Genomic DNA, 115,343 nt, shown 5'->3' with positions numbered 1-115,343 from the left:
CCAAGGAACTGACGGCCATGACCCTGGCCACCCTCTTCGACTTCCCCTTCGAGGACCGCCGCAAGCTGACCTACTGGTCGGACGTGGTCACCAACGCCCCGGGCCATGGCCCCGTGACCAGCTGGGAGCAGAAGGCCAGCGACATGATGGCGTGCTTTGGCACGTTCAAGCAGCTCTGGGACCAGCGGGTGGACGCTGCTGAACCCGGCATCGACCTGATTTCCATGATGGCCAACAACACCGCCACCCGGGACATGCCGGTGGAGGAGTTCCAGGGCAATGTCATCCTGCTGATCGTCGGCGGCAATGACACCACCCGCAACACCATCTCGGGCAGCGTCTATGCCCTCAACAAGAACCCCGACCAGTACGCCAAGCTGAGGGCCAATCCGGAGCTGATCTCCTCGATGGTATCGGAGACGATCCGCTGGCAGACGCCGCTGGCCCATATGGCCCGGGTGGCCAACCGGGACATCGAAGTGGGCGGCAAGCTGATCCGCGAGGGCGACCGGGTGGTCATGTGGTACATTTCGGGCAACCGCGATGAGAGCCGCATCGAGCGCCCCAACGACTACATCATCGACCGTGAGCGCCCTCGGGAACACCTGTCCTTCGGCTTCGGCATCCACCGATGTGTGGGCAACCGGGTGGCTGAAATGCAGCTGACCATCATCTGGGAGGAAATTCTCAAGCGCTTCCCCGAGATCAAGGTCCTGGCCGAGCCTCAGCGCACCTTCTCCTCCTTCGTGCACGGCTATGAGACCCTGCCGGTGATCATCCCCGCCCGTCACTAAGGCGAGCCTGAACGATCGCGGACAAAGAAAAAGGCCCTCCGGCAACGGAGGGCCTTCGTCGTTCAGCGACGTCCCGGTTGGCTCAGAAACGTCCCGAAATCCGCAGGGTGTAGGATCGCGTCCCAAAGCCGCCAATGGCCCGGCGGGTCTCTAGGCCCGACAGATGGGTGGGCTGCGATCGGTCAGGGAGGAAGAAGCGTCGCTCGCGCACCTCCTCGGGCAGGAGGATGTCGGCCGCGGTCAGGCGGATCACGAGGCCGCGAATGGCCGTGGTCTCCACATAGAGGTCGAGGTTCCCCCGATCCCATTCCGTCGAACGCTGCTCCCGGACTCGAAACACCTCAACCACATCGGCCCGTTCCCACAGGGCACCCCAGGCCAGGTTCTGGTTCGGGAGCGGCTGACGGAGATCGATCGAGTAGCTCCAGTGGGTCTCGCCGGCGAACCGCCGGGGCTGGCCGGTCAGGGGATCATCGACCCGGGTGTCCTGGGCCAGTCCGCGCAGTCTCAGCTCCCCGCGTGGCAACCCAAAGGAATCGAGGGGCAGCAGGGCATCGATCCGCCCGCCCGCGCGCCAGCCGTCACCCAGATTGCCCGGGGCATCAAACTGCGACCTCACCGGAATCTGATCCTGGACGGCCTCCACACGCTCATAGAAGGCTGAGAGCGTCAGGACGGCCTTGGCGCCAAACCGGCGCTCCCAGTCCAGTTGGGCGCGCCAGGTTCGTTCGGGCTCCAGATTGGGGTTGCCCAGGTCCACCGTGCCGTCGAACAGGGAAACCGCACTGGCAAACTCGTTGAAGTCCAGCTGAGCGACGTCTCGCTCAAGGCGCAGCCTGACCTGCTCGCGGGGACTTGGCGTCCAGGTGGCCACAAGGCGCGGCTTCACAAAGGTGAAGCTGCGTTCCTGGTTTGCATCCCCGGACTGGGTGATACGCGAGGTTTCCACGACGACGCCCTTCTCGATCCGAAGCTGCGCGGTGGGGTTCGAGGTTTGGGTCAGAAAGACTTCGCCGCGCACCTCTTCCACTTTGGTGTTGGCGACCGGGAGCACGGTGGGTTGACGCCCGCGGCCCACATCGACGTCGATATCGAGCCCGCTCTCCAGGAAATTGAACGCCACCTCGGCACCGGCCTCGAGGTTGCGCCCCGATTTGGGACTGAACGACCAGATGGCTCGGCCGATGTATTCGCCGCTTTCGCTCTCGCGGCGGATGAAGGTGCTGCGGCCAAGGCCCGTGGTGGGGAGGGTCGTGTAGCGCTCATCCGAGCCCTTATCGCGCTGGGTGGCCAGGGCCAGCAGCTTGACGGAGGTTCTGGACGACAGCTGGCGTTCCCAATCGCCCCCCATCTCAAGCGCCAGGGCGGGGTCGCCGCGCACAAGGCTGTCTTCGATCCTGATCCGTGCGCCCCCAGGGGCAAACACCTCGGAATAGGTATGACGGCCCTCGCGGGTCGGCGTCACCTGCAGGCTCGCATTCAGCGTATCGCGGGGCGTGGGACGCCAGGTGGCCCGGCCGTTCAGCTTGTACTCGTAATAGGTGCCCTGGAGATATTCGGGGCCAAATTCACGGGGCACGCCGCTGGGATCAGTGGTGACCTTCTCGTACTCGATCCGACCCCGTCGCGCGGGCTGAGCCTGCAAAGAGAGGCTGATATCGGCCTGGCCGATGCGAAAGGCGCTGCTGGCAATCGCAATCGGATTGACCGTCCAGCCAGGTTCCAGCAGGCCCGCTTGCAGGACGAAGGTGTTAGTGGCGCCTTTCTGGCGGGGCCGAAGCCGCACATCGACAATCAGGGCATGACCGCCCGCATCGGCCGCGCCGCCGCCGGCGATCACATCGATCCGCTCCACATCCCGCGCTGAGATTCTGGAAAGCTGTTCAGAGATGAGCACTTTTGAACTGGGACGCTCCCCATTGATCAGCACGTTCCCGGCCGAAGCGGCGAAGCCGCGGCGATCCTGTCCGTCGCTCAGGGTGAAACCCGGCGTCCGCCTGACCATGTCCTCCGCGGTGACGGGATTGAATGGGGCAAAGTAGCTGGCGGGATAGCCTTGAGCGCCCGCGTCCGGGACTGGCGCGGTCTGTCCGTGCGCCAGGCTGGGCACCCCCGAGACGACACAGGCCGCAAGCAGCCAGACGACAATCGACCTGAGGACGACCATGAGACCAAACCCCACAAAATTAGACTAAAGTCTAAATTCAGCCGGAGCCGGGTCAATCTATTTTCGCCGCCGCGATTCCGTCGAGGAGGACGCCGGCCAGGTCCGACAACATCGGCTCCAGCGGCGCATCGGTAGGCCCATGCAGCCACTGGGTCACGGCGCCCGCCAAAAGACTGTCAAAGGCCGTCGCCAGGGTTTCGGCCGCTCGCCTCGGGTCAAGCTCGCCCCGCCCCTGCCCCCGCCGCATGAGCTCCACAAGGCGATCAAAGGCGAGGCGACGCAGGGCCGGCGATTCCCCCTCAGCCTCCAGGCCCATGGACACTTTCCGGATCTCGCCAAACACGGCCCGGTGCACTGCGCGATTGGCCTCCAGACCCCGGGCCATCTGCTGGAAGAGGTCGCGCAACAGGTCTGGCGTGGTGGCCGACGGCGCGGCCAGGGCCCTGTCCAGGAGGTCGCCATAGGCCCGTAGCGAACGGGCGGTGAGGGCATCGAGGATCAATGCCTTGGACCCGAACTGGTTGAAGACAGTTGCCCGTGACAGACCCGCGGCCCGGGCAATGTCGCTCATCGACGTCTCATGCAGGCCCCGCTCAGCAAACAGCACCTGGGCCGCCGCCAGGATCTGTTCCTGCGACTGGCGTCCGTAGGTTCGAGCCGTCATGCCGTACTCCCCAGATGGTGCCTCGGCCTCAGCATGCGCCGCCGCGCCCAAACGAAGAAGGCCCCCCGGAACCGGAGGGCCTTCCATCAGTGGCGCAACAATCGATCAGAGCCCCTAGTTGCGGGTCTGGTCGACCAGCTTGTTCTTGGTGATCCAGGGCATCATGGCGCGCAGGCGCTGGCCCACTTCCTCGATCTGATGCTCCGAACCGCGGCGGCGGGTGGCCTTGAAGCTCGGCTGGCCAGCCTGGTTTTCGGCCATGAAGTCACGGACGAAGCGACCCGACTGGATGTCCTCCAGCACGCGCTTCATCTCGGCCTTGGTTTCAGGCGTGACGATGCGAGGACCGGTGACGTACTCGCCATACTCGGCCGTGTTGGAGATCGAGTAGTTCATGTTGGCGATGCCGCCCTCATAGATGAGGTCGACGATGAGCTTCACCTCGTGCAGGCACTCGAAATAGGCCATTTCCGGCGCATAACCGGCCTCGACCAGGGTTTCAAAGCCCGCGCGGATCAGCTCCACCAGGCCACCGCAGAGCACGGCCTGTTCGCCGAACAGGTCGGTCTCGCACTCTTCGCGGAAGGTGGTCTCAATGACGCCCGAACGGCCGCCGCCGATGGCCGAGGCATAGGCCAGGCCGAAGTCGAGGGCATTGCCGGTGGGGTTCTGGTGGATGGCGATCAGGCAGGGCACGCCGCCGCCCTTCTGGTACTCGCCACGCACGGTGTGACCAGGCCCCTTGGGCGCGACCATCAGCACGTCGATGGAGGCCTTGGGCTCGATCAGGTTGAAGTGAACATTCAGACCGTGGGCGAACAGCAGGGCCGCGCCGTCACGGATATTGGGGGCGATCTCGGTATTGTAGATTTCCCGCTGCAGCTCATCAGGGGCCAGCACCATCATGGCGTCAGCCCAGGCCGCAGCCTCGGCCACCGTCATGACCTTCAGCCCGTCAGCCTCGACTTTCTTGGCAGTGGCCGAACCGGGGCGCAGGGCGACCACCACGTTCTTAACGCCAGAGTCCACGAGGTTCAGCGCATGGGCACGCCCCTGGGAACCATAGCCTACCACCGCGATTTTCTTGTCCAGGATGCGGGCGAGGTCGGCGTCGCGATCATAGTAGACGCGCATGATTGTTCTCCTGAAACAAGGTTCGTCCACGGGGCCATGCCATGGCACCGCAGCAAAGGCCGCGCCATCGACCGTTTTTTTGCGCAAAGGTCAAGGGGCGCAACGTCACGTCCAGCTCTTGCCGGCCGATGACGGCGCGCCCACAACGCCAATAGCCCAGGGAGAAGCCAAATGGACGTGACCGCAAAGCAGGTGGTTCAGGCCTGGCGGGAGGCCGGACCCACCCACTGGTTCAGCAAGACTGAAGCCTTTGATCGGCGCCTGGCCCTGGACTTCGAAGCCGCCCACCACGCCGCCAGCCGTGGTGAGCTGGACCACTGGGCCGCGGACGCCGAGGGGGCCCTGGCCCTGCTGATCCTGCTCGATCAGATTCCCCGCAACATCTACCGCCAGTCCGGCCACGCCTTCGCCACCGACGGCAAGGCCCGCGCCATCGCCAGGGCGGCGATCGCCGCAGGCCACGACCTGGCCACCGAGGCGATCCTGCGCCCGTTCTTCTATCTCCCCTTTGAGCACTCCGAGGACATGGGCGACCAGGACGAGGCCGTGCGGCTGTGCGCAGCCCTGAAAGAAACCGATGGCGACGCCGACACCCTGAAGTGGGCCGAAATCCACCGGGACATCATTGTCCGCTTTGGCCGCTTTCCCCATCGCAACGCCGCCCTGGGCCGTCGCACCACCCCCAGTGAGCAGGCCTTCCTCGATGACGGCGGCTTCGCCGGTTGATGGACGGGCCGGCCCTGTGGACAGTGCGATACGGGGCGCTTGCGCCCGTGCGCCTAGCCTGCGCGAATCATGGAAAGCTCGATCTCCGAAATCCCTGCGAAAGCCCTGTCCGTGAACGCCCACGCCCCGTCCGCCCTCCGGCGCCCTGAGCATCCTGAGCGTCAGTATCTCGACCTGCTGGCCGATATCCTGGAGACCGGCGTCCAGCGGGGGGATCGTACGGGCACGGGGACGCTCGGGGTTTTTGGTCGCCAGATGCGGTTTGACCTGGCCCAGGGGTTTCCGCTCCTGACCACCAAGAAGCTGCACCGCAAGTCGATCATCCTGGAACTGCTGTGGTTCCTGCGCGGCGACACCAATGTGGCCTGGCTGCAGGAGCGGGGCGTCAGCATCTGGGACGAATGGGCTGATGCCGAGGGCGAGCTCGGCCCCGTCTATGGCAAGCAGTGGCGCTCCTGGGCGGCCCCGGACGGTCGCGTGATCGACCAGATGGCCCATGTGGTCGAGAGCCTGAAAACCACGCCGCACTCCCGCCGCCACATCGTCAGTGCCTGGAACCCGGCCGATGTGGACGATATGGCCCTGCCCCCCTGCCACTGCCTGTTTCAGTTCTTCGTGGCCGAGGGCAAGCTGTCCTGCCAGCTCTATCAGCGCTCGGCCGATGTGTTCCTTGGGGTACCGTTCAACATCGCCAGCTACGCGCTGCTGACCCACATGGTGGCCAAGGTGACGGGTCTGGAGCCCGGCGAGTTCGTCCACACCTTAGGGGACGCACACCTCTATCTGAACCACATCGACCAGGCCCGGGAGCAACTGACCCGGGAGCCCTACCCCTTCCCGACCCTGACGCTCGCCGACAAGCGCGACCTGTTTTCCTTTGACTATGAGGACTTCAAGGTCAGCGGCTACAAAGCCCACGAGAAGATCGCCGCCCCCATCGCCGTTTAAGGGCGGTTCAGACCGGGGGCCGCGGCGGCGGCGTCTTCGGCAGCACCTCGGGCGAGTTCAGCCAGTCCGCCGACAAACAGCCTGACGCACATCTCAGTAGCCTCCTCGGCGCCCATCAAGCCTTGGCCCACCAGCCGTCCCGCCTGATTGGTCACCGCCCACAGGAGGTCGACCGCTGCGATCGCCGTGGGCAGGGGCAGGCCATAGGCCCGGCGGGTTGCGCGCACGAAGAACCGGAAGGTCTGTTCGCGGTCCACCCGGCTCTCCTCCTCCACCATCCGGGTCAGCCCCGGATCGGACAGCAAGGCGGCGATCAGGGCTCCCCGGGCCTCGGTCTGGCGCAGGTAAAGGCCCGTGGTTCTGCGGATCAGATCGGCAAAATCCTCCGCCTCAAGGGCGTTGCGCATGCCGCGATCGTTCAGGTCACGCTGCTCGCGCTGTAACAAGGCAGCAAACAGGGCCAGACGATCGGGAAAGTAGTTGTAGACGAGCCCCTTGCTGACCCCTGTGGCCCTGGCCACGCCCTCCATGCTGACGGAGGCGAGGCCGTCGGCCAGAACGAGGTCGGCAGCACGGTCGAGAATCTGGTCCCGGCGGGCCTGGGGCGTCAGCCGGGTGCGTTTGCGCACAGCGGTCATGGGCCCTTAACGCGCCACACCTCTGAGAGCGTCAAGCCCAAAGCGGCGACGAGTCCTTCAACAGCCGCGTCATCATCAAAAGCCGGGCGATCACCGGGCCTCCGGATGTCGCCCGCAGTCGGCTCTCAAACCAGGCGATCTCGGTCTTGGGGGATTCCCCCAGGGCCAGGATCTCGCCCTCAGCCAGATAGTCGCAATCCAGATGGACCGGCCCTGTCAGATGCTGCAGCTCAATGGCGCCGAACATGCCGACAAAGTCGCCTTCGCTCTTGAACAATGGCGTCTCCACCGCCCTTAGGGCGTCAATCACCACCGCCGGTGCCGCCATAAGACGCCCCGACGTATCGGGAGTGAGGTATCCGTCAAGCGGCTCGGTCACACCGTGCACCCGGACCAGGGCGGTAGCTTTGTCTATTCTGGCCGGAACTTGGGTGACGGCGTCACCGACCTTCGAGGCCCCCAGAATGCGCAGCTCCCCCCCTGGGCGCATCTCGGACAGCCGCCGGCGCAAGGGTGTGTCCGCCAGATCGCCGCCGCTCCAGGCCTCCCCGGCACAGACCTTGTCCCCCTGCGGCGTCTGCATCCAGGCCTCGGCGCGGCGATGTCCAGCCCCGTCGTCCATCACCGGACCCAGACAGGCCTGAACCGGCTCGCCATCGGTGGTCGGCTGCAGGAAATAGAGGGACAGGCCCCCCGGAGATGTCCAGGCCTGTCCAAAGCGCGCGGCAAACAGCGGCGGGAACTGCTCCATGTGGATGTTGCCCGCCACCGTGCCCCCACGAAACCCCAGCTTCTGGGCGGTGTCATCATCATGGATCGAGCCCACCGCCTCCCGAGATACATTGACGGGATGACGGAAGGGACCGGCCAGCCCGCCCTCTGAAAGGTCGAGGGCGGCAAAGGGGGCGTTTTGGGTCATGGGGTCCTCCTTGACGGGCGGGCCAACCTCGCGCCTATTGACGTTTTGTTCAATAGAAAAGGCGACGGGTGATGCAGCTGGGACTTTCGGCGGCCGATCTCGACTTTCAGGCTGAGGTTCGCGATCTGATCGGTCGTGCGTTCAGCAGCGATGCGCCCTATGACGGCAGCCGGGAGCATGACCGGCGCTGGCACGCCGCCATGGCCGAGCGGGGCTGGGAGATCAGCAAGTGGCCCACCGCCTTCGGTGGCCCAGGCTGGAGCGCCACCCAGCACTTCATCTGGGAGCGGGAAACCACCGCAGCCGGTCTGCCGGCCCAGGTGGGCGGGATGGGCCTCGGGATGCTGGCCCCGATCCTGTTCGCCTATGGCACGCCTGAGCAACAGGCCCGCTTCCTGCCCGACATCCGCGCCAACCGCGTTCACTGGTGCCAGGGCTATTCCGAGCCGGAGGCCGGATCAGACCTGGCCGCCCTGCGCACCCGCGCCACCCTGGAGGGCGACCACTATGTGGTCGAAGGCGAGAAGATCTGGACCAGCGGCGCCCATCTGGCCGACTGGATCTTCTGCCTCACGCGGACGAGCCAGGAGGGCAAGAAACAGGAAGGCATCACCTTCCTGCTCATCGACATGCGCGCACCAGGGGTCTCGGTGCATCCGATCATCTCCATCGATGGACGCCACATGTTCAACCGCGTCACCTTCGAGGGCGTGCGGACCTCCGTGGCCAACCGGGTCGGTCGGGAGGGCGAGGGCTGGACCGTGGCCAAGGGGCTGCTGACCCATGAGCGCACCGGCCAGGCCTATGTGTCCTTGTCCCTCAGCCTGCTGGCCCGTCTGCGGGACGCTGCGGCGAGCGTTCCAGGTGCCCATGGGGGCAGCCTGCTGGAGGATCCCGGTTTCTCCAGTCGGTTGAGCCTGGCGGCCATTGAGCTGGAAGCCCTGGCCATGACCGAGCTGCGCACCCTTTCGGAAGTGGCCATGGGGGAAGCACCAGGCACCCAGTCCTCCATGCTCAAGCTCAAAGGGACTGACATCGTCCAACGCATGACCGAGTTCTTTGTCGAGTGCGCGGGTCCTTACGCCGCCCCCTGGTTCCCGGAGGTCGCCGGCCCGCCGGAGCAGATTGGCCCCGACTGGGCCCAGCCTGAGGTGGTCCGGTACTTGGAAGGCCGAGCTGCCAGCATCGCCGGCGGCTCAGACGAGATCCAGAGGAACATCATCGCCAAGCACGTTCTGCGCCTCTGAGGCCAGTCCAGGACCTGCCCACTTCCCTGCGGGGCCCGGGTCGGCTACCCCCTAGCCATGGCACGCATCCTCCTTACCGCCGGCCCCATCGCGCGGTCCCGCAACGGCGTCATTGGCCGGGACGGCGGCCTGCCCTGGCGGCTGAAAAGCGACCTGGTCAACTTCCGCGCCCTGACGCTTGGCAAGCCGGTGATCATGGGCCGCAAGACCTGGGACAGCCTGCCCAAGAAACCCCTTCCGGGTCGCACCAATATCGTGCTCAGCCGCGACGGGAGCTTTGCGCCCCGGAACGCCCTGGTCTGCGAGGACTTTTCCGAAGCCGTGCAGATCGGCCGGGAGCAGGCCAGCGACGACGGCGCCGAGGAGGTCTGCGTGATCGGCGGGGCCTCGCTCTTCGAGTTGGCCCTGCCCCGGGCCCAGCGCATTTACCTCACCGAGGTGGAGGCCGAGGTCGACGGCGATGTGCGTCTGGCCCCCTTCGATGAATCGGCCTGGACTGAGGTCAGCGCCGTCCGCCACCCGGCCGGGGAAGATGACGAGTATCCCTTCATCTTGCGGGTCCTGGAACGGCGCTAAGGCCCCTGGTCCTTACGCAGCGGCGCCGGTCATACTCCCCCTCAATAAGTGACAAGAGGAGGACGCCCCATGGACATCGAACTGGTCTGCGAAGGCCTGGAATTCCCCGAAGGCCCCATCGCCATGGCCGACGGCTCGATCATCCTGACCGAGATCAAGGCCCAACGGCTGTCGAAGATCACCCCGGATTGGCGGCGAGAAACCCTGGTGGAAACCGGCGGTGGCCCCAATGGCGCAGCCATCGGCCCGGACGGGGCGATCTACATCACCAACAACGGCGGATCCTTCACCTGGCCGCAGCAGGACGGCCTGACCATTCCGGGCCCGACGCCGCCAAGCCATACCGGCGGCCTGATCCAGCGCTATGATCTCAAGACCGGCGAACTGACCACCCTTTATGACGCCTGCGACGGTCGGCCCTTCGTCGGCCCTAATGACCTCGTCTTTGATCGCCAGGGGGGCTTCTGGTTCAGCGACCATGGCTGTTCAACACCGGAGGGCCGCAAGTTCGGGGCGCTCTACTATGCCAAGGCGGACGGAAGCCATGTGGCGCGCCTGCGGGACCATCTGATTGCGCCCAATGGGGTTGGCCTCTCGCCGGCGGAGGATGTGGTCTATCTGGCCGACACCCAGCTCGGTCGGCTCTGGGCCTTCGACATCGACCAGCCTGGACAGTTGAAGCCGCCGCCGGGCTTTGCGCCAGGTCGCGTCATCACCAACCTGCCCGGCTACCAGCTGCTGGACAGTCTGGCCGTAGAGGCGGGCGGCAAGGTCTGTGTGGCGACCATCATCAATGGCGGCATTACCGCCTTCGATCCCTCCGGCGAAACAGAGCACTACCCGGTGCCCGATCTGATCGTCACCAACATCTGCTTTGGCGGTGCCGATATGCGTGACGCCTGGATCACCGCCTCATCCACGGGCCGCTTGTACAAGGCCCGCTGGCCACGGCCAGGGCTGAAGCTCAACTACAACGCCTGACCCGGCCCTCTCCGGTCCGGCGGCCAAGGTCGGACCGGGGCCAACTCTAGAAGCGGCAGGCCTCTTGCGGGACCGCCAGATCACGCGCCCAGCCAAAAGCCTCAACCGGTGCACCCCGGGGCAGGTAGGTCAGGGTGACGGGGCCATCGTCCCGCGCCACGGTCAGGGTGATGGTCTGATCCTGGTCGCGACGGGCGAGGTTGAGGGCAAGCACCTCGGTGATCTTGTCACCGTCGCGAAGGCCTGCCTGGGCGGCTGCGGAGCCCGGCACCAGGCCTTCAACGATCGACGTGCCATTCAGCACGGCCCTGGGGAAGCCAAGCTCAAATACCCGTGCCTGTCGGGGCACAACCTTCAGGCAGGGGGAATATAGATCTGTCGGGGGAAGCAGTCGGGTTCCCGCCACCATGGCCTCGTACTGGGCCTTGGCCTTGGCGGTGCCGATCTCAGCGCCGACAAGTCCGAGCCAGGCGGCGACATCATAGGGTTGGCTCGCCACCTGCGCCCGGCGCAGAGCCGTGACGACATCGTCGAGACTGCGGGCCCCATTACTGGCCCGACGGATCTCTGCGTCGGTCTGCAACAGGTACATCCATCCCCGTCCATAGGGCACCCTCTGGGCCACCGGATCGGTCCAGAACAGGGCAGCGGCCTGGGGATTGGACAGGCTGATGTGGGGGTTGGCGTAGTAGTCATTCGCCCGGCTGTTCATGGTCTTGAGCACCTGGTCGGTGTCGATCACCCCGGCCCGCCAGCCCAGGACCAGGGAGTAGAACTCGGCCATCCCCTCGCTGTACCAGGCGGTATCCCCATGCTCTCCAGACATGGAGGGCCAGGCATGCGCCACCTCGTGGGAGACGAGACCCAACAGGCTCTCCACCGTCGGCCCTTCAGCGGGATTGTAGCCAAACATGAAGGAGCGCCCCAATGCCGTACCCCCCACGCCGCTAAAGGGATTAGCCCGCATGAACACCCGGTAGGGGGTCCCCGGCGCATCACCGAAAAACACCGACATATGGTCGTAGAGCCGCCGGGTCTTGTCGGCGAGTTCGGCGGGCTCAAAGGGGGGTTCGGTCAGCCAGTACATGTGGAACCCGTCGCCGCCTTCGGCTGGATAGATGCCCAATGGCCCGCCGGCATAGAAGCTGAACGCCAAAGCCTGAGACGGCAGGACGATCTGCATTGCCCCATCGCCATGGGTCCAGGCACCGCGGGCGCCAGGCGGTAAGTGCGAAAAGTCCCAGGCCAGATGCACAGACCAGGGGCCGGGGGGCACGGGCGCGGCCAGGAAGCCGACTCCGGCCCCGATAAAACCTCCGGACTCCTGGCGCAGATCAAACAGCGGGCCACTGTTGGTGGACGCATTGACCACCCGGGGCGGGGCCGCATAGCTGACGATGACGTCGCCTTTGGTGGCCCGCTCCACCACCCATCGGCGATAGGTCCCTTGGGGCGTCGGCGGCTCTTCGTCCTGGCGAAGCGGTAGGACGCCCAGGTCATCCCTGGCCTGTAGTGCCTCGCCGTCATAGCGGGCGCTGGGGATACCCACGAGGCTTAGGGGCAGGCGGACCAGCCCCTCTCCCGCCGCCAGGTCCGGGCTGGCCATCTGCATGCGCACATCCAGGGCCTCGGCCCTGGGCGTCAGGGTCAGGTCAAGGCGAGGGGGCGGTTGCCCCTGAGCTGCGGCTGCGCCGCCCAGGCAGAGGGCCAGCAGGCCAGCTTGGACAAGGGATCGAACGCCGTTCAGCATGGGGGCCTCCTGAGAGGGTAAGCCTAGCCATGCCAAAGCGGAAAATCTGTGCGAATGCGCGGCAAGTCGAGGGCCAGTCGCATAGTTCTTGCCGACGCCTAACGCTCCGGAGGGCGGGCCTTGCGACCAGCGCAAGACCCGCCACCCGATTTCGGCTCAGTAGAGCTTGGCCATGGCGGCCCGTTCAAACGGGACCAGCTCGTCATTGCGGCCTTCCTTGACCTTGCGGGCCCATTCCGGGTCCTGCAGCAGGGCACGACCGACGCCGACCAGATCAAACTCGTCCCGTTCCAGTCGGTCGAGCAGACGGTCGAGCGACGCGGGCTGCGAACCCTCCCCCGCAAAGGCAGCAATGAACTCGCCCGACAGGCCGACAGAGCCCACGGTGATGGTCGGCACGCCGGTGAGCTTTTTGGCCCAACCGGCAAAGTTCAGGTCAGAGCCTTCGAACTCCGGCTCCCAGAAGCGCCGCTGCGAGCAATGCAGGATGTCCGCGCCGGCCGCCGTCAGAGCCCCGAGCCAGGCCTCAAGGGCCTTGGGGTCCGTGGCCATCTTCACCTCGTAGTCCTGCTGCTTCCACTGGCTGATCCGGATGATCACCGGATAGTCAGGACCGACGGCCTGACGGACCGCGCGCAGGATGTCGGCGGCGAAACGGGCGCGACCGGGCAGGTCCTTGGCACCATAGGCGTCTTCCCGGACATTGGTGCCCTCCCAGAAGAACTGGTCGATCAGATAGCCATGGGCGCCGTGCAGCTCGACCGCGTCATAGCCCAGCGCCTTGGCGTCGGCGGCGGCCTGGGCGAAGGCGGCGATGGCGTCGGCCACCTCCTCGTCGGTCATGGCCTCGCCGAACTGCTTGCCCGGGCGCGACAGGCCAGAGGGGCTGTCATAGGGGCCAGGGGGCGACCATTCCGGGTCCCGGGTGCGCACGGCGCCCACGTGCCACAGCTGGGGTGCCATTTTGCCGCCGACCTCGTGGACGGCATCGATCACCCGCTTCCAGGCGGCCAGTTCGGCCTCGCCATAGAAACGCGGAACATTCCTGTCATTGACCGAGGCCGGGCGGTTAACGCCCACACCCTCAGAAATGATCAGCCCAACATCGGCCGCAGCCCGGCGGCGATAATACTGAGCGACCTCCTCGGTGGCCACGCCGTCGGGGGAGAAGGACCGGGTCATGGGTGCCATGACAATGCGGTTCTTGAGGTGCAGGCCCTTGAAGCTGTAGGGGCGGAAAAGGGCGTCGAGGGCGGCCATGGCGACTCCATTCAAACGAGTGTTCGACCTGGACCCTAGGGAGTTTCCGGGGGCGGCGTCACGCAAGAAATTCTCTCAGCGCCTCCGCCAGGGCTGGCCCAACTTGGTCCAGACACAGGAAAGCCCGGGCCACGCAAGCGACCCGGGCTCAGCCGATGTCCGAGGACTCTATTGGACAGCGTCGAGGTATTCGACTTCGGGGCGCCCGGCCAGGCAGGGGCCCATCTTAGGTCCGGCAGCCTTGAAATAGTCGCTCTGGCCGTGGGCTTTCAGGGCGTCTTCGTTGGCATAAAGCTCAAGCACCTTATAGGTCCCAGGTTCGGTCCGGCTCTTGGTCAGCTGGTAAGCTAGGCAACCCGGCTCATTGGCCTTCACCTGGGCCATCAGGTCCTTGAAGACGGTCTCGAATTCCTCGGTCTTTCCCTCTTGAATCTTGAGGGTCGCCACCACGCCGATCATTTCCGCTCTCCCAACGATTGTTTGAATCGACGGTAGAGGCCGCCCCGGGCCGGGGCAAGCGCCGTACTGTTCAGGCGCGCTCGTTCCAGCCGTAGGCGACCCAATGGTGGCCGCCGAGGTGACGCGCTTCGATGATCCCATCATCGGGACCCGCGCTGGCCTTGCGACGCCCAAGACGGCCCGCACGGATGGCGAAGGCCGCAAGCCCCACCAACAGGCTCAGCATCAGTCCAACCACCACCACGGTGGCGGCGAACACAAAGGCCAGGACCACACCCACCATCACCGCCACTGCGGCCGCAATGGCACCGCCGATTGCCGTGAGGCTGCGAAGTGCGGGCTTAGCGCCCCGGGTCTGTTGCTGGTCCATGATCTCCTCTGGTCGCCTCTCTCTGGGGGCTGCGGACTATGTTCGGCCTGCGGGCAGGAAGGTCAATCCTTGGCAGGGATGATGGCGACAGGATGACGCGTTAGGCGGCACCGGCCAGGGCCAGTTCCTTTCGTTCGCGCATCGCGGAGTCAAAAGCGGCATTGATCGCCTTGGCCTTGGCCTCGGCGACTTCGACAAACTCCTGCGGCAATCCCCGGGAGCGCGCCCTGTCAGGATGGCTCTCAATCAGAGCGATCTTCCAGGCAGCGCGGAGTTGATCGTCACTGGCATCGTGGGGGGCACCCAGCACCGCATAGGGATCGTCGGCAGCCAGACCCAGATGCGTCGCTTTCAGGCGGCGGAACACGAGTTCGGAGAACCCGAACAGTTCGGCCACCCGCGCCAGATAGGCCATTTCCTCATCGGTGACCGCGCCGTCGGAGGACGCGATATGGAACAGGCCGTCGAGCACGTCCTCTAGGATCTGCGGGCAGTTGCGATAGCGCCGCGCCAGGCGACGGGCGTAGCTCTCGAAGCCTCGGGTGGTCTGTCGGGCAAGATTGTACAGCCGCCGAACATTGGGTCGTGAGGCCTCGTCCGACTGGAAAACCTCGGAAAAGGCGTCGAACTCAGCCCGACCGGCGTCCCCATCGGCCTGGGCGAGCTTGGCGCCCAGGGCCGTCACCGCCGTTGAAAACGCAGGATCTTCTCCGGGCAGGCCAGCCGGGCAGTCAGGGCAACCGGCGTCATCCGGAGAACGGACGGCCAGGCCAGCAATTTTGCGCCAGAAGCTCATTGATCTAATGCCAGAAGCCTTAGGAAGATGGCGTCCCCATGACAACGCCAATCGAACATCACGCAGGTTAAGTTTTGGACAGACTCTGGAGCTTCTGGATCGACCGGGGCGGCACCTTCACCGATGTAATCGCCCGCCGGGGGGATGGTGCGGTCCAGACCCTGAAGCTCCTGTCGACCTCCCCAGCCTATGCCGATGCCGCCATTGAGGCCATGCGGCGGGTCCTGGAGGCCCCGGCTGGACGCCCCTTTCCGGCGGACAAGGTTGCCGTGATCCGAATGGGGGCGACCGTCGCCACCAATGCGTTGCTGGAGCGGAAAGGGGCCAAGACTCTGCTGGTCACCACCGCCGGCTTCGGCGACGCCCTGCGGATCGGGGACCAGACACGACCGGACCTGTTCGCCCTCAACATCACACGGCCCCAGCCTCTTTATGCCGGGGTTGTGGAGGCGCAGGAGCGCTTGGCGGCGGATGGCACTTTGGTCACGCCCCTGGACGAAGCTGGCCTGGCCCAGTCCCTGAGGCAGGCGCATGCGGCGGGTTACACCTCGGTGGCCATTGCCTTTCTGCATGCGGACCTGGAGGGCGGGCATGAGCGGCGAGCCGGCGACCTGGCACGACAGGCCGGTTTCGAGTTCGTCGCCCTGTCCCATGAGGTTTCGCCCCTGCCCCGGTTCCTGCCCCGTGCAGAAACTACGGTGGCCGACGCCTATTTGACGCCGATCCTGCAGAAATATGTTCAGGGTGTGGCCGAGGCCGTGAACGGGGCCCCGCTCTATTTCATGACCTCAGCCGGAGCCCTGGTCTCCGCCAGCGCCTTCCGAGGCCGCGACGCTGTGGACTCGGGGCCGGCCGGCGGAGTGGTCGGGGTCGCCGAGACATCACGCGCAGCGGGGGTGCCTGCGGTCCTCGGTTTCGACATGGGGGGCACATCGACCGACGTCTGCCGCTATGCCGGTCGCCTGGAGCGCCGGGACAGGGCCGAGATTGCCGGCGTTCGCCTGCGCAGCCCCATGCTGGACATTGAGACGGTTGCCGCCGGCGGGGGCTCGATCCTGGCCTTCGACGGCCTGCGCGCCCGGGTCGGTCCCCACAGCGCCGGCGCCGATCCTGGTCCCGCAGCCTACGGACGGGGTGGTCCAGCCACGGTAACCGACGCCAATATTGTGCTGGGAAGGCTCGATATTCGACGTTTTCCGGCCATTTTCGGGCCGAATGGCGACGCGCCTCTGGACGCAAAGGCCGCTCGCCAAAGGTTGGCCGAGCTTGCGACAGCCATGGGGGCAGCCAGCGCCGAGGCCGCTGCCGAAGGCTTCCTGGCGATCGCCGTGGAACAGATGGCCCTGGCCATTCGCAAGATCTCCACTGAGCGCGGGTTTGATCCCCGGGATCATGGCCTGGTGGCGTTTGGCGGGGCGGCCGGCCAGGTCGCCTGCCAGACCGCTGAGGCGTTGGGCATCGACCAGGTGCTCTGCCCTCGATATGGCAGCCTCCTGTCGGCCTATGGCATTGGTCATGCCCAGGTCCGCGCCCTGCGCCAGAGCGGACTGGAGGTGGCCCTCGACCCACAGGGGCTGGAGGCGGCGCGCCAGTTGGCAGAGGGGCTCACGGCGGCGGCCAGCGTCGACCTTGCCGCTCAGGGGGCCGAGGTGGGTCAGCGACAGGTCACCTTGCGCCTGCGCTATGACGGCGCTGACGCCGAGCTCCCGACCGCCCCTGGGGAACTGTTGGAGGTCCGCGCCGCCTTTGAAGCCGCCCATGCCCGGCTGTTTGGATTCATCGAGCCAGGTCGGACCATTCTGATTGCCGCCGTGGAAGCGGAGGTCAGCGCGGGTGCCGGCCAGGGGCTGGGGTCAGCCCCCCTGGCAGAGGCGCGCCTTGAACCGCAACACGGGTTCACCCTGGCCTATATCGAAGGGGCCCTGGTCCAGGTTCCTGTGGTCGATGCCGCCCAGCTGACGACTCAGGAGGGGCCCGCCCTGATCGTTCGGCCAGACACCCAGATCGCCCTGGCACCGGGCTGGCGGGCGCAGGCAGGCGATGACGGTCTGATCAGACTGCAGCGCATGGCGCGAGATGCGCGATCCCGCGTCTCCACAGGCGATCTCACGACGCCTGACCCGATCACCCTGGAGCTGTTCAATCGCCGGTTCATGGGGGTGGCCGAGGCCATGGGAGCTGCCCTGGAGCGGACGGCCCAGTCGGTGAACATCAAGGAACGCCTCGACTTCTCCTGCGCCCTGTTTGATCCCGATGGCGGGCTGGTGGCCAATGCGCCGCACATGCCGGTGCATCTGGGGTCCATGGGGGCAAGTGTGCGGGCAGTCCGCGACCGCCACCCTGTTCTGGCGGAGGGCCAGGCCTTTGCCCTCAACAATCCCTATGCCGGGGGAACACACCTGCCGGACATCACGGTGGTCATGCCGATCTTTGTCGGCACCGATGCGCGGCCAAGCTTCTATGTGGCGGCAAGGGGACACCACGCTGATGTGGGGGGCGTGCAGCCGGGATCTATGCCGCCGTTTTCGACGACCATCGCGGAAGAAGGCGTCCTGCTCGATGCCCTGCCGATCATGGCGCACGGGGAATTCCTGGAAGCGCCCGTGCGTAGGGCCCTAACCTCTGGCCCGTGGCCCTCCCGCGACCCGGATCGCAACATTGCCGACCTGAAGGCCCAGATCGCCGCCTGCCGGGCGGGGGGCGAGGCGGTCGCGGCGATGATCACCGCCTTCGGACCTCAGACGGTCACGGCCTATATGGGCCATGTCCAGGCCAACGCCACGGCGGCCGTGCGACGGGCGATCGGGCACCTGCGGAACGGATCGGCGCAGACGCAGATGGATGGCGGGGCCAAGATCACCGTCAAGATCACGGTAGACGCCGCCGCTGGCCGCGCCGTGCTGGACTTCACTGACAGCGCCGACCAGCTGACCTCAAATTTCAACGCCCCGGCTTCGATCGTCGATGCCGCCGCCCTCTATGTCTTCCGCACCCTGGTGGATGACGACATTCCGCTCAATGCCGGCTGCCTGACCCCCCTGGAGATCCGAGTCCGGCCGGGCTCCATGCTCGACCCTGCCCCTGGCGCCGCCGTGGTGGCCGGTAACGTGGAGACCAGTCAGCATGTGGTCGACGTCCTTTACGCCGCGCTTGGGGTTATGGCCGGCGCCCAAGGGACCATGAACAACTTCACCTTCGGCGATGAGACACGTCAGTACTACGAGACCCTCTGCGGCGGGGCCGGCGCCACCGCCCAGGCGCCGGGCGCTGAGGGAATCCACACCCACATGACCAATTCACGGCTCACAGATCCCGAAATCCTTGAGCGGCGATATCCAGTTCGCCTTGAGCGCTTTGCGCTCCGGCCTGGCTCCGGGGGCAGAGGGGCCCAGCCCGGTGGGGACGGCATCATACGCCGGCTGCGCTTTCTGGCCCCGATGGAGGCCGCGCTCCTGTCGAGCCGCAGACTGTTCCCGCCCGAGGGTCTGGCGGGAGGCGAAGGCGGGGCCGCGGGTTGGCAGGCTTTGATCACCGCCAAGGGCGAGGTAAAGGAATTGTCGGGCTGCTTCTCCATTCGGGTGGCAGCCGGGGACGCGATTGAGATCCACACCCCGGGGGGCGGGGGATTTGGACCCAACGCGGCTAACTGAGTTCAGACCTCCGAGGCGCCCTGCTGTGATGTCACCGTTCCTGTTCGCCCTGGCCCTGCTGGCCCAGGATCCTGAGGCTGCTGCCGCCGCTGAGACAGCCCCTCCGGCTGCCGACGCGCCGCCGCTCCCCTATCCCGCCGGGGCCCCTCGCGATCCCTATGGGCTGGTGGCCTGGTGCTATGGTGCTCTGTCGGCGCACCGGGGCCTGCGAGAGCAGGTCATGCCCGAGGTGATCCGCATTGAGACCGCCTTTCGTCGCCCAGGCTCCTCCCTGGCGGATGATCTCAAGGCCTATGATGAGCTCGACGCCCTGAGCGCGGAGAACCTCATTCTGTTCGAGCGGTCGATGGAGGCGGCGGAGAAGGCCAGCCCTCGGCCGATCAACGCCCATGGGGCTGAAGCCCTGCGCCGGGGGCGCGGGAGCTGGAGCCGGTCTGTTGATCTGCCCCCGGCCCGTCTGGCCCAGGAGTGGATGAGCTGGACCCTGCCTGCCAGTTGCGAGTCCACGGCGGTCACCCTGGAGGAAAGGGCCAGACTTATGGGTCCGGCCTTTGATCTGACCGCCGAAATCATGCCCGCCATGCCTGAGGCCGCGGCCGTTGAACCGACAGAAGACGATCCCCTGGCTCACCTTCTGCCCCCAGAAGAGCTTCCTGAATCGCGACCAGACGCGGTCTCCTCAGAGGTCTCATCCCCAGCGCCCACTGACGAACCGGTAGGCGGCTAGGTCCACTGAGCCTGTGTTTCCCAAAGGCCGCCGCGACCTACGACACTTTGAGCGACCTTGACGCGCGGGTCCGAAAACCGACTCCCACCTTGTCCGGGCCGCCTGAAATGAGACCGCACTTTTGCCTGCCCGATAACGCGATCTTGAACCCTTGAGCCCGTGTTAGAGGGTAAGGCGCTTGCACGTTTCACATCTCTGGTGATCCCCCATGCCGCTCGCCGAACCGACAGATTCAATCAAGCCTGGGGATGCGAGCCCACCAACCCGCATCGTGATGCGTCGACCAGATGATTGGCATGTCCACCTCAGGGACGGACCCATGCTGGCGGCGGTGGCGAACTTCACCGCGCAGCAGTTTGCCCGCGCGATTGTCATGCCCAATCTGGACCCGCCAGTCACAACGGTCGCCGCGGCCGAGGCTTACAGGTCGCGAATCATGGCGGCGATCAGGCCCGGACTGTCCTTTACCCCCCTGATGACCTGCTATCTGACCGATGGCATCGATCCGGCAGAGGTCAAGGCGGGCTTTGCCAAGGGGGTGTTCACGGCCTGCAAGCTCTATCCCGCCCATGCCACAACCAACTCCCATCATGGGGTGACAGATGTGCAGAACATCTACCCCGTCCTGGAGGTCATGCAGAGCATCGGCATGCCATTGCTGTTGCATGGCGAGGTGACTGAGCAGCACGTCGACATCTTCGATCGTGAAGCCGTTTTTATCGATCGCATATTGTCAAAGTTGATACGCGATTTCCCTGCGCTAAAGATCGTTTTTGAACACATTACGACCGAGGAGGCCGCGACCTTTGTTGCCGAGGGACCGGCAACCTTGGCGGCCACCATCACGCCCCACCACCTCGACTTCAATCGCAACGCCATGTTTGAGGGCGGCATCCGCCCGCACTTCTATTGTCTCCCCGTCGCCAAACGCGAGCATCATCGATTGGCCTTGCGCAAAGCCGCCACATCGGGGTCCGCGAAATTCTTCCTGGGCACCGACTCGGCCCCGCACGCGGCGACTGACAAGGAGTCGGCTTGCGGTTGCGCGGGGATCTTCAGCGCGTCCCATGCGCTCGAAAGCTACGCGAAGGTCTTCGAGGAAGAGGGGGCCCTGGACAAGCTTGAGGCCTTCGCCTCTGAAAACGGACCTCGGTTCTATGGGCTTGCCCTCAACGAGGATCAGATCGTGCTGGAGCGCGTCGTTCAATCGGTCCCAGACCGCCTCAGCTTGGCCGCAGCCGATATCGTCCCCTTTCATGCAGGCTCCATGCTGAACTGGCGGCTGGCCCGATAGGCGAGACAGGCCAGGGCCGAGGCAGAGCGTGCAAGTCCCGCTCTGCACGGCACCTGACTGAGGCGGTAGCCCTGGAGGAACAGGCCAGATCTGGGGCGCGCTGACGGGCTCGCGGGCGGTCAGGTGCCACATGGACCGCTCCAGCCTGGCAACTGCGACTCGCGTTTGAAGCCGTCGCGCAAGGTCAAAGGCCCTGCAGAACTAGATTCGCCCTGACAGCGGGGTTTTTTCCGGCATGCTTGGCAAAGCCAGGCACCTATCCGCCTGAAATACGGCCAAAATTGCTGCCGAACGCCTTTTTTGCGGCGGGTGTGGCGGGAACGTGACAGGGCGGTGACGCGCCCAGGTTTTCAACGCCGCGTGCAAAATAGTCTATTGATATTAATAGGTTTTTTCCATGACCTGTAGAAGGTGCGGTACACGTTTTGACGTATCAGCGCTTTTTATGTTTACCGACCGTTTATAACTGACGTAACCGTCATCTATTCTCATTGTTTTTAAGCACAAGCGTCAAACCCTAGGGTTGATTTATTATCCCTTAGAGCCTCTTTACGCCGCTTCGGATCATTGTTGATCCAAGCTGCTGTTTAAATTCAAAGGGGAAACGTGTGAGGAGTTCTAAATACTTGTCGACGGTCTCGACCACGGCTGTCGCCCTCGCCCTCAGCCTCGTGGCGGGTCAGGCTTCTGCTCAGACCATGGTCGAAGAGATCGTCGTCACCGGGTCGTTCATTGCCGGGACGCCTGAGGACGCCGCCCTGCCGGTGGATGTGATCAGTGCCGCGGACCTGGAAAAGCAGGGCTCGCCCTCGACCACCGAACTGATCAAGTCACTGACCATCAGCGGCCCAGTGCTTGGCGACTCCAACCAGTTCTCGACCTCGGCCCAGGGGGCCATCGGCGCGGGTTCGATCAATATGCGTGGCCTGGGGCCCCAGCGGACCCTGGTGCTGTTCAATGGCCGCCGCTTCACCTCGACCGACCCGCTCACCGGCGTCGACACTAACCTGATCCCTACCGCGGCCATCGGTCGTGTTGAGCTGCTGAAGGATGGCGCGGCAGCCACCTACGGCTCGGACGCCATCGGCGGCGTGATCAACTTCATTACCAAGAAGACCTTCGAAGGCTTCGAGGTGTCCGGCGAGTACCGTTACGTGGACGGCTCGGACGGCGAGTACAATATGAGCGCCGCCTGGGGCTGGCAGGGTGAACGCGGCAGCGCCTTCATCGCGGCAGGCTATCAGCACCGCTCAGAACTCGACACCCTGGACCGTGACTGGGCCTATCAGGACTACACCGCCAACCCGAGCGGCTGGTCGTTCCTGTCAAATCCGGGCTTCTATGTGGCCCGCCTCGGCGTTGACCTGCCCACCATCCCGGGCGTTCCTGACCCCAACCACGGTGACGCCGTCGGCTCGATCCGCGAAAGCTCCTGCGGTGCCGTTGGCGGCTATCAGGGGGTGTTCCAGTCGGGCGCCAGCCAGCTTCCCGCCTGCTATTACACCTATGTGCCCTTCGCCAATCTGATCGAAGAAACCGACCGCTACCAGTTGTACGGGGAACTGAACTTCGAGCTGAACGACACCACCGAGTTCTTCCTCGAGGGCATGTATTCCAAGACCGACGTTCCCAACATTGGCTACTCGCCGTCCTATCCCCCGACCCAAGGGCCGTTCGGCCCGGGCAGCACCCAGTATTTTGCGCCCAAGTCGAACCCCTATGTGCAGGCCTTCGTGGCCGCCAACCCGCAGATCTTCGCCTCGGCAGGTGCAGCTGGTGCCTATGCGGCCGTGCCGACGTCTGGTCTGCAGCTGACCCTGTGGCGGCCGTTCGCCAGCGGCGGCAACCCCGCCTTTGGCTATGACGGTCAAAAGGGCGAGCGCTCCTATGAGCTGTTCCGCATCGCCACCGGCCTGAAGGGCGAGTTCGACATCGCTGGCGGTATCGGCTGGGATCTGGCCTTCACCTACGCGCGCAATCAGGCCTACGGCAACACCCGTGACATCCTGATCAGCCGTCTGGACAGCGCCCTGCGCGGTCTGGGTGGACCGGGCTGCACCGGCACGACCCCTGGTGCCAATGGCTGCGAGTGGCTGAACCCGTTCTCCACGGCCTATCCGGGCAATCCGCAGCTTGGGGCCGTGAACCCTAACTACAACCCGGCCCAGGCCAATAGCCCAGCGCTCGCCCGCTGGCTCTATGACGAGCAGATCGGCGAAACCACCAACGAGATGTACGTCGTCGACCTGGTGTTCAACGGCTCCACCGGCTTTGAACTGCCCGGCGGTGTGGTGAACTGGGCGGCCGGCGCCCAATGGCGGGCCTCCGAACAGACCCGTCGTCTGGGCAGCAACTTCTATGACCGCGCCATTACCCCCTGCCCGGTCCCAGGCGTCACCAACTGTGCGATCCAGACCGGCCCTTACATGTTCCTGGGCCAGTCGCAGCCCTACTATGTGGACGAGTCGATCTACGCGGTGTTCGGTGAAATGAACCTGCCGATCCTCGACAACCTCAACGCCGCTGTGGCGCTGCGGTTTGAGGACTATGGCGGTGAGACCGGGTCGACCACCAATCCGAAGCTCTCCCTCAAGTGGGACGCCAACGACTGGTTCTCCATGCGCGGCTCGGTGGGCACCACCTTCCGTGGCCCAACTCCGACCGACCGGGCTCCCGGCGGTGCAACAGGTCTGTCGGGCATCCAGGCAGCAGGCAATGCCTTCAAGTCGGTGGACGCCTTCGGCAACAGCGCCATCGGCCCGGAAAAGGCCCTGACCTTCAGCGTCGGTGCCCTGGCGGACTTCGGCGACTTCCGCGCCATGGTCGACTATTGGAGCATTGAGCTCGAGGACCAGATCGTCCGGGTGCCGGCCAATGTGGTCGCCAACCGGGTCGGCAACGGCCCGGGCAATGGTGCCCAGTTCGTCAACTGTGCCGATCCGCTGCGCAGCCTGGTGACCTTCTCCAACAACAACGCCTGCGTTCAGGGCTTGACCATGGGGTCGGACATCTCGCGGGTGCGTTCGGACCTGGTCAACGGCCCTGATCTGACCACTTCGGGCATCGACGCCACCCTGGACTATTCCTATCCGGAAGACGTCTTCGGCGGGCAGGTCAGCCTGAGCGGTACGGTCAGCTACGTGCTGGAGTACGAGCAAGGCGCCTTCGTCGTGAATGGTGTGACGGTGGCCCCGGCTTACGAGGCCGTTGGCTTTGCCAACTATGACCGCTTGCCCGGGACCATTCCGGAGTGGCGTGGCGCTTTCTATGCTGAGTACGACAATGGCCCGCACAGCGTCCGCGCCACGGTCAATCACATTGCTGGCGTCACGGACAACCGTGGCCCGACCGTGATCAACACCGGCTTCTCGCCAGTGGCCTGCACGGTGGCCAATGCGGCCTCCACCACCGGCTGCCAGCTGGTGAACTTCGGGCTGGAAGTGGATCCGTTCACGACCCTGGACCTCACCTACCGGGTGTTCCTGCCGTGGGATACGACGCTCACCGCCTCGATCCTCAATCTGACCGACGCTGATCCTTCCGCCTCGCGGATCGAGTATTCGTATGATCCGGCGATCGGCAATGTGTACGGCCGTAACTTCAAGATCGGTCTGCGCAAGAAGTTCTAAGCCCGGCCCCTGGCCTGGCTGTCCAAGCCAGGTCGGGGCGCTGACTTGGCGCCCGTTGAAAACGACTTAAGGGGCGGCCTTGCGGGGCCGCCCCTTTTTTCATGTCAGTGTCTGAATGACCCTGGAACTAAGGTCTAGTCGGGACGACCGCGAAGGGTCTCGTTCAGGGTGAGACTGGCCTCCATCCGCGCCAACTGCTCGGCCGTGGCCTCGGGCTGGGCAGCCTTCCAGGCCGAATACGGCATGCCATAGATGGCTTGCCGCGCCCCTTCGCGGTCCAGAGTCCCAGCCGACGCCTCGGTGACCCAGTCGGCCAGGCAATTGCGGCAGAACCCCGCCAGCCCCATCAGATCGACGTTCTGGGCGTCGGTCCGCATCTGCAGATGCGCCACCAGACGGCGAAAGGCCTCAGCCGCGATCTGGTCGTCGATCTTGCTCATAGCTGCCCTCGTGTGTTCGCCCATCAGGGCTCGTAGTTCAGAATGGGGGCCAGCCAGCGCTCCGCCTTGGCCAGATCCCAGCCCTTGCGGCGGGCATAGTCCTCCACCTGGTCCTTCTCGATCCGGCCAACCCCGAAATAGTGCGACTGGGGATGGGCGAAATAGAGGCCTGATACCGAGGACGGCGGCGTCATGGCGAAGCTCTCGGTGAGCTCAATACCCACCTTGTGCGTGGCGTCCAGAAGACGGAACAGGGTTTCTTTTTCGGTGTGGTCGGGCTGGGCCGGATAACCGGCAGCCGGGCGGATGCCCTGGTACTTCTCGGAGATCAGGGCGTCGATGTCGAAGGGCTCGTCAGCGGCGAAGCCCCAGAGCTCGGTGCGCACCTTGCGGTGCATGGCTTCGGCGAAGGCTTCTGCCAGACGGTCGGCCAGGGCGGCCGCCAGGATCGCATTATAGTCGTCATCGGCCGCCTTGAAGCGGGCGGCGATGGCCGCCTCCCCATGTCCGGCAGTAACCGCGAAACCGCCGATCCAGTCGGGCTTGGTCCCGATGGGGGCGATGAAGTCGGCGAGCGCCACATTGGCCCGGTCACCGGTCTTGGCGATCTGCTGACGCAGGGTGTGGAAGCGGGCGAGTTCCGTCACCCGGGCCTCATCGGCATAGACCACCACATCGTCGCCGTCGGCATTGGCGGGCCAGAAGCCCACCACCCCTTTGGCGGTGAACCACTTCTCCGCAATGATGGTCTTCAACATCTCCTGGGCGTCGGCATAGAGGTTGCGCGCGGCCTCTCCGACCACCTCGTCATCAAGGATCTGCGGGAAGCGGCCGATCAGCTGCCAGGAGGCGAAGAACGGCGTCCAGTCGATATGGGCGGCCAGGTCCTCAAGGTCCCAGGCCTCAAAGCTGCGCAGGCCGGTAAAGCTCGGCTTGGGCGGATCATAGTCGGCCCAATCGATGGAGAAGGCCTTGGCCCGGGCCTCTTCCAGGGTGGTGCGGGCGCGGTTGGTCAGCCCCCGGGCATACTGCTCGCGGACCCGCTCGTACTCGGCGGCGGTCTCGGCCTGGATGCGGACCCGTTCGGTGGGCGACAATAGCCCCGAGACCACGCCCACCGCCCGGCTGGCGTCAAGCACATAGGTGGTGGAACCGGCCTTGTAGGAGGGCGCGATCTTGACCGCCGTATGGGTCTTGGACGTGGTTGCCCCACCGATCAGCAGGGGGATGTCGAAGCCCCGCCGCTCCATCTCGGCGGCGACGAAGACCATCTCGTCCAGGGACGGGGTGATCAGGCCGGACAGGCCGATGATGTCGACCCCATGGGCCTTGGCCTCGTCCAGGATTCGGTCGGCCGGGACCATGACCCCCAGATCGATGACCTCGTAATTGTTACACTGCAGGACCACGCCGACGATGTTCTTGCCGATGTCGTGGACATCGCCCTTGACCGTAGCCATCAGGATCTTGCCGGCAGCCTCCCGGGGCTTACCCTCCTTTTCGGCCTCCATGAAGGGCATCAGATAGGCCACGGCCTGTTTCATCACCCGGGCGGACTTGACCACCTGGGGCAGGAACATCTTGCCCGAGCCGAACAGGTCGCCGACCACGTCCATGCCCGCCATCAGGGGGCCCTCGATGACATGCAAAGGACGCTCAGCCTGCTGCCGGGCCTCTTCGGTGTCGACCTCGATGAACTCGGTGATGCCCTTGACCAGGGCGTGCTTGAGGCGTTCGGCAACGTCGCCTTCCCGCCAGGCGAGGTCAGGGCCCTTGGACTCGCTCTTGCCGCCCTTGTACTTGGGCGCCAGCTCCACCAGCCGCTCGGTGTTGGAGATATTGGTCCGCTGAGCCCGATTAAGGATCACGTCCTCCACCGCCTCGCGCAGCTCAGCCGGGATCTCGTCATAGACCGGCAGGTCGCCGGCATTGACGATGCCCATGTCCATGCCCGCCTGGATGGCGTGATAGAGGAAGACCGAGTGGATCGCCCGGCGCACCGGCTCGTTGCCGCGGAACGAGAAGGAGACGTTGGACACCCCGCCCGACACCCGCGCAAAGGGCAGCTCGGCCTTGATCGCCTTGGTCGCCTCAATGAAGTCGACGGCGTAGTTGTCGTGCTCCTCGATGCCGGTGGCCACGGCGAAGATATTGGGGTCGAAGATGATGTCCTCAGGCGGGAAGCCCACATCATCCACCAGCTTGCGATAGGCGCGGGTACAGATCTCGATCTTGCGCTGGGCGGTGTCGGCCTGGCCCTGCTCATCGAAGGCCATGACCACCACGGCTGCGCCATAGCGCAGGCAGGCCTTGGCCTGCTCGACGAACTTCTCCTCGCCTTCCTTGAGGCTGATGGAGTTGACGATGGACTTTCCCTGAACGCAGCGCAGGCCGGCCTCGATCACCTCCCACTTGGAGGAATCGATCATCACCGGCACCCGGGCGATGTCAGGCTCGGCGGCCATCAGATTGAGGAAGGTGACCATGGCCTGCTGGGAGTCCAGCAAGCCCTCATCCATGTTCACATCAATGACCGAGGCACCGGCCTCCACCTGCTGGCGGGCCACCGACAGGGCCTCATTGAAGTCGCCCTCAATGATCAGTTTCTTGAACTTGGCCGACCCGGTGACGTTGGTCCGCTCGCCGATGTTGATGAAGGTGGGACGCATAGGACTCCGGTCGTCGGGTGCGCCACAGCTAAACCGCTTGGCGTCAGATGGGTTCGCTAGCCGCCCTTCTCCCGTATGGCGAAGGGCAAGCCAAGGTGTCAGGCCAGCTCAAACGGCTCCAGGCCGGCCAGCCGCAGGGCGGTGGGGCGCTCAGGCGGCTGGCGGGGGGGCATGCCACGAACCTCGTCGGCCACATGGCGGATGTGGTCGGGCGTTGTCCCGCAGCAGCCACCGAGGATGTTGACCAGTCCGCTCTTGGCCCATTCGTGGAGCTGGTGGCCTGTCTGGTGCGGGCTCTCGTCATACTCGCCCATGGCGTTGGGCAGGCCCGCATTGGGATAGGCTGAGACGAGCGTATCGGCGATCCGCGCCAGCTCAGCGATGTGAGGCCGCATCAGGTCGGCGCCAAGCGCGCAGTTCAAGCCGATGGCGAAGGGCTTGGCATGACGCACCGAGTTCCAGAAGGCCTCCACCGTCTGGCCAGACAGGGTGCGGCCGGAGCGGTCAGTGATGGTGCCGGAGATCCAGATCGGCAGGGGCTCATAGCCCTCGTCTTCCAGATCGAGGATGGCCTTGATGGCGGCCTTGCAATTGAGCGTGTCGGTAATGGTCTCGATCAGGAACAGGTCCACCCCACCGTCGTGCAGGGCGATCATCTGCTGACGATAGGCACCGTAGACCTGGTCGAAGGTGACCGTCCGGGCACCGGGATCGTTCACATCCGAGGACATGGACAGCATCCGGTTCAGCGGCCCCACCGAGCCCGCCACAAACCGCGGCTTGTCCGGTTCGTTCTGCGTAAAGCGGTCAGCCACCTGCCGGGCGATCTGCGCGCCCTGGAAGTTGATGTCATAAACCGCCTCGCCGGCCTCATAATCGGCCTGAGCGATGGTGGTGGCCGAGAAGGTGTTGGTCTCAGAGATGTCAGCGCCGGCGGCGAAATAGGCCTCGTGCAGTTCTGCGATGATGTCAGGCCTGGTCAAACAGAGGATGTCGTTGTTGCCCTTCATGTCGAGGGGGTGGTTCTTGAACCGCTCCCCGCGGAAGTCGGCTTCCTCGAGCTTGCGCTTCTGGATCATCACCCCCCAGGCACCATCGAGGATCAGGATGCGCTGTTTGGCGGCGGCCTTGAGGGCGGCAATGCGCGCGGCGCGGCCGGGATGGACCTTGGTCATGCGGCCTCCGTGGTGGGCTGGGGATCAGACTCGCGCACGCCCAGCACACGGCAGATGGCATAGACGAGGTCGGCCCGGTTGAGGGTGTAGAAGTGGAAGTCCGAGAAGCCTTCCTCGGACAGCCGGGCGCACATTTCGGTGGCCACTGAGGCCGCGACCAGTTTGCGAGTCTCCGGGTCCTCATCAAGGCCTTCGAACAGGTTGGACAGCCAGCCGGGAATGGTCACGCCAATCCGCTGGGACATGTTCGACAGGCCCTCGAAGCTGGAAACCGGCATGATCCCGGGCAGGATCGGAATGGTCACACCCGCCTTTCGGATCCTGTCGATGAACCGCAGATAGCCGTCGATATCGAAAAAGAAATTGGTGATCGCCCGGGTCGCGCCGGCGTCGATCTTGGCCTTCAGGACCTCGATGTCATGCTCCACCGACGGGCTTTCCGGATGGATCTGCGGGTAGAGCCCGACGCTGACTTCAAAGGGCGCAATGGCCCGGATGCCAGCCGTCAGCTCGGTGGCGTTCTGATAGCCATCGGCGCGGGGCGTATAGGCCCCCCCCAGGGAGCCCGGGGGATCCCCGCGCAGGGCCACGATGTGGCGGATGCCGGCTGCCCAGTAATCGCGGATCACCTCGTCGACCTCATCGCGGCTGGCTTCCACACAGGTCAGGTGGGCGGCAGGCTTGAGGGTGGTTTCCTGCAGCATCCGCACCACCGTGCGATGGGTGCGGTCGCGGGTCGAGCCCCCTGCCCCATAGGTCACCGAGACGAAGGTGGGGTTCAGCGGCTCCAGGCGGCGGATCGCCTCCCACAGGCTGGCCTCGCTCTTGGGGCCCTTAGGCGGGGAAAACTCGAAGGAGACCGAGGGGCGCTTGCTGATGCCGGCACCGGCGCGGGCCACAGGTCCCAGGGCGTTGGGGGGGACGAACGTCATGCAGCGGTCCTTTTGGCGAGCGGCGCGCGCTCGGCGGTCCAGATCTTGATGGTCAGGCCGGCGGCCTGGGTCGGCGGAAGGGCGTTGACCCTGACCTGGCTGAGGCCAGCATCCAGCAGCCAGCGCTCCATCTCCTGGTCGGAAAATCCCAGTCGGCGGTGCTGGTGCTCGTCCCGGAGATGCTCCAGCCCGTGGGGCGCGAAGTCGACGATCAGCAGACGGCCTCCGGCCTCCACCAGCCGGGCGGCCTCGCGCACCGCCGCCGCCGGTTCGCTAAGGTAATGCAGCACCTGGTGGACGACCACCAGGTCAGCGCTCGCATCAGGCAGACGGGTGCCAAAGATATCCCCATGGCGCAATTCGCAGTGATCGAGCCCGGCCTTGCCAACATGACTGCGGGCGATGTTGAGCATCTGCTGCGACAGATCCAGACCCAGGGCCTGATCGGCCTGGGGCCCCAGCAGGGTGAGCATCCGGCCGGTCCCTGAGCCCAGATCCACCAGACGGCGGAAGCGCCCGGGGCCAGCGGCCTGACAGATCGCCGCCTCCACCGCCTCATCAGCCACATAGAGGGCGCGGATCTCATCCCAGCGGGCGGCGTTGCGGGCGAAATAGGCGCCGGCCTCGGTCTCCCGCTCGTCCTGCACCCGGCTCAGACGCTCAGCGTCCCGCGCCAGAACGCTGTCTGCCGGCTCGATCAGATCGAGCACCTCGTCCACCAGCCGGCGGGCTTCCCCGGCGGTGGCCAGCCGGTAGAACACCCAGGCACCATCCGGGAACCGCTCCACGAGGCCAGCCTCGGCCAACAGCTTCAGATGGCGGGAGACCCGGGGCTGGCTCTGGTCGAGCACCCGGCAGATTTCCAGCACCGCCAGCTCCTCGTGGGCCAGCAGGGCAAGGATGCGCAGGCGCGTCGGCTCGCCAGCCGCGCGCAGCACATCGACAAGCTGCCCCGTAGAAATCGCCATGGATCACATAAAGATATCTTTATGTCGTTATGTCAACCCTTGGGCCGTCACGGCGGCCCAAGGTTGCAGTCCTTGGCTCAGGGTCTGGAGAAGGTCATGACCCCGTCGTCCAACCGACCATAGCGCAGATGCATCAAGTCCAGGGCATAGTTCTGATGCAGCTTCCACGGGGCGCGGTCACCCTGTTTGGGGAAGCGGTCGATAGACCTCTGCACATAGCCCGACGAGAAGTCCAGCCAGGGCTCCAGGCCGATGTCTGCGCCCAAATTGCGGGGGGTTGCCTGGGTCTGTCCGGTCCGCGCCATGTGATTCAGCAACCGACAGACGTACTCGCAGGTCAGGTCGCACTTCAGCGTCCAGGACGCATTGGTGTAGCCGAAGGCCGAGGCCAGATTGGGCACGTCTGAATACATCATACCCTTGTAGGACAGGGTCTTGCTCGGATCGACCGCCTGGCCGTCGACACTCAGCGCCACCCCGTTCAGCACCTCAAGGTTCAGCCCCGTGGCCGAGACCACGATGTCGGCCTCAAGGGTTCGCCCTGACCGCAAGCGAAGGCCCGACGGCGTGAAGGTCTCGATATGGTCGGTGACCACCTCGGCCTTCCCCGACTTCAGCGCCAGAAAGAGATCGGAGTCCGGCACCAGGCACAGACGCTGGTCCCAGGGGTTGTAGCTGGGGGTGAAGTGGGTCTCCACGTCGAAGTCCGGCCCCAGCTGGTCACGCACCATCTCAATGATCCGGGCCTTGACCTGCGCCGGCCGCTTGCGAGCCAGGCGGAAGAAATACATGCCAAACAAGACATTGCGCCAGCGCACGAGACTGTAGGCGAGCTTGGGCGGCAGCTTGGTCCTGAGCCAGTTGGCACCGGCGTCCTCGGCCGGGCGCGAGACGACATAGGTTGGCGAGCGCTGCAGCATGGTGACGCGCTCGGCTGTCTCGGCCATCTCCGGAACCAGGGTGACCGCCGTCGCACCCGACCCGATCACCACCACCGTCTTGCCCGCATGGTCGAGGTGCTCGGGCCAGGCCTGGGGATGCACGAGCTCCCCCTGGAAGTCGGCGACCCCCGGATAGTCGGGCATATAGCCCCCGGCGTAGCTGTAGTAGCCGCCGCACAGGAACAGGAAGCTGCAGCTCAGGGTGACGAGGGTTCCGTCGGTCTGTTGCGCCTCCACCCGCCAGGTCGAGTCTTCGCTCGACCACTCGGCCCGCAAAACCTTGTGGCCAAAGCGGATGTGCGGCTCAATCCCGTGCTCACGGGCAGTCTCGCGGACATAGTCGAGAATGGCGGGGCCATCGGCGATGGCCTTGGCCTGGGTCCAAGGCTTGAAAGCATAGCCGAGGGTGTACATGTCGCTGTCGGAGCGAACACCCGGATAGCGGAAGATGTCCCAAGTCCCGCCGATCGCCTCCCGGCCCTCCAGGATCGCATAGGTGCGGCCTGGGGATCTGGTCTGGAGATGTACGGCCGCGCCGATCCCTGACAGACCAGCACCGATGATGATCACGTCGAACCGGGACTCGGTCATGGGACGGGGCGCTTTCAAGGGACGGGGCTGAGCAGGTCCTGCCCGGCAAAGTGACGGCGGAGGTTCTCCATCGCCTGGCCGATCATCTTGGGGATCGACTCGAGGGTTCCCCCGGCCGAGTGGGGCGAAAGGACCACATTGGGCACACCGGCCCAGCGGGCGGGCGGCGTCGGTTCCTGCCAGAACACGTCCAGGGCCGCGCGACCCAGACGCTTGTCCTTCAGGGCGGCGATCAGCGCGTCCTCATCCACCACAGAACCCCGGGCCACATTGACCAGCAGGCCCCGAGGCCCCAGCGCCTCCATGACCGCCTGGGAGATCAGGCCCCGGTTGGAGGCGTCGGCCCGGCAGGCGACGATCAGGATGTCGCTGTCCTGCGCCAGGGCGACAAGGCTTTCGGCCCTGGGCCAGGTCAGATCAGGCTTGGGATTGGGGCCCCACCAGGCCACCTGCAGGCCAAAGGCCTCCACCCGGGTGGCGCAGGCCTGGCCGATGTGGCCCATGCCGACCACCCCCACCTTGCGGCCCCTCAGGGCAGGCCGGGGGCCGAGGCGATCACTGGGCGTCCAGCGGCCCTCCCGGACATGGCGGTCGCCCTCGACGATGTTGCGCCATGAGGCGATCAACAGGCCCACCGCATGGTCGGCGACATCCTCGGCGTTGAGCCCTTCGGCGTGGGTCACTTCGATGCCCCTGGCGCGGCACCAGTCCACATCCACCCCGTCATAGCCGACGCTGATATTGGCGATCAGGGCGAGCTTCGGCAGGGTGCTGAGGAATTCGGGCTCGAGCACCACTTCGCCGGCATGAGCGATGGCGGCCACCTCGCCCCGGTCAGCCTCTTCCAGGTCCCAGCGGCGCGCCACCCGGTAGCCATTGGCCTCCAGGGCAGACTGCATGGGCGCCAACATGACGTGAGACAACAGGACGACGGGCGGGGCGGTGGACATGGGCGGTGCTCCAGCAGGCTCCCCGCCCTATAGCCGGTCCGGCGACCCCCTGACCAGGGCGACCGAGGCTGGCTGAGGCCCTCTCATTGGCCCCCAGATCGCTGAAGGGCCGAAGGGGCGGAGGGGCGCGACACTCAGGCCGCTCCGCCCGGTTCGCTTAGCGGCTGAACTTCTGGAACTTCAGGCGATGGGGAATGAGGCTGTCGGTGCCCAGGCGCCGCTTTTTATCTTCCTCATAGGCGTCGAAATTGCCCTCGAACCACTCCACATGGCTGTCGCCTTCGAAGGCCAGGATGTGGGTGCACAGGCGGTCAAGGAACCAGCGGTCGTGGCTGATGACCACGGCGCAGCCCGGGAAATCCTCCAGGGCGCTTTCCAGGGCCTGCAGGGTCTCCACGTCCAGGTCGTTGGTGGGTTCGTCGAGCAGGATGACATTGCCGCCGGACGCGAGCGTCTTGGCCAGGTGAACGCGGTTGCGCTCACCACCAGACAAGAGGCCGACCTTCTTCTGCTGGTCGCCGCCCTTGAAGTTGAACGAGCCCACATAGGCGCGGCTGATGATTTCGCGGGTCCCGACCTTCATCACATCGAGACCGCCGGAGATTTCCTCCCAGACGTTCTTGTTGGGATCCAGCGCATCGCGGCTCTGGTCCACATAGGAAAGCTGCACCGTCTCGCCCAGGCGGATCTCGCCGGCGTCGGGGACCTCCTGCTTGGTGAGGAGCTTGAACAGGGTCGACTTGCCAGCACCGTTGGGGCCGATGACACCGACAATGCCGCCGGGCGGCAGGCGGAACGTCAGGTCCTTGAAGAGCAGCTTGTCCCCATAAGCCTTTTCCAGATGGTCGGCCTCGATGACCACATTGCCCAGGCGGGGCCCAGGGGGGATCTGGATCTGGGCGAAGGACTGCTTCTCACGCTCCGAGGCGTTGACCAGCTCATCAAAGGCCGCCAGGCGGGCCTTGGACTTGGTGCGCCGGGCGCTGGGGGAGGACCGCACCCACTCAAGCTCGCGCTCCAGGGTGCGCTTGCGGCTCTCGCTCTCCCGGTCCTCGATGGCCGAGCGCTTGGCCTTCTGTTCCAGCCAGGACGAATAGTTGCCCTCGTAGGGCACGCCCTTGCCGCGATCGAGCTCCAGGGTCCACTTGGTCACCTGGTCCAGGAAGTAGCGGTCGTGGGTCACCAGGATCACGCAGCCCGGGAAGGCTTCCAGGTGATGCTGCAGCCAGGCGACGCTTTCGGCATCCAGGTGGTTGGTCGGTTCGTCCAGCAGCAGCATGTCAGGCTTGGACAAAAGCAGGCGGGCCAGGGCCACCCGGCGCTTCTCGCCTCCGGAGAGCTTGTCCACCGACCAGTCATTGGGCGGGCAGCGCAGGGCGTCCATGGCCATTTCGATACGGGAGTCGATGTCCCAGAGATCGCCGGCGTCCAGCTTCTCCTGGAGGGCGGTCATCTCCTCCATCAGCTCGTCGGAATACTCCTCGCCCATCTTGGCGGCGACGGCATTGTAGGCGTCGAAGATCTTCTTCTCTTCGCACCAGGAGATTACATTGCCCCAGACATCGAGATCATTGTTCAGGTGGGGTTCCTGTTCCAGATAGCCCATCTTGACGCCATCGGCGGCGCGGGCCTCGCCGGTGAACTCCTTGTCGATGCCGGCCATGATCTTCAGCAGGGTCGACTTACCCGAGCCGTTGACCCCGACCACGCCGATCTTGGCGTCGGGGTAGAAGGACAGCCAGATGTTCTCGAACACCTTCTTGCTGCCGGGATAGGCCTTGGTCAGGCCCTGCATCTGAAAAATGTGTTGCTGCGCCATGGATGGTGCCGCGCCCGCCTTTGAAATTGCGATTTCGGAATTGCGCCAGGAGATAGCCGCCCCCCGGCCCGCGCGCAACCTGGGGCCGACATCCGTGGGAACAAGCCGCACCCGCCGGGCGTTCCTTCGGTGACAAAGAGGCGCCCCCGCGTCTTTCAGACCCCAAGGAGTTTCCCATGCACAAGGATCAAGCCCAAGGCACCGCCAAGGATATGGGCGGCAAGGTCAAGGAAGCGGCCGGCAAGCTGACTGGCAATGAGCGCCTGGAAGCCGAAGGCCACATGGACCAGGCCGCTGGCAAGGTTCAGAAGGCTGTCGGCGACCTGAAAGACGGTGCCCGCGACGCCTTGAAGAAGTAGAGATCAGTTTCGATCCAAGACTGGGCGCCGTCCTGCGAAGGACGGCGCCTTAGTACGTCGGGCGTCCGAAGATTCCCCGCCGGCGTTGCGGCGGCGGAGGCGGCGGTAGGGCCATAGGGGCACCGTCCAACTGATAGCCCCGCTCATACCCATCCATGGACCACCCATAAGCGGACGGACCATAGGCGGCCTGGCCATAGGCGTCAGGCGGCGCAAAGGCCTGCAAAGGCCCGGCACCGAAGGACTGGCAATACAGACCTTGCGGCTGGGTGTAGGGATCGCAGAGGTCGGTGGCGTACAGATAGTTTGGGGCCAGGGCAGGCCGTGTCTGGCTGTCGAACATCAGACCGCCCCGGGGGCCGCCAAAGCGGTTGTGTTCAATGACCGGGGCGCCGCCAGCGAAGTAGCCGCCGTATTCGTCACCCCATATGGCCGACTCCCGGACCACGACCTCGCCCCAGTCGGAGATGATGCCCCGGCGGGCGCGAACCCGGCTGCGAACCAGCTCGAGCTTGGCACCGCGATCCACATAGAGGCCCGTGATCCAACCACCGATATAGGCGTTGCGGACCAGGAGCTTTCCGCCGCCGCTGCGCAGGCCGCGCACAGTTATGCCGGTGGAGCCCGGCAGGGTCCCGCCTTCGGCGACCACGCCCACCTGCAGCAGACGGCTCTCGCCGGCCGCAGGCGTGATGTCCAGGCCCCGCACATCGGCGGCGATGCGCACCTGGGTGAAGTCCAGCGTGGCCGTGTCCACCAGAACGGCAGCGTCGTTGGTGCGGGCCTCGATGGTGCTCTGGCGCCCCACCAGCCGACCGCCGGAGACGAAGATGGCGGCAGCCTCGCCCGCATAGCGGACATAGGTGTTGACCAGGGCGATCTCGGCATCGACGGCCTCAATACAGGCGCTGCGCCCGCCCTGGTCGGCCTCGATGACCATGTCGCGGATCTCGACGCCGCGGGTGCCCGGCGCCACGCGGATGCAAGGGGCGCCCGCCGGCGGTGACAGCCGCGCCGGCTGGGGTTCAGGCCCGGTGGCAAAGGCTGGCGATCCTTCGCCGATGATCGTCACAGGTCGGTCGATATAGAGCGTCTCGCGGCAGACCCCGCCCCGGGCGCGGATGAACAGCACGCCGCCGTCGGCCAGGGCCCAGAGGGCATCGGAGACCGGATAGGGGCCAAGCTTGGGATCGGCGCAATCGATGCTGAGACTGTTGAGATAGCCGCCCCTGGCGGGGGGGTGGCCACGGCCCGGATGCGGATGGGCGCGGGTCGGCTTGTGATCGGGCTTGCGCCACTGGTTGGGACGGTAGGGCGAGCGAAGCGGCGGGGTGATCAGACCCCCAAAGTTAGGGCGGATCTGGGCGTCCACCCGGGCGTCCGGATAGGCCTGAGCCGGGGCTGGAGCCGCCAGGGCCAGGCCCAAGCCTGCGCACAGGGCACCGATCAGGAGCAGCGAGCGGGCAGGTCGTACAGTTTGAGCAGTCACCGTCTGTGCGCCTTTGTCAGGTTCGCGGCGCGCGGGAGACCTGAGCCAGGAGCTCGCGCAGCCTTTGAGCGGAGGGTTTGAAACCGGCCAGGGCCGCATCGATCTGATAGACCACGGCGCTGGCCTTATCCTGGTCGGCCACCCCCTCCATCCCCAGGGAGAAGAAGGTGGACATGGCGTACTTCGCCTCGGCATTGCCCTGCCGATCGGCCTGGGAGAACCAGTGGAAGGCCCGGGCATAGTCCCGGGGCACTCCCACGCCCTCAGAGTACATTACCGCCAGGGTCAGTTGAGAGCGGGCCTGACCATTGACCGCAGCGTACTGGATGGCCCGGACCTCCTCCAGGCTGGACAGGCGACCGGTGGCTGGACGGCCCAACATGGCCTGGAAGGCCTGGATCTCCGTGGCCGTCAGGCTGGCCTTGGTCAATGCCGGCTTTTCGGTCACCCGCAGATAGGCCAGGGCATGGCCCACATGGATGAAGGGCAGTTCGTCGACCCGGGCCAGGGCGGCGGCCTCGGCCTCGCCGGCGCGAAGGCTTTCGTCCGAAAGCGGTACGCCGGATTCCGGGGCCTGGGGGGGGTAGAACTCGAAGGGCGGGGTCCACCGCTTGGCCTTGGCCTGAGCGTCGGCCCCCAGGGCGGCGCGTCCGGTCGACGACCGTTCAAAGTCCTTCAGCATGACGAACCCGGCCACATCGCCGCTCTGAGCGGCGAGGTAGTTGAAGAGATAGACGTCCACGTCATTGCGGGTGAACAGGGTCGCCGCAGCCGGGGGCCTGCCCCGCTTGAGATCGCGCGGATCGATGGGCGAGCTCTCCATCGGATCACCGAAGGGGCCAAAGCTCACATCATGCAGCCGTGCCAGGGTGCGGAAGCCTGGCGCCCCCTGCGTGGAAAGCACATAGATCACCCGATCGCGGACATCCTGGCGCTCCTCTGAGCTCATGCGCTCCAGGAGACGCTCCAGGGCGCTATAGGCACCCAGGCGTTCGGCTTCTCGGCAGTCCTGCAGCCGGCGGCCGGGGCGCTGGCCCTGGGCTGCCATGACGATGGGCGCAAAGCCGTCGGGATTGGAGAGCGCCAGCTGATACCAGACGGCGGCCTCCACCGGATCGTGGATCTTCCGCGCCTCAGCCTCGGCCCCGCCGTAGCGCCGGGCCAGATCGATCTGGGCGAAGAAATCACCGGCAAAGGCCTGGCGGCGCAGGGCCCGAATTTCCTGCTCCTGGACGTTGAAGGCCTGGGTGGTCAGGAAGGTCTGAGGCCGGGGGCAGGACTGACCGGCCGCCTGTCCCCCAGGCCCCTTCGGACCGGGATCACAGCCGAGCAGCGGCAGCAAAGCCAAGAGCCCCGCAAGGGTCGCACCCTTGCGCAGGCCTTCGCGCAGCGATCGGTCCGACCCTGGGACCATGGCCCGTTGCTCCCCCACATTCAGAGCGCGTTAACCATAAGTTGTCGCCGGCAGTAGCCGTCTGGCGACGTCCTCTGTCAAGCTCGCCCGCCAGGCTGGGGCAAGATTTCGGCGAGTTGTCAGACAAGGGCTCGCATTATGGTCCAAGACCGCCGTTCGTCCACATTTCGCCCCAGTCGACCCGGCAAGCTGTGCCTTAGGGGACGACTCAAACCAGGACCGCACCGCCATGGCGCCAACCGCGATTCGCAATCTTCTCAGCCTGAGCCTGGCGGCATTGATGGCCGGTGCCCCCATGGCCAGCGCCGCCCCGAGGGGGCCGCTGGACGGAGAGCCCACGGCCCGGGCCTGCGCCCGCCTGGGCTTTGCTCAGCCCCAGTCACGGCAAGGTCGGTTCAGTCCCCCGCCCCCACCCGGCATGGCCGCACCTTCCGGGGTCATGGGGCGCGCGGCACCGGTAATGGCCGCGCCCATGGCGGAACAGGCCGCGCGCTGGAGCCCGCCCGCATCGCCCATGCCGATCCCGTTCCCGCCTCCCCCTTTGGGCCCAGCGCCTGTGGTGGATACAGAGCGCTATCCTGATGCGACGTCGAACCCCATCCGGCGCACCGCCGACGATCCCGTCTCCACCTTCTCCATCGATGTGGACACCGCCAGCTACGCCAATGTGCGGCGGTTCCTGAACGACGGCGCGCGGCCCCCCAGTGATGCGGTTCGGGTCGAGGAGCTGATCAACTATTTCGACTATGGCTACCGCGCCCCCAGCGACCGCAGCACGCCCTTCGCCACCAGCATCAGCGTCGCGCCGTCGCCCTGGTCGGACCAGCGGGAGATCCTGCACATCGGACTGCAGGGTTATGAACTGCCCTCCGCCGAACAGCCGCCGCTGAACCTAGTGTTCCTGATCGACACCTCGGGCTCAATGGAGAGTCCTGACCGCCTGCCCCTGGCCCGCAAGGCCATGAACCTGCTGATCGACCAGCTGGGTCCTGAGGACCGTGTCTCCATGGTGGCCTATGCCGGCTCGGCGGGCGCTGTGCTGGCGCCCACCGATGGCCGACAGAAACTGATGATGCGGTGCGCCTTGGGGGCGCTTTCCGCAGGGGGGTCCACCGCCGGCGGCCAAGGCCTGACCTTGGCCTATGAGCTTGCCCAGCAGAACTTCGACCCCGAGGCGATCAACCGGGTGATCCTGATGACCGATGGGGACTTCAATGTCGGCATCGCAGACCATGACCGACTGAAGGATTTCGTGGCCGAAAAGCGGCGCAGCGGGGTCTATCTGTCGGTCTATGGCTTTGGTCGCGGCAACTATAACGACCAGATGATGCAGACCCTGGCGCAGAATGGGAACGGTACGGCGGCCTACATCGACACCTTGGCCGAGGCCCGGCGGCTGTTTCTGCGGGACCTGCCCGCCAGCATGTTCCCCATCGCCCAGGACGTGAAGATTCAGGTGGAGTTCAATCCCGCCCAGGTCAGCGAATATCGGCTGATCGGCTACGAGACCCGGATGCTGAACCGGGAGGACTTCAACAACGATCAGGTCGATGCCGGCGAGGTCGGGTCAGGAGCCTCGGTGACGGCACTCTATGAACTTACCCTGGTCGGGGCGCCGGGCTCAAGTGACCCCCTGCGGTATCAGAGAGCGCCAGACCCTGCCGACGGCGGCCAGAGTCAGGAACTGGCCTTCGTCAAGGTGCGCCATCAACCCCCTGGGGGCGGCGTATCGGAGCTGATGACCCGCCCTGTGACCGCGCAGGACCGGACCACATCCCTGGCCCGGGCCCCGGAGGCCACACGGTGGGCCGTGGCGGTGGCGGCCTTTGGTCAGATGCTTCGCGGGGGCCCTTGGATCTCTGAACGGTTCGGCTGGGGCGAGGTCGAGGCCCTGGCCCAGGACGCCCGTGGGCAAGACCGCGATGGCGACCGGGCCGAGTTCATCACCCTGGTGCGTAGCGCCGCCGATACCCAGGTGCGATCCGACGGTTCCTAACCCCCAAGGGTCCGACGGTTCCTAACCCCCAAGGGAATGAGAACGCGCCCGTTTGCCGGGCCCTGCTCGAGGCGCGGTCAGCGGCACAACATCTCCGCGCCACCTTATCCCCTTCCCCTGACGGCTTAGGGGCGGGACTGCGCAAGCAGCCCCGCCCTCAAACGATCAGCGGCCGGTCGGCAGATCCTTGAACGCCACATCCTTGTCGACCCGGATGTCCCCGGGCAGGCCAAGCACGCGCTCGGCGATGATGTTGCGCAGGATCTCGTCGGTTCCGCCGGCGATCCGCATGCCCGGTGCCGACATGAGTGACGCCTGGAAGGCCCCGCGCAGGGGCGCCAGCGCCGGATCATTGATGATCCCGTACTGGTCGAGCATCTCCACAGCCGAATGGGCCAGTTCCTGCATCTGCACGGCCGAGATGATCTTACCGATCGAGCTCTCCGGGCCGGGCGTCTCGCCCTTGGAGAGCGCGGTCATGGTCCGGTTACGGGTGTGCTTCAGGCCCTCAGCCTGGACATACCAGTCCGCCAGCTTTTCCCGCAGGGCCTGGTCCTTGATGGCCGCCCCGCCGTCGAGGCCCGGCGTCTCACGGGCGGCTTCCAGGAAGGCGCTCCAGCCAGCCCCGGAGGCCCCGCCGACGGCCAGTCGCTCGTTCATCAGGGTGACGAGGGAGACCCGCCAGCCGTCGTCCACAGCGCCGAGACGCTGGCTGTCCTTGACCCGCAGATCGGTGAAGAAGACCTCGTTGAAGCCCGAGCCCCCCGACATCTGATGGATCGGTCGAACCTCAACCCCGGGTGCCTTCATGTCGATCCAGAACATGGTCATGCCCTTGTGCTTGGGCGCGTCCGGATTGCTCCGGCAGATGACGATGCCGAAATCGGAGAACTGGGCCCCGGTGGTCCAGACCTTCTGACCGTTGATGATCCAATCACCGGACCCGTCAGGGGCGCGCTCAGCCCGGGTGCGGGCGCCGGCCACGTCAGAGCCCCCAGAGGGCTCGGAGAACAGCTGGCACCAGATTTCCTCGCCGCGCAGGGCTGGTCCGACGAAGCGCTTCTTTGTGTCTTCGTCGGCAAAGGTCATCACGGTGGGCACGCACATGCCCAGACCGATCTGGAAGGGATTGCCCGGGGTCGGGAAGGCGGATTCTTCCTGGCCGAAAATCACCTGCTGAATGGGGGTGCCGCCCTGGCCGCCCCACTCCTTCGGCCAGGTAATGCAGGCGTAACCGGCGGCGGCCTTCTTGGCCTGCCAGGCCTTGGATGCGGCCAGTCCGTCGCTGGATTCGCCCAGGGGATCAGGCTCGCCCACCCGCTTCTTGGGGGCATTGGCCGTCAGCCAGTCACGAACCTGCTGGCGATAAGCGGCCTCTTCGGGGGTGTCTTTGAAATCCATAATGATGATCCCTTTCAGGCGGCGGCGTTACGACGTTCAAGCTGGCTGACCAGCCGTTCCTTCCAGACCCGCGGCGCGCCCGCCACGAGGGAAAGCTGGCGCGAGCGCCGGTAGTGCAGATGGCAGTCCATCTCCCAGGTGAAGCCGATGCCCCCATGGGTCTGGATGTTTTCTTTTGAAGCGAACCAGTAGGCCTCAGAGCCAGCGATCCGCGCGGCGCTGGCAGCCACTGGCAGTTCGGCGGCCCCGGTGTTCAGCGCCCAGGCACCATAGTAGGCGTTGGAGCGGGCCAGTTCATTCTTCACATAGATGTCGGCCAGCTTGTGCTTGATCGCCTGATACGAGCCGATCACCCGGCCGAAGGCGTAGCGCTCCAGGGCATAGGCCTTGGCCATTTCCAGACAGCGGTCGGCACCGCCGCACTGTTCGAAGGCCAGCAGAACGGCAGCACGGTCATTGATCTGCTCCAGCAGCTCAAATCCCTGGCCGGCCTCACCCAGTCGCTTCACCGGCGTGTCCTTGAAGGTCAAGCGCGCAGCATCCCGGGTGGGGTCGAGGGTCTTCAGCGCGTCGCGGGTCACCGACGGATCAGTGAGATCGGCCACGAACAGGGCCGGACGGCCATTCTCCTTGGCCAGCACCAGGGCAACATTGGCGATGTCACCGTCGGTCACCGGCAGCTTGACCCCGGTGAGCTTGCCCCCCTCAACACTGGCCTGCAGGGTCGAGGCCGTGGTCACGCCCGGACCTTCGGAAGTGGCCATGGCACCGATGATCTCGCCCGCCGCGATTCGCGGCAGCAGATGGGCCTTTTGCTCATCAGAGCCGGCCAGCATGATCCCTTCGGCGAGGAAATAGACTGTGGAGGCAAAGGGGATCGGTGCCACGGCCCGACCCAGCTCCTCGGCGATGACACAGAGCTCCAGCCGGCCCAGACCCAGCCCGTTGTACTCCTCCGGGATGGCCGCGCCGAGCCAGCCCTGCTCGCCCACCGCCTTCCAGAGATCCTCATCAAAGGACCTGGCGTCCTCGTCCAGGACCTTGCGCACCCGGCTCGTGGGGCACTGGGCCTCAAGGAACTTTCGCGCCTCGTTCTTCAGAAACTTCTGGTCGTCGGAAAAATCGAAATTCATGCCCGTCTTGTCCCGCCGCGTTCACGGCGTCTGCGTTTCCCTGGAAAACACACCATACGCATCGCAGCGGGCGTGGAAAGATTGACCTCGCGTCAAGGATTTCAGAGTCTTATGGGCGGAAATCTGTGTCGGTGGTTTTTATGGCCAAGGCTGTTTTCCAACGTAATCAAAAGGTGTGGGTCGAAAGTGTCGGTGCGTGGGCGGTGATCGAGAAGATCGTGCCGGTCTGGGCCCGCGGTTTCGATGAGCCCGTGCGGGTGACTTATGATGTGGGCCTGGGTCGTGACTTCCACGGCCACGAGCTCCGGGCTGAGCAATCAACCCATGAATTGGGCAATGACGACGAGCCAGCCTGGCGTCTCCTGCGGGCGCGCAACAAGTGGCAGCAGCCCGACGACTGCGCCCATCATCCCTATCCGGGATCCTATCCCGTGGTGGTGACTGACCCCAATGACTGGGGCGGGTGGCGCGTGCCCGGAGCCGAATATGACCGGGCCCCCCAGAAGATCGAACAACAGGCCCGGCTGATCGCGTCGTCGAGGCGGCTTCTATCGATCGCCCGCCATCTCGCCGCCCTGGTGGACGAGGCGCCCGAAGATGCCCCGCCAGAGATTCGCCGCCTGGCTGAGGAGGCCCGCAAGGTCGATCGGTACCTTCAGCAGATCCCGTCGGCCAGCGACCCACAGCCAGAATTCTCCGAAGACGCCGCCTGAGCCCATTTTGCGACCGCCGCGCCCCTGGCGAGGGGGCGCTGGCGGGGTTACATCGGTAACATGCGCACCGAAACGCCCCAGCCGATCCGCCTGTCCGAGTATCGTCCGCCCGCCTTCCTGGTGGACGAAGTGCACCTGGACTTCGACCTCAGGCCCAGCGCCACCCGGGTGAAGGCCAGGCTCAGCCTGCGCCGCAATGGCGATCATGCCGAGCCCCTCGTTTTGAACGGGGAGCACCTGACGCCAGTCTCGGTTGCCATTGATGGTCGCGCCTTGACCGAGGCCGAGCGGTCGATCGATGACGAGGTCCTCACGATCCCGTCCGTCCCAGACGCCTTCGTCCTTGAGACCGAGGTGGAGATCAATCCAGCGGCCAATACGGCCCTGGACGGCCTGTATATGTCCGGGGGGCGGTTCTGCACCCAGTGCGAGTCTGAGGGCTTTCGGAAGATTACCTGGTATCCGGACCGCCCTGATGTGCTGTCGCGGTTCACGGTGCGGATGACCGCAGACAAGGCCTTCCACCGCCTGTTGTCCAACGGCAATCTGATGGAGTCTGGGCAGACCGCAGACGGTCGCCACTACGCGGTGTGGAACGATCCCTTCCCCAAGCCGAGCTATCTGTTCGCCCTGGTGGCTGGCGAGCTCGACGTGCTTGAGGACAGCCTGATCACCATGAGCGGGCGCAAGGTTGACCTGCAGATCTTTGTGGACCCCGGCATGGCCGACCGGGCGACCTACGCCATGGACGCCCTGAAGCGCTCCATGACCTGGGACGAAGAGGCCTTCGGACGGGAATACGACCTCGACCTGTTCATGATCGTGGCGGTGCGCGACTTCAACTTCGGCGCAATGGAGAACAAGGGATTGAATATCTTCAATTCCTCCCTGCTCCTGGCCGACCCGGCCACGGCGACAGACTTCGATTACGAACGCATCGAGAGCGTGGTCGCCCACGAGTATTTCCACAACTGGACCGGCGACCGCATCACTTGCCGCGACTGGTTCCAGCTCTGCCTGAAGGAAGGCCTGACCGTCTTCCGCGATCAGAGCTTCTCCGCCGACATGCGCGGCGCGGCCGTGCAGCGGATCAAGGACGTCAAGGCGCTCCGAGCCCGGCAATTTTCCGAAGACCAGGGGCCATTGGCGCACCCGGTACGACCGTCGAGCTATCTGAAGATCGACAACTTCTACACCGCCACCATCTATGAGAAGGGCGCAGAGGTTATCGGCATGCTCAAGACCCTGATCGGGGCTGAGGCGTTCCGGAAGGGCATGGACCTCTATTTCGACCGTTGGGATGGCCATGCCACCACGGTGGAAGCGTTCATTGCGTGCTTCGCCGAAGTGTCGGGTCAGGACCTGACTCACTTCTTCAACTGGTACGAACAGGCCGGCACCCCCCGTGTCGACATCCGCAGCACCTATGACGCCAGCGCCCAGACGCTCAGGCTGGACCTGACCCAGCAGACGCCGCCGACGCCTGGTCAAGCCAGCAAGAAGCCTCTGCCGATTCCGGTACGCCTGGGGCTGCTGGACGAAGATGGTCGGACGATGGCCTTTGTTCGTGACGGGCAGGCCGTGGACGAAACCGTGGTGGTGCTCAATGCCGGGCAGGCCAGCCTCACCCTGACCGGTGTTACCGATGCGCCGATCGTTTCGGCCCTGCGTGGGTTCTCAGCCCCCGTGGTGTTGACCACCGATGCGGCACCCAAGGACCGGTATGTCCAGCTGGCGGCTGATCCGGACCTGTTCAATCGCTGGGAGGCCGGCCAGGATCTGGCCCGGGACCTGATGCTGGCCCGCAGCGCCGGAACCCCAGATGAGGTCGGCGAAGAGCGTTATGCTGAGGCGGTCGGGCGCGCCCTGGGCGACCAGTCTGCCGATCCGGCCTTCAAGGCCCTGCTGCTGGCCCTGCCCAGCGAGGCCGAACTGGCCCTGGCCCAGCAACCCGCCGATCCTGCAGCCATCCACCTGGCCCGAACCGCCCTGCGCGCTCGACTCGCCGTTCATCTGGCCGAAGACCTGAAGCGGCTGCACACCGGACTTCAAGACGCCGGGGAGTTCTCTCCTGACGCCGCCGGCGCTGGCCGTCGGGCCCTCCGCAATATGGCGCTGGAGATCCTGGCCGTTGACCCCCACGCTGAGAACGCTGAGCGCGCCTACGGCCACTACGAAGCCGCCGGCAACATGACCGACGCCATGGGCGGGCTGTCAGCCCTGATGCAGATCGGCGGCCCGCCGTTCGAACGGGCGCTGGTGGACTTCTACGAAAAGTGGAGCGCCGAGCCCCTGGTGATCGACAAGTGGTTTGCCCTGCAGGCCCGAGCCCCAGATGAGGGCGCATTGGGTCGAGTTTTGGGTCTCACCGCCCATCCGGCCTTTGACTCCAAGAACCCCAATCGCCTGCGGGCCCTGGTGGGCACTTTCGCCGCCGGCAATCCCGTTCGGTTCCACGATCCCAGCGGTGCGGGCTACCGGTTCCTGGCCGATCAGATCCTGTCGGTGGACGGCTTCAACCCCATGACGGCGGCCCGGCTCCTGGAGCCCCTGGGCAGCTGGCGCCGTTACCGACCCGAACTGGGTGCTCAGATGCGCCTGCAGCTCGAGCGGATTGTCGCGCAGTCCGGATTGTCGAAGAACGTCTATGAGCTCGCCTCGCGCGCCCTGGCGGAAGATTGAGAGCCAGGCCCGCCCCGTCCGGGCGGAAACCAAGTGTGAACGCGACCGTATGACTCGTGACGTGGAGAGTCCGCCCGCTTAGACTCCTGTTTGACGGGGTGACTCGAATTCAAGGGTAAGGGAGCGGCGGGCTTGGCCGAACGCGGACGCATAGACGCGGCTCGGACCAAAGGTCACAGGCGCAGGGGGGATGCCATCCAAGGTGCCCCGCCGCCGCCGACCTTCGCCTTTGCGCGACTCGCGATCCTGACCACCCTGTTGCTCATGGCGGTCTATACGGCCTTCGCCGTGGCGCGCATTCAGAGCGAACCCACCCGCCCCGGCCATATCGGCGTGACCCTGCCCGGCGAAGCCCACGCCTTGGCTGGTGCCCTCAACGCGGAGTCTGCAGCCCTAAGGGGGGGATTGCTTGCGGCCCGAGAGAGCCTGGAGCGACGGCCAGACGGCCCCCTGGCCGCCGCTGAAACCGGCCTGAAGGTTGCCGCGAGCTCAGCCAGCGCCGTGATCATTCTGAATGGCACGACCACGGTCGCCACCGCCGGCGCGCCGGCGAACTTCGACTGGGCTGCCCTGGCCGCCCAGACCGAGAAGGTGCAACGAGAAGTCTGGTATGGCGCGGCTGCATCGGACGCCGCGGCACCGGCCATCCTGGCGGTCACGACCGCAGCCACTCAGCAGGGCCGGCGCACCATCGTCATTGCTGCCGACCCGGCCAGACTGACCGCCCTGTTGGGCAAGTCCAATCTCGCGGCCATCACCACGGCGCAAGGCCAGGTCGTCAGCGCCGTCGGCGCAGGGGGCATTGCCCAGGCCGACAGTCTAAGGTCAGCCTTCGAATTAACCCCTGGCGAACTGCGTCCTGGCCGGCTCACCCGGGCCAGGGGGCCTGATGGCGCTAATCTTCAGGTGGTCGCCCAGCCCGCTGGCGATGGGGCCTGGCTGGTGGTGGTCGGCGCTGAGGCTGACCCACTCGAGCTGCTTTCGGCCCAGGAACAGCTCGGCTGGGTGCTGATCCCGTTGGGCGTGGCTTTTCTGCTCGGCCTGCTGCTGTTCAACCAGAGCCGCAATGTCGAGGCGGCGCAGCAGGCCTTCTACGACAGTGAGCAACGCTTCCGCCTCGCCGTCGAGGCCGCCCGTTGCGGGATCTGGGAGTGGGACCTGATCACCGACGAGGTGTTCCTGTCCGATGTCACCGGCGGCATGCTGGGCTGGGGCGGCGGTGGCATTGTTGGGGGTCAGGATGTCGTGGAACGGGTGTCCCCCGATCACCGGGACCGTGTGCGCCAGGCCTTGTCCACAGCCGCGCTCTACGGTGCATTTGACGTGTCGTTCCGGGTGCCCGGAGAACCGGGGGAGCGGCCCATGTGGGTCGATGCCCGAGGTCAGGCATTTGGTCGGGCACCTGAGGGGGGCTTTGCCCGGATCATCGGCGTTGCCCTTGATGTCACCGAGGAGCGAATGGCCCAGGCCAGGGCTCAGGCGGCCGAGAACCGACTGCGCGACGCCATCGAGAGTGTCTCAGAGGCCTTCGTCCTGTGGGATCGCCATGGCCGCCTGCTGATGTGCAACCGCAACTTCCGGAGTGTCTTCTCCCTGGAGGCCCGGCTGCTCAAGCCCGGAGCCGCCCGCGACCAGGTCAACCGCTTCGCCCAGCTTGCGATCCACCGTGAGGCGCCTGCCACAGGCCAGCCGGGTGTCCGGGAAGCCGAACTGAACGATGGCCGCTGGATCCAGATTTCAGAGCGGCGCACAGCCGAGGGCGGGCTGGTGATGACGGCCGCTGACATTACGGCCATCAAAACCCAGGAGGAATCCCGGCGCATCAATGAAATGGAGCTTCAGAAGGTCGTCGTCAGCCTGGAGCGCAGCCAGGAGCAGCTCTCGGAACTGGCCCGCAAGTACGAGGCCGAGAAGGTCCGGGCCGAAAGCGCCAACACCGCCAAGAGCGAGTTCCTGGCCAATATGAGTCATGAGTTGCGGACCCCGCTGAACGCCATCAACGGCTTCTCCGAGATCATGGTCGGCGAGATGTTCGGTCCCTTGGGAGACCCGCGCTATAAGGAGTACAGCGGCGATATCCTCTCCTCAGGTCAGCACCTTTTGGCCCTGATCAACGACATCCTCGACATGTCGAAGATTGAGGCAGGGAAGATGAACCTGAAGTTCGAGCCCCTGACCCTGGAGGACGTGGTGGAGGACGCCGCTCGTCTGATCCGAAACCGCGCCGATAGCGCAGGCCTGGCCCTGGATCTGGAATTCCCCCGCGACCTGCCCGAGGTCGAGGCCGACTATAGGGCGGTCAAGCAGGTGCTGCTCAATCTGTTGTCCAACGCCATCAAGTTCACCCCACGGGGGGGTCGGGTGACGGTCAGGGCTGATGCCAGACCTGACCCCTTTGGCGAGCGGGTGCGGATCACGGTCCGCGACACCGGGATCGGTATCGCCTCTGATGATCTGAAGCGTCTGGCTAAGCCCTTCGAGCAGATCGAGAGCCAGCACTCCAAGACCCAGCAGGGCACGGGCCTGGGGCTCGCCCTCACCAAGTCCCTGGTGGAGATGCACGGCGGTGCCCTGGATATCCGCAGCACCCCGGGCGAAGGCACGACGGTCGGCTTCTCTCTTCCCGTACGCCAGCGCGGGGCACCGCCAGAATCCCTGCGCCGCTCCGGAACCGCCGCCTGAGGGCAGGCCGAGCCGGTACACCAGGACTGGTCAGTATAGGTGAAACCAAGGTGACTTGGACTTTGGCAGGAACACCATGAAGCGTGCCAAGGGTCGCTTGAACAGGATCAGACAGGTCACGTGCACCGTGACGATGGCCCGAAGCAGATTGGCCGGCAGCTCATGGAGTCCCCCAGCGCCCTCGTCACCTTAACCCGTTGCTGGGGGGGTTATCGTTCCCGAAGACGTTCACCCCGGCCTTCCCTTTGGCGTCTGGGGGGCTGAGAGAGTGCGCCGGCAAGGGCTTGGCGTTCCTCCAGTGACAAGTCTTCGGCGAAGGTGACAATCCGAGTTTCCAGTACACTACGGGCCTGCGCCTCAATGGCCTGGGCCGCGGCGAGGTCCCGTTGCACGGTCGCCGGGTCATAGGGTTCCTTGGCCAGCCCCTCCCAGGCCTCCCGCCGCGCCTGGCTGGCCTGCATCAGCGCCTGACGGGCCTCGCGGGCCTCAGCGAGGAGGGCTTGGCGGTAGGCGTCCTGACGGGCCTCGGGGAGACTTTCAGCGGCTGTGAAAATCGGCGGCGGTCCAGGTCGCATGGCCATCTGGCGCCCCTCGGTCATCCGGACGCCGATCACCAGACCGCCCACCACAGCGCCGATGGCGAACAGATTCACCGCCAGGGAAATGAACAGAGCTATCGTCAGGTTGCGAGGTGACATCAGACGCCCGCCCACAGATCGACATCAAGGGTGTCATAGGCGCTCACCGCCGCAGTGATCACCTCCAACTCCCCCACTGGGGCGACAGCCCCCGACACCACAACCCCTGCCATGACACCGGCCAGGCCTGCGGCCATCAGGCCCGCCCCCAGTCCGGTGCGCCACAGCCAGCCCCGCCAGATCGGCGCAGACCGCTGGGCAGGGGCACTGGCCAGGATTGCCGCCTCAAGGGCTACGCCCGGTCGCGGGACCCGCCAGGAGTCCAGCGCCCAATCCAGGTCGCTCTGTTGCGCCAACAGGGTCCCCGTCGCCTCAGGCGAGCGGGCCATCAGAAGGGTCGCGGCCTCGCGCTCAATCGACGGCCACCGGGAAATGTCCCCGCCATAGGCCTCGGCGAGGTCTGCGAATCTGTCCAGGTCCATGATCGGTCCTTCCATGCTCAGTCCGCCTTCAAACCAAGTCCGCCAAAGCGCCGCGCAGGGTGCGCCGACCCCGCGACAGCAGGCTCTCCAAGGCTTCGACACTGACCCCCATCAGGCCTGCCGCCTCGATATTGCCGAGTTCCTGATAGTGACAGAGCACCACGGCTTCGCGCTGCCGGTCCGGAAGTCGGGCAAGGGCCGCAGCCACCCGGACCCCGACATCGTCGGCCTCCAGCCCACGATCGGGGGCTGGTCCATCGTTGGTCTGCTCCGGCGGCGTCTCGGTGGGGATTTCCCGGCGCCGCCGCAAACGGTCGTAGCAGAGGTTCAGGGCCACCCGGTGCAGCCAGGTGTCGAACCGTGCCGCGCCCGGTGTCCATTTGGGAGCCTGTCGCCAGGCGCGCAGGAAGACCTCCTGGGTTACGTCCTCTGCCTCTGAAGCATCCCCCAGCATGCGCAGGGCAAGTCCATTGATCCGGGTCAGCTTGCGGGCCATCAAAGCGCGTACAGCGGCAGGATCGCCTTGAGCGATCCGGCCCAGCAACTGGTCGTCGGGATCCTGTGCAAGGTCCAAGCCTCACCCCGCCCGCGCCATGGCGAGGCCTTGCTGCAGTCTCACGATCCGCCACTCGAACGGCTCTGGCGCAGGCTGGTCAGTTCGGCCTTGTCGAGGATGCCGTCTCCGTCGGCGTCACCGGCGGCAAACCGGCGCACAGCCCCGGTGTCGATCTCGGCGCGTGTGACGATACCGTCTCGGTTCGCGTCCAGGCGCGTCCAGAGCTCGGCCACCCGCGCGGCCCCACTGGCACCGCCAAACCGACGGGCCATGTCCTCCATGGGTTTGAACTCCGCCCGGGTGATCTGGCCGTCCCGGTTCTTGTCGAAAGATCCCAGCAGGCTGTCAGCCTGGCTCTTACGGTACTCAGCCAAGGTCACCTTCCCATCCTTGTTCAGGTCAGGGTCCGGGGCTCGGCCCATCATCTGGGCCTGGGCGGGGGCAGCCATCAGGGTGAGCGCCAGGGCGCTGAACAGGATCGTGCGGGACATGGCGACCTTTGGGTAGGGTGGCTTCAAGGGATTGAACGGCGTCTACAGCCATTTCCGTCGTTCAAGTTTGCACCAGCATTTCGTAGGCCGTCCTGGCCGATTTTCGGGCCGCCTCCAACCGGGGGAGAACCTTGCGGAAATCGCTCTCGCCACCCGCCCTGGCCATCAACCGACGAAACGCCGTGGGCTCCAGAGAAGGATCGACACCATCCTCCAGGGCCACCTTGATCAATTGAGTCAGGTTCTGCTGCAGTCGCCAGGCGTCCTCCAGCACCTCCAGGGGCTCGGCGGCCCCCAGCCCCGCCTCACGGATGGCCGCCAAGGCCCGCGCGGTGTGGGGGCGCAGGGGACCGCCGTCAGCCGCATGAGCCAGCTGCAGGAACTGGGCGGCAAACTCCACATCCACCAGCCCGCCCCGGGCCAGTTTCATGTCCCAGACATCCTTGGCGGGACGTTCTTTCTCCAGGAGTGCGCGCATGGCCCGCACCTCCCGCGCCAGCCGCTTGCGGTCCCTGGGACGGCGCAGCGCCGCCTCAATCAGGCCTGTGGCCTCCTCGGCAAAAGCCGGGGTGCTGGCCCAGACGACCCGGGCCCTGGTCAGCGCCAGGAGCTCCCAGGTCTCAGCCTCTCCGGAATAGTAAGCCTCAAAGGCCGAGTGGCTGACGGCCACCGGGCCCTGGGTGCCGGAGGGCCGAAGCTGCATGTCCACCTCATACAAGCCGCCCTCAGCGGTGGGCAGGGACAAGGCTGCGATCAGTCGCTGAGTGAATCGGCCATAGAAGGTCTCCGCCCCCCAGGACTTGGTGCTCGACATGGCTCTGGGGTCGTCAGCCCGGTAAAGGGTCATCAGGTCGAGGTCGGAGGCGGCGGTCATTTCCCGCGAGCCGCACTTGCCCAAGGCGACCACGGCCACCTGCCCCGGAAACACCCCGCCCAGACGCTGGGCCTCGGCCAGGGCGGCCGGCGCCAGGGTGCGGATGCAGAGATAGGCCAGGTCGGCAAAGCCCCGCCCGACCCGCTCGGCGCTGGCCACGCCGCTCATCACCTGAACGCCCAGGCGAAAGGCCTGCTCCCGATGGACCCGCCGAGCGGCGTCCATCACCGCTTCAAACCCGTCAGCCCGGGCCACAGCCATGGCCATGACCGCCTCGTCCTCGGCTGGGTCGATCTCGGCGAAAAAGTCACCATCCACCAGGGCGTCGATGGCTGAGGGGCGACGCGCCAGGGTGGCAGCCAGTTTGGGCGCAAAGGCCAGGACCTGGACCAGCAGTTCAAAGAGCTTCGGGTTGGCCAGGAAAAGGGACTGGATCTGCACTCCGGAGGACAGGCTGGCGAAGAAGTCGCTGAACCGGTTGAAGGCTGCATTGGGCGCGCCGGTGGCATGGGCGGCATCCAACAGTCTCGGTGCCAGCCGGGTAAACAGTTCTCTCCCCCGCTCGGTGCGCGTCGCCGGGATGCGGCCATGGTGCCAGGCGCGGATCGTCTGGGAGACCTGAAGAGGGTTATCGAACCCCATCCGCGCCAGGGTCTTCAGGGTGGCCGGATCATCATCCACCCCGGTGAAGATCAGGCTGCCGAAGGCCGAGGACAGGGATTCCTCATCGGGAAACAGCTCCCCATAGCGCCGATTGACGGTCTTCAGCACCTCGGTGACCGCCCCGTCGAAGGCCTTGACCTTGTCGTGCCCGAACAGGGCTGCAACCCGGGCCCGCTCGGAATCGGATTCCGGCAGCCGATGGGTCTGCTCATCGGCAATCATCTGAACCCGGTGCTCAACCGCCCGCAGAGTCTCATAAGCCCCGTGCAGTTCTGCGGCCGCCTCGGCGGTCACATGCCCGGCGTCGCGCAGCGCCTGAAGCGCCTCCAGGGTCCGCAGGCTCCGTAACTCAGGGTGTCGGCCGCCGAGGATCAGTTGTTGGGTCTGGACGTAGAACTCGATCTCGCGGATGCCGCCGCGACCGAGCTTCAGGTCCGCACCCTTGGCGGTCAGCCGATCATCGACCTTGTGAACATGGATCTGCCGCTTGATGGAGTGAATGTCGGCAATCGCGGCGAAATCGAGATTCTTGCGCCAGATGAACGGCGACAACTCCTCCAGAAAGGCCTGCGCCCTGGGCAGGTCACCGGCGCAGGCCCTGGCCTTGATGAACGCCGCCCGCTCCCAGTTCTGACCGACGGTCTCATAATATTCGAAGGCTGCGGTCACCGACACCGCCAGGGGGGTCGACGACGGGTCCGGCCGCAGGCGCAGATCGACCCGAAAGACATAGCCCTCGTCGGTCCGATCCTGAATGAGGGCGGCGACCCCTTGGGTCAGGCGTACGGCAAAAGCGCGGGGCTCAACGCCCTCGGCCACAGGTAACCGTTCGGGCTCATAGAACACCGATACATCGATATCGCTGGAATAGTTCAGCTCGAAGGCACCCTGTTTACCCATGGCCAGGCAGAACCAGCCGGGCACCGGTCCCTCAGGCCCCTCGCCCACCGCTGAAAGCCGGCCCGCCGCCACCTCTGCCCGGGCGGTCACCCGCAGAGCCGACGCCAGGGCGCTGTCGGCAAACCGGGTCAAGGCCCCTGTCACGGCATCCAGGTCCCAGACCCCGCCCAGATCGGCCAGGGCGATCAGCAGATGAGCCTCAGCCTTCAGCCGGCGTAGCTCAGGTCCGGCCTCGGCGGCGGTGGCAAGCTCGCCAGCTGCCGCCGTCCGCACCAGCAGATCAGCAAACCTCGGCTCTGGGACGCTCGTCAGGATGTCCCGCAACCGGGCGGGGACCCGCCGGGCGAGGCCCGCCAGGTAGGGCGAGGCCCCGAACACCGGCGCCAGCGCTGGCCAGGCCTGGTCGAGCAGCCCGGCCCAGCCTTGGGCTTCCGCGGCCGGGGTCAGCATTTCCCGGGTCCGCTCGGCGGCCTTGGGATCAGCCACGGGACCACAGGGGCGGAGCGAGTCAGCGAGCTTCGTCATCTTGCCACTGTGCCGGCTCAACACAGTCCGTGGCAAATTGCAGAGGCCCGGCCTCAGGCTGCGGGCAGGATCACCGCCACCCTGAGACCGGGGCCGATCTCGCCGACCTTGCCGGGCCCCTCCGAGAGCTCCACCCGCCCCCCATGCGCCTCAGCGACAGCCGCCACCAGTGAGAGGCCCAAGCCAGACCCCGGCAGATTGCGGCTGTTTTCCAGTCGGACAAACCGCTCGACCACGCGCTCCCGATCCTCCTCGGGCACGCCCGGACCCGTGTCCGTGACGGAGAATTCCACCTCACCGGACGACCGGCGGCGAACCCGCAGCATGATGGCACCGCCCTGGGGGGTGTACTTGATGGCGTTGTCCATGAGATTGGCCAGAGCCTGGGCCATGAACTCACGGTTCGCCCGGATGCTCATGCCCCTCGCCAGCTCGGCCTTGAAGTCCAGGCCGTCGTCCTCGCACAAGGGTTCATAGAGCTCGCAGATGTCAGCGGCCAGATCGGCGGGGTCAAACAGCACCGGATCGGGTGCCGTGCCTGCAGCCTGAAGCCGGGCGATAGCCAACACTGCCCCAAAGGTCTTCAACACCCCGTCGGTATCGTCCAGGGCCTGGGCAAAGGCGGCCTGGGGATCACCGCGGCCGGCCTCGAGGTCGAGAAACGAGGCCTCAAGTCTTGCCCGCAGGCGGGTCAGCGGCGAGCGCAGATCGTGCGCGATGGCGTCGCCGGCGTGGCGATGACCGGCCATGGAGCGCTCAAGACGCTCGAGCATCTCGTTGAGGCCGACCGCCAGCTCGTCCAGCTCATCACGGGTGCCGCGCACAGGCGCACGGGCACTGAGATCACCATTGCGGACGGCGTCCACCACCGTAGTGAGGCCAGTCATGGAGCGGCTGACATTGCGGCTGACCACCACCCCGCCCGCCAGACCCAGAACAATGATCAGGGCCCCCGCCCCCCAGAGCGCACGGACGATCTTGACCACATAGGCCTCGTCCTCGGCGATATCAGCGCCGACAAACAGGATTTCCCCCCCCGTGAGCCGTTCCTGAAGGCCACGGGCCGGTCGGTTCACCTCGCGGCCCTGCACGTCAAATTCGGTCACCTGGAAGCTCGTCCAGGTGGCTTCGCCGTTAAAGCCATCTAAGGGTGACTCCTCGATGGAGCCGGAGATCCGGCCCCCGTCCGGGGTCATCAGCAGATAGAGATAGGGCCGTTCGCTGGCCGCCCGCTCAATCAGGGCTTGGTTGAGCGCGTCGGTGCCGGCCCGGCCATAAGCGCTCTGTAGGGTGCGCATCTCACGCACGATCAGCTGATCAACCCGCCGGGTCGCCTCCCCCGCCGTGGTCACATAGATGTAAGCCAGGAACGCGCTGGCCGAGGCCGCAAACAGGGCCAGGAATAGCAGGGTCAGCCGGAAGGGGGTGGTGCGGAAGATGCGCGGCAGGCGCATGGTCCCGGGCCCTAAGCGTCGAGCCGGTAGCCCGCACCGCGCACGGTCTGCAGCATCGGCCGATCAAATCCCTTGTCGATCTTCGCCCGCAAGCGGGAGACGTGAACGTCGATGACATTGGTCTGGGGATCGAAATGATACTCCCAGACCTTTTCCAGCAGCATGGTCCGGGTCACGGCCTGGCCAGCATGACGCATCATGAATTCCAGGAGCTGGAACTCCCGGGGCTGCAGGTCGATCTCCTGGCCTTGGCGGTGGACGGTGCGGCCGATGAGGTCCATCTCCAGGTCACCGACCCGGAGCAAGGTCTGGACGGACCCGGTCTCCCGACGCCTGGCCAGGGCCTCAACCCGGGCGCTCAGCTCAGCGAAGGCGTAGGGTTTGACCAGATAGTCATCGCCCCCGGCCTTGAGGCCATCCACGCGATCATGGATCTCGCCCAAGGCGGACAAGAACAGTACCGGTGTCTGGTCTCCCTCCCGGCGCAGGGTCTCCACCAGGGTGACCCCATCCATCTTGGGCATCATGCGATCGACGATCATCACGTCGAACTCGCTTTTCCGCGCTTCACCGAGTCCCGCCTCGCCGTCAGCCGCGGCGGTGCAGTCATGACCGCTTTCGGTGAGGCCACGCACCATGACCGCGGCGGCCTCCAGGTCGTCTTCGACTATCAGAATCCGCATGACCGCTCCCCTGTCACCGATCGCCTGTGTCTGAGCGCAAACCTACGGCGCAATATCCAGCGGCACGAACAACGTCCGGCCATCGCGGCTGACCCCCAGCAGGACGCTGGGACGACCGGCCTTGCGCGCAGCGTCCACCTCAGCGACGAGATCACCGGCTGCAGCCATAGTGCGGCTATTGGCCCGCACGATCACGTCGCCCCGGCGCAGACCCTTGCGGGCAGCGTCCGAGGACGAAGCGATCGCCGTAACCACGACGCCGCGCACATCGGCGGCAATGCCGAAGCTGCGACGGGCGGCGTCATCGATGGGCGCCAGGGTCATGCCCAGCACCTGAGGGTTGGCGGGCTGGCCAGGGCTCTGGCCGCGCGGCGTCGCAGGTCCGCCACCATTATCGTTGGCGGCCAGTTCACGTTCATTAGGCCGGACGCCAGAGCGGACTTGGATCGTCCGGCGGGCATCGCCCCGAATGATTTCCAGACGAAGGGTGTCTCCGGCCGACGCCTTGGCGACCTCGCGGGTCAGCTCCGAAGAGGTGCCCACGGCGACCCCATTGACGGAGATGACAATATCACCCGGCTGCAGGCCAGCCCGGGCCGAAGGGCCGCCGGGCACGGTGTCAGAGACGATAGCGCCCCGCTGCTCGCCCAGGCCCTGCGCTGCCGCCATCTCGCGGGTATAGTTCTGGATGGTGGCGCCGATATAGCCACGGGTGACGCTGCCATTGGCGATGAGCTGCTTAGTGATCGCGTCGGCCGTGGCCGCCGGAATAGCAAAGCCAATGCCCACCGATCCGCCCGACGGCGAGAAGATGGCCGTATTGACCCCGATGACCCGGCCATAGATGTCAAAGGTCGGCCCGCCGGAATTGCCTCGGTTGATGGGCGCATCGATCTGGATGAAGTCGACAAAGGTCTCGCCGATGTCACGGCCATAGGCCGAGACGATACCGGAGGTCGCCGTGGCCGTCAGACCAAAGGGGTTGCCGACCGCGATCACCCAGTCGCCGACCCGTGGGAGGGCATCGTTCTCAAAGCTCACGAACGGGAAGTTGGTACCCTTGACCTTCAGCACGGCCAGATCGGTCGCCTCGTCGCGCCCGACGATCTCGGCCACGAGCTCGCGTTCGTCCTTCAGGACAACCTTGATCTCCTCGGCGTTCTCCACGACGTGGTTGTTGGTGACGATGAAGCCATCGGCCGAGATGAAAAAGCCCGAACCGGCCGACATCTGAGTCGGCCCCTGCTGCGCCTCTTCCCCCTCTTCCTCGCCGCCACGTGGGCCACGGGGGATGATGCCAAAGGGCAGGCCCTCAAGTCCAGGAATCTGGCGCAGGGCATTTGCGTCAGCCCGGGAGGTCACATTGACCGAGACCACAGCGGGGGAAACCTGCTCGAAGATATCGGCGAAGGACAGGGGTGCCCCAGGGGGCGGCGCAAAGACCGGTGCCGTCGAAGCTCGGATCACAGGCATGGAAGCCCCCGACTTTTCAGCCATGTTCAGGCCCACATCAGTGGCCGCCAGCGCAGCTGCAGCCACGCCGATGCCGGCGATGGCGCCGAGAAGATATCCGGTCTTCTTAGAGGTCATAGGCCTTCGATTCCTTGCGGGCTCTTGGGGTCATAGCACATGCCCGCCTTCCCCTAGCTAGGATGGATGCGCCAGAGCGCAACCGATCGCAACTTACCAATTTGCAAGCTATAGCGGCGGTTCGCGGCGGCTATGAGGCTGAACTGCGGTCAGAGTCAGGATCATCAGACAACCGCGCCAGGGCGGCTGTCTCCTCGCCGCTGAGCTCAGGCTCAGGCGGCAGAGTCCGCCATCGGCTGATCAGCAGCCCTCCGCCGGCCAACACCACCAGCAAGGGGGCTAGCCAGAGCGCGGCATTGGCCCAGCTGAACTGCGGCTTGAGCAGGACATATTCGCCGTAGCGGTCGGTGAGGAAGCGACGGACCTCGATATCGCTGCGCCCGGCCGCCACTTCCTGCCGGACGATCGCCCGCAGGTCCTGAGCCAGTTCAGCATGAGAGGCGTCGATAGACTCGTTTTGGCAGACCAGGCAGCGCACTTCCTTGAACAGGGCCCGCGCCCGTGCCTCCTGTGCCGGATCACTCAGCCGCTCACTGGGCTCGGAGGCCGCCCCCAAAAAGAGGACCGCCACCGCCACCGCCAGCCATCGCCCAAGATTGCCAGTCCGGGGCCCCTTCATGCGGGTTCGCTGACAGGCTGGGCCGGCGCGGCCGGCGACGGCGTCGCACGGCGTCCGGCTGCCAGCCTGAGCCGGCGATCGGTTAAGGAAACGACGCCCCCAAGGGCCATCAGACCCGGCCCCAGGAAGATCAGCAGCGCCCAGGGGTTCCAATAGCCGGTGATCAGCCAGATGGGACTGCCATCGGCGGCGGCGCGGCGCTCGCCCAGCACGGCATAGAGGTGGCTTAAGCCGCGAGGGCAAATGGCCACCTCCGAGGTCGTCTGACCGCCGGCCGAATAAAGCCTGCGCTCCGGCTGCGCCACACAGACCAGGCTCCCGTCCGGGGCAAAGGCCCGGATGGTGGCTTGCTCGGCCTCATAGTTAGGGCCCAGGACCGGCGCGACGTCCTCCAGCACGAGAACATAGCCGGCGACGCTCAGCCTTTGACCCTGGGCCAGGACCTCGGAGGTCTCCGATTTCCAGGTGGTCTCTACCACGGCGCCGAAGACGAACACCCCAAGGCCGGCATGGGCCAGGGTCATGCCCCAGGTCCCCCGTGGCAGTCCGCCGAGCCGACGCAAAACCTCAGCGCCCGGAACCTTGAACAGCCGGATACGCTCCGCCACTTCGGTCAACGACCCGACGATCAGCCAGACCCCGAGGGCCATGCCCGCCGCGCCAAACAGGCTGAGGGGTTGAACCAGGGCCAGGGTGGCGGCGCCGGCCGCGGCCGCCAGCAGGGCGGCCACCCAGAGCCGCTGCAAGGCAGCCCCGGCGTCGGCCCGCTTCCAGGCCAGCAGGGGGCCTGCAGGCAGCAGAATCAGCAGGAGGAACATCAGGGGGGTGAAGGTGAGATGGAAGAAGGGCGGCCCCACCGAGATCGCTTCGCCGGCGATGGCCTCGCGGATCAGCGGATAGAGGGTGCCGAGCAGAACCGTGGCCGTGGCAGCCGCCAGCAGGATGTTATTGAGCACCAGTGCGCTTTCGCGGCTGATCGGAGCGAACAGACCGCCCCTCGCCATGGCCGGGGCCCGCCAGGCAAACAGGGCAAAGCCCAGGCCTGACGTCACCCCAAGGATGGTCAGCAGCAGCACCCCTCGGGTGGGGTCCACCGCAAAGGCATGCACCGAGGTCAGGACGCCAGACCGAACCAGGAAGGCCCCCAGCATCGAGAAGGTATAGCCCCCGAGCGCCAGGAAGATCGTCCAGCCCGGCAGGGCTCCGCGACGCTCAGTGACCACAGCCGAATGCAGCAGGGCCGTAGCGATCAGCCAGGGCATGAAGCTGGCGTTCTCTACCGGATCCCAGAACCACCAGCCGCCCCAGCCAAGCTCGTAATAGGCCCAGTAGGCGCCAAGGGTGATGCCGACAGTGAGCCCTGCCCAGGCCGCCAGGGTCCAAGGCCGGATCCAGCGAGCCCAGGCGGCGTCGGCGCGGCCCTCCACCAAGGCGGCCACCGCCAGGGAAAAGACCACCGACAGCCCCACATAGCCCACATAGAGGAACGGCGGGTGCAGCAGCAGGGCTGGGTCCTGCAGAAGGGGATTGAGTGAGCGGCCCTCGACCGGCGGCTGGCTCAGGCGCCAGAAGGGGTTGGACGCAAAAACCGTATAGGCCAGGAAGGCGATGCCCAGCGCCCCTTGCGTGGCCACAGCCACCGCCTTGAGGGCCGAGGTGAGCCCACGCCCATAGCCGGCCAACAGGGCGCCAAAGCCCGTAAGCGCCAGACACCACATGAGCATTGAGCCCTCATGGCTGCCCCAGGCGCCACCGATCCGGTAAAGCAGCGGCTTGGCGGTATGGGAGTTGGCGGTGACGTTGGCAACGCTGAAATCGGACACCACGAACGCGTAGACCAGGGCGGCGAAGGACACGGCCAGAACGCCAAAGGCCCCGATGGCCGCCCCCTCGCCCACGGCCGCCAGGACGGGCGAGCGCCGAATGCGGGCCAGGGCCGAGGCGCCGGTCTGCAGGACCGACAGGATCAGGGACAGAATGAGCGCAAAGGCGCCGATCTCGACGATCACAGACCCGCGCCTCCGCCGTAGGGGACAGCCCCTGAGGCCGCCGCGTCGGCGCTGCGCTCAGCCCCCTCACCGCGCCATTCCCCCTGTTCCTTCAGAGCATTCTGAAGGTCACGGGGCATGTAGGTCTCGTCATGCTTGGCCAGCAGCCGGCGGGCCTCGAACACACCGTCCTCGCGGAAGGCGCCGGTGGCGACCACCCCCTGGCCTTCACGGAACAGATCGGGCGGATCGCCCCGGTAGACCACAGGGGCAGCCGTGATCTGGTCCATGACCACGAACTCCAGCCGACCGTCGGCATGTTTGACGATACTGCCCCCCTCGACCAGCCCGCCCAGCTGGATCGTCTGGCCAGGGGCGGGACGAGACTCAGCGGCCTGGGCCGGCGTGTAGAAATAGGAGATCGAGTCCGACAGACCCCAGAGCGTCAGGCCCACGGCGAGCGCCAGAACCGGGGCCACAGCCGACAGCACCAGCAGGCGGCGTCGGGCGGTACGGGACTTGGGCAACCAACCAGACATCACATGGGCTCCGCAGCTGCCGCCTGGGCCAGCTGTGTCAGGATTTGAGGGTTATCGGCATACCGCGCTCTGGCCTGGGCCAGGGCAGCGTCCCGCCGGGCGGCGTCACCTAGCACGGCATAGGAGCGGACCAGCCGCACCCAGCCCTCGGGATCATCAGGTTCAGCGGCAAGGCGAGCCGCCAGCCCCTCGACCATGGCAGCAATTTCGGGCGCTCCCACAGTCTCTGGCGCAATGGACGGCTGCCGGGGCCCGTTGGCGACGTCAGCCATCGCAGCCTGAAGGACGGGGCGGCGGGGGTCTGCGGCGGGGAGGTCCGCAAGCAGGGCTCGCCATTCGGCCAGACCAGCCTCGACCTCGCCTGCCTCAATCCGGCCGCGGGCCAGGTGGAAGCGCGCGGTGGCGGCCTGAGGGTCCTTTTCCAAGGCGCGCTGGAACGCTGCGGCAGACTGCGGAGTCACCTCCCCTTCGGCGGTGACCATCAGGGCCTCGCCCAGGGACTCCCAGAGGTCGGCCCGGTCGGGCGCCAGACGCAAGGCTTCGCGCAGGGCCCGGGTCGCGGCCCCCGGATCGCCGGAGGCCATCTCGGCAATAGCCAGAAAGCGGTAGGGCTCGGGGTCGTCTGGCCGTTCGCTTGTCACTGAACGCAGAACAGCGGCCATCTGCGGGGCGTCGAGCTGGGTCGGCGGCGCGGCCCGCCAACGATCCAGACGGTCAGCATAGGGCTGGTCCCTGTAGCCAGGTGACCCGATCCCGAGATAGAGGCCCAGCGCCAAAACCGGGGCCACTACGGCCAGGGCGACGATCATAGGCCGGGCGGTTTTTGCCGCCGTCCAGGCTGGCCCCGCGGCATCGGCGGCGGACAGCAGGCGCCGCGCGGCCTCGGCATGGGCGCTGCGACGCTCATCCTCGGCAATCAGACCGCGCTCAGCCAGATCCTCGATCTCGGAAAGCTGGCGCTGGTAAAGGGGAAGGGTCGAGTCGGCATCACCGCCGCCGGCAGCCGCCCGTGCAGCGCGGCGCAGGATGAGACCCGCTACGGCGGCGGACATCACTCCAACCGCAATCCAGAACACGATCATGCGCGCCGTTTACCCCAAAGGTCCGCCGCGCGCGAGAGCCATCGGGGCCCTCATTGGGTCAGATCGCGGCGAGCCTTCGGCGTAGGATATCGGCAGACTGACGGTCCCGCGCCAGGGCCGTGAGTTCAATCGCCGCATTGAGAAGCGCACGGGCGATTTCGGGCTCCGCCGCTTCCCCTTTGCGAAGGCACTCCAGGGCGTCGTCAGTGAAGAGATCGATATGCGCTTCCAGCGCCTGCATCACTTCGGTACGCGCAGCAGCGAACCCACCAGTATTGGCCGCCCCGCGGATTTCTTGCGCAAAGGCCACCAGGGTTTTGGCCGTCTGCAAGGCTGCGGCGTCCGGGGGTGTGGTCAGTCGAGCGACCTGTCTGGAGACACGGCCGCTCCAGACTTCGGTCAAAGGCAGGGCCTGGGCCAGAGCCTTATCGATCAGCCGCAGCCGGGCCTCCACCAGCCGCGCAAGACTGGCCTTTTGCTTGCCGAGCCGCGCGCCCCAGATCCCCTGGCGGTTCAGTTCGACATTGCCCTCGATCTCGGAGATCTGGGCGTTCATGGCTTCAATGGCCCGGACGGCGGTCCGCACCGCTGGTAGTCCGCCATGAATATCAAAGCGATCCAGGTCCGCCAGACCGGCATCCACCCCGTCGAGCACCCGGTGCCCGAAGCTCGCCAGCTCCGAGCCGGCAAGATAGGCCTCTGAGGGCTTGTCCATGACAGCGCTGATCAGGCGCAGCACCATCCAGGGATGGGTCAGGTGGGCCGCAAGCATCTCGAAGAAGCGAGGACCGGCATCCTCGGCGATGGCGACCGAGTCCTTGTAGGCCAGGCGTGCCAGGGCGGCATCATCGTCGGTCACCCGCTGGATCCAGCTCGGTAACCGACTGACGGCGGCCCGGACAATCGGCACCATCTGCATGCATTCGGCCAGAAGCAGCGCTCCGCCCGGTCGGGCGGCGTCGGCGGCCTCGGCGGCCGCGATAAACTTTGGGTGATTACGTTCGCTCAAGCCCCGGGCGGCCCGTCGGGCCAGAATGTCGAAGGGTTCCGGCGAGCTCTGATCAGCCTGGAATTCCTCGGCCAAGGCCGCAGCCCGGGCCACTTCATGGGTCGCCTGATCGCGCAGTCCGCGCCACACCAGGGCGAGGGATCGGGAGGGAAAGGTCAGATGCTCGGTGCGGCCATCCCCCACGCAGAGGGGCGCAATCGGATGCAGAACAGCATTGCGCAGCTGGCGGTCGCGGGCCTCGGTCTCAACAAGCAGGCGCACGGCCGTAAGGCCCGAATCGCCGGCAGCCCCGGACAGGGCGCCACGGAGGTCTCCGACCACCCGATCGGGAGCCGATTCCACCATGTGCCGCAGGATGGCCAGCTTCTGTTCGGGCAGACCGCCCATTCATCCCCCTCGCTGCCGCGCACTTGCGGAACCCTAAACTGCGCCAGGGTCGGTTAAGGCTTTACTTAACCCTAACCCGATGGGCGGACGTGACGCAGGGCGTCAGGTCTCAGCCCGAGGCAGATCGATGATGACTGACAGCCCGCCGAGTTTCGCTGCGTCCAGTCGAAGATCGCCCCCATAAGCCCTCGCCAGCTCGTCGATGATGGACAGGCCAAGCCCAGATCCTGGCGCGCTCTCGTCCAGGCGCGCGCCCCGCCGCAACACCTCGGGGCGACGCTCAGGCGGCAGGCCCGGCCCATCGTCCTCGACGGTCATCTGCAGGCGTTCCAGGTTGAGAGCTACGGCGCGGACCCGGACCCGACCCCGACACCACTGGGCGGCGTTCTCCATGGCGTTGCCGGCAATTTCCAGCAGGTCCTGACGTTCACCCTGGAAGATGAGATCGTCTTCACAGTCCCAATCGATGTCGACGCCCTTGTCCTGGAAGATGCGTGACAAGGTGCGGGCCAGTTCGTCGAGAACGTCGGCAACCTCAGTGCGCTCGCCACGGCCAGGTGTACGCGCAGCCGCGCGGGCCCGGCGCAGATGATGATCAACCTGCTGGCGCATGACCTCGGCCTGGCGCACGACCACCTCCGAAAGGGGCCCCGGCGACTGGCGGGCCTCGGTCAGCATGACCGATAGGGGGGTCTTCAGGGCATGGGCGAGATTGCCCACATGGGTGCGCTGACGTTCGACGACCTCCTGGTTGTGGCTGACCAGGGCATTCAGCTCCTGGGCCAGGGGCTCCAACTCAACAGGGTATGCGCCGGCGATCCGCTCAGCCTTGCCCCTTCGGACCGCCGCCACCTCGCGCCGCAGGGCAAACAGGGGCCGAAGGCCAAAGCGCACCTGAAAGACCACCGCCCCCACCAAGCCGGCGCCCAAAAGAAGGAAGGCCACGGCAGTCGCCGTAATGAAGCCTCGCACGTCCCGGTCAATCGGCGAGCGGTCTTCCGCGGCCATGAAGATCAAGGGGGCCTCTCGGCCCGGCAGGGTGACGCGGCTGGCCAGGGCGCGGAGGGGCTGATTGAGCGGGCCGTCGGTCTCATAGGTCACCGGACGACCGGGATCGGCCTCAAGCTGGGCGACGAGATCCCCAGGTGCGGTGAGATCGGCATCCCACAGGGAGCGTGAGCGGACAATCATCCGCCATTGCCCATCAGGGAGCGGCTCCACCACCTGCCAGTAGCGACCGGAATAGGCGCGAAGGGCCCGCAGATCGGTGAGTGCCGGTGCCAGCACCTGCCCGGAGGCGTCCACCGTGGTGCCCGCCAGCAGATTGTCGATCAGCTCCGCCAGCCCCTCATCGAACCGTCGCAGGGCCGCCTGCTGAAACAGAAGCGACAGCACGACGGCTGAAATCAGCAGGACCGTCAGGCTCCACCCCGCCGCCAGGATCACCAGACGGCGGACCAGGGAGGCGCTTTGCAGAGCCGCCAACTTCATTTGCGAAAGAGGGGTCGGCTCAACTGGCGCTGGCCTCTATCTCGTCGGCCGGACAGGTCAGGCGGTAGCCCAGGCCGCGCACGGTCTCGATCCGGTCAGCCCCCATCTTCTTGCGAATACGACCGACAAAGACCTCGATGGTGTTGGAGTCACGATCAAAGTCCTGGTCGTAGAGATGCTCCACAAGCTCCGTGCGGCTGATCACCCGGCCCTGATGCATCATCATGTAATGGAGCAGTCGATACTCCAGCGAGGTGAGCCGCAGGGGCTCGCCATTGACCGACGCCCTTGCGGCGCGAGGGTCGAGACGCAACCCGCCACAGGTCAGGTTCGGCGCCGCATGACCGGCTGACCGGCGCAGCAGGGCGCGCAGCCGCGCCAGCAGTTCCTCGGTATGAAAGGGCTTGGTGAGATAGTCGTCGGCGCCGGCGTCAAAGCCCGCCACTTTTTCGCTCCAGGCCCCCCGTGCGGTCAGGATCAGGACCGGAGTCGCCACCTCGCCCCGCCGCCAGCGCTCCAGCACCGAGACCCCGTCCACCTTGGGCAGGCCGAGATCCAGGATCACCGCGTCATAGGGCTCGGTCTCGCCCAGGAACTGGGCTTCCTCGCCGTCCGGCGCGTGATCGACCGCATAGCCGGCGTCGGCCAGGGCACCCTTAAGCTGCCGCGCCAGGTCCGGATCGTCTTCCACCAGCAAGATACGCATGGATCAGGCCTCCCCTTCTCGACTTGTCAGCCGCCCTGGCGACCGATGATGCCCCCGGATTCGGCGTCGGCGATAAAGATGATCACCTTGCCGTCAGGAGTCTGCCACTGGACGAAATAGGCAGGGCGGCCCCCGTGGGTTCCCTGGGTCGTATTCAAGTGCCGGCCAGGGGTGCGCTGGGCAATGGCCGAAATCACTTGGGACAGAGGTGCCTGGCGTCCTGCGCGCACGGCGGCACGGGCGTCGTCCTGATCGCCCCGACCTGCCCCAAAGGACGAGCGCAGGTCGGCACCATACTGGGCCTGGGCCGTCACGGGGACCCCGGCGGCCAGCAGAGCTGTGATGAGGACGAGGTGTTTCATGACGACCGGTCTAAGCCTGGACGACTGAACCGTGGCTGAACGGCTCGCTTAGGGAACCGCTGGGATCGGCTGTCACCAAGGGTAGCGATCATGACCTTAACCGCCACGACGGGGGGCTGGCTTGGGGTGATAGGGCCGCTTGTTGCGCCAGCCTTCAGCGAACGCGGTGAGTTCAGCGTCGGGTTTCTCCGGCAGGGTAATCACCAGCCGCGCCAACAGGTCGCCACGCTGCCCGGTCGCATCGGGCAGCCCCCGGCCTTTGAGACGCAGCATCGCCCCGGAGTTGGAGCCCTTGGGAACGGTGAGCGTTACGGGCCCTTCAGGGGTCGGTGCCTCGACCTTGCCCCCCAGAACCGCATCATAGACGCTGACCGGTAGGTCCATCACCAGGCGCTCGCCCTCCCGGTGAAAGATCGGATGGGGGCGGACCACCAGCTCAATAAAGGCATCCCCCGGACCGGCCCGGCCTGGCGACCCCTGCCCCTTCAGGCGCAGGGTCTGCCCTTCGGCGGCGGCCTTGGGGATGGTCACATCGATGGTGCGACCGTCGGAAAAGGCGATACGCTTCTTGCCCCCGGCGATGGCCTCCTCGAGATCGATCTCAAGCTTGGCGCGCACGTCCGCGCCGCGGGCCACACCGCCACCAAAGCCCCCACCAGAGCCCCGCGCGCCGCCTCTGGCTCCAAACATGTCCCCCAGGATGTCGCCGAGATCGACCCCGTCGAAGGTTTCTGCCCGCGTCTGACCGCGCCGCCCCTCAAATCCGCCCGGGCTCCAGCCTGCGCCAAAGCCTCGCGCCGTCTCATGGCCGTCGGCATCGATTTCGCCGGCGTCGAACTTCTTGCGCTTATCGGGATCCCCCAGGATGTCGAAGGCCGCGCTGACACGCTTGAAGCGCTCCTCGGCAGCCTTGTCACCGGGATTGGCGTCGGGGTGGTGCTTCTTGGCGAGGTTGCGGAAGGCCTTGCGGATCTCGTCCTCGCCCGCGCCGCGGGGAACGCCCAGTTCCTGGTAGGGATCGCGCGCCAAGGGGGTAACCTCTTCTCTGGTCCGATAAGCTCTGTGGGCTCTAGATTGTGCAGCGCGCCAAGTCACGCAAGTGGCAATGTTGCATTTTTAACACACACCCTGTGGCGAGTGCGAACACGGCTTCAATCCCCGCTGCGATCTTCCAGGAGATCCCAGGCGGCGTAGGCCCAGGCATCCTCAGGGTCGGCCAGGTCATCCTCATTGAGGGTCTGACCTCGGATCGAGACCCCCGCTTCATGGACGCTTTCCGGGTCGCCCGTCACCAGGGGATGCCAGGCTGGAAGATCTTTACCTTCGTGCAGGCGCCTATAGGCGCAACTCAGCGGCATCCAGGGCAGCTTAGCGATATTGCCCGGGCTCAACTTTATGCAGTCGGGAACATGTTTGCGACGCTCAGCATAGTTCGAACAGGTACAGGTCTCAGGATCGAATAAGCGACAATGCACGCGGGTGGGGATAACTTGACCACTATCCTCGTCCTCGAAGCGAACGAGACAGCATAGACCGCAACCATCGCATAGGCTCTCCCACTCTTGAGCCGTCATCTGTTCGAGGGTCTTGGCGCGCCAAAAGGGTTTGTGCCTGCTCACGGGACCGTCCTAAACCCAAAGCGCCGCTAGAGACAAACACTCCGACGCCCCCGACCGACGCCAAACCTTCGAAAAACGTGAACGACTGGACCCTAGACCCCTACCGCTTTCCGGACGACGAGCCGGGCCGGCCACGCAGGCCCGGCGCGGCGCAGCCCGATGCCCCGGCGCCACAGACGGCCCCCGGCTCAGCTATCGGGCCCAAAGACAGCTTACCGCGGCCTGCACCGGGCAATCCTGCGCCAGACCATCAGGACGAAGGCTTTGGTCGACGCCCCCTGCCCCCGCCCGGAGGCGGTGGTGGACAGGGCAGCGGGCCCGGCGGAGAGGATCCCCCGTTCATCTTGCCCCGTCCGCCAAAGCAGCGTCGCTGGGGTTGGGTTTGGAAGTCCCTGGTTTTGGCCGGCGTGCTTTTGGCCGCGGTCCTCGTCGCCGGGGGCGTCTATATTCAGCAGCGGTTCCTGCAGGACATCCCTGAGCTTCCGGCAAGGGCTCAGCTTTATGCCTTCAACCGTGCGCCTGGGATCAAGTTCTTCGACCGAAACGGCGACCTGATCGCCACCCGAGGCCCGCGCTATGGGGACCGGGTGCGTCTGACGGACCTGCCACCGCATGTCCCCTTGGCCTTCCTGGCGGCGGAGGATCATCGCTTCTATCAGCACGGCCCTATCGACCTGCAGGCGATTGCGCGGGCGGCCTATGTGAACTTCCGGGCTGGCCGGGTGGTCCAGGGGGGATCGACCCTCTCGCAGCAGATCGCCAAAAGCCTGTTCCTGACGCCCGACCAGACAGCACAGCGCAAGCTGCAGGAGGCTGTCCTGGCCTGGCGCCTGGAACGGATGCTGACCAAGGACGAGGTACTTGAGCTCTATCTCAACCGGGTCTTTTTCGGGGCCAACACCTTTGGGGTGGATGGGGCGGCCCGGACTTACTTCGGCAAACCCGCCAGCCAGTTGACCCTGGCAGAATCTGCCCTGCTGGCGGCTCTGCCCAAGGCACCCTCCCGACTGGCCTTGACCAACGACATGCCCGCCGCCCTGGCGCGATCGCGCTGGGTGCTTCAGCGCATGCAGGAAACCGGCTGGATCACCCGGGAGGAAATGATCGCCGCCCAGAGCCAGACCCCGGCCCTGGCGCCGACGGCCACATCGTCCGACGGTCCGTATGGCTATCTCTTGGATCATGCCACCACCGAGGTTCTGCGGCGGATCGGGCCCAATTCCCCTGACCTCATGGTTCGTCTGTCGATCGACCCGGTGCTGCAGAACGAGGCCGCCCGGATCCTCAGCCAGATCATGGCCACCGATGGCGTGACCGCTGGGGCCGATCAGGCCGCCCTGGTCACCTTAGGCCCGGACGGCTCGGTGCGCGCCATGGTCGGCGGGGTGGACTACACCCGCAGCGTCTTCAACCGGGCGACCCAGGCCAAGCGCCAGCCCGGCTCGACCTTCAAGCCTTTTGTCTATGCGGCTGCCCTGGAGAAGGGTGTTCTGCCCACCGATATCCGCGTCGACGGACCGGTGAAATTCGGGGACTGGCAGCCCGGCAACTATGGCGAGGGATATCGCGGCTCCGTGACCGTGGAGACGGCCCTGTCGCGCTCCATCAACACGGTGGCTGTGAAACTGGGTGCCGAGGCCGGCGGCCCGGCGCTGGGTGACATCTCAGCCCGGTTTGGCTTGACCTCCATTCCGCGCAATCCAGACCTGTCGGTAACCCTGGGGGCCTTTGAAGTGACCTTGCTGGAGCTGACCAGCGGCTTCCAGGTCTTCCAGCAGGCCGGCGGACGCCTGACGCCCTCGATTATCGAGGAAATCCGGACCGTCGAGGGTGAGGGCGTGTTCGCAAGGGTTCCCTCCGCCCCCGTGCCGGCCCTGGATATCAGCCACGCCAGCATGATGGTGAAAATGATGGGCAAGGTGCTGGCACCCGGCGGAACCGGAGCGCGGGCCGCCTTTGACTGGCCGGCAGCAGGCAAGACCGGCACCAGCCAGAACTGGCGCGACGCCTGGTTCATCGGCTTCACACCGGAATACGTCACCGGCGTCTGGGTCGGCAATGACGACGACACGCCCATGAACCGGGTCACTGGGGGGGCCATCCCCGCTCAGATCTGGCGGCAACTGATGATCGAGGCGCACAAAGACCTGGAGATCCGCGAGTTCGACTGGCTGCTGCCTGACCCTGAACCCATGTTCGACGAGGACCCGCGCAACCCGTTTTACCAAGGTCTGGCCAGTGAGTTCGCCGATGCCGCTGTGCGGGCTGAGCCCCCACCCCTGCCGCCGGAACCCAGTCAGCCGCAGCCCCGGGACGCGTTCGACAACAGCCGCCCGCTCCCCGAGGATGACATCCCGTTCTAGCCAGCCCTTGACGCCACCGCCCAATCAGCGGCCGAGATAGGGATGGCGAAAGAAACGGTGCATATCCTCCAGTCGTACGTCGCGGGCCGAGGCAAAAGCCTGAAAGCTGAACCCCAGGTCGGCTGCGCCAACGCTGAGGAGGCCCGTCGCAAGGCTGAGCGGCTCGCGCCCAACCGCGTCGCTGTGGTCGCGTTCTCGGTCACGGCCGACACTGAGATGGGGGATTATGACGAGACCCCGGTGATCCATTTCCGCTCTGGTCCATTGCCGCCGCCGTTTGGCGAGGGCTGAGACGGCCACCGGCGCGCCAAGGGTGTTCAAACCCTGAGCGCTTGCAGGGCCGTCAAACCGCGCTATGTGCCTACCCCCATGAAGCCCCCCGTCCTTGCCCTCAAGAATGTCCGTCTCGCTGACGGGCCCCGCATGCTGTTCGACGGCGTCGATCTGGCGCTGGAACCCCGTAGCCGCGCCGCCTTGGTTGGGCGCAATGGGGCGGGCAAGTCGACGCTGATGCGCATTCTGGCGGGCCTGATGGAGGCCGATGACGGCGAGCGCGCGGTCACGCCGGGCACGAAGGTGGCCTATGTGCTGCAGGAGCCCTTGATCGAGGGCGAGACCCTGCTCGACCACGCCACCGCAGGCGGGGCGGCACCTCATGAGGCCGCCACGGCGCTTGAGAGCTTTGGCCTCGACCCCAGCAAGGCCGCCATCGGCCTCTCCGGGGGAGAAACCCGCCGGGTCGCCTTGGCCCGGGCCCTGGCCGAGGACCCCGATGTCCTGCTGCTGGATGAGCCGACCAACCACCTGGACATCCTGGCGATTGAAACCCTGGAAACGGCCATCGCCGCCAGTCGGGCCAGCGTGCTGATCGTCAGCCACGACCGCGCCTTCCTCGAACGGGTCACACAGCGCTGCTTCTGGCTTGAGAACCGCAAGGTGCGAAAACTCGACCGGGGATTTGGCGCCTTTGACGCCTGGGTCGAGCAGCTTACCGCCGCTGAGGCCGACGAGGCGCGCCGCCAGGACAAGGCCCTGGAGCGTGAAACCCATTGGCTGGCCAGGGGCGTCACCGGCCGTCGGGCCCGAAATGAAGGCCGCCGCCGAAGGCTGATGGAGATGCGCGAGGCCAAGGCTGAGCGCCTGCGAGACACTCGGGGATCGATGTCCATGGGCGTGGCCTCAGCCGGGACCTCAGGCCAGCGCGTGGTCGAAGTCAAAGGCCTCTCCAAGCGTTTCGGCGATCGGGTGATCCTGGACGATTTTTCCACCCGTATCCTCCGTGGCGATCGGATCGCCGTGGTCGGGCCCAATGGGGCGGGCAAGACCACCCTGGTCAAGCTGCTGCTCGGGACCCTGCCAGCCGACTCCGGCCAGGTAATCCTCGGGACCAATCTTGAGGTGGCCTATATCGATCAGGCCCGCGCCGATCTGAAGGACGACATGCTGCTCAAGGACGCTCTAGCGCCCCTGGGCGGGGACCAGATCATGGTTCGGGGCGCGCCCAAGCATGTGGCGGCCTATGCCAAGGAGTTTCTGTTCACCGACGCTCAGATCCGCCAGCCGGTTCGCAGCCTGTCGGGGGGTGAGCGAAACCGCCTGCTGCTGGCCAGGGCCCTGGCCCAGCCGGCCAATCTGATGGTTCTGGACGAGCCGACCAACGACCTGGACATGGAGACCCTCGACCTGCTGGAAGAGATGCTCTCCGACTATGAGGGCACCTTGATCCTGGTCAGCCATGATCGGGATTTCGTCGACCGGTTGGCCACCTCCACCATCGGCCTGAATGGACGGGGTCAGGTGGTGGAGACCCCCGGAGGCTGGCTCGATTTCCTGAGCCAGAACCCCGGCTTCTTTGGCGTCTCACCAGCCAAGGCCCCCGGTGGACGCCGGGGACAGCCCCTGTCGACGGGCTCGGCACCTGTGTCGGTGCCCCCATCTGCCTCCGGTTCAGGGACCCTCAAGACCAAGGGGGCAAAGCTGTCCTACAAGGAGCAGCGCAGGCTGGAGGAACTGAACGGTCTGATCGCCGACTTGCCTGGGCAAATCGCGCTCCTGGAACAACAGTTGGCTGATCCAGCGCTGTATGGCCGTGATCCAGCGGCCTTTGATCGCTTCGGCCTCGCCCTGGCAAAGGCTCGGGAGAAGCTTGAGGCGGCTGAACTGGAGTGGCTGGAGCTGGAAGAACGCCGGGAAGCCCTTGAGGCGGGCCGCTGAACGGCAGCCGCATCTTCCTGTGGACAATTTTTTCTCTGAAGTTTCAGGATAAAGGGATGCGCGTCCACAGACGGTCCCCAGCTTGTCCACCGCCGAGTCACAAGGTGACGCAAAGAGCCATACTCGGGGCGCTTGCTGCCTAACGGGTTCGGGGTCAAAGTCAAGGGGTCGAGAGGGACCGCAGCCCTGGCCAACCGGGAAACCGAGAGGCAGATGGAGCGGAAGGCCTCAGGACCCGCGGCGACGGGGAGACCCGGCGCCCAGGTGCCAGAGACACCAGTGTGACGGAAACCTGCGGGGAAGCCCGTGCTCGAAGTCACGCTGACCTAGCGACACAGGTCCGAAAGGGTCTGGAATGAGGGCGACGCTGCGGCCTGCCGCAGCGCCGCCCTCTTGCCATGGGCGGCATCCTGGCCGTGTGGTGCGAGACCGTCGGGCGCGCCCTTGGCCTATGCAGGGCTGTACGACTTAACCATTTGGCGCCACAGCTTGACGATAGTGTCCCCAGTTCGGGGAGCAGGACACCCATGGTCATCAGCAAGGACCTCCAGCGCGATACTTTGCTGGGGCTGGTTCTTACCCTCGGCTTCGGCGCGACGGCGCTGTTTTGTGTCGCCCTGACCCGGGAAAGCGGCGGGGTGGCCGCGCTATGGCTGCCGAGTGGCCTGCTCGCCGCGGGTTTTGTCCTTCTTCCCCTTCGCCGTGCGGTCGTCCTGGCGGCGGCCTGCACCCTCGCCGGCGTGGCGGTCAACATCTCGATAGGCGCGCCCCTGAGCGCCCTGCCGATCTATGCGGGCCTCAACCTGCTGGAGGCGACTGTCGCGGCCTTGCTGGTACGGCGTATTTGCGGAACCCGCCGGCGCATCTCAGATCTCTCGACTCTGCTGCGGATCGCTGTGTTCGCCATCGTCCCCACCACAGCGCTTACGGCCCTGATCGCCGGGATGACACTGGGGTATCTCACACACTCCGCCCAAGAGATCATGATCGGCTGGTTCACAGCCAACGCGCTGGGTATGGCGATCACCCTCCCCACAGTGCTGCTGCTCGTCGATCACCGGGAGAGCCAGAGGCCCAGCCGGTCCAACGTCGAACAGTTCATTGTCTATGGGCTCGTGGCGGTCACCAGCGCGGTGGCCTATATGCCCCACACCGTGCCAGCGCCCATGCTGCTGACCCCGGCTCTGGTGGCCGCAGCCTTCCGCCTGGGACCAAGGGGCGTTGCCCTGTCGACGCTGATGATGGCGATCATCTCGATCACCATGGTTGCCCTCGGCCCCCCAGATCAAAGCGGCCTGAGCCAACCCCAGCAGATCCTCAACCTACAGTTCATCATCGCCACCGCCCTGTTCACCAGCCTGTCGGTGGCCTTGATCGTGTCGGAACAGGCCCGGACCCGGCGGCTCCTGGACATGCGCACAAGGGCGGCCAAACGCGCCCAAGCCAGGGCCCAGGCGGCCGATGCGGCCAAGAGCGAGTTTCTGGCCACCATGAGTCATGAAATCCGCACGCCGATGAACTCCATTCTGGGGTTCACCCAGACCCTTCGCCGACGGGACGACCTACCCGATGAGGCCCGCCGGCAACTGGAGCTCATCCACCGAGCGGGCGGGTCGCTGCTGGCGGTCGTCAACGACATTCTGGACTATTCGCGCCTGGAGACCGGCGAGGTTGAGCTCGCCCTTCAACCCCAGACGGCAGTCGGCGTGGCTCAGGACTCCCTGGAGATCATTGCCCCGTCAGCCGAGGCTAAGGGGTTGGACATTCGATTGGAACAGACCGGGCCAACAGACGCGCTGGTGATGATCGACGACCTGCGGGTACGGCAGATCCTGCTGAACCTGCTGAGCAATGCCGTGAAATTTACCGCCGCCGGACAGGTGCTTCTCAAGCTCACCGCCCGGGATCAGGGCTCAGACGTGCTGCTTCGGTTCGAGGTGCAGGACACCGGGGTCGGGATCCCCCGCGACCTCATGCCCCGTCTGTTCCGCAGGTTCTCCCAGGCGGATTCCTCAGTCAGCCGCGCCTTCGGCGGATCGGGCCTGGGTCTTGCGATCTGCAAGGGCCTGGTGGAGGCCATGGGAGGGCTGATCGGGGTCAAGAGCCAGCCCGGTGCCGGCTCGACGTTCTGGTTCGAGATCGTTGCCGACCATGCCCGCGCCGATCGGGCGCAGACCGAGCCCGACCTCGAGGCCGCGCCGGCCCAGGCCCTGGGCCGGGTCAGGGTGTTGCTGGTGGACGACCACGCCATGAACCGTGATCTTGGGGCTACCGTCCTCGACCTCTTGGGTTGCGATGTCGAGTTGGCCTGCGACGGCGCAGAGGCCTTGGAGATTGCCCGCAAGGGTGGCTTTGATGCGATCTTGATGGATATCCATATGCCCGTCATGGACGGGGTGGAGGCGACGCGAATGATCCGCGCGCTGGAGGGGCCAGCCGGCCAGGTCCCGATCATCGCCATGAGCGCTGATGTGATGCCTGAGATGATGGAAAGGTGCCGCCGGGCGGGCATGTCAGACACCTTGGGCAAGCCTATCCAGATCGAAGCCCTGAACAATGCCCTGGCCCGCTGGACCCAGGACCCCCGTAAACCCTCCGACGCGCAGGTCATTCCCGCCGTCGCATGACCTCCAAGCCGCTTGGCGGCGGGACGACGGCCCCCTACCTATAGGGCGGGTTTGGATTCCGGGGGTCGATCATGAAGCTGCTGCGCCACTTCGCCATTGCTTTGGCCGCCTTGGCCTGCGCCTGCGCGCCGGCAACAGACACAGACGAGGTCACCGGCGCAGAGGGCTTGACCACGGTCCGTTTCGCCACCGATTGGCGCGCTCAGGCGGAGCACGGCGGTTTTTACCAGGCGCTGGCCACGGGCGAATATGAGAAGCGGGGCCTGAAGGTCGAGATCGTCCAGGGCGGGCCAGGGGTGAACGTCCCGCAGCTTCTGGCGGCCGGCGCGGTCGACATGGGCATGGGCTCCAACAGCTTCATTGTTCTGAACCTGGCCCAGGAGAAGGCTCCGGTGAAGGCCGTGGCCGCCTTCATGCAGAAGGATCCCCAGGTCCTCATCGCCCACCCTGATCAGGGGATCGAGACCATCGAGGACCTGAAAGGTCGGCCGATCCTGCTGTCGGACGCTTCGGTCACGGCCTTCTGGGTGTGGCTGAAGGCCAAGTACGGTTTCACCGATGATCAGGTCCGCAAGTACACCTTCAACGCCGCGCCCTTCCTGTCGGACAAGCGCGTCGCCCAGCAGGGCTATGTCACCTCGGAGCCCTATACGATCGAGAAAGAGGCGGGCTTCACCCCGCAGGTCTTCCTCCTGGCCGACAACGGCTATCCTGGCTATGCGACCATGGTCCTGGCGCGGGACCCGTTGATCGCCGAGAATCCCGAAGCCGTCCGCGCCTTTGTCGAGGCCAGTATCGCGGGCTGGAGGTCCTATCTGGACGGCGACCCGTCGCCAGGCGACGCCTTGATCAAGGCCGATAACCCCGAGATGACGCAGGACGTGCTGGATCAGGCTCGGGCAAAGCTGAAGTCCTACGGTATCGTCGATGGCGGTGATCCTGCCCTGACCGGCCAGATGACCGAGGCCCGCTGGAACGAATTCATCGATATGGCCAAGGCGCAGGGGGTCTATCCGGCCGACCTGGATGCCCGCTCGGCCTACACCCTCGACTTCCTGCCCTAGGTCGCCATTGATGGAGCCGTTCGTCGCCGAACTGGCGCAGGTCGAGGTTGAATATGGCGGGGGAAGCCTTGCCCTTGGCCCAATCGACCTTGGTCTCGCGCCAGGTCAGATCACCGCCCTGGTAGGCCCGTCGGGCTGCGGCAAGTCCACGGCTCTGCGCCTCCTGGCGGGTCTGGAGGCCCCCACACGAGGGGGGGTTCGTCGCACCGCTGGCCGGGGTGAAACCTCGGTGGTGTTCCAGGCCCCGACCTTGGCACCTTGGCTGTCGGCCCTAGACAATGTCGCCCTGCCCCTCGAACTGTCAGGGCTACCCCGCGCCACCGCTCGGGACCGGGCTGAGGCGGCTCTGGGGCGGGTCGGTCTGGCCGCTGCGACGAATGCGCGACCCGCACAGCTGTCTGGCGGCATGGCCATGCGGGTGTCGCTGGCCCGTGCCCTGGTCACCGAGCCGCGCCTGCTGCTGCTGGACGAGCCCTTTGCCGCCCTTGATGAAATCACGCGCAGGTCGCTGGCCGACGATGTCCTGCGCCTGTGGGCAGAGACCCGGCCGGCCATCATCTTCGTCACCCACAGCGTCGAAGAAGCCGTCTACATGGCCAGCCGCGTGGTGGTGTTCAGCCGTGGCCCGGGCAAGATCGCCGGCGAACTGACCGTGGCTGGCCCTGCCCCGCGCCCTGAGGGTTTCCGCACCACCGAGGCCTTCCGCGCCACGGTTGAGGCGGTATCGCGGGTGCTGGCCAAGGGCATGGAGATGGCCCCATGAGGCGACTGCTCGATCTCCTTGCGCCCCTTGCCCTGATTGTCGTTCTGCTGGCGGGCTGGGAGATCGCCTGCCGGGCGCTGGAGATTCCGGCCTATTTCCTGCCCACCCCCAGCGCGGTGATCGCCAGTCTTTGGACCGACGCCCCGACCCTGCTGATATCAGCCGGCAACACCCTGACCATGGCGCTGGCGGCCCTCATCATGGCCAGCTTGACGGCTCAACTGTTGGCCTTGCTGGTGGCGCTCAGTCCGATCCTTGAGCGGGCCATCAAGCCCCTGGCGGTGGTGCTTCAGGTGACGCCGGTGGTCGCCATCGCGCCGTTGGTGGTGATCTGGGCGGGGATCGACCATCCCGAACGGGCCATCATCGCCCTGGCGGCGGTCGTGGCGTTTTTCCCCATATTCTCCGGGGCGGTCACGGGCCTGAAGGCTGCCGATCCCGACCTGGAGCGGTTGTTTGATCTCTACGGCGCAGGCCGGGTGAAGCGGCTGTTGCGCCTGCGCCTTCCGTCAGCCGTCCCCTTCCTGCTGGAAGGCCACAAGGTCGCCGCGGGCCTTGCCCTGATCGGGGCCGTGGTCGCGGAGTTTGTCGCCGGATCGGGCGGTGCCCAGGGCCTGGCCTGGCGCATTCTGGAGGCCGGAAACCGCCTGCAGACCGCCCGCATGTTCGCCGCCTTGGTGGTCCTTGGGCTCATGGGTGCCCTGCTCTATGCGGGACTGGCCCGGCTCGAGCGCTCGGGCCTTCGCTGGTGGCGTGGCCGTTAGTCGCAGGTTAAGCCGACTAACCTAGAACGGGACGGCCATGAGTCTGTCCATCGCCTCCGTTGCCCTGTCTGCTGGCCTTGCGCTGGCGAGCGCCGTCCCGGCCCTGGCCCAGACGGTGAGCCAGGACCGCTATGGCCCGCCCCCTGCCAGCGCTTTCGGCGGCCCAGCTGGACCCAATGCCCACTCCGGACCGATGTTGAGCTGGGCTGGTAAGCGCGGCGGGTCAACAACCAGCGCTCCGGCGGCCTATGCCCGCCCTGAACCCATGGCCCTGGCCCGGCAGTTCATACCCCAGCTGGCGCTGCAATCCGCCCCGCAGGCGGCCCCCATAGCGCCCTTCGGGCCAACAGCCCCATCGCCCGCCGCAGTCATGGCGCCCATACCGCCTCAGGTTCAGCCGCAAGGTGCGGCGCAGGGCCCGTTGCCGCCGCAAGCCCTAGCTGCAGCGCCCCTGCCTGCCCCCGACCTCCTGGGCGGCCCACCGCAGGGGCCCCTGCCGACCTCCATCTACGGAACGACGGCACCGCAGCCGCAAGCGCCCGTTCAGCAATGGGCGCAGGCACCGCAGATGACATCGCCCGCATCGCCGCCACAGGCCGCCCCAGCCCCGGCACCAACCCCCGGCGTCAGATCTGGGGGTGCGCATCTCTATTCGCTGCACCGGGCCTACGGGATGACTCCCGACGCCATTCCGCCGCCCCCTATCGGGGACAATTACATACTGGTCGGCCCTTCTTCTTCGCCCAATGAACCGGACGACGCCGAAGACCCCGCCCAGGGCCTAGACCGCCAGTTCTGAGACGCAACATGTCCACGTCCAAGCTGCACGACCTGATCTCCCTGGCCAATGAGCCCTCCAGCGCCCGACGGCGAGAGCTGTTGCGCGGGGTGACCGACCTGTTCTTCGCCGGCGACGGGCTACACGCCAGCTCTGAGCTCAATCTATTCGATGATGTGATGGGCCAGTTGGCCAGCGACATGGAGGAGGCTGTCCGCGAGGAGCTCTCCCGCCGTCTCTCGGCCGCCTCGGCTCCGCCGCGACACCTGCTGCGGGATCTGGCGCGGGACACTTCAATCGCCGTCGCCGAGCCTATCCTGACTGGCTCGTCGGCCCTGACGGACGATGACCTGCTGGCAGTCGCCCACACCCGTGGCCAGGATCACCTGCGGGCCATCAGTCAGCGGCCCACCGTGTCCGCTGCCGTGTCGGAGGCGATCGTCGAACGGGGGGATGACCAGACCCTGGATACGCTGCTGCGCAATGATGGAGCGACCCTGTCGCGGGAGTCCCACGAACGGGTCATTGATCGGGCGGCCGCCAATACCGCCCTCCATGCGGCCATTGTGCGGCGTCGCGCGGTCCCAATGGACCTGCTGAACGAAATGTACTTCGTGGTCGAAGCCAAGCTGCGCGACGCGATCCGCGAGCGCAACAGCGAGGTCGATCCCGAGGCGCTGGAACAAGCCCTGGCTGCCGGACGCAAGAGCCTCGCCACCCGGGACGGGGCCCTGCCGGACGACTTCGAGGACGCCGAACGCGCCGTTCGCCTGCTCAAACTGCGGGGCGGGATCACCCCGCCGGTGCTGGCCGGATTCCTGCGTAACCGCGAGACCACCAAGTTCCTGGTCGCCTTGTGCGAACTGGCTGATATCGATTTTGGGACCGCCCGGAGAATCCTTGAGCGCCGTGACCTCGACGCCCTTTCGATCGTCTGCAAGGCGGCCAGCTTTGATCGGTCACTTTACCTGACCTTCGCGGTGCTGATCCTCGACCGGGAAACCAATGCCATGGGCCGGGCCCGCGAGTATGGCGAGCTCTATGAGGCTCTTCCGCAGGAAGCCGCCCAGCGGACCATTCGCTTCTGGCGCGTCCGCCGCCAGACCGGTGACGTGGCCGCCGCCTGAGCCATAGCCCTTCAGGCCGTTGGCTGACTTCAGGAACCTGTCGGGCTGAGACAACGCGCGGCGATGACAGTGCCCGTTTCGGACGGCCGCTGCCGGATATGATAGCGGTCCAGGTCAGTGATCTGGCCAAGGCCAGCGAAGGGCTCCCGGGCCGATTCAAGCGCGCGCATCTCGGCCGCAATGTCCCGACCAACCCCGTCCAGGCGAGCCCTCGCCTCCGCGCTGGCAAACCGCGGCAGGGCGGGAAGAGCGTCCAAAACTGCCCGTTCAGCCCGCAGGTCTGCCAGACCATCATCGATATAGGCCAGACAGACGAGCTCGCTCAGACGGGCCAGGCGCTCCAGGCGCTCGACCTCAACACCGGCTCGCGGATCCCCGGCCGCTTGGGCGCGGCGGTACCAGTCCAGGGCTACAGCCAGGTCAATGCTCAGACCACCCTCGCCGATCTCATAGGCGGAGCCCAGGGCGCGCATGGCCTCACCGACTCCCCCCTCAGCGGCCTGCCGGCGCCAGTGCAAGGCGCGTGATCTGTCCTGGGGCAGCCCGCCTAGACCTTGCTGATAGTATGAGGCCAGGTGCTGCATCGCCCAGGGCTCGCCGCCTTCCGCCGCCTGGCTGAACCAGCGCCGGGCTTCAGCTTGGTTGCGGGTCAACCCTCCGAGACCGCCGTTATAGAAGAGCCCCAGACGAAGAGCGCCGCGGGCATTTCCGGCCGCCGCCGCCCTGCGATACCAGTCCAGGGCCGCAGCCTCGTCAGGGGAGAGTCCGCCCCAGCCAAACTGCTGATATTCCCCCACAGCGGCCAAGGCAGCAGGCTCGCCGGCCTCGGCGGCGGTCATCAGACGCTCCAACGAGGCTGGGGATCGGCCGCTCGCACCCTCCGACGCCTGAGCGGTCGATGATCCAAGGCCAAGGCAGAATATCACCCCAAACATGATGGCGGGGACCACCCACGAGAGTCCCGCGCGGCTCATTCCGTCGCCTCCCCAAGCCTGACCATGACCCGGTCTTCGGCGGCTGATGGGCGCGTAGCATAGGCGGCGTGGGTCAGCAGCAGACGCGCACTGAAGTCCATGTCGCAGGGATAGACATGCAGCTGAGCGGGCCGCCCGGCCTCGGTGATCTCGCCGATGATCGGCACCGCCCCGTGGGGACAAGCCCGCTCCCGACGATCACTCCCCGGTTCCGGACGGCGAAGGGGTAGCGGCGAACGGGGCTGTGCCGGCTCCCAGGCCCGGCAGGGGTCTGACCAGGCCGACTCCATCGCGGCTGCGGCGATGGCGCCCAGCTTCCCGCTGCTGGGAGGAAAGCGCTCATCGATGCTGGGCGGCGGGGGCGAGGTCCATTGGGCGGCGGCCAGCGGATCCGCTGGCGGGGGCGGCGGGGGCGGCGGCGGAGCCGCCCAGTCGATCCTCTGTCGCCAGAACCACCACTGGCCGTCAGGCTCCCGCCAGGCCACCGCCCTGTCCTCGATCTGATAGTGGCGATAGGGCGGGATAAAGGCCCGAACGATGATCAGCGCCTCATCCGAGGGCCTCAAATCAGTGCCTTCAGGGAGGGTTGCACGGGCCAGATAAGGTGTCAGTCGGGCCTCATCCGCACTCACCTCGTCCACGGTTCTAACCAGATCAGCCTGCAGTCGACGCCAGTCGAGGTTGGCCAGTCGGGCGCACTGGGTTCTGGGGGGCGGTCCGGATGCCGGCGTGACGGCCGCCGGCTGAGCAAAGACGGGCACAGGGGCGGCAGTCTGGAAGACCAGACCAAGGCCAAGCGCCAGGGCCAGGACCCGTCGCCCTGCGCCGGAAGCTACGCTCATGGCTTCAGCTCTGACGGCAGGCCAAGGTCGCGGGCCACTCGAAAGCCGAGATCATTGGTCCGCATGCCGATGCTCATCTGACTGCGTCGCGCCGATCTCACATCCTCGGCTGGGGAGGCCCCGCCACCGCCGCGCATGACCCGCAGGCTGCAGGCCTTGTCGTCTTTGCTGGTGCCACCATGGGCAGGGGTGGGGCTGGCGTCATAGCAGTCGGCCACCCACTCCCATACATTGCCCAGCATGTCGTGCAGACCAAAGGCGTTCGCCGGGTAGCTCCCCACGGGCACCGTGCGGCGAAGTCCGCTGCGCTCATAGTTGGCGTCCGCCGGGGTGATCGCCTCGCCTGTATGGTGCAGGCCCGAGGTTCCAGCCCTTGCCGCATATTCCCACTCCACCTCGCTGAGCAGGCGGTAGGTCCGGCCGGTTCGGTCAGATAGCCAGCCGACATAGGTCTGAGCCTCATTCCAGTCGACCTGGATCACGGGTCGGCGCCCACGGCCCCATCCTGGCTCATCCTGGCTCCAGGGCGCTGTGCAGACGCCATCGGCGAGGCAGGCGTCCCACTCGTCGAACGTGACTTCGAAACGTCCCACGGCGAGGGGCCGATCAAGGGTCTGCCGTTCCTGTGGGCTTTCATTGGCCTCGCCAGCGCCCGGTTCGGAGCCCATGAGGAAACTGCCGGAAGGGATCACCACCATCTCGGGACAGACCTGCGCACAGTCACGGAACAGCTCCCCAACAGCAGGTGCGGTCTGCGCCGCCCCTGCCGGGGCCATCAGCAGGGCCGTCGTCATAATCGTCAGCGAAATCAATAAGGGTTCCTGTCACGGTCTCGGTCCGAGCGTTCCCGCCGGTCCTTGTCCCAATGACGGCCGTCGCCGCCCTCCCATCGGTCGTAGTGCCGATGGCGGTCATGGGGCGAGGGGCCAAGGTAGGGCGGCCGGGCCACCACGCCTGGGGGCAATGGGCATAAGGTAGTCACTTCGCCATTTAGGGAGACATGCCGGACGCAGCGGGTTTCCTCGGCCAGTTGCGCGGTTCCGGCCGCCATGGCGCTTGTGGCCAGGGCCAGGCCCTCCAAGAAGGCCGGGTCTGTGGCGCAGGCGGAGAGCCCCAGGGCCATGGCGCTGGCCGCCAGAGGCGCAGGCCACCGCCTGAACCCGGGCCGTCCTCGCCCGATCGGTCCAAATCGTGACTGCCGCATCGGCCTCCCCCCGCAAACCAGCTGACCACCCCAGTTAGGTGATGATCATCGCCTGACGCTACGGGCGACAAGCCTCATTCGCAGGGAGTCGACATGAAGCGCAGATGAACGGCCCACTACGCGGCGCTTAGACCCCGTCGCGGGGGATGGCGCGGATGCGCAGGCGCTCCATGGCGTCGATAGCGATCAGGGTGAAGGAGCGCAGGCCCTCTTCGGCAAAGACATCCAGAGCCGCCTGAAGGGCCAGGGCGGCGGAGGCCCGTTCACCGCGGTCCTTGCCGGTGATGTCGAGGCGGGCCTCATAGATGCGGGCCAGATTGACCTGGGCCAGGGCCCAGCTCACCGGATCGGTCTTGGCCCGACGATGGGACAGCTCGATCTTGAACGCCGCCTCGGCAGCGTCGAGCACAGCGAGATCGCCAGACAGCTCAGCCGAACGGGCCAGGCAGAGGGCCCGGCCATTGGACACCTCGGCGCGAAGGGCCAGGCCCGGGACTTCGGCCAGCACCAGGCCAGCCCGCTCATAGCAGGTGACCGCCTGCTCAAAGGCCCGCTCACCGGCTGTGGCTTCGCCGAGAATCTGGAGGGCCAGACCCAGGCTGGCCTGGCTCCGGGCCCAGTCCATGGGGCTATGGTCGCGGGACAGGTCCTCGACCACGTCGGCCAGGCAGGTGACCGACTCCAGGATCTGTTCGATCTCGCCGTTGACCTCTCCCATCAGCGCCAGGATCTGACCGCGCAGACCGGCTGCCCGGGCATGGGCCAAGGGCTCATAGGCCCCGTCGAGGCCCCGGGCGACCTCGGCGGCCTCATCCAAGGCCACCTGCAACAAGTCCTGATCCTTCAGTCGAGCGCCCCAGCCGGCCATCATGTCAGCGCGAAGGGTACGGGCCTCCGCAATCAACAGGTGGGCGGCCGAACAGCGGCGGGCCAGGATCTGCAGCTCGGCGATCGGCGCGGAGAAACGGGCAGCTGTGACCCGGGCCGCCTGAGCGTCCCCCAGACTCATGCGCCGACGGCCTTCGATAAGGGCCAACCCCACCTCTGCCAGCGGGCCGGCGAGCCCCCCCTTTGCAGCTTCGCGGGCTTCACGGAAGGCGACCTCAGCGGCGGCATCGAGGCCTTCGTCGCCAAACAGTTCCGCCCCCAGGAGGGTACAGAAGCCCTGTTCGCAGCGGGCACGGGCCCAGCCTTCGGGCCGACGGTCACGGTCAAAGGTCTTGGCGGCGGCCTCGGCCTGGGCGGCGGCCTTACGCAGCATGGCCGCGTCCCCGGACCGGCGGGCGACTTCGCGCCAGACAATGGCGGCTTCCAGCTGACGCTGGGGCTTGTCCTTGCCGCTCACACGGCCAGCGGCCATGTCTGCGGCCCGGCCTTCGTTGTGCAGCAGGGTGAGATCCAGCAATTCAAGCAGAGTCGCGTCGCCGCCGGCCAGCCCATCGCGGGTCGGCCGCCAGGCACCCTGCCCGCCGAAAATCCGCTTCAGCTCCCGGCCGAACTCGAACATGCCGCGCCACTCCGTCCATCAGAGTCCCAGCGCGGGACGCCCCGCGCGGGTTCAGATGAGACAGAGCAAAGCCGGAGCCGCGACGATTAACAAGTGATTAACTCGTCAACATGGTTAACGGAACCTTATCGGTCCCTAGCAAAATGGATTAGTTTGCAAAGCTGAGCGCACGCCTGACTCAGGCGAAAACTGCTGTCTGCTCTTCGGGATGAAGGATGCGCCAGCCGCCCGGCGCAAGGTCTTGCGGCAGGGACAGGGCACCGATCTGGTCCCGGTGCAGGGCTTCCACATGGTTGCCGACAGCTGCGAACATCCGCCGCACCTGGTGATAGCGCCCCTCGGTGATGGTCAGGCGCGCCTCGTGGTCGGAAAGGGGCTCAAGGACCGCCGGCGCCAGGGGCTCGGCCTCGGACTCCAGCACAAGGGTTCCTGCAGCGAATATGGCCGCCTCGTCTCCCCGCAGGGGCCTGGCCAGCCGCGCCACATAGCGCTTGGCCACCTGGCTACGGGGGGCGATGACCCGGTGCAGCAGGGGACCATCGTCGGTGATCAGCAGGAGCCCTGTGGTATCGAGGTCCAGGCGGCCAATGGTCGAGAGACCGGGCATCCGCGCCCGCCAGCGCCGGGGCAGCAACTCATAGACGCTGCGGCCCGGCTCACGATGGGAACAGACCACGCCTAAGGGCTTGTGCATGATGAGGGTCAGCGGCGCAGGGGGATCGACCGGCACCCCCTCAACGGTCAGGCGAGCTGGAAGGTCGGCCACCACTGCGACTTTCTGGCCGCCATCGCTGATGGCAACGCCGTCAAAGACCACCGCACCCTTGCGGACCAGGCCCTGGACCTCCCGCCTTGACCCGTAGCCCAGATTGGCCAGCAGGCGATCCAGCCGGGCCATCGGGACCTTGCTCACCGGCGCGCCTCATAGAGCTTGTAGCCGCCCTCCTCGGCCAGGAGCTTGACCTTGGACCCGAAGCTGTCGGCGAGGGGGCGCTCATAGGGCAGATGGCGGTTGGCCACCATCAGCAGCTTGCCCCCATGCCGCAGCGCGCTGGCAGCCTGGGCGATGAAGGCTGCGCCCAGGGCCCGGTCTTCGGCACCCCCGTCATGGAACGGGGGGTTCATCACCACGAAGTCGAGATCCTTCAACCCTGATCCTGTGGCGCGAATATCGGCCCAGACCACGTCGACCCGGGGGTCGTTCACGTTGCGCCGGGCGCAGTCCACGGCCCGGCGGTCGATATCGATGAGGGTCAGGCGCGTAACGGCGGGCGAGGCCAGAACCCCATGGGCCAGCAGGCCAAGGCCGCAGCCGAAATCGGCGCCGACCCCAGACTGAGCCGGGAGGCGGCCAAGCAGCAGGGCTGTGCCAGGATCGATCCGGTCCCAGCTGAAGACACCGGGCTGGGTCCAAAGGCCAAGAGACTCCGAAAGGCGCGGGGCACCAGACACCATGGCCTCCATCAGGTCAGGTGCGGCTGGGCGCAAGACCTCACAGATGCGGTGATGGCGTCGAGCGTCCTCGGCGACTTCCAGACCGAACGCCTTCAACTCCTTGGCCAGGCGGGAACCACCCTTGGCCTTGGGCGCCAGGGCGACCAGGGCGCCGTCCACCTTCAAGGCCCGCAGCGCCTGGGCCAGGACATAGCGGCGCTCCACCGTGCCCGGCGGGGCCAGGACGGTGACCCGGTCCAGCGACTGGTCGGCGAACTCTTCAAGGGTCGCAGAGCCCGGGATCAGCGGCGAGACCTGCGCCGCGCCAGAGCTGACTTCGGCCAGTTCCCGCGGTGGCAGGCCATAGACAGCCTCTGTGGTCATGGCTCAGGCCCGTTCCTTCGAGCGCTCGAACCGGACCTTGGGATAGCGCTCGGCCACATAGCCAATCTCCCAGGTCGACTTGGCCAGAAAGACAGGCTGGGCGTCGATGTCGCTGGCCATGGCCCCGCGATGCTTGCCCGCGAAGTCCTCCACATCGACCGCCTCGCCGCCCAGCCAGCGGGCTTCGGCATAGGGGGCGGGCTCAAAGGCCACCTCCAGCTGATATTCGTTGGCCAGGCGGTCAGCCATCACTTCGAACTGCAGCTGGCCCACCGCGCCAACGATGAAGTCGGCCCCGATGTTGGGGCGGAACAGCTGGGTAACGCCCTCCTCGGCAAGGCCCTCCAGAGCCTTCTTCAGGTGTTTGGCCTTCAGCGGATCCTTGACCCGCACCCGCTGGAGGATTTCCGGGGCGAAGTTGGGCAGACCGGCAAACCGCAGGGTCCCGGTCTCCGACAAGCTGTCGCCCACCCGCAGAACCCCGTGGTTGGGGATGCCGATGACGTCGCCAGCAAAGGCCTCCTCGGCCAGTTCCCGGTCGGAGGCGAAGAACATGATCGGCGAATTGACCGACAGCTGCCGGCCAGTGTTCTGCACCTTCAGCTTCATGCCCCGGTTGAAGCGCCCGGAGGTCAACCGCAGAAAGGCCACCCGGTCGCGGTGATTGGGATCCATGTTTGCCTGGATCTTGAAGACAAAACCCGAGACCTCCCGGTCGCCTGGGGCCACATGGATCGTCTCCCCGTTCCGAAGCGCCGGAACGGTGTGCGGCGGCGGGGCATAGGCACCCAGACCCTCGAGCAGCTCGGCGACCCCGAACTTGCGAAGGGCCGAGCCGAAGAACACCGGGGTCATGTGGCCTTCCAGGAAGGACTGCGGGTCAAAGGGCTTGGAGGCCTCCTGCACCAGCATGGCGCCCTCCTCCACCTCGGCCTGTTCCTCCGGGTCGAGATAGGAGACCACGGCGTTGGACTTAAACGCGATCGGGTCGGGATGGCCGTCCTCGTCGGCGGTCTTCTTGGCAAACGGCAGGAAGCGGCCCCGGCGCAGGTCCACCATGCCCTTGAACCGCCCGCCCGAACCGGCCGGCCAATAGAGGGGCGCGGGATCCAGCGCCAGCTTGGTGGAGATCTCGTCCAGCAGTTCGAAGGGGTCCTGGGCCTCCCGGTCCATCTTGTTGATGAAGGTGACGATGGGGATATCGCGCAGGCGGCAGACCTCGAACAGCTTCAAGGTCTGCGGCTCAATGCCCTTGGCGGCGTCCAGCACCATGACCGCGGCGTCGGCGGCCGTCAGGGTGCGGTAGGTGTCTTCGGAAAAGTCCTCGTGGCCTGGGGTGTCCAGCAGGTTGAACATCAGCCCGTCGTGGTCGAAGGTCATGACGCTGGCCGAGACGGAGATGCCCCGCTCGCGCTCGATCTTCATCCAGTCCGACCGGGTGCGACGGTTCTCGCCCCGGGCGCGGACCTGGCCGGCCGCGCGGATCGCCCCGCCGGCCAGCAGCAGGTTTTCCGTCAGCGTGGTCTTGCCGGCGTCCGGGTGGGAGATGATCGCAAAGGTGCGGCGGCGCGCGGCCTGGGCGGCAGGAGATTGAGTCATGGGCGCGGGTTAGCGCGCCTGCCGTTCAGACGCAAACGGCGTGCCGACGATGGGGTCAGGCCGCCAGACGGCGCCACACCTGCCGATCACAGGCCAGGGTGTCGAGGTGGCCTTGGTTCTGACGGATCAGCAGGTCGTCCAGAGCGCCTCGGCCCAGTTCCGCAAAGCGGATGCTGACCTCCTGGGGGTTGGCCCCAAAGCCTGGAACCACGAACAGGGCCGCATTGATGGTCGGGGCCTTGGCCGAGATCAGGGCGGCCAGCCGACGGGCGCGGTTCGGGCGCTCGACATGCAGCAAAGGGGTCTCGGCATAGAGCTCCTGGCCCATACGCATGATCGCGGGAAACGACAGGGCGCGAAACCGGTCGGCCATCAGGCGCGGAGACAGCTTCATCTCAGAAAGATCGAGCACCACGTCGTTCATGAGGAAGAGCATTGCGCCATACGCCTACACTGTCGGGGGAAGGCGCATCCTGCCCCGACCGGGCTTTCGGTTCCGTGGACGAAACCGGTTAACGCTGCAGCAAGACCTCAGATCAGGTTTCTTCCACCGGCTCGGTGAGGAAATGACGGCCCTGCTTGTCTTCCACCTCGACCACCCAGATGTCGGGGTCGATGCGGGCGGCGCGGGCGACATAGGCGTCCACCTCCGGCTCGTCGGTGGCGAGGGTCGGGCGCATCCAGATCCGTTCGCCGTCGCCCCGAGTGGCCTCGGTATAGAGCCGGACCGTCTTGTCAGACAGATTGACCGCCTTGACCAGGACAGCGCCGGCCCGGGCGTCTCCCTTGCGCGCCACCACGCCAAAGCCGCCAGACAGCTCGGCGCGGCGGATCAGGGCCGCAGCCCAGACGTCGGTCGACAAGATCATGCCGGTTCACTCCCAGAAGACGTGCCCCGCATAGGACACGGGTCGGGGGTGGCTGCAAGCCACCCGCAGCGGCAGTGGGAAAGTCGAGGCTGCTAACCGAACGACAACTGCTCGGGGGCTAAGGGTGGACCGAGGGCCGCAGAGCCACATGGTGTGAAGTGAGGTGGACGTATGACGATCGGGCGCGAAACGGCGCGGCGTCGGACGGCGAAGTGGGCAGGGGCGGTCGCCGCAGCGGGACTGCTGGTTGCGCCGCTCTCTGCGCTTGCCGGTCCCCTCGATCTCTATATCGAGCGCACGGCCATGGCTGCCGCCGATCTCCGTTGCGGCTTCTTTGATGCGGGCCTGCGCGCCGCCCTGGAGGCCGGCAGGGTGCAGACCCGAAATGCCGCCATGCGCGGTGGGGCCAGTGCCGAAGATCTGTCTAGAGCCGATGCCCGCGCGCGAGCCTCTGCGGCCACGGTAGTCTGCGACTCGCCGGCAGTCTCTGCCGCTGCCGCCCATGTCCGCGATGCCTTCCAGGGCTTCGCAAAGCTGCGGCAGATGACCTATCCCGGTGAGACCGCCGACTGGCGGGCCGACCGGTCCTCCAGCGCTGAGGTGCACCGCTGGCGCCTTGCGCAGGAGACAGACTTTGCCGGCGGTCAGATGGTGTTTGGCCTGGCCGGCCGGGACACTCGACCGGTCCTGCTGGCCCTGGCCAGTTTCGAGGACGGCCGTGCGCCCTACGGCGCGCGACTGGTGCTGCGCGATGAAAGCCGGGCCAGCCGACCGTATCTTGACCTGCGCGGGGACAAGGATCTGACCCGGCGGCTGCCACCGGCAGGGGCGCTTCGAACCTATGCCGCCGAGGCGCGCAGCAAGGCTGGCCTTGATCTGCGCCCTGAAACCATGGGCGCCGGCTGGGCCTTCCGCTTCCCCAAGGAGGCCGCCGCACGTCTGTCAGCCCTGCACCCTCGGGAAGCCGTGGCGGTAGAGTTCCTGTTCGCTGAAGGCCCCCCACGCCGGGTCTATGTGGAAGTGGGCGACTTTGCGGTCGGTCGTGCGTTCCTGCAGATGGCAGCGCGTTGAAGGCTAAGAGCCTGACCCTAGGACTCGGCGTGGGTCTCGGCCCGTTCGGGTTGGCTCAGCACTGGGTCCTGTCCTAGCTGATAGGGTGCCAGCAGCACGGGCAACCGCACGGTGACGGTGGTGCCCTCGCCCAAGACACTCTCCAGTATCATCTCGCCCCCATGCAGCTCGGCGAAGCTGCGCACCAGGGAGAGACCAAGGCCCGTTCCTGCCGCCCGCCGTTCAGCGTCGCCTGCCTGCTCATAGGGACGCCCGACGCGGGCCAGGTCCTGCGGGCTCATGCCCATGCCGGTGTCGGCGACCACCAGCTCCATCATGCCCCCCACCGCCTGCAGGCCGACGGTCACCGCCCCGTGGCGAGGGGTGAACTTCAGCGCATTGGAGACCAGGTTGAGGGCAATCTGTTTCAAGGCGCGACGATCGGCATCGATCTCAAGGGACTCGCGGGGCAGAACCCCGCGCAGCTGCACACCGGCCCGGTCAGCCTGGCCGCGCATCAGGCGCAGCACAGCGTTGACGGCCTCGCGGCCATCGAAGACTTCCCGGCTAAGCTCGAAGCGCTCGGCCTCGATCTTGGACATGTCCAGCACATCGTTGATCAGGTCGAGCAGATGGCCGCCAGACTCATGGATCAACTCGGCATACTCGCCATAGCGGTCGGGCAAGGGCCCAAACAGCCGTGAGCGCATGATGTCAGAAAAGCCCATGATGGCGTTCAGAGGCGTGCGCAATTCGTGGCTCATATTGGCCAGGAAGCGCGACTTGCCCGAGTTCTGCGCCTCAGCCTCGGCACGGGCGGCTTCAAGTTCCGCCACCTGTGCGCGCCTGGCCTGACCATCGGTCAGCAGGGCCACCAGTCGCATGGAGCGTCCGAGGCGCAGGCGCACCTCGATCGAGGCTTCCGGATGGGCAGCGGGGGCGAAGGCAAATTCGGCGTGACCCTCCCGCAAGGCGACCTGGAAGGCTCGGGCCAGTTCGTGCCGCCCCTGGGGCTGGGCCAAGTCGAAGAAGACCTGGCCAGCCAGATCCTGCCCAGCCAGAGATTGACCATAGGCACCGGCGATGCGCCCGTCTGGCAGGATGTCGAGGAGTTGCGCGGGCTGCTCACTCAGCAGGCGCTGGAGCCGCGCCAGGGCACCGGCCTGCGCCCGGTCCTTCACCTCGATGCGGCGGTGCAGACTGACCACTCCCAGGGCAAATCCCCCCACAGTGGTGGCCAGGGCCACACCCATCATGACCAGGTCGACCTGTCCGGTAACACCGCCGCCGCCGCCCAGAAGACTCACCAGGAGTCCAAGTCCAAAAAGGGCTAGCGCCACCGCACCGGCGGTCGCAGCGCTTTTGGGCCGCCCCGCCATCAGGCTGGCTGAGAGCGGAGCCAGGCACCAGACGCCCAGGGGGCCCAGAGCACCACCGCTGAGCAGCATCGCCAGACCCGGCCCGACGGTCCAGACAACCAGCCGCAGGCGTGGGTCGAAACGACGCCGTGCAAGGTGAAGCGACAGATCCACAAGGGCAGGCCCGCCGGCCAGGGCAAGGATTAGGGCACGGCCCAGGGGCCCGCTGGCAAGGACGAAGGCCGCACCTCCGGCCACCAGGGCGAGCCAGCCTGCGCTCCACCAGAAAGCCTCCGCCGAGGGGGCGGCCGAACCTCGGGTGAGGCGATCGGGCTTGGCGTCCATGCTTGGATCGGGTCGCAGTCTGGCGCTCACGGGGTGGAATCGCTGTTTAACAACCCCTGACCCTATCTCTGGCTCCCCCCTGTAGCGAGCCCGCTCGCCCCTGGCGCGACATAGTCGGGGGCCAAAGCCCGCTCATTTCGGGCCGTCGGACCAACGGGAAACCATTTTGTAAGTCCACGCCCCCAAGTTGGACGGCTGTATTGTCCAACCCACGAGCCCCATCCCATGCCAGATGCGGCCCCCCGTCGCCTCGCAGACAGCCCTCTCCCAGCCTCAGCCCACCAGGGCGAAGCTGCGGTTCGACGACAGGCGCGGCGGGCGGTCTATGAGCGGATGGAAGCCAGGGCCGAGGAACAGCGGCGGTCGTTCCTGCGGATGGTCAGCCATGAGCTACGCACGCCACTCAATTCTATTCTCGGCTTCTCCGAACTGATCGCGGCGGAGATCTACGGCCCTGTAGGAGCCCCGGAGTACAAGGAATACGCCACACTCATCCGCGATAGCGGTCAGAAACTCCTGGCCCTGGCCAATCAGGTGCTGGAGATCGCGCGGTTAGACAGCGGGACGGCCGACCTGGCGGCGGGGCGTGAGCCTCTCGATCACGTGTTGGATGATGTGCTCGACAGTCTTGCCGAGGTGATTCAAAGCCGACGTGCCGAGGTGGTGATCGAGGGTCAGGGGACGCTGCCAGACATTGTCGCAGATCCCCGAGGGGTGCGTACCGCCCTCACCGCCTTGCTCAGCAACGCCCTGGTCCACGGACCAGAGGGGGGCAAGGTGAAGATCACCGCGCAAAATCAGGACGGCGGGGTCACCTTGATCATGACTGACCAGGGGCCTGGCGTGCCCCCCCAGGACATACCCCGTCTGTTGAAGCCTTTCGAGCAGGGGGAGAACGCCCTGATCCGCCGGGGCGAGGGTGCCGGCCTCGGTTTGCCCCTGGCCTACATGCTCTGTCGCAGTATGGGCGGAGGTCTGAGCCTTTCCCCTGGTCCTGAGGGCGGCTTGAAGGTGGCGATCCGACTGGCCGCGCCCGCGGCCTGATCAACGGGTTTTGCCGCAGACGCGTTGCGCCAAGACCTCCGGCCCCCTAAGTGCGGACGCAGATGGACGCTATCCAGAAAACCCTCGACGACTTGGCAGAGGAATTCGACCTCCTGGGGGACTGGGAGGAACGCTATCGCTATGTGATTGAGCTGGGCGCCGAACTGGCCCCGCTCAGCGAGGCCGAGCGGTCCGACGCCAACAAGGTGCGCGGCTGTGCCAGTCAGGTGTGGCTGGTCACCGAGCCGCAGGCCGACGGTGCCGTGGTGTTCCGTGGCGACTCTGACGCCCATATCGTCCGAGGCCTCGTCGCCATCCTGCTGCGGTTGTTTTCTGGGCGGCGCCCTGCCGACATCCTGGCCTTTGACGTACGCGGGGCGTTTCAGCGGCTGGGACTGTCGGGGGCTCTGTCCACCCAACGCGCCAACGGTCTGGCCTCGATGGCTGAGCGGATCGCCCGGGATGCTGCAGCGCTGAACGCGGCCAACGCCTGAACCGTTAAACAGCGCGATCAGGCAGCGCGTATGCCTGAAAAACCAGATTCGCTGTGCTGGCCCATGACGGTGTCGTAGCCGAGGATCATGTCCACATCCCGGCCATTTGAGGCCAGGGGCAGGCGCAGCCACAGGAGAGAGACATGGCCGGCCCCGCGCCAGGCCAGACTATGGACCCCAACGCCTGGGCGACGTTCCTCAACCACGGCGGTCAGCTCGTCTCGCCAATAGTCCGCGGCCGCCGCGTTATAGACATCGCCCAAAGCGCGACCGGTAATCTCGCGCCCATAGATGCCATAGAGGCCTGTGCCAGCCAGGCGGACACGGAAATCCATCGGCTCTCGCCGGACGTCAATCAGGCTGACGGTCGGCAACAGCCGCTTCAGGGCCGCGGGATCAACATCCCCACGGGCTGGCAGACGCGGTCCACGTCTCAACCCGGCCCAATAGCCATATATTTCTTCATGAGCACGGGCGGCAGCCGCCGAAGCCCCGATCTGAGCCGCCATGTTCAGATTCCTTAACAACCCCTTGGAATCACGACGAATCACTTATCGCCTGTATGGCGAATCGAGGGCAAGTCGAAATCGCAGGCAGAGCCAAAGAAGTCCACAGAATGCAAAAACGCCCGCCTCCAGCCGGAGACGGGCGTCCCTGATGTTCTTGGTAGGTCAGATCAGCGCTTCTTGCGCGCCGCCTGCCGGCCACCCTGGCCGAGACCCATCTGCTTGGCGAGATCAGAACGCGCCTTTGCGTAGTTAGGGGCCACCATGGGGTAGTCTTTGGGAAGACCCCACTTCGCGCGGTATTCCTCAGGACTCATGTTGTACTTCGTCCGCAGGTGCCGCTTGAGTGACTTGAACTTGCGACCGTCTTCCAGGCAGATCAGGAAGTCCGGGGTAATGGAGCGGCGCACTGGAACGGCAGGTTCCTTGGGGGCAGCTTCCACAGCCTCCGGTGCCGTGGTGACGCCAGCCAGCGCGCGATGCACGGCCTGGATCAAGTTCGGCAGATCGGCGGCGGCGACGGAATTGTTTCCGACATAGGCCGACACGATATCGGCGGTCATCTCGATAACTTCTGCTTTTTCGTCCATTTGATTTACCCAGAACAGCGCAATGCGAGCGCCACAACATCTGATTCCTAGATCAGTTGTAAGCTACTTATCGCCCACGCCCCTCCTACACAAGACAATAGAATGCCCGTCTGTCTTTGCTGGAGCATCACGCTGAAAATTGCGAGCGGGAGTTGAGTAGGAACGGTATGACGCCAAGGCCCCACGTCAGATCAGGCTAGCGGCTTCTTGCATCCCTAGTTGCGGCCTAACTCGTTAGCAAAGGCCAACATCGCGGCCCGCTGTGGGAGGGAGTATTCATCGATGACACTGTCATCTCCGTCTCGGATGGCACGCAGAAGCTCTGGCGTCATTGCCGATGACAATGACCAGTTCCAATAGCGCAATACCGTCTGGGCCCGGTCCACGGCCAAGGTGTCGTAGATCAACATGGTGCGTTCAAAGGCGGGATTGGGCGTACCATCCTCAGCGACCTCCGGCCGCCTTAGCCCTCGCCACAAGGCCCGCAGGGCTGCGCGAGGCAGGCCCGTCGCCTTGCACAGGATAGCCAGCGGTTCACCTCCGGGATCGGTGAACAGTTTGGCACCGGTCATCGGTTTGAGCCCGGACAAATAGGAGATCTCCTCAGCGACCTCCCGCGTCATACCGTGCTGAGCTGCGGCGATCGCCGCCTCCAGGCTGATAAAGGGGCTCTTTTCGATCGCCGCGCGATTGCGCTGTCGCCGCTCGATGAACTGCAAGGCCTTGCGGGACATGGGGTCCTGCCACCCCTCCTGGGCCGCCATGGGGAAAATGTCCCCGGCGGCCTCCTGCAGGATTTCACGCGAAACCGCAAAGCGCTGAAGGATGGTTCGGCGGGCCTCTGGGTCGGCCCACCAGAAGATCACATAGGCCTGGGCCGGGCGCAGCTCTGGACGGCGCAAAAGTGCCGAGGTCAGATGTGGAGACTCTCGACTTAACACCACCAGGGCCTCAAGCCCTCCGTAACTCATCTGCGCGTCCTTGTTGCCAAGGAGGGTTTCCACGACCTTCAGTTCGCCCGTTGCCAACAAGGTGTCCACGACGACCTCGCTGAGACCCTTTCGACCTGCGATCATCAACCGATGCTCTAAGCCGCCGGTGCGGGCACAATCGAGCAGGTCAGAGTCTGAAAGGCTGTCGCAGTCCTCCAGCAGGGGCCGCGCCACCATCGGACCGTCATGTAGCAGCAACCGCACCAGTTGGGCCGGCGGGGCGGTCAGGCCGGCCAGCCTGCGGCACACCTTGAGGCGTTCCTCGGGCGAAGCGTCCCGCAGCATCTCGATCAAGAGGTCAGCGGTGACCGAGCGTTCAAAGGCGTTGATCCGGCTGGAAGGCAGACAGACCACGTCAGCTAGCCGCCGGAGCAGGGCGCCCCGGGAGCGGAACTGCGGCGGGGACGTATCGTCCGGAAAGGGCGCGCTCTGGCTCATCTGCAAGGGCAGTTCACCACAGGGGCGTTAACCATGGGTTTGCGAACGCGCCCCTCCCCGAGATTTACGAGAAGGCCGGTGGGCTCCATCCGGGCCAGATGTCGGGAAGCCCGGCAGAGACCTTGTCGGTGAAGACGGGAGGACGCTTTTCCAGGAACGAGCCAACCCCCTCCTTGGCGTCGTCAGAGGCACCCCGCGACTGGATCGCCCGGCTGTCGGCCCGGTGAGCGGCCATGGGATGGTCGGCACCCGCCATCCGCCAGAGCAGCTGGCGGGTCAGGGCCAGGGAGACCGGTGCGGCATTATCGGCGATTTCCCGGGCCAGGGTCATGGCGGCGGGCAGGAGTTCGTCAGGGGCGTGAACCGAGCGGACCAGGCCGCGATCCAGGGCCTCCTGGGCACCAAACACGCGGCCGGTATAGCACCACTCCAGGGCCGTCTGCAGGCCCACCAGCCGGGGCAGGAACCAGGATGAAGCCGCCTCGGGATTCATGCCCCGACGGGCAAAAACAAAGCCGAACCTCGCCTCGGTAGAGGCCAGCCGGATGTCCATGGGCAATTGCATGGTCACCCCCACCCCGACGGCCGCCCCGTTCACTGCCGCAATCACCGGCTTCAGGCTCTCAAAGATGCGCAAGGACACAAGCCCGCCGCCATCACGATAGACCCCGCCTTCGTCCTTGCGGGCGAGGCCCGCCGTTGCCTGGCTGGCATAGTCAAAGGTCGATGGCCCCCCCGAAAGGTCAGCGCCAGCGCAGAACCCGCGCCCGGCGCCAGTGATCACCACCACCCGCACCTCATCGTCGGCGTCGGTGGCGTCGAAGGCTGCGATCAGCTCTTTAAGCATCACCGTATTGAAGGCATTCAGCTTTTCCGGTCGATTGAGGGTGAGAAGTGCAATGCCGTCCGCCACCTCCAGCTTCAAGGTCTCGAACCCGTCGTCCCTGGCCTTGCTCATGGCTGTGTCCTCCCGTGGATTTTGATTTTCCCCATTTCGCCGCCCTTGACGGACGGGAGGTCAAGCGTCGCATGATCGTTCCGAAGTCGATCATTTGAGCACCGCCGAAGGCCCGAAAAGAGGCCCAGGCCCTGGAGGAACCCCCCATGCATCCGTCCCATCACGCCAAGACCCACCCTGAGCGGCCCGCCTATGTCATGGCGAGCTCGGGGGAGACCGTCACCTATGGGCAGCTTGAGGCCCGCTCCAACCAGGGGGCGCACCTGTTCCGCCAGCTGGGCCTGAAGGCCGGGGATGTGATCGCCATCCTGCTGGACAATCACCCGCGCTTCTTCGAGGTCGCCTGGGCGGCCCAGCGCGCCGGGCTCTACTATGCGTGCATCTCGTCCAAGCTGACGGCGGGAGAGATCCAGTACATTCTCGGCGACTGTGCGGCCAAGGTGCTGATTACCTCAGCCGGCGTCGGCCCGGTGGTCGATGAACTGCCCGCCCTGGCCCCGGGTTTGAAGCTCTACATGGTTGGCGAGGCTCGCGCGCCCTATGAGAGCTTCGAGGCCGCCAGGGCCAGCCTGCCCGAGACCCCCATCGCCGATGAAACCGCCGGGGCAGACATGCTCTATTCGTCGGGCACCACTGGCCGACCCAAGGGGATCAAGCCGCCCCTGACCGGCGGCCCTATCGACGCCCCCAATGTGCTCTCCATGATGGCCGAGCACATGTTCGGCTTCCCCCCGAGCGGCACCTATCTGTCGCCGGCCCCGCTCTATCACGCAGCCCCTCTGCGCTGGTGCATGGGCTATCAGCGGCTGGGCGGCACCGTGCTGGTCATGGAAAAGTTTGATCCTGAACACGCCCTCGCCCTGATCGAGACGTACAAGGTCGACTGCGGTCAGTTTGTCCCCACCCATTTCGTGCGGATGCTGAAGCTGCCGCCTGAAGTCCGCACCCGTTACGACCTGTCGTCCCTGAAGTCAGCCGTTCACGCCGCCGCCCCCTGCCCCATCCCGGTCAAGGAGCAGATGATGGAGTGGTGGGGGCCGATCATCCACGAGTACTATGCCGGCAGCGAAGGCAACGGCTTCTGCTACATCGGCCCGCATGACTGGCTGGCGCACAAGGGCTCGGTGGGCAAGGGCACGACCGCCGAGGTGAAGATCTGCGGCGATGACGGCGAACCCCTGCCGCCGCGCACCGAGGGCGTCGTCTATTTCGCCGGCGGCACGCCCCTGACCTATCATAACGCCCCCGACAAGGTGGCGGAGAACACCAACCAGCACGGCTGGACCACCCTTGGGGATGTGGGTTGGGTGGACGAGGACGGCTTCCTCTACCTCACCGACCGCAAGAGCTTCATGATCATTTCCGGTGGGGTGAACATCTATCCCCAGGAGCTGGAAAACCTGCTGATTACCCACCCCAAGGTGGCCGACGCCGCCGTGGTCGGTGCGCCTGACGAGGAGATGGGCGAGAAGGTCGTGGCGGTCATCCAGCCCATGAACTGGGCGGACGCCGGCGATGACCTGCGGGCCGAGCTGATGGCCTTCTGCCGGGCCAATCTCAGCCATGTGAAATCGCCCCGCATGCTGGACTTCATGGCCGAACTGCCCCGCCACCCCACCGGCAAGCTCTATAAGCGGCTGATCCGCGACGCCTATTGGGGCAAGGAAGGCTCCAAGATCGTCTGAGCCCCGGCAGGCCAGGGGCGCGCGCTGCACCCTTGCCCACGCCGCACGAGGTGATAGACCCGAACACCTGTTTTGAAACTCGAGGGAGCAAGCGATGAACCCGGTGGAATTCAAGGATCTGCCCGGCCTGGTCGGCCAGGAAGTCGGCGTGTCGGACTGGGTTGAGATCACCCAGGAGCGGGTCAACCAGTTCGCCGAAGCCACCGGCGACCATCAGTGGATCCATGTGGACGTGGAGCGGGCCACTAAGGAAATCGGCGGCCCAATCGCCCACGGCTACCTGACCCTGTCCCTGATCCCCTTCCTGGGGGGCGGCATGCTGCCCATCAAGGGCGTGACCCGGGGCATCAACTATGGCTCGGACAAGGTGCGCTTCATCAACATGGTCCGCGTGGGTAAGCGGGTGCGCATGCGCCAGAAGCTGATCGGCGCCGAGCCCAAGGCTGGCGGCTTTCAGCTGAAGAACGAGTGCACCATCGAGATCGAGGGCGAGGACAAACCCGCCTGCGTGGCCGAGACCATTTCGGTGGTCTACGGCGCCTAAATCAGGCGTTTTTGCTGCGAAAGGCCCGCGTTTCGGCGCGGGCCTTTTTCTTTGGCCGCAGATGGCCAAGGCTCAATGGTCGGGCGACACCGCCTCGAGCGCCGACACCGCCCTGGCCCCGCCAACACCGGCATCAACCTGGGCCACCGACACCTCGGCTTGGGGATCATCCAACAGGGATAGGGTCTCGTGGATGTAGCGGGCGTGGGTGACGATCCCGATTTCCAGCCGCTCGCGTTTCAGCTCCACCTGCTGGGTGAGCAGGCCAGCGATGAACTGGACCTCCTGGGTCTCCCCACCGCCAGGCCGGCGACGCAGACCTTCAGCCATGAACACCGGCCCACCAGAATTGCCGGGGAAGACCGTGAAATCGAGCAGGAAGGTGGGAAAGGCCGTGACCGGCGCCAGGGGGAATGAGGCGACCCGGCCAGCTCTCAGGATGGGAAATCCTGCCGGATTGGCCGACAGGCCTCGCGGAAAGCCCAGGGCCATCATCTGATCGCCGGCCCCCACCGCATAGGTGGCGAAGGTCTCGTCCCGGGCCAACCAGTCGGTGGGAATGGCCGCCCTGGCGAAGGCCGGCGGCGCAGTAATGGTAATGGCGGCCACATCCCGGCTGGGGTGCTGCGTCCATCGGGGCGCACCTTCGGCGTCGCGGATTTCGAAACTCTGAGGGGCATAGCTCCAGCTGCCATCGGCGTTGGCGATGCGGTAGCCGATACGGGCCTGAGCACCCGGCATGCGCTGCAGCACGTGGCTGGCGGTCACCAGAACGGTGCGCGGCTGGCCATCGGGGGTCGGGGCGTTGATCAGAAAGCCCGTGCCGACCGTGCGGGTGCCGTCGCCCAGGGGCTGTTCGATCTGAACGGTGGCATGCATCAGCTCGACGGCAAGATCGGCGATCATGGACGCCCTTCGAAGGGTTGAGGCTTAACAGGACCCAGTGAAACCAGACCTGCCCGCGCGGGACAAGATGGCGGGACGACGCCCTTTGCGCCCCGTTACCCGGGGCATATGACATACCGCGTCTTGAGAGACGACGCTGTTCGTCGCATCTAGCGCAGATGACCCAGCGCCCCACCCCGCCGATCGCCCACAAACAGCCAACGACCCTGGACCAACTGGGTCGCCGCCGCACCGATGACTATGCCTGGATGAAGGATGAAAACTGGCAGAAAGTCCTGCGTGATCCTGCGACCCTCCGACCCGACATCGCCGAGCACCTGAAGGCGGAAAACGCCTATACCGAAGCCATGCTGGCGGGGACCAAGGCCCTGCAGGCTGACCTGTTCGCCGAGATGAAGGGGCGGATCAAGGAAGACGACTCCAGCGTCCCGGCCCCCGACGGCCCCTGGGAATACTATGTCCGCTACCAGGAAGGGGCCCAGCACCCGATCCGGGCCCGCCGCCCCCGGGGCGGTGACGTCGGTGAGGAAATCCTCCTGGACGAGGAGACCCTGGCCAAGGGCAAGGCCTATTTCCAGGTGGGCGGTGCCAGCCATAGCCCCGACCACAGGCTCTATGCCTGGGCCGCCGATGAGCAGGGGTCGGAATACTACACGGTCCGCGTCCGCGATCTGGTCACCGGCGAAGACCTGCCGGGTGCCATGGAAAGCGCCTATGGCGACTTCACCTTCTCGCCGGATTCACAATGGTTGTTCTGGATCTGGCGGGATGAGAACGCCCGCCCGGCCAAGGTCTTCCGCCGGCCGGCCCGAGGCGGGGCTGATGTGCTGGTCTATGAGGAAAAGGACGAGGGCATGTTCCTGGGGGTCGGGACGACCTCTGATGACAGCCATGTGGTCATCCATGTGGGCGACCAGGAAACCACTGAGATCTGGGTCATTCCAGCAGGCGACCCCGCCGCCGCCCCGGTCTGCATCGAACCCCGCACCACCGGCCTGCGCTATGAAGCCGACCATTGGAGCGACCGCTGGGTGATCCGCACCAATGCTGACGGGGCCGTGGACTTCAAGCTGTGCGTCTCTCCCGAACCCCTGCCTGTCCGCGCCAGCTGGCGTGACTTTGTGCCCCATCAGCCAGGCCGCTACATCACGGGCTTTGCTGCCTATGCCGGCCATCTGGTGCGACTGGAGCGGGTCAATGCCCTCGACCAGATGGCGGTGATGACCCGAGATGGCGAGGAACACATCGTGGGGTTCGAGGAAGAGGCCTACGCCCTGCACCTGGAGGGCGGCCTGGAATACGACACCACCGTGACCCGTTTCGTCTATCAGTCGCCCACCACGCCCCGGCAGTGGTTCGACTATGACATGGCCACCCGCCAGCGGAGCTTGCGCAAAACACAGGAGGTTCCGTCCGGCCACGACCCGGACGCCTATGTGGCCCGCAGGCTCTATGCCAAAGCCGCCGATGGGGAAGAGGTGCCGATCACCCTGCTGATGCGCCGCGACACCCCCGTTGATGGGTCCGCGCCGCTCCTGCTCTACGGCTATGGCTCCTATGGCCACGCCATGGACGCCAGTTTCTCCATCCGCAATCTCTCCCTAGTGGACCGGGGCTGGATCTGGGCCACGGCCCATATCCGCGGCGGTTCGGACAAGGGCTGGGGCTGGTTCATGGACGGCCGTAAGGCGAAGAAGACCAATACCTTCATCGACTTCATCGCCTGCGCTGAACATCTGGTGGCGGAGAACTACGCCACAAAAGGGCAGATTGCGGCCTATGGCGGCTCGGCCGGGGGGATGCTCATGGGCGCGGTGGCCAATATGCGCCCCGACCTCTGGGGGGCGATCATTGCGGCGGTCCCATTTGTCGACGTGCTCAACACCATGAGCGATGCGAGCCTACCTCTGACCCCGCCCGAATGGCCTGAGTGGGGCAATCCCCTCACCGACGCGCAGGCCTATGACACCATCGCCAGCTACAGCCCCTATGATCAGGTGAGCCCAAAGGCCTATCCGCCGATCCTGGCCACCGGCGGTCTGTCAGACCCTCGGGTCACCTATTGGGAGCCGGCCAAGTGGGTGGCGCGGCTGCGCGACCAGACCACAGGCGCGGCGCCCATCCTGCTGAAGATCAATATGGAGGCCGGCCATGGCGGGGCCTCAGGTCGGTTCGATTTCCTGAAGGAGATTGCGCTCGACTACGCCTTTGCCGTCTGGGCGCTCGACAAGGATTGGGCCCAATGATTGTCCGCCCGGCTGACGCCTCCGACATGGCCGCCCTGGCCGAGATTTACGGCCACCACGTCTTGCATGGCTTTGGCACCTTCGAGGAGGTCCCGCCTTCGGCTCAGGAGCTGAACCAGCGCCGTGAGTCCATCGTGGGACGGGGCTTGCCCTATCTGTTGGCCGAGGAGGCCGGCGCGGTGCTGGGCTATGCCTATGCCGGCCCCTTCCGCCTGCGGGCGGCCTATCGCTACACGGTGGAGGACAGCGTCTATGTGGCGCCCGACGCCCAAGGACGCGGGGTGGGCCGGGCGGTTCTAACGGCCGTGATCGCGGCCTGCGAGGCCATCGGCATCCGCCAGATGATGGCGGTGATCGGGGATTCACAGAATGCCGGCTCCATCGGCCTGCACAGCGCGCTCGGCTTCACCCACCTGGGCACCGCCCAAGGTCTTGGCTACAAGCACGGCCGCTGGGTGGACATCGTCTGGATGCAGAAGACGCTGAACGGCGGCGTAACCTGCGCCCCGGACGCCCCAGGCCTGGCGCTCAGCGGCGTCTAGACGGCTTCCTCAAAGGCGATGTGGAGGAACCTGGCGGCTCCCGCTAATCCGGGTCCCACTTTCTGCCAACGGGCGTTAGGCTGGTGACCTCAATCGCAGGAGCCGCCATGTCCTCATCGTCCCTTCCCCGTCGAAGCCTGCTTCTTGGCGCGGGCCTCGTCATGGCCGCCCCGCAGATGGTGTTGGCCCAGGGGGCAAAGCCCAGGGTGCGGATGATGACCAGCCTTGGCCCGATCACCATCGAACTCGAGGACAAGCGGGCACCGCTGACCAGCGCCAACTTCCTGCGTTATGTGGATGCCAAGGCCTATGATGGGGGCAGCTTCTTCCGGGCCGCCCGCAACGACTGGGCCCCCACCCAGGGCACCATCGTCGCTCAGCCGCCGGCCAAGTCCCGGCCTTTCGCGCCGATCCGGCACGAGAGCACCACCATGACGGGGCTAAGTCACGTTCATGGTGCGATCTCGCTCGGGCGGTTTGCGCCTGGCACGGCGACCAACACGTTTTTCATCTGCCTGGGCGACCAGACCTTCCTCGACGCCCAGCCGGGCGAACCTGGGGACAACCTCGGTTACGCCGTCTTCGGCAAGGTCGTGTCTGGCCTGTCCAACGCTCAGAAGATCCTCGCCCAGCCCACCGGCGGCGAGACCAAGTTCGTCGAACAGAAAGACCAGTGGCTGAAGAAGCCGGTGATCATCGAGACCGCGCGGCGCGCCTGATGCTGCCCCTGAAGGCCTGGCCCGACCATGTGCAATGAGTATCAGAAACGGGTCGCCCGCGGGTCGCTCACCGAGCGTTTCTCCGAGATCAATATCCCGATCACCTGGGCCGACGCCGAACCCAACCGTGACCTGGAGGATCCGATCCGGCCCACCGATCGTACCACCGTCCTGCGGGCCCTGGATCCGGCCGATCCGGCCGCCGGTCTGGAGGGACTGGAGATGCGCTGGTGGTTGGTCCCCGCCTTCCACCGGGGGCCGCTCAACGCCTGGCGGAACCTCTGCACCAATGCCCGGATCGAGACGGTAGACACCGCCCCGACCTTCCGGGAGGCCTATCGACGCCGGCGCTGCCTCGTACCCCTGACCAGCTTCATTGAGTACTCCGAACCCGAAGGCTGGAAAAAGGGGCGTCCCAAGACCCGCCACGAAATCGCCTGGGCCGGGGACGACGTGCGGGTCTTTGCTGGCCTCTGGGAGCGGTCCGAACCACAGGACCTGCCGGGTGGCTTGGAGAGCTTCGCCTTTGTCACCGGCCCTGCGCCCGCCGATATCGTCCCCTTCCATGACCGCGCGCCGCCGACGCTTAGTCTGGCGGAAGGTCTGGAGTGGCTGAACCTGGAGGGGCCAGGCAAGGCGCTGCTGGCGGAGTTGCCCGAGGCCTGGGCCTATGAGGTGCGCGAAAGTCCCCGGGAACAGCTGATGACGCCGGAGATGCGCCGCCTGCTCTAGGACGCGCCCCACCTCAATCGATCATTCCCCCTGCCGGTCGGTTGGACCTTGGCCGGGCCTGGCCGCCCTGCAACGGTCTGAGCAGTACTTCACCTGGTCCCAGTCCTTGGCCCACTTGCGCCGCCAGCTGAACGGCCGGGCGCAGGTGACGCAGACCCTGGTGGGCAGGTCGGACTTCTGTCGCATCCGGGGCATGGGGGCCTCTGGCTCTGTTCTGGCGGCGAGTCGGCTCAGACCAACGGCGCATTGACGAAGCCCGACACCATCTCGCGCAGGGGAAGGCGGACCTGCATCCGCATGGCCAGCAGGGCCATGCCCGTGACCTTGCGCTGAATAAACAGGGTGCTGGCCGGGGGCACATGCCAGGCGCCGCGATCAGCCCCGATGGCCTCGGCGTTGCGGCGCACCTCCTCGACAAAGGCCCGGTCAGCGAAGTCAAACAGTCCTGGCCGGCCCAGCCGTTCCAGCAGGACCTCGATCACCGCGTCGGTGGCCAGGCCTTGGCGCTCCAGGGTCGCTTGGGAGACAAAGCCGGCGTCCAGCAAGCCTGTGCGCACGGCCGCATGATCCTGCGCCAGTCCCGCCTGCGCCAGACGGCGATAGGCCTGGGCGGTGGCCGGGGGCACAGCCATGGCCGCGCCGAAATCCAGCAGCACGATCCGTCCGGTTTCAGCCTGCCAGCGATAGTTGGCGAAGCTGGGGTCGGTCTGCATATAGCCGAATTCAAACAGCTCTCGCAGGGTGAGCCTGGCCAGGGCGGCCATGGCCCCATCGCGCCGGGTCTGGGGGGCGGTCAGCAGGGCTTCGATGGGCTGGCCCGGGATGAAGTCCATAGCCAGGACCCCGTCGGCGCACAGGTCGTCCACCGGCGATGGCAAGACAAACGCCCGGTCCTGTCCGAGGAAGGCCCGGTAGCGGCGCATCTGCTCGGCCTCGCGCCCATAGTCGGCCTCCTCGTGCAGCTGGCGCTTGGCCTCCGCCAGCAGCGGTCCGATGTCCAGACCGTCAGGCAAAAGCCCGGTCAGCCGCAGCAGACCCGCCACATTGTCCACGTCGGCGTCGATGCTGGCGGCCACGCCGGGATACTGCACCTTGATCGCCAAGACCCGACCATCTGGCAGGGTCGCCCGGTGCACCTGACCGATGGAGGCCGCCGCGATAGGGGTCATGTCAAAGCTGGCGAAACGGGGGCGCCAATCCGGTCCCCAGGCCTTCGCCAGGGCCGCATTCAGCTGGCCCTGCGGCATGAAATGTGCTGCGTCCCGCAGGCGGGCGAGGATCGTGGTCAGCTCGGCTGGCAGCAGATCACCGGCATCCATGGAAATCATCTGACCCAGTTTCATGGCCGCACCACGCAGGCGAGACAGCTGCTCGGTCACACGCAGGGCGTTGCCTGGGGTCAGCAGCAGGTCCGACAGCTGGGGCCGCTGGCCGCTGGCCAGCCGCCGGGCCCCCTCGGCGATCATGCCGCCGGCCACCCCGCCGGCCATCTGGCCAAAGAACGCCAGCCGGGCCGCCCGAGAGGACGGCACCTTGCGAAAGCGCGACTGGGTCATGGGAAGACCGCCCTCTGAAACCGCCCGTAGAACATCAAAGCCGATGTGGTGACGACCGAAGTCCAGAACCAGGGCCAGGGGGTTGAAGGCCATCGCCGCAGTTCCACGGGGCATCACCCGGAAAGCCGGTGCAGGACCCGTCCGGACGCCCTATCCGCGCCCTGGCGCAGGGGGGTTGATATGGCACTAATTGATTGAATTCGTTGGCTGGGGAACTAGGACTCGAACCTAGAATGACGGTACCAAAAACCGCTAGATGCTATAGCTAGTTCAATACACTAACTGAAAATTGCACTTCTAACTTCGCCAATAAGATCAGAAACTTAGTCGGAAAGCCCAAGCGTACATTGGACAATCCGGGCGCATTCCGATTTATCTTTGTCAAAGAACCGTCAGAACAGAGCGTCCTCGACACCAGTCTCTGCTCCATTCATAATCGCCGAAACAAATGAATCGCCAAACTTACGCGACAAGGTCTCATAGAATTCAGGTTCTACATCAGAAATAAAAGACAACATCCCTCGCAAGTATGATAGTTTTGAATTCTCTAATATTCCCATTTTCTGTAAATATATTAATGATTTTATCTTACGTTTCCGATCTCTACCTATAGATACATCTCTATCAGTTGTAATTACTAAACCTGTAATAGATCTACGCGCCTTTCTGGAAAGAAAGACCGTCTTTTGACTATTTATTTTTATATCAGCTAATACAAAATCACTCGCAAAACTTGATATAGACCCCATCGCTCCATTTAAGTGCTCTCCTTTCATTGCCGAAAGAAAAATGTCATCTGCGTATCTTGTATACACGACATCGCGCTCGCACGCCCATTTATTCAAATGATAATCAAAGTCGTACATCATTATATTTGTTAGCATCGGCGATGATGGCGCCCCAACAGTTAACCTGCCATGCCGTGAAACAATTTTTGTGATGATCGAAATATCTTCTAATCTAATATCAAAATTCAATTTTTGGTTTGATACACTCAAAAATCTGCCAACATCTTCAGAACGGAATGAGCTAAAAAAGTCCTGAAAGTCCACTCTAAGCGTATAGTTTGAGTCGACGTGACGCTCCGCATTAATTCGAATACTAGACCCCTTCGCATAAGCGGTCGCAGACTGGTGAACTGGAAAATGCTGAAAAAGCACCCTCACCAACCATCGCTGCAAGGCTTTAATTTCTCGACTGGGCTGAGAAATAATTCGTTCATTACCATTGCGCTTCAAAATTGAATAAGTCTTATATCGATTGGACGCAGTTTCCGCATACCGGTCAATCTGCGCGCGCGTTAGGCCTGTCTGCTTGCACAATCGATCAATCAGCATTCATCGACGCCTCTATGATTTCGATAAACTCGGAATCTCCAACTTCATATATGCCGGCCAAAAGAATTCTTATGTCTGTCTCTTGATTTACAAATCCGCTTCTGACCTCTAAAAGAGTAGATTTGTCTTTTCTTGCATAATAGTGTCCATATTTTCCAATTGATTTTATGTATTCGCATCCCACAAGAATTGAAGCCATATGCCGAATTTTCGAAACGGATACTATGGATTTAAAAATGCCTCTCATTATATATATGATATCGTCAATCGTTGCGATTGACAGAATTGTCACAATACGATGTATGAGGGCAAATAGTTCAAAGGCGGTAAGATCATTAAACCTTTCAACTTTCAGAAGTTTTCTATTTTTCGCGACTGACAGACGCCTAATTCTCGATGCGACTAATTCAAATGTCGGCTCTTGGTAATCCATCTGCACATTCGGTTGGAAGATAGACTTTGCAGCGATCTTTTTCGCTGGACCCATTGAAATAAAACTATCGAATTCTTGTCTTGGAGCGTCTAGGGCTAGAATTGTCTTTTCTGACAATTTATCTATGGCAGAAAAATATCCAGTCTCCGCAAATGAACCAGGCGCCTCTGGGAATATAACGATGGCATGCGATAACTCGCCAACAATATACTCAAAGTCAGCAATATCGAATGGCTCCGGAATGGATGAAGAAAAATAGTCTTTCATTGCGAATTCAGGGAAAAATATCTCGAATTCGCTAAGATGAGCTGCACAATACTGTCGGAATCTGGTCCTCATGTGGTGAACTTCATTTCCGCCACACACAAAGACAATGTTTCCACCCCGAGCTACGCTGTAGCCCATTTGGAGAAGCTGGATCACCCGCTTGCGGAGGTTACTATTTGCTTCCTCAATCAGCGGGTGATCCAACCACAGATCCTCTTACTTAAAGCGGCCGACTTCGGAATCCGGAGCCGGTGCCGAGACGCAGGCCGGGACCGGCTCCGGATTCCGAAGTCGGCGCCCAATCCCGCGCAATCGAATTCAGCCTGGCTACGCGCCCGGCATAGAGTGACACCTCGCAAGTCCGGTGTTTCACCCAGCTAAGAGGCCTGCGAAGTGTGCGCAATTCGCGGAACAGTTGCAACACGAAGAGCGTCGCTATAATTGCGTGATCCACATGCTCGCGACTTCAGGCAAGGGCTCAGGCCGCCCGGCAAACTCAAACAGGTTAGCCCCCGCTTGGGCCTCGACTGCTGGCAGCCACGCCGTCATTCGGGTGCAGCCATGCTTCCCGCAAAGTAAGAGCTTAAGCCGGTCCCGTTTACAGGACGTAGGAATGCATCCTACATCCAAGAGGAAATTTAGGAGCGACCAAGATCGGCTCAAGATTTTGATTTTGAAGGAAAAAACTGGCTGGGGAACTAGGACTCGAACCTAGAATGACGGTACCAAAAACCGCTGTGTTACCATTACACCATTCCCCAGCAGGAATGACGGCGGAGCGTATCCCCCCGCCGCGAGGGCGTGGAGATAGCAAAAGCCGATTCCAGATGCAACGGCCCTCCGGTCGCTTGCGGCGCCGAAATCGCTCCTCTATAAGGCCGCCTCCAAGTCGGAGTGTGGCTCAGTCTGGTAGAGCACCGCGTTCGGGACGCGGGGGTCGCAGGTTCGAATCCTGCCACTCCGACCATTCCATTCCCAAGCTCATATGGCGCGCCTGACCAGCCCTTCCAGGATGCTGGTCTGCTTGTCCTTGACGCCTGCGCGCGATCTCAAGCCCGGGCGTTGAGGTCCCAGTCATAGGCGTAGCCGGTGATGGCCGGTCGCCGGTCGAGCACCGCGCGCAGGGGCGGGGCGGCGAAGGCCGATAGGTGGCGGAGGATGTCGGCGTCAGTGTCGCCAAAGTCCTCGCGGTACCACTTGTAGATCGAGGACAGCACCAAGCCCTTGCCGGTGAACTGCACGGCCCGGGGGTGGTTGACGTAGTCCCGCGCCGCCTGGTCGAGATCCGCCGTCAGGGTGGCGCCGCGCAGGGCGCGCAGGGGCAGATTGGGGCAGCTGATCGAGGCGCAGTTCAGTCCGTAGTGGATCATCGGATCGCCAAGGCCCCGCAGGATCTCATGTTCCACCTCGTGCAGCGACAGGCGCGCGCCATCCACCCGCAGGGTCTTGGCCTTCCAGGGGCCAAATGAAACCAGCGTCGGCCGGATGGATAGGATCGACTTCACCGGATAGGCATCCAGCACCACCCGCAGGGTCTCGGCATTATAGAGATTGCACCAATAGGCGACCTGCTCAGGGCGGGACTTGCCCTTCGGGCTACTGGCCTGCAGGGCGGCGACATAGGTGTCCAGTGCGGCGCGGTCTGCGGCATTGGCGCGCCAGGCCCGGTAGTCAACCCGGTTGATCGCCCCCGCTCCAGGACGCGCATAGCGGCTCAGCAGGCGGTCAAAGGCCTGCGGACCCGCAGCCGCGGCTGGACTTGCGCCGGCCCTGCGCCCGGCAACCGAGGCCGCAACGCCAATTCCCAGCCCGATCAGCCGCCGTCGGTCCATGTCTGCCCGTCCCTTTGCGAAAAACATCATAGGACCTTCGTACGTCACCGCCCGAGGGTTACCTGCTCGCGGCCTAAAGCCATGCAGAACATGGGGTTTTTGCCAACCCAAGGCTCAGGGCTCGACCCGTTTTCAAGGCCAAAACCGGTCCTAGAGCATGATGAGCAAGAGCGTCCTTCGCCTGGCGCGCGAGATTCTTTCGTCAAAAATGCAGGGATTTGTTTGCCAGCGACCAATCTATCGGTACAGGGTATCGCGCAAGCTACAGGAAATGAGCAAACTATGACGACCGGAACAGTGAAGTGGTTCAACGCCACGAAGGGCTATGGCTTCATTCAGCCCGATGATGGCGGAGCCGACGTGTTTCTTCACATCAGCGCCGTTGAACAAGCGGGCATGAGCTCGGTGAACGAAGGCGACAAGCTCTCCTTCGAGCTCGAAAAGGACCGTAAGTCGGGCAAGATGTCCGCCGGCCAGCTCCAGAAGGCCTAAAGGCTAAAGGCTACGGCTAAAAGACAGAGGCCCCGGTCGGCAACGACCGGGGCCTCGACCTTTCTGCCCCGGGTCATTCTGGCCCCGACCCATCTGACATTGAGGCGCGACGGACCCTTCCGGCCCCTCTAATCTGGCGACCATGGTCGCGGTCCCCTCCCCTTTGTCCCCCTTAGACATCACCAACCTGGCCAAGCGCGTACCGGGCGGACGCCTGCTGTTCTCAGACCTGGCCTTACGACTGGCACCAGGAGAGATTATCGCCATCATGGGCGAGTCCGGCGTGGGCAAGTCCACCCTGCTCAATCTGATCGCGGGTCTTGATCAGGCCGATGCCGGACGCATTGAGATCGACGGGATCGATCTCGCCGCCCTGGACGACGACGCCCGAACCGGCCTGCGCCGGGACAAGATCGGCTTTGTCTTCCAGGCCTTCCATATCCTGCCTCACCTGACCCTGGCGCAGAACGTGGCCCTGCCCCTGATCCTGGCGCGGCGGCGGGAAACCCAAGCCCTGGCAGAAGCTACCGCCATGCTTGACCAGGTGGGGCTGACAGGGCGGGGCGGCGACTTTCCAGCCCAGGTGTCCGGTGGCGAGATGCAGCGCATCGCCCTGGCCCGCGCCCTGGTCCACCGGCCAGCCCTGGTGCTGGCTGACGAGCCTACTGGCAACCTTGATCCCCAGACAGCCGATGTGGTCCTCACCCTGCTCTGTGAGCGCCTGCGGGCCTCAGGCGCAGCCAGCGTGATCGTCACCCATTCCGAACGGGCAGCGGCGGCGGCTGACCGAGTGCTCACGCTTACCGCCCAAGGGCTGGTCGCCCATGGCACCTAGGCCCGGCGCGACAGCTACGGCAGGGCTCAGCGCCCGCCTGCTGGCCTGGATGGTCTTGGGGGAGTGGCGGGCCCAGCCTGGCCGTACCCTGGCAGCCGTCCTGGCCATCGCTGTGGGGGTTGGGCTGGGACTGGCCATTCATCTGGTGAACCGATCGGCCCTGGATGAATTCGCCGGTGCTGTGCGCAGCGTCAGCGGGGCGGCCGATCTCCAGGTCCAGGCGGTCAGCTCCAAGGGCTTCGAGGAAGGCCTCTATCCTACCCTGGCGCGGGTGCAGGGGGTGGCGATCGCAAGTCCCATCGTCGAATTGCGCGCGCGCAACGCAGACGGAGGAGCCCTGACCCTGCTGGGCCTGGACCCCTTGCGCGCGGCGGGGGTGACGCCAAACCTGCTGGCTAGGCCAGCCGCCGGAGACAGTGGGGTAACCACCGCAGAGGCGGTGTTTGATCTGGACGCCGTCTCCCTGTCGCCCGCCGCTCTGCAGCAAGCCGGGCTAAAGGTCGGCGACCAGATCCAGATCACGGCGGCTGGCCAGATTGCGACCTTCCGCATTGTCGGGGTCCTTGAGGGGGTCAGCGGCGACCGGGCCCTGGCGGTGATCGACATCGCCGCCGCCCAATGGCGGTTTAATCAGTTGGGGCGGCTGCAACGCCTGGACCTCAGACTTGCCCCCGGCGTGGACCGTAGCGCTGTGGAGCGTGCTGTTCAGACACGGCTGCCGCCTGAGGCCGCCCTGGTCACACCCCAGAGCGAGATGCGCCGCACCGAAAGCCTCTCGCGGGCCTATCGGGTCAATCTTCAGATGCTGGCCCTGGTGGCCCTGCTCACCGGCGGTTTCCTGGTCTATTCGGCCCAGTCCCTTTCGGTGACCCGACGCCGGCCGCAGTTTGCCCTGCTTCGGGTCCTGGGCCTGCCGGCCCGAGGGATGCTGGGCCAGGTGCTGGTCGAAGGGCTGGTGCTGGGACTGGTCGGCGCAGCCCTGGGGGTGGCGCTTGGCGTTGGCCTGGCGGAGTTGGCCCTTCGGCTGCTGGGCGGCGACCTTGGGGGCGGGTTTTTCAGCAATGGCCGCCCTCCCCTGGTCTTCACGCCAGTGGCGGCGGCAGTGATCTTTGGCCTCGGCGTCGCCATTGCCGTCCTGGGCAGTCTGTTTCCCGCCCTGGAAGCCGAGCGCAGCCCTGCCGCTGTCGCCCTCAAATCCGGCGCAGGCGAGACCGTGGATCCGACGGGCCAGCCGCCGCCCTGGATCAGTCTCGGCCTGCTGGCGGCCGGCGGACTTGCCGCCCTTGGGCCGCCGATCGCGGGTATTCCCCTGTTTGGCTACGGGGCCATCGCCCTGATCCTCGCCGGCGGAGTCGGTGCCATGCCCTGGTTGGCCCGAGGCCTGCTGGCCCCCCTGCGACGGGTCCCTGCCCCGCCGCCGGCCCTGGCCCTGGCCATCGCCAGGCTCTGGGGCGCGCCCCGGCAGGCGGCCGTAGCCCTCTGCGGCATCGTCGCCAGCACCAGCCTGATGGTGGCCATGGCGGTGATGGTCACCAGCTTCCGGGGCTCGGTGGAAGACTGGCTCGTCCAGATCCTGCCCGCAGACATCTATATGCGACTTGAGCCGGGCCTCTCCCTTGATCCCGCCATCCAGGCGCGACTGGCCGCGACCCCGGCGGCGGCCGCTGTGGAGTTCCGCCACAGCTTCAACCTCCGGCTCGACCCTGATCGCCCTGCGGTCCAGGTCAGCGCCCGGGGGGGATCTGAGGGTGGCGCAGGCCTTGGTTTGCCGCTGGTAGGCCGTCAGGCCCGGGGCGACGGCCTGGCAGTCTGGATTTCGGAACCCATGGCCAGGCTCTATGACCTGCAACCCGGAGACCCCCTCGTCCTGCCCATCGCCCCCGAAACCAAGATCTATGTGGCCGGGGTCTGGCGGGACTATTCCAACCAGTTCGGGGCCCTGGTGATGGATCAGGCCGCCTACACTCAACTGACCGGCGACCCCACGCGGGCTGAGGCCGCTATCAGCCTGGCACCGGGGGTTGAGCCTAAGGCCGCGATGGCGGCGCTTCGAGGCCAACTGCCAGACACCATCGCCGCCGGGGCGGAGTTCGCCGAACCTCGGGAAATCCGTGCTGTGGCGCTACGAATTTTCGACCGCTCCTTCGCCGTCACCTATGCCCTGGAGGCCATCGCCATTCTGGTCGGGCTGGCGGGGGTGGCCACCACCTTCTCTGCCCAGACCCTGGCCCGCCGTAAGGAGTTCGGCATGTTGCGCCATGTGGGGGTCCGACGGGGTCAGATCATGCAGATGCTGGCCGCCGAAGGGGCGCTGCTGGGGGCGATTGGTGCCCTGGCAGGCCTGACGCTGGGGGTGGTGATGAGCCAGGTGCTGATCCATGTGGTCAATCCACAGTCCTTTAACTGGACCATGGAGACGCGGCTGCCCTGGATCTTGCTGTCCAGCCTGGGGGCGGCGCTGGTGGTCACCTCGGCAGGGGCCGCGGTCCTCTCCGGTCGGGGTGCCCTGTCCGATAGCGCCATCCGCGCCGTGCGGGAGGACTGGTGATGTTTCCCCGCCGCGCCTTCGCAGCTCTCCTGGCAGCCGGGCTGCTGGTGCCTGGGGGCCTGGGCCTCGCCCAGCCCAGATCCCTGCCCGTCACCTTTGCCCCGGTCAGGCCAGGACGGCGCCTGAGCTTCCCTACCGACCATGGGGCTCATCCTGATTTCCGCACCGAGTGGTGGTATGTGACCGGCTGGTTGCAGGCAGCGGGCCAGCCCATCGGCTTCCAGATCACCTTCTTCCGGGTCCGAACAGCGGCCGACCCCGGCAATCCCAGCACCTTCTCTCCGCGACAGGTGATCTTCGCCCATGCCGCTATTTCTGATCCGGCTATGGGTCGGTTGATCCATGCCCAGCGGATCGCCCGGGCGGGGTTTGGCCTGGCCGAGGCCAAGGTGGGCGACATGGACCTGGTGCTGGACGACTGGCGGCTCAGGCGGGATGCCAAAGGCGTGCTGAGGACCCATGCGGGGGACGCCGACTTCGCCCTGGACCTGGCTCTAACTCCGACCCAGCCCGTGCTCCTTCAGGGGCAACAGGGGTTCAGCCGCAAAGGCCCGGGTGCCGACCAGGCCAGCTATTATTACAGCCTGCCACACCTGAAGGTGACCGGCACCCTGAGCCGCGAGGGGCGCCGCCAGCCGGTCAGCGGGGAGGCCTGGCTTGATCAGGAATGGTCTTCAACCCTGCTGGATGCCCGGGCGGTCGGTTGGGACTGGGCGGGGATCAATCTCGATGATGGCGGGGCCCTGACCGCCTTCGAGGTGCGCGACGCCAAGGGCAAGGCCGTCTGGGCCGGGGGCTCGTTCCGCAGCCCAGAGGGCCAGCTTACCCCCTTCGCACCAGGGGATGTTCGGTTCGACACCCGACGTCAGTGGCGCTCCCCCCGGACAGGGGCCCTCTATCCGATCACTCGTGACATTCGTGTCCGCTTGCCGGAGGGGCCCCGGGTCTGGCGCCTGGAGCCCCTTTTTGCGGATCAGGAACTCGACAGCCGGCCCATTGGCCCGGTCTATTGGGAAGGCGCTGTACGGACGCCGGGCGGGCGAGGCTATCTTGAGCTCACCGGCTATGATGCCCCGCTCGCTATCTAGATCGCGGCCCTAGGGGCCGTCCGGGAGGACCTGGCCCCATGGCCTACTGGCTGCTGAAGTCCGAACCGGACGCATTTTCCTGGGACGATCTGGTGGCCTGCGGTGACCGCGGGGAACCTTGGACGGGCGTGCGAAACCACAGTGCCAAACTCAATCTGATGGCCATGCAGGTCGGCGACCAGGCCTTCTTCTATCACTCCCAGACTGGGAAGGAGATCGTTGGGGTCTGCGAGGTGATCACCGAAGCCTACCCAGACGCCAGCGATCCCAAGGGGGTCTTTGTCTGCGTCGATGTCCGAGCCAAGGTGCCCCTGCCCCGCCCTTTCACCCTGGCTGAGGCCAAGGCCGACCCTGCGTTGAAGACCATGGCCCTGGTCACCGCCTTCCGACTCTCGGTTCAGCCGGTGAGCGCCGCGGAATGGGCCCACATCATGGACTGTGTTGGACTCACCGCCACGGGTTGACCTGGGTCGGCTTCGGGCCTTGATGCAGGGCTGGGGCTTCGCCGACATAGGGACTCCGAAAGGGACGCCATGACCGCGCCTGCCTGTTCCCACCGCCATGAGGTCTGCCGATGAAGGGGCGCGGAAGGCTCAAGCTCGCCGTTCTGGTGCTGGTGGTGGCGCTCATCGCCGCAACAGCCTTCATGCTCAGCCGTCGCCCCACGGAGGTGGCGGTGACCACCCTGGCCCCTGAGGCCACAGAGCTGGTCCTGGCCGTCGTCGGTCGCGTGCGTCCCATTGACCTTGTGGAGGTGCGTTCGCCCAATCCCGGCCAAGTGGTCGAGATGATGCGGGACGAGGGCGATCAGGTGGCTCAGGGAGAGCCCCTGGCCCGGATACTGGCCGTGGTTGAGGCCGCCCAGGGCGAAGCTGACTCCGCTCGGGTCCGCGCAGCTCAGGCTGAAGCCGCCCAGGCCAGACTGGCCGTCCAACGTACCGAAACCCTGGCCCGACAGGGCTTCGCCGCCCAGGCAGCCCTTGACCAGGTCAGGGCCGTCCTGCGCACCGCCGAAGCCAATGTCGCCGCCGCCCAGGCCACGGCCAGAGCCTCCACCGCCCGAAGCCAGGAGTTTGTAGTTCGCGCGCCCATGGCCGGTCTGATCCTGGCCCGTCCCGTGGACAGCGGTCAGGTGATCGCTGCGGCCACCCCCCTGTTCGAGCTTGGGTCCCTGGACGGCGTGGAGATTCTGGCGGAGGTGGATGAAGCCTATGCCGACGCGCTGGCCCCCGGCATGACCGCCCGCGCTGCGGCCTCAGGCGCCGAGGCCCGCTTCGCCGCCATGGTCAGTGAAATCTCCCCCAAGGTGGACTCCGCCACGGGGGGCCGACTGGTCAGGGTCCGCCCGGAGACAGGAACGAACCTCGCCCCGGGCCGCTCGGTGGACGTGACCATTGTTGTTGCCGTGCGCCCTGCCGCCATCGTCATCCCCCGACTTTCAGTGGTCGACGCCACGACCGCACCTAAGGCCTATGTGGTGGACGCCGAGGACACCATCCGGGTCAGGGATATCGTCATCGCCCGCTGGCCATCGCAGGGCGCAATCATCGAG

Annotated in this window: 99 protein-coding genes and 2 tRNA genes (2 of these 101 running past the window's edge); 40 read left to right on the top strand and 61 right to left on the bottom strand. The window is 65.6% G+C overall.

What is annotated here, in order from left to right:
- Nucleotides 1-794: the 3' portion of a cytochrome P450 gene (locus MH112_RS05720; RefSeq protein WP_296565087.1), read on the top strand. It extends 499 nt beyond the left edge of the window; the window shows 794 of its 1,293 coding nt (coding positions 500-1,293); the start codon falls outside the window, past its left edge; it ends in the stop codon at nt 792-794.
- Nucleotides 795-876: 82 nt separating this feature from the next.
- Here the strand turns inward: MH112_RS05720 and MH112_RS05715 are convergent, their stop codons facing one another.
- The 3 genes from MH112_RS05715 to ilvC form a co-directional block, all read right to left on the bottom strand.
- Complete coding sequence (locus MH112_RS05715) at nt 877-2,961, bottom strand: TonB-dependent receptor (RefSeq protein ID WP_296565086.1); 2,085 nt, start codon at nt 2,959-2,961, stop codon at nt 877-879.
- A gap of 52 nt (nt 2,962-3,013) precedes the next feature.
- Nucleotides 3,014-3,625 (bottom strand): TetR/AcrR family transcriptional regulator, encoded by a 612-nt coding sequence (locus tag MH112_RS05710; RefSeq protein WP_296565084.1) that lies wholly within the window; start codon nt 3,623-3,625, stop codon nt 3,014-3,016.
- A 114-nt stretch (nt 3,626-3,739) separates the two neighbouring features.
- Nucleotides 3,740-4,759 carry a ketol-acid reductoisomerase gene (gene ilvC, locus MH112_RS05705; RefSeq protein ID WP_296565083.1) on the bottom strand — a complete coding sequence of 340 codons (1,020 nt, stop codon included), beginning with the start codon at nt 4,757-4,759 and terminating at the stop codon, nt 3,740-3,742.
- Between the two features lie 171 nt (nt 4,760-4,930).
- Between ilvC and MH112_RS05700 the strand changes: the two genes are divergently transcribed.
- Together MH112_RS05700 and MH112_RS05695 are read left to right on the top strand one after the other, a co-directional pair.
- A complete protein-coding gene (locus tag MH112_RS05700; RefSeq protein WP_296565080.1) occupies nt 4,931-5,485 on the top strand; it encodes a DUF924 family protein in 555 nt (184 codons plus the stop codon).
- A 69-nt stretch (nt 5,486-5,554) separates the two neighbouring features.
- Nucleotides 5,555-6,433 carry a thymidylate synthase gene (locus tag MH112_RS05695; protein ID WP_296565078.1) on the top strand — a complete coding sequence of 293 codons (879 nt, stop codon included), beginning with the start codon at nt 5,555-5,557 and terminating at the stop codon, nt 6,431-6,433.
- On the opposite strand, the gene MH112_RS05690 is transcribed toward MH112_RS05695, so the two are convergent.
- Nucleotides 6,430-7,071 carry a TetR/AcrR family transcriptional regulator gene (locus MH112_RS05690; RefSeq protein ID WP_296565076.1) on the bottom strand — a complete coding sequence of 214 codons (642 nt, stop codon included), beginning with the start codon at nt 7,069-7,071 and terminating at the stop codon, nt 6,430-6,432. The genes MH112_RS05695 and MH112_RS05690 overlap by 4 nt on opposite strands.
- Before the next feature lie 31 nt (nt 7,072-7,102).
- A complete protein-coding gene (locus tag MH112_RS05685) occupies nt 7,103-7,990 on the bottom strand; it encodes a hypothetical protein (RefSeq protein ID WP_296565075.1) in 888 nt (295 codons plus the stop codon).
- Nucleotides 7,991-8,061: 71 nt separating this feature from the next.
- On the opposite strand from MH112_RS05685, the gene MH112_RS05680 reads away from it, so the two are divergent.
- The 3 genes from MH112_RS05680 to MH112_RS05670 all read left to right on the top strand — a co-directional run bounded on the left by MH112_RS05680 (nt 8,062) and on the right by MH112_RS05670 (nt 10,794).
- The gene (locus MH112_RS05680; protein WP_296565074.1) at nt 8,062-9,237 is read left to right on the top strand and encodes an acyl-CoA dehydrogenase family protein; all 1,176 of its coding nucleotides are present in this window, start codon (nt 8,062-8,064) and stop codon (nt 9,235-9,237) included.
- Between the two features lie 57 nt (nt 9,238-9,294).
- Nucleotides 9,295-9,813, top strand: coding sequence for a dihydrofolate reductase (locus tag MH112_RS05675; protein ID WP_296565071.1), 519 nt, complete (start codon nt 9,295-9,297; stop codon nt 9,811-9,813).
- Nucleotides 9,814-9,882: 69 nt separating this feature from the next.
- Complete coding sequence (locus MH112_RS05670) at nt 9,883-10,794, top strand: SMP-30/gluconolactonase/LRE family protein (protein ID WP_296565069.1); 912 nt, start codon at nt 9,883-9,885, stop codon at nt 10,792-10,794.
- Nucleotides 10,795-10,840: 46 nt separating this feature from the next.
- Here MH112_RS05670 and MH112_RS05665 read toward each other — a convergent pair whose 3' ends face one another.
- From MH112_RS05665 to MH112_RS05645, 5 genes are all read right to left on the bottom strand, one after another.
- Complete coding sequence (locus tag MH112_RS05665; protein ID WP_296565067.1) at nt 10,841-12,544, bottom strand: hypothetical protein; 1,704 nt, start codon at nt 12,542-12,544, stop codon at nt 10,841-10,843.
- 156 nt (nt 12,545-12,700) lie between these two features.
- A complete protein-coding gene (locus MH112_RS05660) occupies nt 12,701-13,804 on the bottom strand; it encodes an NADH:flavin oxidoreductase (protein ID WP_296565066.1) in 1,104 nt (367 codons plus the stop codon).
- 168 nt (nt 13,805-13,972) lie between these two features.
- Nucleotides 13,973-14,263 (bottom strand): putative quinol monooxygenase, encoded by a 291-nt coding sequence (locus MH112_RS05655; RefSeq protein ID WP_296565065.1) that lies wholly within the window; start codon nt 14,261-14,263, stop codon nt 13,973-13,975.
- 70 nt (nt 14,264-14,333) lie between these two features.
- The gene (locus tag MH112_RS05650) at nt 14,334-14,633 is read right to left on the bottom strand and encodes a hypothetical protein (RefSeq protein ID WP_296565063.1); all 300 of its coding nucleotides are present in this window, start codon (nt 14,631-14,633) and stop codon (nt 14,334-14,336) included.
- 100 nt (nt 14,634-14,733) lie between these two features.
- Nucleotides 14,734-15,429 (bottom strand): DnaJ family molecular chaperone, encoded by a 696-nt coding sequence (locus MH112_RS05645; protein WP_296565061.1) that lies wholly within the window; start codon nt 15,427-15,429, stop codon nt 14,734-14,736.
- 74 nt (nt 15,430-15,503) lie between these two features.
- On the opposite strand from MH112_RS05645, the gene MH112_RS05640 reads away from it, so the two are divergent.
- The 4 genes from MH112_RS05640 (at nt 15,504) to MH112_RS05625 (ending at nt 24,729) form a co-directional block, all read left to right on the top strand.
- Nucleotides 15,504-19,079 (top strand): hydantoinase B/oxoprolinase family protein, encoded by a 3,576-nt coding sequence (locus MH112_RS05640; protein ID WP_296565059.1) that lies wholly within the window; start codon nt 15,504-15,506, stop codon nt 19,077-19,079.
- Between the two features lie 28 nt (nt 19,080-19,107).
- Nucleotides 19,108-19,806, top strand: coding sequence for a hypothetical protein (locus MH112_RS05635; RefSeq protein WP_296565058.1), 699 nt, complete (start codon nt 19,108-19,110; stop codon nt 19,804-19,806).
- A gap of 208 nt (nt 19,807-20,014) precedes the next feature.
- A complete protein-coding gene (gene pyrC / locus MH112_RS05630) occupies nt 20,015-21,100 on the top strand; it encodes a dihydroorotase (RefSeq protein ID WP_296565056.1) in 1,086 nt (361 codons plus the stop codon).
- A 626-nt stretch (nt 21,101-21,726) separates the two neighbouring features.
- On the top strand, nt 21,727-24,729 hold the full coding sequence (locus MH112_RS05625) for a TonB-dependent receptor (RefSeq protein WP_296565054.1): 3,003 nt from the start codon (nt 21,727-21,729) through the stop codon (nt 24,727-24,729).
- 134 nt (nt 24,730-24,863) lie between these two features.
- Here MH112_RS05625 and MH112_RS05620 read toward each other — a convergent pair whose 3' ends face one another.
- The 8 genes from MH112_RS05620 to ettA form a co-directional block, all read right to left on the bottom strand.
- A complete protein-coding gene (locus tag MH112_RS05620; RefSeq protein WP_296565053.1) occupies nt 24,864-25,169 on the bottom strand; it encodes a DUF1244 domain-containing protein in 306 nt (101 codons plus the stop codon).
- Between the two features lie 23 nt (nt 25,170-25,192).
- The gene (metH, locus tag MH112_RS05615) at nt 25,193-27,838 is read right to left on the bottom strand and encodes a methionine synthase (protein WP_296565051.1); all 2,646 of its coding nucleotides are present in this window, start codon (nt 27,836-27,838) and stop codon (nt 25,193-25,195) included.
- A 98-nt stretch (nt 27,839-27,936) separates the two neighbouring features.
- Nucleotides 27,937-29,013 (bottom strand): homocysteine S-methyltransferase family protein, encoded by a 1,077-nt coding sequence (locus MH112_RS05610; RefSeq protein ID WP_296565048.1) that lies wholly within the window; start codon nt 29,011-29,013, stop codon nt 27,937-27,939.
- Nucleotides 29,010-29,945, bottom strand: a complete 936-nt coding sequence (gene metF, locus MH112_RS05605; RefSeq protein WP_296565047.1) for a methylenetetrahydrofolate reductase [NAD(P)H] — start codon at nt 29,943-29,945, stop codon at nt 29,010-29,012. The genes MH112_RS05610 and metF overlap by 4 nt, the downstream gene beginning before the upstream one ends.
- On the bottom strand, nt 29,942-30,913 hold the full coding sequence (locus MH112_RS05600) for a metalloregulator ArsR/SmtB family transcription factor (protein WP_296565044.1): 972 nt from the start codon (nt 30,911-30,913) through the stop codon (nt 29,942-29,944). The genes metF and MH112_RS05600 overlap by 4 nt, the downstream gene beginning before the upstream one ends.
- Before the next feature lie 77 nt (nt 30,914-30,990).
- Nucleotides 30,991-32,445 carry an NAD(P)/FAD-dependent oxidoreductase gene (locus tag MH112_RS05595; protein WP_296565042.1) on the bottom strand — a complete coding sequence of 485 codons (1,455 nt, stop codon included), beginning with the start codon at nt 32,443-32,445 and terminating at the stop codon, nt 30,991-30,993.
- Between the two features lie 14 nt (nt 32,446-32,459).
- On the bottom strand, nt 32,460-33,395 hold the full coding sequence (locus MH112_RS05590) for a 2-hydroxyacid dehydrogenase (protein ID WP_296565039.1): 936 nt from the start codon (nt 33,393-33,395) through the stop codon (nt 32,460-32,462).
- 157 nt (nt 33,396-33,552) lie between these two features.
- Nucleotides 33,553-35,214 carry an energy-dependent translational throttle protein EttA gene (gene ettA / locus MH112_RS05585; protein ID WP_296565037.1) on the bottom strand — a complete coding sequence of 554 codons (1,662 nt, stop codon included), beginning with the start codon at nt 35,212-35,214 and terminating at the stop codon, nt 33,553-33,555.
- Between the two features lie 176 nt (nt 35,215-35,390).
- On the opposite strand from ettA, the gene MH112_RS05580 reads away from it, so the two are divergent.
- On the top strand, nt 35,391-35,573 hold the full coding sequence (locus MH112_RS05580; protein WP_296565034.1) for a CsbD family protein: 183 nt from the start codon (nt 35,391-35,393) through the stop codon (nt 35,571-35,573).
- A gap of 49 nt (nt 35,574-35,622) precedes the next feature.
- Here MH112_RS05580 and MH112_RS05575 read toward each other — a convergent pair whose 3' ends face one another.
- Complete coding sequence (locus MH112_RS05575) at nt 35,623-37,062, bottom strand: hypothetical protein (RefSeq protein ID WP_296565032.1); 1,440 nt, start codon at nt 37,060-37,062, stop codon at nt 35,623-35,625.
- Between the two features lie 16 nt (nt 37,063-37,078).
- Nucleotides 37,079-38,476, bottom strand: coding sequence for a tetratricopeptide repeat protein (locus tag MH112_RS05570; RefSeq protein ID WP_296565029.1), 1,398 nt, complete (start codon nt 38,474-38,476; stop codon nt 37,079-37,081).
- Between the two features lie 229 nt (nt 38,477-38,705).
- Between MH112_RS05570 and MH112_RS05565 the strand changes: the two genes are divergently transcribed.
- On the top strand, nt 38,706-40,472 hold the full coding sequence (locus MH112_RS05565; RefSeq protein WP_296565027.1) for a VWA domain-containing protein: 1,767 nt from the start codon (nt 38,706-38,708) through the stop codon (nt 40,470-40,472).
- A gap of 165 nt (nt 40,473-40,637) precedes the next feature.
- Here MH112_RS05565 and MH112_RS05560 read toward each other — a convergent pair whose 3' ends face one another.
- On the bottom strand, nt 40,638-41,873 hold the full coding sequence (locus MH112_RS05560; RefSeq protein ID WP_296565026.1) for an acyl-CoA dehydrogenase family protein: 1,236 nt from the start codon (nt 41,871-41,873) through the stop codon (nt 40,638-40,640).
- Between the two features lie 14 nt (nt 41,874-41,887).
- A complete protein-coding gene (locus MH112_RS05555; RefSeq protein ID WP_296565024.1) occupies nt 41,888-43,006 on the bottom strand; it encodes an acyl-CoA dehydrogenase family protein in 1,119 nt (372 codons plus the stop codon).
- Between the two features lie 140 nt (nt 43,007-43,146).
- On the opposite strand from MH112_RS05555, the gene MH112_RS05550 reads away from it, so the two are divergent.
- The 3 genes from MH112_RS05550 (at nt 43,147) to MH112_RS05540 (ending at nt 49,083) form a co-directional block, all read left to right on the top strand.
- Nucleotides 43,147-43,719, top strand: a complete 573-nt coding sequence (locus MH112_RS05550) for a hypothetical protein (RefSeq protein ID WP_296565023.1) — start codon at nt 43,147-43,149, stop codon at nt 43,717-43,719.
- Between the two features lie 60 nt (nt 43,720-43,779).
- The gene (gene pepN / locus MH112_RS05545; RefSeq protein ID WP_296565020.1) at nt 43,780-46,401 is read left to right on the top strand and encodes an aminopeptidase N; all 2,622 of its coding nucleotides are present in this window, start codon (nt 43,780-43,782) and stop codon (nt 46,399-46,401) included.
- A 132-nt stretch (nt 46,402-46,533) separates the two neighbouring features.
- A complete protein-coding gene (locus tag MH112_RS05540; RefSeq protein WP_296565018.1) occupies nt 46,534-49,083 on the top strand; it encodes an ATP-binding protein in 2,550 nt (849 codons plus the stop codon).
- A gap of 209 nt (nt 49,084-49,292) precedes the next feature.
- On the opposite strand, the gene MH112_RS05535 is transcribed toward MH112_RS05540, so the two are convergent.
- The 18 genes from MH112_RS05535 to MH112_RS05450 form a co-directional block, all read right to left on the bottom strand.
- Nucleotides 49,293-49,781: a periplasmic heavy metal sensor gene (locus MH112_RS05535; RefSeq protein ID WP_296565015.1), complete on the bottom strand. Its 489-nt coding sequence runs from the start codon at nt 49,779-49,781 to the stop codon at nt 49,293-49,295.
- A complete protein-coding gene (locus MH112_RS05530; RefSeq protein ID WP_296565013.1) occupies nt 49,781-50,203 on the bottom strand; it encodes a hypothetical protein in 423 nt (140 codons plus the stop codon). The genes MH112_RS05535 and MH112_RS05530 overlap by 1 nt, the downstream gene beginning before the upstream one ends.
- Nucleotides 50,204-50,231: 28 nt before the next feature.
- Nucleotides 50,232-50,777: an RNA polymerase sigma factor gene (locus MH112_RS05525; protein WP_296565010.1), complete on the bottom strand. Its 546-nt coding sequence runs from the start codon at nt 50,775-50,777 to the stop codon at nt 50,232-50,234.
- 41 nt (nt 50,778-50,818) lie between these two features.
- Complete coding sequence (locus MH112_RS05520; protein WP_296565008.1) at nt 50,819-51,250, bottom strand: hypothetical protein; 432 nt, start codon at nt 51,248-51,250, stop codon at nt 50,819-50,821.
- A 61-nt stretch (nt 51,251-51,311) separates the two neighbouring features.
- On the bottom strand, nt 51,312-54,212 hold the full coding sequence (locus MH112_RS05515; RefSeq protein ID WP_296565005.1) for a bifunctional [glutamine synthetase] adenylyltransferase/[glutamine synthetase]-adenylyl-L-tyrosine phosphorylase: 2,901 nt from the start codon (nt 54,210-54,212) through the stop codon (nt 51,312-51,314).
- 53 nt (nt 54,213-54,265) lie between these two features.
- Entirely contained in the window at nt 54,266-55,666 is a 1,401-nt protein-coding gene (locus MH112_RS05510) for a HAMP domain-containing sensor histidine kinase (RefSeq protein WP_296565003.1), read from the bottom strand.
- An 11-nt stretch (nt 55,667-55,677) separates the two neighbouring features.
- A complete protein-coding gene (locus tag MH112_RS05505) occupies nt 55,678-56,349 on the bottom strand; it encodes a response regulator transcription factor (protein ID WP_296565001.1) in 672 nt (223 codons plus the stop codon).
- Nucleotides 56,350-56,391: 42 nt separating this feature from the next.
- Nucleotides 56,392-57,939, bottom strand: coding sequence for a Do family serine endopeptidase (locus MH112_RS05500; protein ID WP_296564999.1), 1,548 nt, complete (start codon nt 57,937-57,939; stop codon nt 56,392-56,394).
- Between the two features lie 130 nt (nt 57,940-58,069).
- Nucleotides 58,070-58,558, bottom strand: a complete 489-nt coding sequence (locus MH112_RS05495; RefSeq protein WP_296564996.1) for a cytochrome c-type biogenesis protein — start codon at nt 58,556-58,558, stop codon at nt 58,070-58,072.
- On the bottom strand, nt 58,555-60,567 hold the full coding sequence (locus tag MH112_RS05490) for a heme lyase CcmF/NrfE family subunit (RefSeq protein ID WP_296564993.1): 2,013 nt from the start codon (nt 60,565-60,567) through the stop codon (nt 58,555-58,557). Before MH112_RS05490 ends, MH112_RS05495 begins: the two co-directional genes overlap by 4 nt.
- Nucleotides 60,564-61,085, bottom strand: coding sequence for a cytochrome c maturation protein CcmE (gene ccmE, locus MH112_RS05485; protein ID WP_296564991.1), 522 nt, complete (start codon nt 61,083-61,085; stop codon nt 60,564-60,566). Before ccmE ends, MH112_RS05490 begins: the two co-directional genes overlap by 4 nt.
- Entirely contained in the window at nt 61,085-62,167 is a 1,083-nt protein-coding gene (gene ccmI, locus MH112_RS05480) for a c-type cytochrome biogenesis protein CcmI (protein ID WP_296564988.1), read from the bottom strand. The genes ccmE and ccmI overlap by 1 nt, the downstream gene beginning before the upstream one ends.
- Nucleotides 62,168-62,225: 58 nt before the next feature.
- Complete coding sequence (locus MH112_RS05475) at nt 62,226-63,563, bottom strand: hypothetical protein (protein ID WP_296564985.1); 1,338 nt, start codon at nt 63,561-63,563, stop codon at nt 62,226-62,228.
- A 102-nt stretch (nt 63,564-63,665) separates the two neighbouring features.
- Nucleotides 63,666-65,054 (bottom strand): ATP-binding protein, encoded by a 1,389-nt coding sequence (locus MH112_RS05470; RefSeq protein ID WP_296564982.1) that lies wholly within the window; start codon nt 65,052-65,054, stop codon nt 63,666-63,668.
- Between the two features lie 19 nt (nt 65,055-65,073).
- Nucleotides 65,074-65,760 carry a response regulator transcription factor gene (locus MH112_RS05465; RefSeq protein WP_296564977.1) on the bottom strand — a complete coding sequence of 229 codons (687 nt, stop codon included), beginning with the start codon at nt 65,758-65,760 and terminating at the stop codon, nt 65,074-65,076.
- Nucleotides 65,761-65,786: 26 nt separating this feature from the next.
- A complete protein-coding gene (locus tag MH112_RS05460; protein ID WP_296564975.1) occupies nt 65,787-66,122 on the bottom strand; it encodes a hypothetical protein in 336 nt (111 codons plus the stop codon).
- 96 nt (nt 66,123-66,218) lie between these two features.
- Nucleotides 66,219-67,151 (bottom strand): J domain-containing protein, encoded by a 933-nt coding sequence (locus MH112_RS05455; protein ID WP_296564972.1) that lies wholly within the window; start codon nt 67,149-67,151, stop codon nt 66,219-66,221.
- A gap of 122 nt (nt 67,152-67,273) precedes the next feature.
- On the bottom strand, nt 67,274-67,741 hold the full coding sequence (locus tag MH112_RS05450) for a YcgN family cysteine cluster protein (RefSeq protein WP_296564969.1): 468 nt from the start codon (nt 67,739-67,741) through the stop codon (nt 67,274-67,276).
- 344 nt (nt 67,742-68,085) lie between these two features.
- On the opposite strand from MH112_RS05450, the gene MH112_RS05445 reads away from it, so the two are divergent.
- From MH112_RS05445 to MH112_RS05405, 9 genes are all read left to right on the top strand, one after another.
- Nucleotides 68,086-70,104, top strand: a complete 2,019-nt coding sequence (locus MH112_RS05445; protein WP_365786296.1) for a PBP1A family penicillin-binding protein — start codon at nt 68,086-68,088, stop codon at nt 70,102-70,104.
- A gap of 42 nt (nt 70,105-70,146) precedes the next feature.
- Entirely contained in the window at nt 70,147-70,395 is a 249-nt protein-coding gene (locus MH112_RS05440) for a hypothetical protein (RefSeq protein WP_296564964.1), read from the top strand.
- A 66-nt stretch (nt 70,396-70,461) separates the two neighbouring features.
- Nucleotides 70,462-72,318 carry an ABC-F family ATP-binding cassette domain-containing protein gene (locus tag MH112_RS05435; protein WP_296564962.1) on the top strand — a complete coding sequence of 619 codons (1,857 nt, stop codon included), beginning with the start codon at nt 70,462-70,464 and terminating at the stop codon, nt 72,316-72,318.
- A gap of 527 nt (nt 72,319-72,845) precedes the next feature.
- On the top strand, nt 72,846-74,945 hold the full coding sequence (locus MH112_RS05430; protein ID WP_296564959.1) for an MASE1 domain-containing protein: 2,100 nt from the start codon (nt 72,846-72,848) through the stop codon (nt 74,943-74,945).
- 71 nt (nt 74,946-75,016) lie between these two features.
- Complete coding sequence (locus tag MH112_RS05425; RefSeq protein WP_296564956.1) at nt 75,017-76,009, top strand: ABC transporter substrate-binding protein; 993 nt, start codon at nt 75,017-75,019, stop codon at nt 76,007-76,009.
- A 10-nt stretch (nt 76,010-76,019) separates the two neighbouring features.
- Complete coding sequence (locus MH112_RS05420) at nt 76,020-76,772, top strand: ABC transporter ATP-binding protein (RefSeq protein WP_296564953.1); 753 nt, start codon at nt 76,020-76,022, stop codon at nt 76,770-76,772.
- A complete protein-coding gene (locus MH112_RS05415; protein WP_296564951.1) occupies nt 76,769-77,536 on the top strand; it encodes an ABC transporter permease in 768 nt (255 codons plus the stop codon). Before MH112_RS05420 ends, MH112_RS05415 begins: the two co-directional genes overlap by 4 nt.
- Before the next feature lie 37 nt (nt 77,537-77,573).
- Nucleotides 77,574-78,335, top strand: a complete 762-nt coding sequence (locus MH112_RS05410; RefSeq protein ID WP_296564948.1) for a hypothetical protein — start codon at nt 77,574-77,576, stop codon at nt 78,333-78,335.
- Between the two features lie 8 nt (nt 78,336-78,343).
- Nucleotides 78,344-79,441 (top strand): DUF2336 domain-containing protein, encoded by a 1,098-nt coding sequence (locus tag MH112_RS05405; RefSeq protein ID WP_296564945.1) that lies wholly within the window; start codon nt 78,344-78,346, stop codon nt 79,439-79,441.
- Nucleotides 79,442-79,470: 29 nt separating this feature from the next.
- On the opposite strand, the gene MH112_RS05400 is transcribed toward MH112_RS05405, so the two are convergent.
- From MH112_RS05400 to MH112_RS05360, 9 genes are all read right to left on the bottom strand, one after another.
- Nucleotides 79,471-80,280 (bottom strand): hypothetical protein, encoded by an 810-nt coding sequence (locus MH112_RS05400; RefSeq protein WP_296564943.1) that lies wholly within the window; start codon nt 80,278-80,280, stop codon nt 79,471-79,473.
- Nucleotides 80,281-80,411: 131 nt separating this feature from the next.
- Nucleotides 80,412-81,257, bottom strand: a complete 846-nt coding sequence (locus MH112_RS05395) for a hypothetical protein (RefSeq protein WP_296564938.1) — start codon at nt 81,255-81,257, stop codon at nt 80,412-80,414.
- Nucleotides 81,254-82,051: a formylglycine-generating enzyme family protein gene (locus MH112_RS05390; RefSeq protein WP_296564935.1), complete on the bottom strand. Its 798-nt coding sequence runs from the start codon at nt 82,049-82,051 to the stop codon at nt 81,254-81,256. Before MH112_RS05390 ends, MH112_RS05395 begins: the two co-directional genes overlap by 4 nt.
- Before the next feature lie 537 nt (nt 82,052-82,588).
- A complete protein-coding gene (locus tag MH112_RS05385) occupies nt 82,589-83,968 on the bottom strand; it encodes a hypothetical protein (protein WP_296564933.1) in 1,380 nt (459 codons plus the stop codon).
- Nucleotides 83,969-84,146: 178 nt separating this feature from the next.
- Nucleotides 84,147-84,881, bottom strand: coding sequence for a pseudouridine synthase (locus MH112_RS05380; RefSeq protein WP_296564930.1), 735 nt, complete (start codon nt 84,879-84,881; stop codon nt 84,147-84,149).
- Entirely contained in the window at nt 84,878-85,786 is a 909-nt protein-coding gene (locus MH112_RS05375; protein ID WP_296564927.1) for a class I SAM-dependent methyltransferase, read from the bottom strand. Before MH112_RS05375 ends, MH112_RS05380 begins: the two co-directional genes overlap by 4 nt.
- Before the next feature lie 3 nt (nt 85,787-85,789).
- Nucleotides 85,790-87,385, bottom strand: a complete 1,596-nt coding sequence (locus MH112_RS05370) for a peptide chain release factor 3 (RefSeq protein ID WP_296564924.1) — start codon at nt 87,383-87,385, stop codon at nt 85,790-85,792.
- A 55-nt stretch (nt 87,386-87,440) separates the two neighbouring features.
- On the bottom strand, nt 87,441-87,821 hold the full coding sequence (locus tag MH112_RS05365) for a hypothetical protein (RefSeq protein ID WP_296564921.1): 381 nt from the start codon (nt 87,819-87,821) through the stop codon (nt 87,441-87,443).
- 100 nt (nt 87,822-87,921) lie between these two features.
- Nucleotides 87,922-88,254 (bottom strand): DUF1491 family protein, encoded by a 333-nt coding sequence (locus MH112_RS05360; protein WP_296564919.1) that lies wholly within the window; start codon nt 88,252-88,254, stop codon nt 87,922-87,924.
- Between the two features lie 171 nt (nt 88,255-88,425).
- Here MH112_RS05360 and MH112_RS05355 point away from each other — a divergent pair, with 171 nt between their 5' ends.
- Entirely contained in the window at nt 88,426-89,325 is a 900-nt protein-coding gene (locus MH112_RS05355; RefSeq protein ID WP_296564917.1) for a hypothetical protein, read from the top strand.
- 17 nt (nt 89,326-89,342) lie between these two features.
- Here the strand turns inward: MH112_RS05355 and MH112_RS05350 are convergent, their stop codons facing one another.
- On the bottom strand, nt 89,343-91,007 hold the full coding sequence (locus tag MH112_RS05350) for a HAMP domain-containing sensor histidine kinase (RefSeq protein WP_296564915.1): 1,665 nt from the start codon (nt 91,005-91,007) through the stop codon (nt 89,343-89,345).
- Between the two features lie 225 nt (nt 91,008-91,232).
- Between MH112_RS05350 and MH112_RS05345 the strand changes: the two genes are divergently transcribed.
- On the top strand, nt 91,233-92,051 hold the full coding sequence (locus tag MH112_RS05345) for a HAMP domain-containing sensor histidine kinase (RefSeq protein ID WP_296564913.1): 819 nt from the start codon (nt 91,233-91,235) through the stop codon (nt 92,049-92,051).
- A gap of 62 nt (nt 92,052-92,113) precedes the next feature.
- Complete coding sequence (locus MH112_RS05340) at nt 92,114-92,545, top strand: SufE family protein (protein WP_296564911.1); 432 nt, start codon at nt 92,114-92,116, stop codon at nt 92,543-92,545.
- 17 nt (nt 92,546-92,562) lie between these two features.
- Here the strand turns inward: MH112_RS05340 and MH112_RS05335 are convergent, their stop codons facing one another.
- The 4 genes from MH112_RS05335 to MH112_RS05320 all read right to left on the bottom strand — a co-directional run bounded on the left by MH112_RS05335 (nt 92,563) and on the right by MH112_RS05320 (nt 96,029).
- A complete protein-coding gene (locus tag MH112_RS05335; protein WP_296565169.1) occupies nt 92,563-93,060 on the bottom strand; it encodes a PAS domain-containing protein in 498 nt (165 codons plus the stop codon).
- A 161-nt stretch (nt 93,061-93,221) separates the two neighbouring features.
- Nucleotides 93,222-93,641 carry a MucR family transcriptional regulator gene (locus MH112_RS05330; protein ID WP_296564907.1) on the bottom strand — a complete coding sequence of 140 codons (420 nt, stop codon included), beginning with the start codon at nt 93,639-93,641 and terminating at the stop codon, nt 93,222-93,224.
- A 215-nt stretch (nt 93,642-93,856) separates the two neighbouring features.
- Nucleotides 93,857-95,071: a DUF2336 domain-containing protein gene (locus MH112_RS05325; RefSeq protein WP_296564905.1), complete on the bottom strand. Its 1,215-nt coding sequence runs from the start codon at nt 95,069-95,071 to the stop codon at nt 93,857-93,859.
- Between the two features lie 64 nt (nt 95,072-95,135).
- The gene (locus tag MH112_RS05320; RefSeq protein ID WP_296564902.1) at nt 95,136-96,029 is read right to left on the bottom strand and encodes a crotonase/enoyl-CoA hydratase family protein; all 894 of its coding nucleotides are present in this window, start codon (nt 96,027-96,029) and stop codon (nt 95,136-95,138) included.
- A gap of 146 nt (nt 96,030-96,175) precedes the next feature.
- Between MH112_RS05320 and MH112_RS05315 the strand changes: the two genes are divergently transcribed.
- Complete coding sequence (locus tag MH112_RS05315; RefSeq protein WP_296564900.1) at nt 96,176-97,714, top strand: acyl-CoA synthetase; 1,539 nt, start codon at nt 96,176-96,178, stop codon at nt 97,712-97,714.
- Between the two features lie 94 nt (nt 97,715-97,808).
- Nucleotides 97,809-98,258, top strand: coding sequence for a MaoC family dehydratase (locus tag MH112_RS05310; protein ID WP_296564897.1), 450 nt, complete (start codon nt 97,809-97,811; stop codon nt 98,256-98,258).
- Nucleotides 98,259-98,330: 72 nt separating this feature from the next.
- Here the strand turns inward: MH112_RS05310 and MH112_RS05305 are convergent, their stop codons facing one another.
- Nucleotides 98,331-99,164, bottom strand: a complete 834-nt coding sequence (locus MH112_RS05305) for a serine protease (protein WP_296564894.1) — start codon at nt 99,162-99,164, stop codon at nt 98,331-98,333.
- Between the two features lie 158 nt (nt 99,165-99,322).
- Between MH112_RS05305 and MH112_RS05300 the strand changes: the two genes are divergently transcribed.
- From MH112_RS05300 to MH112_RS05285, 4 genes are all read left to right on the top strand, one after another.
- Nucleotides 99,323-101,410 (top strand): S9 family peptidase, encoded by a 2,088-nt coding sequence (locus tag MH112_RS05300; RefSeq protein ID WP_296564891.1) that lies wholly within the window; start codon nt 99,323-99,325, stop codon nt 101,408-101,410.
- Nucleotides 101,407-101,952, top strand: a complete 546-nt coding sequence (locus MH112_RS05295; RefSeq protein ID WP_296564889.1) for a GNAT family N-acetyltransferase — start codon at nt 101,407-101,409, stop codon at nt 101,950-101,952. Before MH112_RS05300 ends, MH112_RS05295 begins: the two co-directional genes overlap by 4 nt.
- A gap of 107 nt (nt 101,953-102,059) precedes the next feature.
- Entirely contained in the window at nt 102,060-102,671 is a 612-nt protein-coding gene (locus MH112_RS05290) for a peptidylprolyl isomerase (RefSeq protein WP_296564886.1), read from the top strand.
- A 27-nt stretch (nt 102,672-102,698) separates the two neighbouring features.
- Nucleotides 102,699-103,403 (top strand): SOS response-associated peptidase family protein, encoded by a 705-nt coding sequence (locus tag MH112_RS05285; RefSeq protein ID WP_296564884.1) that lies wholly within the window; start codon nt 102,699-102,701, stop codon nt 103,401-103,403.
- Nucleotides 103,404-103,424: 21 nt separating this feature from the next.
- Here the strand turns inward: MH112_RS05285 and MH112_RS05280 are convergent, their stop codons facing one another.
- The 5 genes from MH112_RS05280 to MH112_RS05260 form a co-directional block, all read right to left on the bottom strand.
- A complete protein-coding gene (locus MH112_RS05280) occupies nt 103,425-103,598 on the bottom strand; it encodes a DUF2256 domain-containing protein (RefSeq protein ID WP_296564881.1) in 174 nt (57 codons plus the stop codon).
- Between the two features lie 35 nt (nt 103,599-103,633).
- Complete coding sequence (locus MH112_RS05275) at nt 103,634-105,052, bottom strand: AarF/ABC1/UbiB kinase family protein (protein WP_296564879.1); 1,419 nt, start codon at nt 105,050-105,052, stop codon at nt 103,634-103,636.
- A gap of 299 nt (nt 105,053-105,351) precedes the next feature.
- Nucleotides 105,352-106,296: a retron St85 family RNA-directed DNA polymerase gene (locus tag MH112_RS05270; protein WP_296564876.1), complete on the bottom strand. Its 945-nt coding sequence runs from the start codon at nt 106,294-106,296 to the stop codon at nt 105,352-105,354.
- Nucleotides 106,286-107,200: a retron St85 family effector protein gene (locus tag MH112_RS05265; RefSeq protein ID WP_296564873.1), complete on the bottom strand. Its 915-nt coding sequence runs from the start codon at nt 107,198-107,200 to the stop codon at nt 106,286-106,288. The genes MH112_RS05270 and MH112_RS05265 overlap by 11 nt, the downstream gene beginning before the upstream one ends.
- Before the next feature lie 483 nt (nt 107,201-107,683).
- Nucleotides 107,684-107,757, bottom strand: a tRNA-Gln gene (locus MH112_RS05260).
- A 129-nt stretch (nt 107,758-107,886) separates the two neighbouring features.
- Here MH112_RS05260 and MH112_RS05255 point away from each other — a divergent pair.
- A tRNA-Pro gene (locus tag MH112_RS05255) sits at nt 107,887-107,963 on the top strand.
- Between the two features lie 82 nt (nt 107,964-108,045).
- Here the strand turns inward: MH112_RS05255 and MH112_RS05250 are convergent.
- Nucleotides 108,046-108,858, bottom strand: a complete 813-nt coding sequence (locus tag MH112_RS05250) for a DUF547 domain-containing protein (RefSeq protein WP_296564870.1) — start codon at nt 108,856-108,858, stop codon at nt 108,046-108,048.
- A 252-nt stretch (nt 108,859-109,110) separates the two neighbouring features.
- On the opposite strand from MH112_RS05250, the gene MH112_RS05245 reads away from it, so the two are divergent.
- The 6 genes from MH112_RS05245 to MH112_RS05220 all read left to right on the top strand — a co-directional run.
- The gene (locus MH112_RS05245; protein ID WP_293316660.1) at nt 109,111-109,320 is read left to right on the top strand and encodes a cold-shock protein; all 210 of its coding nucleotides are present in this window, start codon (nt 109,111-109,113) and stop codon (nt 109,318-109,320) included.
- 142 nt (nt 109,321-109,462) lie between these two features.
- Nucleotides 109,463-110,155 (top strand): ABC transporter ATP-binding protein, encoded by a 693-nt coding sequence (locus MH112_RS05240; RefSeq protein WP_296564865.1) that lies wholly within the window; start codon nt 109,463-109,465, stop codon nt 110,153-110,155.
- Nucleotides 110,145-112,703: an ABC transporter permease gene (locus MH112_RS05235; RefSeq protein ID WP_296564862.1), complete on the top strand. Its 2,559-nt coding sequence runs from the start codon at nt 110,145-110,147 to the stop codon at nt 112,701-112,703. Before MH112_RS05240 ends, MH112_RS05235 begins: the two co-directional genes overlap by 11 nt.
- Nucleotides 112,703-113,791 carry a lipocalin-like domain-containing protein gene (locus MH112_RS05230; RefSeq protein ID WP_296564859.1) on the top strand — a complete coding sequence of 363 codons (1,089 nt, stop codon included), beginning with the start codon at nt 112,703-112,705 and terminating at the stop codon, nt 113,789-113,791. The genes MH112_RS05235 and MH112_RS05230 overlap by 1 nt, the downstream gene beginning before the upstream one ends.
- A 38-nt stretch (nt 113,792-113,829) precedes the next feature.
- Nucleotides 113,830-114,255 carry an EVE domain-containing protein gene (locus tag MH112_RS05225; RefSeq protein ID WP_296564856.1) on the top strand — a complete coding sequence of 142 codons (426 nt, stop codon included), beginning with the start codon at nt 113,830-113,832 and terminating at the stop codon, nt 114,253-114,255.
- A gap of 110 nt (nt 114,256-114,365) precedes the next feature.
- On the top strand, nt 114,366-115,343 hold the 5' portion of the coding sequence (locus tag MH112_RS05220; RefSeq protein ID WP_296564852.1) for an efflux RND transporter periplasmic adaptor subunit. Its footprint extends 108 nt past the window's final position; the window shows 978 of its 1,086 coding nt (coding positions 1-978); the start codon lies at nt 114,366-114,368; its stop codon lies beyond the right edge, outside the window.

The organism is Phenylobacterium sp. (assembly GCF_022402485.1).
Lineage (GTDB): Bacteria > Pseudomonadota > Alphaproteobacteria > Caulobacterales > Caulobacteraceae > Phenylobacterium.
This window is presented reverse-complemented; position numbering and strand designations above follow the sequence as displayed.

Bases quoted from the DNA above. Each gene is read 5' to 3' on its own strand.
- MH112_RS05715 (WP_296565086.1), bottom strand. From the start codon at position 2,961: ATGGTCGTCCTCAGGTCGATTGTCGTCTGGCTGCTTGCGGCCTGTGTC.
- MH112_RS05710 (WP_296565084.1), bottom strand. From the start codon at position 3,625: ATGACGGCTCGAACCTACGGACGCCAGTCGCAGGAACAGATCCTGGCG.
- ilvC (WP_296565083.1), bottom strand. From the start codon at position 4,759: ATGCGCGTCTACTATGATCGCGACGCCGACCTCGCCCGCATCCTGGAC.
- MH112_RS05700 (WP_296565080.1), top strand. From the start codon at position 4,931: ATGGACGTGACCGCAAAGCAGGTGGTTCAGGCCTGGCGGGAGGCCGGA.
- MH112_RS05695 (WP_296565078.1), top strand. From the start codon at position 5,555: ATGGAAAGCTCGATCTCCGAAATCCCTGCGAAAGCCCTGTCCGTGAAC.
- MH112_RS05690 (WP_296565076.1), bottom strand. From the start codon at position 7,071: ATGACCGCTGTGCGCAAACGCACCCGGCTGACGCCCCAGGCCCGCCGG.
- MH112_RS05685 (WP_296565075.1), bottom strand. From the start codon at position 7,990: ATGACCCAAAACGCCCCCTTTGCCGCCCTCGACCTTTCAGAGGGCGGG.
- MH112_RS05680 (WP_296565074.1), top strand. From the start codon at position 8,062: ATGCAGCTGGGACTTTCGGCGGCCGATCTCGACTTTCAGGCTGAGGTT.
- MH112_RS05675 (WP_296565071.1), top strand. From the start codon at position 9,295: ATGGCACGCATCCTCCTTACCGCCGGCCCCATCGCGCGGTCCCGCAAC.
- MH112_RS05670 (WP_296565069.1), top strand. From the start codon at position 9,883: ATGGACATCGAACTGGTCTGCGAAGGCCTGGAATTCCCCGAAGGCCCC.
- MH112_RS05665 (WP_296565067.1), bottom strand. From the start codon at position 12,544: ATGCTGAACGGCGTTCGATCCCTTGTCCAAGCTGGCCTGCTGGCCCTC.
- MH112_RS05660 (WP_296565066.1), bottom strand. From the start codon at position 13,804: ATGGCCGCCCTCGACGCCCTTTTCCGCCCCTACAGCTTCAAGGGCCTG.
- MH112_RS05655 (WP_296565065.1), bottom strand. From the start codon at position 14,263: ATGATCGGCGTGGTGGCGACCCTCAAGATTCAAGAGGGAAAGACCGAG.
- MH112_RS05650 (WP_296565063.1), bottom strand. From the start codon at position 14,633: ATGGACCAGCAACAGACCCGGGGCGCTAAGCCCGCACTTCGCAGCCTC.
- MH112_RS05645 (WP_296565061.1), bottom strand. From the start codon at position 15,429: ATGAGCTTCTGGCGCAAAATTGCTGGCCTGGCCGTCCGTTCTCCGGAT.
- MH112_RS05635 (WP_296565058.1), top strand. From the start codon at position 19,108: ATGTCACCGTTCCTGTTCGCCCTGGCCCTGCTGGCCCAGGATCCTGAG.
- pyrC (WP_296565056.1), top strand. From the start codon at position 20,015: ATGCCGCTCGCCGAACCGACAGATTCAATCAAGCCTGGGGATGCGAGC.
- MH112_RS05620 (WP_296565053.1), bottom strand. From the start codon at position 25,169: ATGAGCAAGATCGACGACCAGATCGCGGCTGAGGCCTTTCGCCGTCTG.
- metH (WP_296565051.1), bottom strand. From the start codon at position 27,838: ATGCGTCCCACCTTCATCAACATCGGCGAGCGGACCAACGTCACCGGG.
- MH112_RS05610 (WP_296565048.1), bottom strand. From the start codon at position 29,013: ATGACCAAGGTCCATCCCGGCCGCGCCGCGCGCATTGCCGCCCTCAAG.
- metF (WP_296565047.1), bottom strand. From the start codon at position 29,945: ATGACGTTCGTCCCCCCCAACGCCCTGGGACCTGTGGCCCGCGCCGGT.
- MH112_RS05600 (WP_296565044.1), bottom strand. From the start codon at position 30,913: ATGGCGATTTCTACGGGGCAGCTTGTCGATGTGCTGCGCGCGGCTGGC.
- MH112_RS05595 (WP_296565042.1), bottom strand. From the start codon at position 32,445: ATGACCGAGTCCCGGTTCGACGTGATCATCATCGGTGCTGGTCTGTCA.
- MH112_RS05590 (WP_296565039.1), bottom strand. From the start codon at position 33,395: ATGTCCACCGCCCCGCCCGTCGTCCTGTTGTCTCACGTCATGTTGGCG.
- ettA (WP_296565037.1), bottom strand. From the start codon at position 35,214: ATGGCGCAGCAACACATTTTTCAGATGCAGGGCCTGACCAAGGCCTAT.
- MH112_RS05580 (WP_296565034.1), top strand. From the start codon at position 35,391: ATGCACAAGGATCAAGCCCAAGGCACCGCCAAGGATATGGGCGGCAAG.
- MH112_RS05570 (WP_296565029.1), bottom strand. From the start codon at position 38,476: ATGGTCCCAGGGTCGGACCGATCGCTGCGCGAAGGCCTGCGCAAGGGT.
- MH112_RS05565 (WP_296565027.1), top strand. From the start codon at position 38,706: ATGGCGCCAACCGCGATTCGCAATCTTCTCAGCCTGAGCCTGGCGGCA.
- MH112_RS05560 (WP_296565026.1), bottom strand. From the start codon at position 41,873: ATGGATTTCAAAGACACCCCCGAAGAGGCCGCTTATCGCCAGCAGGTT.
- MH112_RS05555 (WP_296565024.1), bottom strand. From the start codon at position 43,006: ATGAATTTCGATTTTTCCGACGACCAGAAGTTTCTGAAGAACGAGGCG.
- MH112_RS05550 (WP_296565023.1), top strand. From the start codon at position 43,147: ATGGCCAAGGCTGTTTTCCAACGTAATCAAAAGGTGTGGGTCGAAAGT.
- pepN (WP_296565020.1), top strand. From the start codon at position 43,780: ATGCGCACCGAAACGCCCCAGCCGATCCGCCTGTCCGAGTATCGTCCG.
- MH112_RS05535 (WP_296565015.1), bottom strand. From the start codon at position 49,781: ATGTCACCTCGCAACCTGACGATAGCTCTGTTCATTTCCCTGGCGGTG.
- MH112_RS05530 (WP_296565013.1), bottom strand. From the start codon at position 50,203: ATGGACCTGGACAGATTCGCAGACCTCGCCGAGGCCTATGGCGGGGAC.
- MH112_RS05520 (WP_296565008.1), bottom strand. From the start codon at position 51,250: ATGTCCCGCACGATCCTGTTCAGCGCCCTGGCGCTCACCCTGATGGCT.
- MH112_RS05515 (WP_296565005.1), bottom strand. From the start codon at position 54,212: ATGACGAAGCTCGCTGACTCGCTCCGCCCCTGTGGTCCCGTGGCTGAT.
- MH112_RS05510 (WP_296565003.1), bottom strand. From the start codon at position 55,666: ATGCGCCTGCCGCGCATCTTCCGCACCACCCCCTTCCGGCTGACCCTG.
- MH112_RS05505 (WP_296565001.1), bottom strand. From the start codon at position 56,349: ATGCGGATTCTGATAGTCGAAGACGACCTGGAGGCCGCCGCGGTCATG.
- MH112_RS05500 (WP_296564999.1), bottom strand. From the start codon at position 57,939: ATGACCTCTAAGAAGACCGGATATCTTCTCGGCGCCATCGCCGGCATC.
- MH112_RS05495 (WP_296564996.1), bottom strand. From the start codon at position 58,558: ATGAAGGGGCCCCGGACTGGCAATCTTGGGCGATGGCTGGCGGTGGCG.
- ccmE (WP_296564991.1), bottom strand. From the start codon at position 61,085: ATGTCTGGTTGGTTGCCCAAGTCCCGTACCGCCCGACGCCGCCTGCTG.
- ccmI (WP_296564988.1), bottom strand. From the start codon at position 62,167: ATGATCGTGTTCTGGATTGCGGTTGGAGTGATGTCCGCCGCCGTAGCG.
- MH112_RS05475 (WP_296564985.1), bottom strand. From the start codon at position 63,563: ATGGGCGGTCTGCCCGAACAGAAGCTGGCCATCCTGCGGCACATGGTG.
- MH112_RS05470 (WP_296564982.1), bottom strand. From the start codon at position 65,054: ATGAAGTTGGCGGCTCTGCAAAGCGCCTCCCTGGTCCGCCGTCTGGTG.
- MH112_RS05465 (WP_296564977.1), bottom strand. From the start codon at position 65,760: ATGCGTATCTTGCTGGTGGAAGACGATCCGGACCTGGCGCGGCAGCTT.
- MH112_RS05460 (WP_296564975.1), bottom strand. From the start codon at position 66,122: ATGAAACACCTCGTCCTCATCACAGCTCTGCTGGCCGCCGGGGTCCCC.
- MH112_RS05440 (WP_296564964.1), top strand. From the start codon at position 70,147: ATGGCGAAAGAAACGGTGCATATCCTCCAGTCGTACGTCGCGGGCCGA.
- MH112_RS05430 (WP_296564959.1), top strand. From the start codon at position 72,846: ATGGTCATCAGCAAGGACCTCCAGCGCGATACTTTGCTGGGGCTGGTT.
- MH112_RS05425 (WP_296564956.1), top strand. From the start codon at position 75,017: ATGAAGCTGCTGCGCCACTTCGCCATTGCTTTGGCCGCCTTGGCCTGC.
- MH112_RS05420 (WP_296564953.1), top strand. From the start codon at position 76,020: ATGGAGCCGTTCGTCGCCGAACTGGCGCAGGTCGAGGTTGAATATGGC.
- MH112_RS05415 (WP_296564951.1), top strand. From the start codon at position 76,769: ATGAGGCGACTGCTCGATCTCCTTGCGCCCCTTGCCCTGATTGTCGTT.
- MH112_RS05410 (WP_296564948.1), top strand. From the start codon at position 77,574: ATGAGTCTGTCCATCGCCTCCGTTGCCCTGTCTGCTGGCCTTGCGCTG.
- MH112_RS05405 (WP_296564945.1), top strand. From the start codon at position 78,344: ATGTCCACGTCCAAGCTGCACGACCTGATCTCCCTGGCCAATGAGCCC.
- MH112_RS05400 (WP_296564943.1), bottom strand. From the start codon at position 80,280: ATGACCGCCGCCGAGGCCGGCGAGCCTGCTGCCTTGGCCGCTGTGGGG.
- MH112_RS05395 (WP_296564938.1), bottom strand. From the start codon at position 81,257: ATGAGCGTAGCTTCCGGCGCAGGGCGACGGGTCCTGGCCCTGGCGCTT.
- MH112_RS05390 (WP_296564935.1), bottom strand. From the start codon at position 82,051: ATGACGACGGCCCTGCTGATGGCCCCGGCAGGGGCGGCGCAGACCGCA.
- MH112_RS05385 (WP_296564933.1), bottom strand. From the start codon at position 83,968: ATGTTCGAGTTCGGCCGGGAGCTGAAGCGGATTTTCGGCGGGCAGGGT.
- MH112_RS05375 (WP_296564927.1), bottom strand. From the start codon at position 85,786: ATGACCACAGAGGCTGTCTATGGCCTGCCACCGCGGGAACTGGCCGAA.
- MH112_RS05370 (WP_296564924.1), bottom strand. From the start codon at position 87,385: ATGACTCAATCTCCTGCCGCCCAGGCCGCGCGCCGCCGCACCTTTGCG.
- MH112_RS05365 (WP_296564921.1), bottom strand. From the start codon at position 87,821: ATGCTCTTCCTCATGAACGACGTGGTGCTCGATCTTTCTGAGATGAAG.
- MH112_RS05360 (WP_296564919.1), bottom strand. From the start codon at position 88,254: ATGATCTTGTCGACCGACGTCTGGGCTGCGGCCCTGATCCGCCGCGCC.
- MH112_RS05355 (WP_296564917.1), top strand. From the start codon at position 88,426: ATGACGATCGGGCGCGAAACGGCGCGGCGTCGGACGGCGAAGTGGGCA.
- MH112_RS05350 (WP_296564915.1), bottom strand. From the start codon at position 91,007: ATGGACGCCAAGCCCGATCGCCTCACCCGAGGTTCGGCCGCCCCCTCG.
- MH112_RS05345 (WP_296564913.1), top strand. From the start codon at position 91,233: ATGCCAGATGCGGCCCCCCGTCGCCTCGCAGACAGCCCTCTCCCAGCC.
- MH112_RS05340 (WP_296564911.1), top strand. From the start codon at position 92,114: ATGGACGCTATCCAGAAAACCCTCGACGACTTGGCAGAGGAATTCGAC.
- MH112_RS05330 (WP_296564907.1), bottom strand. From the start codon at position 93,641: ATGGACGAAAAAGCAGAAGTTATCGAGATGACCGCCGATATCGTGTCG.
- MH112_RS05325 (WP_296564905.1), bottom strand. From the start codon at position 95,071: ATGAGCCAGAGCGCGCCCTTTCCGGACGATACGTCCCCGCCGCAGTTC.
- MH112_RS05320 (WP_296564902.1), bottom strand. From the start codon at position 96,029: ATGAGCAAGGCCAGGGACGACGGGTTCGAGACCTTGAAGCTGGAGGTG.
- MH112_RS05315 (WP_296564900.1), top strand. From the start codon at position 96,176: ATGCATCCGTCCCATCACGCCAAGACCCACCCTGAGCGGCCCGCCTAT.
- MH112_RS05310 (WP_296564897.1), top strand. From the start codon at position 97,809: ATGAACCCGGTGGAATTCAAGGATCTGCCCGGCCTGGTCGGCCAGGAA.
- MH112_RS05305 (WP_296564894.1), bottom strand. From the start codon at position 99,164: ATGATCGCCGATCTTGCCGTCGAGCTGATGCATGCCACCGTTCAGATC.
- MH112_RS05300 (WP_296564891.1), top strand. From the start codon at position 99,323: ATGACCCAGCGCCCCACCCCGCCGATCGCCCACAAACAGCCAACGACC.
- MH112_RS05295 (WP_296564889.1), top strand. From the start codon at position 101,407: ATGATTGTCCGCCCGGCTGACGCCTCCGACATGGCCGCCCTGGCCGAG.
- MH112_RS05290 (WP_296564886.1), top strand. From the start codon at position 102,060: ATGTCCTCATCGTCCCTTCCCCGTCGAAGCCTGCTTCTTGGCGCGGGC.
- MH112_RS05285 (WP_296564884.1), top strand. From the start codon at position 102,699: ATGTGCAATGAGTATCAGAAACGGGTCGCCCGCGGGTCGCTCACCGAG.
- MH112_RS05280 (WP_296564881.1), bottom strand. From the start codon at position 103,598: ATGCCCCGGATGCGACAGAAGTCCGACCTGCCCACCAGGGTCTGCGTC.
- MH112_RS05275 (WP_296564879.1), bottom strand. From the start codon at position 105,052: ATGGCCTTCAACCCCCTGGCCCTGGTTCTGGACTTCGGTCGTCACCAC.
- MH112_RS05270 (WP_296564876.1), bottom strand. From the start codon at position 106,296: ATGCTGATTGATCGATTGTGCAAGCAGACAGGCCTAACGCGCGCGCAG.
- MH112_RS05250 (WP_296564870.1), bottom strand. From the start codon at position 108,858: ATGATGTTTTTCGCAAAGGGACGGGCAGACATGGACCGACGGCGGCTG.
- MH112_RS05245 (WP_293316660.1), top strand. From the start codon at position 109,111: ATGACGACCGGAACAGTGAAGTGGTTCAACGCCACGAAGGGCTATGGC.
- MH112_RS05240 (WP_296564865.1), top strand. From the start codon at position 109,463: ATGGTCGCGGTCCCCTCCCCTTTGTCCCCCTTAGACATCACCAACCTG.
- MH112_RS05235 (WP_296564862.1), top strand. From the start codon at position 110,145: ATGGCACCTAGGCCCGGCGCGACAGCTACGGCAGGGCTCAGCGCCCGC.
- MH112_RS05230 (WP_296564859.1), top strand. From the start codon at position 112,703: ATGTTTCCCCGCCGCGCCTTCGCAGCTCTCCTGGCAGCCGGGCTGCTG.
- MH112_RS05225 (WP_296564856.1), top strand. From the start codon at position 113,830: ATGGCCTACTGGCTGCTGAAGTCCGAACCGGACGCATTTTCCTGGGAC.